The following is a 113,943-nucleotide window of genomic DNA, read 5'->3' as shown; positions in this document are numbered from 1 at the left end:
CCGGTAATGCTGTGGCACTGGAACCGATGAGCGCCTACGAGCGGAAGATCGTCCACGACGCTGTGGCTGATCTGGGGTTCGTTAGCGAATCTGAAGGCGAAGGTGCCGGGAGGCACATCGTTGTTTCCGCAGACTGAAGACGCCGGGACGCAGACCATGGTTGATATTACTGCCGCGGAGCTCAAGGCGGCCGAGGCGATCTTTGGTGACCGCCTGGAACTGGCCAAGCGCTACGTCGAACACCTGGCCACCTCCGGCACTGAGCGCGGCCTGATCGGACCCCGCGAGGTGCCGCGGCTTTGGAGCCGCCACGTTCTGAATTGCGCCGTCATCGAGCGCGAAATTGCCCAGGGAAGCCACGTCGCTGATGTTGGGAGCGGCGCCGGATTGCCCGGGCTGTGCTTGGCAATTGCGCGCCCCGACCTTGAACTGACGCTGATTGAGCCGCTGGAACGCCGCGTCATCTGGCTGCAGGAGGTCGTGGACGACCTCGGTCTGACCAACGTAACGGTGATGCGAACCCGGGCTGAACTGGCCGTGGGTATGGTGAATGCCGATGTGGTCACCGCCCGGGCTGTGTCCGCGCTGTCCAACCTGGCCGGGCTGACCATCCCCCTGCTCGCGGGCAAGGGTGAAGTCGTGGCCATCAAGGGACGCAGCGCCGGGGAAGAGATTGAGAAGGCTGCCAAAGCCATCCGCAAGCTCGGCGGCGTTCAGACATCCGTGGTGGTCGTCGGAGAGGACCTTCTCGAGGAACCCACCACTGTAGTCCGCATCATCGTTAATAAGACGCAAAAGATTGCCTAGCCGCTGGCCCGGTGCCGCGGGTCTTTTGGGGGAAGCGGTTAGGCTAGTGAACGGCAGAAAAAGCCGAATGAGAGTGAGTGTGTCACAGTGACCAGTAGCGAAGCCTCCACACAACGGATACCCCCGTTCGTGTCCCTGGGGTCCGCACGGGCTATGGTCGCGCCCTCGATTGCGCCGACTGACTCGTGGAATCATCTGAATTCGGTTGCAAGTCGTTCCAAGTCCACCGCAGTTTCACGTGAAACTGCAGGATCGGTCAGCGGTAACATCATGGACTCCATTGATGACTCGAGCCCTATCGCCCGTGAATTGGCCCACGAAAATAAACGGCGCGAGCGGTTGATCGGCCGGCAGCTCCCGAAGCCGGAGAAGACCCGCATCTTCACGGTATCGAACCAAAAGGGCGGGGTCGGTAAGACAACCACCACAGTCAACATTGCGGCCGCACTCGCTGCTGCCGGGCTGAACGTGCTGGTTATTGACATTGACCCCCAGGGCAACGCCTCTACCGCCCTTGGCATTGAACACCACGCGGACGTGGACAGCATCTACGATGTCCTGATCAACGACGTACCGCTCAAGGACGTCGTGGCCCAGTGCCCTGACATCGCGAACCTGATCTGTGCACCCGCTACCATTCACCTGGCCGGCGCGGAAATTGAACTCGTTTCGCTGGTCGCCAGGGAACAGCGCCTCCGCCGCGCGATTGACGTTTACGCCAAGGAACGCCAGAAGGCCGGCGAGGCCCGTCTCGACTACATCTTCATTGACTGCCCGCCAAGCCTGGGCCTCCTGACAGTCAACGCCTTCTGTGCCGCCGGCGAGGTCCTGATTCCCATCCAGTGCGAGTACTACGCCCTGGAAGGACTCAGCCAGCTGCTGAAGAACATCGAAATGATCCAGAAGCACCTCAACGCCGAGCTGGTTGTGTCCACCATCCTCCTCACCATGTACGACGGCCGTACGAACCTCGCCGCGCAGGTAGCTGCCGAGGTCCGTCAGCACTTCCCGGAACAGGTTCTCGGCGCTGTGGTGCCGCGGTCGGTCAGGATTTCCGAGGCGCCGAGTTACCAGCAGACTGTGATGACCTACGATCCGTCCTCCAGCGGTGCACTCTCCTATCTGGAAGCCGCAGCGGAAATCGCTGAACGTTAGAATTTTCAACAATTGCACTAGCCAGAGCCGGATCTGCCGGGCTCTTCCATTGGAGGGATTTATCCATGAGCGATAAGCGACGCGGCCTCGGTCGCGGTCTTGGCGCACTCATTCCAAGTTCCGCTCCGGCTAACGCATCCGGCAACGGCGCAGCACCGTCGCGTCCAGTGGACCTGTTTTTTCCGGAGGCCCGGAAGACGGCTACAACAGTCCCGGTCATTCCCGTCGAGGACGACGCAACCACATCGGGACCTCCGGCTCCCAGGAAGTCCGCCAGCGTGGCGCCCTCTCCTGAAGCGAAGGCGCCGGTTCGGAAAACCGCGGCCAAGTCAGCCCCCGCCAAGAAGACGGCTACCGAAAAGTCTGAGGGGAACCCTGACGCTTCGACAGCAGCTGCTACAGTCACCGACGCCGGACCGGAACTGGTGGAAGTCCCCGGAGTCAGGTTCGCGGAGATTCCGGTTGGCGATATCCATCCGAACCGCAAACAGCCGCGTTCCGTCTTCGATGAAGACGACATGGCGGAGCTCATCCACTCCGTCCGCGAAATAGGCGTTCTCCAGCCAGTTGTCGTCCGTACTTCAACCGAAAAGGGTGGCGAACCCTTTGAACTCGTCATGGGTGAGCGTCGCTGGCGTGCAGTGCAGGCCGCGGGGCTGGAAACTATCCCTGCAATTGTCAGGGATACCACTGACGATGACCTGCTTCGGGATGCTTTACTCGAAAACCTGCACCGCAGCCAGCTGAACCCCCTTGAAGAGGCGGCCGCATACCAGCAGCTGCTCGAGGACTTCGGTACGACGCATGAACAACTTGCCGACCGCATCGGCCGCTCTCGGCCCCAGGTGTCGAACACGCTGCGCCTGCTCAAGCTGCCGCCGTTGGTGCAGCGCCGGGTAGCTGCGAGCGTTTTGTCCGCGGGACACGCGCGTGCCCTGCTTGCCCTTCCGGATGCGGCGGCAATGGAGCGCCTGGCCCAGAAGATCGTCGCTGAGGGAATGTCGGTTCGGGCAACGGAGGAAGCGGTGACTCTTTACCAGAGCCCGGCAACGCCTGCTAAGAACAACGTCCCTCGGCCCGGTGCCCGCCATGAACGGCTGGACTATCTCGCATCGTCCCTGTCGGATCGTCTCGATACCAACGTGAAAATATCCCTTGGTGCCAGGAAGGGCCGTGTCAGTATTGAGTTTGCCAGCGTGGAGGACTTGAACCGGATTATGGAAGTTCTGACGCCGGGATCCGAAAACTAGATTTCCAGCAAAATGTGGGGCCTGTTTCACGTGAAACAGGCCCTTTCATTTGCGGCTGACCAGGAATGCCCGTTGGTGAAATCCTTCGAGGTGCGCTGCATCTATCCGGAACTGCCGTTTCCATGTTGCGGCGCTCCGTCGCCAGAAGGCGGCAGTCGGGCAAATCCAAGCAGCATAAGGCGAAGGACCGACCTCTGCCGCCCTGGCGGCGCGCTGCGCTCGGTGGTGTCCGGTTCCCAGCCCGCGGCCGAGGTGCTGCCGCCTCAGGCCGCCCAGGAGATCCCTGGAGGCGGCGCAGCGGGCACGAGCCTGACCTGGCACCGGTTGGGGGCCCTAGGCCTTATGGAGGCGTCCGCGGCTGATGTGGCGGCCCGCTGTCGCTGCCGCTCGGACTGCCAAATCGGGTATTCTGCCGCAACGTAGCCGTGGCCCGAAGACCGGTGGGAGGATCTGGCGGTGTATTGTTGCTGCCGCGCACGCGATACTGGGTTTCCCTACACGCAATCGGTGACGCTGTGACAATCGGGTCGATGTCCCGGAGTGGTTGTTGTAGCGGCTGCGCAGCTGTGCCCTGATGTTCCGCTCGTTCAGGTGTATAGGGCTTCAGTAAGCGAATGCATACGCGTGATGAGCCCGATTCCGTAGGCCAGGCATGCGGCGATGGTGCTCCGCAAGCCTACGACGTCTTAGTATCGCGACGTTTATGTGTGGCAGGTCGGCTGGGGGCAGGGAACCTTCTAGTCGAGCGCAATTTGCCGTACGTGGGGGCAGGTGATCTGCGGTGCTGGCGCCGATGTCCGTCGTGACTTCAGGTATGCGCCAGAGTTGCTGCACTCAGGTGTGGAGCGTCTGGTCCACGCCCAGCCACCGGTGCGGCCCAGTCCGTGGCGCGGTGACCCTGTTTCACATGAAACCTTGAGCTCAGAAGCAAGGCTTTGGGGATAGGACCGCGTGTTCTGCCGCGCTACTCGCCGGGAAAATTGTGGTCGAGGTGATGGCCCCTGCCCCGCTCGTTCAGTTTCTCGCCGGCGTTCGGCGGTTTCGGTGCACACCGTCTCTCTGTTTGTTGATGCCGCCGAACGTTCTTCGGCGGCGTCCCTGCCTTGACGGATACGCCTCGCCCGCTTCGTTCCATCCTCTCGTAGCCATCAGGAAGGTGGGGCAACATCTTCGGCCTCAACCGTGCAGTGTGTAGCCGGCCTGCTGACCGGTCCGCGGTGATCCGACTGTCACTGCACAGGCTAGCCTCTGTTGAGTCGACCGGCGGCAGCGCCGGGAACCAAGGATGTTTCACGTGAAACCGGACCGGTCAGTCTGGCACGATGTCGTCATATTTATTTGAGCTGACAGTTGCCGGTGCTCGGAGCCGGGTGCCCGATGGAAGTTGCTTAGTGCCGCCCAGAGTGGTGCCTGCCGGGCTGGGTGGTTCAGGTCTTGGTCCCCCGGCTGTCGCCTGATCTGCGAACCAGATTAGCTCACAATCTCCCGTCCATAACCGGTGCACGAGGGAGCGTCCTGGTTAGCGCACGCTCCCCCGGAACGAGTGAAGTAGCTGCGTGGCGAGTGAGGAAAGGAATGGCGGCGGGCGTTCTGCATGGAGGGAATCGGCGCGGAGTCCGGATCAGGATCCATTGCCGGAGAGAAGCCCCTTGAAGCTGGGCAAAGGATCTTCGGCTGACACAGGGCTTTCGTGGTGGTCGACCTGAGGTCGTGGTGGATCTTCGGAGCGACGGTGGGGCCTTCCGGTCACAGGGCTCAAGTTCTAGGACTCCCCCGGGCATCGTCCAAAGCTCATCTTGTCGTATGCCGGAGTTGCAGCAGCCATGGGATTCTTGGGGACCATCGGGCAAACCGGAGCATCCGTTGGGGTGGTCAGTGAACCGGTTAGATCGTGAACAATAGGATGCCAAGCTTGGTGATGGACGGAGGGGGCTGAGGTGGCAGCGGCCATTCGTTGCAGGGTCCTAGCAACTCACCGCTCAAGAGGATGCCGATCATGGGTACGCTCCGGCATCTGACCGATGGCGTAAGCACAGGAACGCGCTTCGCTGATTGATTCTTTCGACGATTGAGTGGCCATTTCTTCGTACCCCATGGTCAAGATTCCGCCGGCATCCGGGCTCTTCCCTTCGGATACTTTGAATGGGAATACGTGCTTCTGGCGGGACAGCTCGGTGTGGGGATGGAGCCGGGCTTTTGGTCCACCGACTGCCCACGGCCTCCCCCGGTCGTACGCAGTGGTTCCTCGCTTGTCCGAACTCGCATAATTCAACGTTGAGGTTTGGCAGTTTCCAGGGAGCGATGCCGCCGCAAGTACAATCTCGCACGCCTGCCGAGGGGCCAGGGTCCGCCAGCGTCGACTGCCTTTGTCGGACGTCAGGGCGGTGGATAAGAAGGTGCATAACATGGTACGCGCCTGTGGATAACTTTGGGGATAAGCCGAGACTGACAGTTGGACTTCAGGTACATCCTGGTGCGCGCATACCGGTTGGAATCGGGGTGGAAGCGGACTGCCACACACCTCGGCTGCATGGTTTCACGTGAAACATTGCTGGTCCCGCATGCGGACCTCTCCAGTGAGCCAAATTCTGAGGAATTCAGCCAAAAAGGGGTCAATTGTTGACCGTTTAAGAAGCGTCATAGTGGCGCCGCCCTGACACTTCCCACCTCGCACAGAACGTGACACATGCCACCACAGGATGGGCAAGGCCCTGCCCTACCCTATGTGCAAAGTCACGATTCGTGGACAAGGAAGACGCTTGTGGACAACACTGTGGATAACCTCTGTGGAGAAACAGCGGCGCGGTGGGGATAACTGATCTCCAAACTCGGTCAGGGAGACTAGAACACACCGGGTTCGTCACGGCGCTTCGCATCGAAACTACGGTGTCCCTGTGCCTCGCAGCCATCGGCACACATGTCCCAAACCGTGAAGCGAGAGCCACATGGATGGTTGGGCCGGGCACGGAAGCGAACCCCGCTGTACACGCGGCAGACGGGCGGCCGAGAGTTGGCGAGCCTGTCGCCGACCCGCACCGCTACTGGGTTCAGTCAGTGCGCTGCGCCATTACGTCGGACCAAAAAGGATGATGGTGTTGCCCATCCCTTCAACGTATGGCGAGTCATCCAAGCAGATCCGTCGGCGCCCAACAGCCGCCGTGCTGTGCCTTCCAAGGGGCATGGCTACTTATGCCGTACCAGGCCCGGTGGTTCCTCATGGAGTGTCCGACCGTTCGCAATCTCCCCGCCGTGGCATCCTCTGGATTCCCACTCAGATGAGTCACGGCTCGGGTACCAATCCCGTCAAAGATGGTCGGGCCCGCGCGAGGTGATGCGAATGTCCAATGTTCGAACTACCTGAGCCTGTGCCACCGCAAGTACACCTCCGGAGGCCGGGGCGGTATCCAGTCGTACCGTGGCAGCCTCGGGCTGTGGCACTGTGGTCTTACCCGGCCTGGCCGCATTGGCGCCGGTGCCCAAGGCACAAGGATGCCGGGACACCCAGGACAGATCCGGGCGCATCTACAGCGCATCACTGGACGTCCGGGCGTGGTTGTTCCGATCCAGGTTCCGCCTTGCAGGACTGCCGGGCAGGCTCAGGGGCGTGCAGTCGCTATGGAAGTAGTGGGTCCCGGGCCATCAACGGACTGGCTCGGACCGCCGGCGTTGCCGCCGTGCTGAAGGGGCACCTTACGTTGTCCGCATGCCCGCTTATGGTGGTTGTCGACGTGGAGGTTAGAGAGGAGCGACGTTGGTTGTGACATCGACATCGGCGGTCCGACGTCTACCCCGACTGGGGAATGCCCCGTCGGGAACCGCAGCCGAGACGCTGGGCTCGCAACAGGCGGCGGCAGCTGATGTGGAGACCGTACCAACTGTGTTGCGGCGGGCTTGCCGCGGAGTTTGGCTGCCGGCCGCTTCTTTGTACATCGGTCACGAAACGAACGATCCTCCGCCAGCGATATCGCCTACATCATGGGCATTGGAGGCCTCTTCCTTGGAGCAGTTAGACATATGTTCCTGGTCCCGCGGGCAGGTCGTCTCTTGGCGACAATGGGTATCCGCGTCGGAGGACGCAACAGGGGCAACTAAGGGTTGGCTACCAGGTAGCCAAGCGGGGCTTGGGTGGGCACGGAGAGGCCACTGCCTTGCAGCGTCCTTCCCTTGCCAGGCTGCTCGTTTTAGGGGTAGAACAGTTCCGTGGTGGAACCTCTCCGATCATTCGTTCCGGGTTGCCGTCTGGTCTACTGGTCTCGTGAATACGGTGAAGCCTGGACTGTTTCACGTGAAACATGACTGCCCCCTGGACATGGCGGAACGGGGCTCCTCGGGTCGTTGCGCCGGAGGGGCGGTTCGCTAAACCTTAGGTTGTGGCGAAACGGTTGCTTCAGCGCGTGTGGCGTCCATCCCCCTTCGGGCGTATGCCGTTGGTAACAGAGCAGGAAGCGGCGGAAGCGGAAGTCCACAGTGTTTGGGTGGAGTGATCAAGACGGTATTTCGGCGGGCGGATTGCGGGTAGCACGTTCCTGCCGTTGGATCAGCCTTGGCCAGGCTGCTCCAGCCACGCGATCGCATGCCGCCTCTCTTGGCGCTGGACACCTGTCCGCGAAGGTAGCGGCGCCATGCAAGCCTGAAGGCTCGAGGGGGGCCAAATGCATCCTTGGCGTATGTGTCATGCGTGTCGGGACGTCGCGGTCGCACCGTCTACTTTGGCCCCACCGGCAGCGGGTCGATGAGCGGTGCAGGGAACGACTATGTTTCACGTGAAACGCAGTTGACCTCTGGCGTGCTCGGCCAAAAGGAGGCCAGTAGTCGCCACAACGTTCGGAACTGTTGATCAGCCGCCGCAGGCTCTATCCGGGACCTAGCAGACGAAGGTTGCGTGGATTCAATGTTGGCGATTGGGACGGTGGGTGCCTTCTCCGGTCGAACAGCGATTTTCGGTCTAATCTGCCGCCCGCTCATCAAGTGTCTGGAATCTGCGCCCAGGGAGCGCGAATGTTCGGAAGAACCAAGTCGGAGGTCGGGCTGAAAAGCGGGCCGGATCGCTTTGGCCATGGGATAACCCTCGACTCGCCACTTCGGACGGCAGGCGCCATTGGGCTGACCTGCCGGATTTGAGGTCTGGCGGAGTAGTATTCGCGGTAGGTTCCAATGGCGGTCTTGCCTGTTTTGGCTGCGGTGTAACCCCTACCTGAATAGCACTCAGCCCTTACTGCATGGAACGGGCCGGTTTTAGCAGCTGTGGCGACGGGATCTCCCGAGACACGACGGTTCTTTCGGACCGCGAGGGCAGTCGACTGCGCAATGGACGGTGAGCCGCGGGCTCGGACCGGGCAGCCGGGGCCTCTCCTAAATGTTTCACGTGAAACAGTGACAGTCCGAGCCTGAGACTGCTTGGCGGTCCCACATTTGGTTCGATCCAAGAGATCGATGATCCGCCCACGGTCGGAGTGCTTACCCCCGGACCTCCAAGGCGTTCCTTAGGGGCATTGAATCCAGCGATGGCAGCCAATGGCATTCCACCGAATAGCGCCAGCTAGAAGAGGGGAATCTGACTTCCAATGTTTCACGTGAAACAGCACCACGTCCACTCCAATCACTGCGCTGAATCCCTGCTGGATGTCTACGCCCTGCAACCCTCCGGACAGTCCTTTATCCCCACCAGTACTAGTCCCCTCTCGCTGCTCCACCTATGAGCCCGCGGTCAGACTCAATATCCGAGACTCCCTGGATCCAGGCCGTCGTTGACCCGCCGATACCCCTCTCTCCAGTTGTCGCAGTCCTGGCTGGCCGGAGTGTGAGGCAAATCTGCCTAGCCCTACTCGGGCCTAAGCAGTGCTTAGGACGGAAACAGCTTGGGGAGAAAATGTTCCAATTAGGCATCCATTATGAGTTTTATATCGGCTTCACCGCCAAAGATTCGGCTGGCCCCCCTGGAAGAGAGGTGCCCGGTGACCGGTGCCTGGTCCTGGTGCCGCGTCTTGAACGCGAAAGCGGTGACCCGCACTCGTTATGAGTGCCGGCCACCGCTAATGGCTATCCGGAAACCCGGGCAGCGCGTGATCCGCCCAAAGCTGTCCGGCTACTAGGACAGGACGTCAGCGAATTCCTTCTCGAAGAACTGCTTCGGCTTGGCGCCGATGACGGTGTTCTTTACCTCGCCGCCCTGGAACAGGTAGACGGCGGGAATGGAGGTGATGCCGTATTCGGCAGCGATCGCCGGGTTGTCGTCAACGTTTACCTTGACTACATTGACCTTCTCGCTGTACTCGACGGAGATTTCGTCCAGGATGGGGCCCAGCTTGCGGCAGGGACCGCACCACTCAGCCCAGAAGTCCACAATGACCGGCTTGTCGGCCGAGAGTACATCCGTGCTGAAACTTGCGTCTGTTACGTCTTTTGCGTTGCTCATTACCTTGTTGTTTCCCTTCGGATCAATGGTGCGCTGTTTAGGCGTGGATGTCTGCGAGGTAGTGCTCGACGTCGATAGCTGCCACGCAGCCCGAGCCTGAGGCGGTGATGGCCTGGCGGTACGTGGGGTCAACAACGTCGCCGGCGGCGAATACACCCTTGACGCTTGTCCTGGAACTGCGGCCGTCAACGGCGATGGTGCCCTCCGGCGTGAGCTCCAGCGCGTCCTTGATGAGTTCGGTGCGGGGATCGTTTCCGATGGCGACGAAGACTCCGGTCACCGCCAGTTCGGACTCGGTGCCATCCACGAGGTTCTTCAACTTGAGGCCGGTGACCTTGTCCCCGCCGAGGACGTCCTCGACACCCGTGTTCCACACGAACTTGATCTTCTCGTGTGCCTGCGCACGGTCGCCCATGATCTTGGATGCCCTGAGCGAGTCCCGGCGGTGCACTACCGTGACGGACTTGGCGAACTTAGTGAGGAACAGTGCCTCTTCCATGGCGGAGTCTCCACCGCCGATAACGGCAATGTCCTGGTCCTTGAAAAAGAAACCATCGCAGGTTGCACACCAGCTAACGCCGTGGCCCGACAGTCGCTTCTCATTCGGAAGGCCGAGTTCGCGATAGGCCGATCCGGTGGACAGGATAATGGCGCGGGCCTGGAAGGTCTCCCCCGTGGCGATGGTGACTGTCTTGATGTCGCCGTCGAGATCCAGAGCAGTGACATCCTCGAACTGGATCTCCGTGCCGAAGCGCGCAGCCTGTTTTTCGAAATTCTCCATGAGGTCAGGACCCATGATGCCTTCAGGGAACCCAGGGTAGTTTTCCACGTCGGTGGTGTTCATCAGTTCCCCGCCGGCAGTGACGGAACCGGCAAGGAGCAGCGGCTTCAGGTTGGCTCGCGCCGTATAAACTGCAGCTGTGTAGCCTGCAGGGCCGGAGCCGACGATGATGACATCACGTACCTGGGACGCGGTGTTTTCTGCGGTGCTCACTGAACGGTGAACCTCTTCCTTTGTCGATGCGCCTGCTGTTGCTGGCCGGCCACATGGCACAACCCATTGTTGATCCTGAATATTCCGGGCATGGAGGCAGACCAACAAGACGCCACCACTCAGGGTACCGTCTTGCCAGGCCGGGAGACACCGTGTTACCGGGCATCCAAGGTGCTCCGGGCCCGTTCCTGCCAGGTTGCAGGGAAGCTACTGAACCTTGATTTCGGCGAGGCGGAGACCGTAGCCGAAGCGGGTCTTGGGTGCAGCCAGTTTGGGGAGGTTCTTGATGGACACGATCACGTACTGTGCCGTGACCGGCTCAGATAGCGGCATGGTCAGGTCCGGTGAGGTGAAGCTGTTGGTTCCCACCTGCTTGGCACCTTCCAGTGAAGGCCTGTCATTCGTCAGGACGCTGATGTTGCCGCCGCTGCCGCCCAGCTGGCTGAGAGTAATGGAAGAGACCTTCGAGGGGCTCTTCAGCTTCACGACCAGGGAAACATCAGGAGCAAGGCCGCCCCAGTTGTCCGTGGCGAACTCCATGTCAGACCAGTAGCTTGCCCCGTTACCGTCGAACGTCTTTGAAAGGTCGCCGTCGTAGGTGGCGGCAAAATCAAAGTTGCCCAGGCGGGAGACGCCCTCGACAGCCGGCGGACCTGCCACCGGTGCTGAGGACTCGCTGGCAGTCGGGGCCCCTGAGGTCTGCGGCTGGGAGGTGCTGCTGGGGGTTCCCGGCGCGGGGTTGCCTTGGGGTTCGCTCTTGAACAGGCTTCCCAGGTTGGAGACGGCAAAGATCAGGCCCACCACGAGGACAGCGGCCAGCAGGCCACCCACCAGCCACCGCATTGACCGGGGCTCGCGCTCAGGAGGCTCTTCGTCGTCGTAGTATTCGTCCGATTCGTCGCGGCCGCCGCCGCCGGCGAATGCCGGGAAGGTGGCTGCCATGCGCTCCCGGGCCGTCCTGGCCGGCCCGGTGGAGGGTGCCTCCTCCTCCGGGTAGTCGTAGTCGCTGTTTTCCCAGAGGGACACCTTGGGAGAATCCGCAGCCGGAGCCTGTGTATTGATGGCTTCGGTGTTACGGCCTCCGGTGGGAACAGCGCGCTGCGGCGCGGTGGCCTGGGGCGCCGTGGAAGGATCCTTGGACTCCTTGGCCGCAGCCGCCGCTCCGGCGGCAAGCGCCGCTGCACCCGCTGCACCGGCGACTCCGGCACCTGTTCCGCGCCCACCGCCGGTACGCCCACCGCCGGTACGCGCACCGCCGGCATCGGGGCCGGAGGAACCAACAGAGGGGGCCGATGCCGGCCGCACCGGCGCGGCACGTGGCGGAACTACCGGGGGGACCACCGGCGGGGATGACTGCTTGCGGTCCTGGGCGGCCGGTTGGTTGTTGCCGTAGTTGATGTAGCCGGCCTCGACCGCTTCTTCGTCGTACTGGCCGTCATACGTTTCCGGTTCGCGGGACCGTGCCTGGCCGAAGATTTCACTGCCGAGGGTGTCCGTAAAAAAGGGCTCAACGTAGGGCGGGTTGGACGCGACCACCAGGTCCAGGAGGTCGGCAGCAGACGTGTGGTTGGTGATCAGGTAGGTGGTGGAATCGCTGACGCCAAGGTCCAGGATCTGCACATTTCCGGGCCGCTCCCCGGTGGCAACCTCGCGGGCGCTCTGGGCGACCTGCTCCGCATTGTCCGGACCCGCAACGAGGATGCTTACCGGCCGGTTGAGGACCTGGTCAACGCCATCCAGCACCAGATCATGGTCGTGTGAGGTCAATACGGTGGCGGTGACCTTGTAGCGGCCGCCGAGCACTGATCCAACATCGATCGGGTGGGACACGGGTTCCTCCTAGACTGTCCGGGGAACCGCGCCTCAATCATGCGAAAGCGGATACGCCGGTTAGCCGGTTAATTTCTGGTCTGTAACTACTACCCTAGTTAGCTTCTGATCCTAGCCGATGGTGCGTTACGGCCGTGTGAGACAGGCTCGGTGGACCGCGGCGGTGTCACCTTTTCTTCTTTCGCCGACTTTCCGACCGCTTGCTGAAGTGCGGGTTGCGCCCGGCCGTTCCCTGGAAGGTGCGGCGGCCCGGCAGCGGGATTTCCTCCCGCAAGATGCCGCCCCTTGCGGTGTTGGGCACTTCTTCGGCCGGTAGGTATTCGCCCGCGGAATCGCTTTGCTGCACATCGCGGTGCGCCCCCGGTTCCTCAACCTGTGGTCCCGCACGGAACGACGCAGCGTCGAATTCCCCGGAAATTCGCGGGATCAGGCCGGTGTCCACCGAGACAGTGGCGCGTTCCGGCGTCGTCCGTTGCCGGGCGGAGGGGGCGCCGGCCGGGGTGCCCGGGGCAGGTTCCGACGGTGCGGCGGCGGGCCCCCGTCCCAGGCGGCCGAGCAGCGGCTGCAGCAGGTCACGCAGCTCCGTCACGCGGAATAGTTTCAGCAGGAAGAGGTATGCCACGAGCATCACCGGCCCGACGACGACGATGGTGACCAGGGCCTCGATCCTGCCGCTCCAGGCGAAGCCGTCGGCACTGTAGCTCCCCATCAGCCACAGCGCGCCGGCGCCGGCCAGTGCGGAACCCAGCGCTGCATATCCCATCCGGATGTACGAATTGGCGATCCGGGGGCCGTCCAGGTGCCCCAGGAGGCGGCGGAGGAAGAACGAGCTCACAACCACGGAGAGGATGTTGCCGCCCGTGTAGAGGATGGCGATGGCGAAGATGATCCGGTCATACGGCAGGAACTGGATGGCAAAGGCCGCCACCACATTGACGATTGCCAGAACCAGCTGGATGTAGAACGGCGTACGGGCGTCCTCATTGGCGTAGAAGACCCTGGACATCATGAAATTGGCGCTCATGAACGGTGTGCTCAGGGCCAGGATGGTCAGGGTCTGGGCGAGCATTACGCCGTCCTGAACCTTGCCGCCGGAGAAGAACATGCCCAGCGGACCGGCCAGCGCAAACAGCGCCAGCGCCCCGAAGACCGTGGCCACCGCCATGGTGCGAAGCCCGTGGGACAGCGCGTCCCGGAGCCCCGCCCGGTCTCCGTCCTGGGAAGCCCGGGTCATGCGGTTGAACAGCACGGTGGCAAGCGAGAGGGCGATGATGGAGTGCGGCAGCAGGTACAGCTGGCTGGCCACCTCCAGCACTGCGTTGCCGGGCAGGGTGGCCGCGGCAGTGAGGTCCCCCGCGCGCTCGAGGCGGAGCCGCTCGGTACCCGGAATCGTGGCAATGCGCATGACGTACAGGAAGGCGAGCTGCCCGACGGCGGCAGTGAGGAGCGTCCAGACGCTCAGCTTCGCGGCCTGCCCCAGGCCAACCCCCCGCCAGCCGAACCTGGGCCGGAGTCCCAGACGGAGCCGGAACACCGGGACCAGCAGGATGGCTGTCTGGGCCACCACGCCGATGGTGGAAAATCCGGCTATGAGAAAGGTCTGGGTGGGTCCCCAGTTGTCCAGCGTGTGGGGATTAGTCAAGTTGGGTCCGAGGATCCAGATGAACATGCCCAGGCCGGCAATGGCCACGATGTTGTTCAGAATGGGTGCCCACATTGCCGGGCCGAATGCCCCGTTGGCGTTCAGCACCTGAGTCAGGAGGGCGTACAGGCCGTAGAAGAAGATCTGCGGCAGGCACCAGAACGCGAAGGACACCGCGAGTGATTTCTGTTCGGCCGAGTACCCCTGGGTGGTCAGCTCAATGACCCAGGGAGCCAACAGGGTGACCAGCAGGGTCAGGCTCAGAAGGACCAGGACAGCCAGGGTGAGGAGCCGGCTGATGTAGTCCGCTCCCCTGTCCGGCGCCTTGCTGGCCTTGATGATCTGGGGTACCAGGACGGCGTTGAACACGCCGCCGGCCACCAGCAGGAAAATCAGGTTCGGCAGGTTGTTCGCGTTGATGAAGGTGTCATTGACCGTGGAGCCAAGGCCAAGGGCAAAACCCAGCATCCAGGTCTTGCCGAAGCCCAGGAAGCGCGAGACCAGGGTCCCGGCGGCCATGATGGCGCTGGAACGGGCCTCTCCGTGCTGGGCGGTCCGGGATTCGGCCTGCGAATCGGAGGAACCGGACTCGGGGGAAGCTGGATTGGCTGCTGACATGGCCTTCATCGTCTCAAGGGTGCGCAGTTAGGCACGTGGGCGGCGCTTCATGGAATCAGTCACGGGACCTCAGAGGTGTTCCGGCAGGACTTCCCTGGCGAGGTCGGCGATACGGCGCTCATTAGGGAAAGACAGCTTGCGGGCGAGTTCCTGGATGGGCACCCAGGCGACGTCCACAGCTTCCTGGTCGGGATCGTTTTCGATGGTCAGCTCGCCGCCCGTGGCCCGGAGCAGGTAGTGGTGGACGGTCTTGTGGACGCGGTGGCCGCTGACGGTGAACCAGTAGTCGATGCTCCCCAGCGGGGCCAGGATGTCGCCGCTGATGCCGGTTTCCTCGGCGATCTCGCGGACGGCCGCTTCCTCGTTCTTTTCCTTGCCCTCCGGGTGGCCCTTCGGCAGGCACCATTCGAGGCGTCCGCCGCGGTTAAGGCGGGCGATGATTGCGACTCTCAGTTCGCCGTCGGACGTGTCAACGACAACGCCGCCGGCGGAGATTTCCTCGACGGTGGGCAGCGAGGCCGGCCCGGGGTGCTGGGCGGGCGCGACATGGGCACCGATTGCCGACGGCAACGGTGGGTTTGTCCTCCTGCCAGGAGCACTCGGTACGGGATGGGCCATGAAGTCCACTCTAACGACTCTTGCCCGTTGGTGATGACCGGAACATGACAAGAAAGTGGACTGCGTATGACGCGGATTCCCGAACCCGCGGCGTAACGGCGCGGTCAGGCGGCTCCGATTGGTGCTTGTTGGCGTGGTTTTCTGACAAGCTTAAGTAACTATGGCGCACGCACATCAAAAGTCCGACCCGCACACCGTCGATTTCCAGGTGGACCCGGTGGTCCTGGAGCTCGGGCAGCGCTTCGTCGACGCCGGGCATGAACTGTCGCTGGTGGGCGGGCCTGTGCGTGACCTGTTCCTGGGCAGGCGTTCCCCTGATCTCGACTTCACGACGGACGCCACGCCGGACCAAACACTGGCGCTGATCCGGAAGTGGGCGGACAACTTCTGGGAGATCGGCAAGGCATTCGGCACCATCGGAATGCGGAAGTCCGGTTTCCAGATTGAAATCACCACGTACCGCGCCGAGGCGTACGATCCGGAGTCGCGGAAACCCATGGTGGCGTTTGGGTCCTCGCTGACCGATGACCTGCATCGCCGGGACTTCACCATCAATGCCATGGCGCTGCGGCTGCCCTCGATGGAGCTGATAGACCCCTTCGGCGGTGTCCGGGACCTCCACGCCTCCGTGCTGGCAACGCCCGGCGCGCCGGAGACGTCCTTTTCCGATGACCCCCTGCGCATGATGCGGGCGGCCCGCTTTGCCTCCCAGCTCGGTGTGGCGGTCCGCGGGGACGTCAAGCAGGCGATGTCGCAGATGGCGGAACGGATCAGCATCATTTCCGCGGAGCGTGTCCGTGAGGAACTGGTGAAACTTATCTGCGGAGCCCACCCGCGCGTGGGCATCGACCTCCTCGTGGACACCGGCCTGGCCGAATTCGTCCTCCCTGAAGTCTCCGCCCTGCGCCTGGAGGCGGACGAACACCACCGGCACAAGGACGTCTACCAGCACTCCCTCCAGGTGCTGGAGCAGGCCGCTTCCCTGGAGACGGATTCCGACGGCGCCGTACCCGGCCCCGATTTTGTGCTGCGGTTTGCGGCCCTCATGCACGACGTCGGCAAGCCGGCTACGCGCCGCTTTGAACCGGGCGGCGCGGTGAGCTTCCGCCACCACGACATGGTGGGGTCCAAACTGACCAAGAAACGGATGAAGGCCCTCCGCTTCGACAACGACACCATCAAGGCAGTGGCACGGCTCGTCGAGCTCCACATGCGCTTCTACGGTTACGGGGAGGCCGGCTGGAGCGACTCCGCCGTCCGCCGGTATGTTACGGACGCAGGGCCGCTCCTGGAGCGCCTGCACCGGCTGACCCGGTCGGATGTGACCACCCGCAACCAGCGCAAGGCGGACAGGCTGTCCTTTGCCTATGACGACCTTGAGGCGCGCATCGCGGCACTGCGTGAGCAGGAATCGCTGGAAGCGGTCCGCCCGGACCTGGACGGCGGCCGGATCATGGCCCTGCTGGGGCTGAAGCCGGGGCCCGTGGTGGGCAAGGCCTACAAGTTCCTGCTTGAACAGCGTATGGAGCACGGCCCGCTCGATCCTGCGGCGGCGGAGGCCAGGTTGCGCGAATGGTGGGCGGCTCAGCCCGAGGCCGCCGAACACCAGCCGGCCGCCGGCGTCGAACTTTCCACTACCGAGGAGTCATAAGTGGTTTCACTCAACAGCACTGCCCGCCCCCAACTCTGGATCCTGCGCCACGGCGAAACCGAATGGTCCAAGAGCGGCCAGTACACCGGGCTCACCGACCTGCCCTTGACAGTAGAGGGCGAGCAGCAGTCCGTGGAGGCACGCAAGGTGCTTGACGCCGTCGACTTCGACCTGGTGCTGACCTCGCCGCTGCGGCGGGCACGCCGCACGGCGGAATTGGCGGGATTCCCGGACGCCGAACAGGAACCCCTCGCGGTGGAATGGAACTACGGCGATTACGAAGGAATTAGCTCCGACCTGATCCGGAAGGACAACCCGGAGTACCTGATCTGGACCCACGGCGTGCCCAACGGTGAAGCCCTGGAGGAAGTGGCTGCCCGGGCGGACAAGATCGTGGCCCGTGTGCTGGAATCCGGGCTGGACAACGTGCTCATTGTGGCCCACGGACACTTCTCCAGGATCCTAACGGCGCGCTGGTTGGGATTGGATCCGCACGAAGGCCGGCATTTCATCCTGGGGACCGCGAAAGTCTGCACCCTCGGATGGGACAAGAAGACTCCCGCCATAGTCCGCTGGGGACTATAAAGACGATTTATAAATATCTTCGAGGAATCATCTCAATTCAGTAGTCAAAAACCCTGAGGATAGTGTAATTTTATTTCTGACTCCAGTGCGTTTTGCCAGGGTCACCGGCGCCCGCCGTCCAGTGAGTCAACTGGGCCGCGGCATAGCAGAAAAGGAGGTTGGGAAAATGATTACTTTGACTAGCGGATGGAAGATGACCATCACCGCCATCCCGGCCTTTGCTGCTGCCTCGCGCCCACTTCACGGACTGACTGCCTCCTGACCTGCGGATTCCGGCCCTCCGGCCGGAATCCCGGTAATCGGCTTCCCGACCAGGAAAGCTGCCCGGCAACCGGCCGTCCATGCGGGCCCATGCGCTTGCGCAACACCCCATAGTTCGGAACCCGGCTTCTTGCTGGGGACTGCGGCGCAGCTGCATCCAGGGGCCACCCTTTGGTTGGCGAAATCCATCAATTGCTTGGTCTTTATGTCCAGGCATATCCACCGGGCATTCTTATGCCCTAATTTCCGCCATTAATTCACTCAATTAATTGGCCCTAATTGTCATGCCCAATTCCGGGTGCAACCAACCATCAAAGGATCCAACGTGAGCATCACCGCCACTGCCACCCCGCAGGCCGATCACGGCCGGCGCCGCCGAGCAACATCACGGGAGGAGGTAACCATGCTGAAACTGCTCCGAAGCGTCCTGCGCTTTGGCTGGCGGCCAGCTCTGAAAGACAAGACGCTGTTCAACGGCCAGCTCCTGGACCAGAACCGCGAAGACGTCTATGTCGTACTGCACCAGATGGGGGGCGTCATCCGCTGAGGCCGGGGCCTTGTTTCTGAACCTCCCGCGCTGCAGCCGGGAACGGAAATATCCAGGAGGACCCGATGGCAACGACCCGTATCCATGCTCAAAAAGCCCACGCGGCGACGCGTGGGCTTTTTGTTTGCCGGAGCGGCTGTATGCGGGACTGTGGGAGCGCAGCTGCGACGGTAAGCTCGGGGGATGCAGGAGACAATGCCGCCGGCGCACCGAAAGAGAACGCGTCTGGTCATCCCGAGCCGTAGCGATCTCCTGCTCAGGAACTTCACCGAGCTGATCGGCGGACCGATGGGACAACGGGCCGCGCCGGGCATCGTCTCGCCGGGATTCTTCACCATCGAACGCGTCCTCATTATCCTCACCGTGTTGGCAGCCCTGGCAAGCATCATGGTCAAGAACTACTGCCGGGTAAACGGCTGGGAGTCGCCGGGCCAGTTCTATTCCACCTGCTACTCCGATTTCCCGGAGCTTTTCCGCAACCGGGGACTCGGTGAGGGTACCTTTCCCTTCTTCAGTGAAGGCAGTTTCTTTGAATATCCCGTCCTGATGGGCATTATCGCGGGACTGACAGCCATGCTGGTCCCCGGACAGGGTGCCACTGACGCCCGCATTCTTGGCTACTTCGACGTCAACGCCACCCTCATCGCCGCCGTGTGGATTGTCACGGTCCTTGCCACGGCACGCATGAGCGGGCGCCGGCCCTGGGACGCTGCGATGGTGGCGGTGGCCCCCGGAATCATCCTCGCCGGAGTGATCAACTGGGACATGTGGGCGGTGGGCCTGCTCGCCGTCGGCATGTACTTCTTTTCCCGCGAACGGCTGGTGCTGGCCGGCGTCTTCATCGGCCTGGGAACGGCCACCAAGCTGTATCCCCTGCTGGTCTTTGGTGCGATCCTCCTGCTTGCCCTGAGGACGGGAAAGATCCGGCCGCTGCTGGTTACCGCAGGGGCCGCCGCCGCTGCCTGGCTGGCCGTCAACGTCCCCATCGCTGCCATGAACCCCTCCGGCTGGAAGTATTTCTACCAGTTCACTGAAGACCGCCCTGCCGGTTACAGCTCACCCTGGTTTGCGTACAACCTCGTGGCCGGGCGCCTGCAGTGGCTGCCCCTGGGGCCCGAAGCCATCAACACGCTGGCCCTCAATCTGTTCCTCATCAGCTGCGTTCTCATCGCCGTCCTGGCCCTCACGGCCCCCCGCAGGCCCCGCCTCGCGCAACTGGCGTTCCTGATCGTTGCGGCGTTTATCCTGACCAACAAGGTGTACTCGCCCCAGTTCGTCATCTGGCTGATCCCGCTGCTGGCCCTGGCCCGTCCGCGCTGGCGCGACTTCCTCATCTGGCAGGGCATAGAAGGGCTGCACTGGGCGGCCGTGTGGATGTACCTGGGACAGGTGACCAGCGGAGGCCCGACGCAGCACAATATCGACATGCCTTATTACGTACTGGCGGTGGGTCTGCACATGATTGCCACGGCCTACCTGATGGTCCGTGTGGCCTGGGATATCCGGGAGCCCGGCTACGATGTGGTCCGCCGCCATTCGTTGGACGATCCGCAGGGAGGCCCGTTCGACGGCGCGCGCGACTGGCTGCGACTAAATCCGGCAGACCCCGCGGCATCGGTACTCCCCTGGCGGCGGGCCGGCAATGCCTGACGTCTCCGTCGTAGGTTCCGGCCCGAACGGACTTGCCGCTGCCGTGACCATGGCCAGGGCAGGCCTCAAGGTGCACGTATTCGAAGCCGCGGAAACCCCCGGGGGCGGTCTGCGGACCTCGGAACTCATGCAGCCCGGCCACCTGCACGACATTTGCTCGGCCGTCCAGCCGATGGCCCTTGCCTCACCGTTCTTCCAAGCCTTTGAACTGTCCCGCCGGATTGACCTCGTCACTCCGGAGCTTTCCTTCGGATCACCCCTGGACGGCGGCCGGGCTGCACTGGCCTACCGTTCCCTGGACCGCACTGCCGCCGGGCTCGGACCGGACGGGCCCGCTTACAAGCGGCTGATGGCACCCCTGGTGCGCCGGGCGGACGGCATTGCCGACTTCACGCTAAACCAGCTCCTGCGGATCCCGCGCGACCCCCTTGCCGCCGTGCTTTTCGGCCTCCGGACATTGGAGCAGGGCTCTGCGGCGTGGAACGCCAGGTTCAGCGACGAGTTGGTGCCCGCCCTGCTGACCGGCGTCGCAGCCCACTCGGTGGGGCGGCTGCCGTCGCTGGCACCCGCAGGGGCGGGCCTGATGCTCGGGACGCTGGCACATGCGCAGGGCTGGCCGATCCCCGTGGGCGGGTCCGCGTCCATTGCCCGCGCCATGGTGCGGGACATCGAAGCCCACGGCGGGACGGTGGAAACCGGCCGGCGGATCGAATCCCTGGCGGAGCTGCCGTCGGCCAGGGCGACACTCCTGGACATCGCCCCGCCCGCGCTGGTGAGGCTCGCCGGGGAAAAATTGCCGGCCGGATACCGCCGGTCGCTGGAGTCGTTCCGCTTCGGAAATGCCGCCTGCAAGGTGGATTTCATCCTGTCCGGACCTGTCCCGTGGGAGGCGGCCGGGCTGGCCGACGCCGGAACTGTCCATGTGGGCGGCACACGCGCAGAGATGGCCGAGGCTGAAAACCAGGTGGCTTCCGGGAAGCATCCGGAACGGCCTTACGTCCTGGTGTCCCAGCCGTCACGGTTTGACGATTCCCGAGCTCCGGACGGACGGCACATCCTGTGGACGTATTGCCATGTTCCGTCAGGGTCAACGGTGGATATGGCGGAGGCGGTGACGGCCCAGTTGGAACGTTTTGCGCCGGGCTTCCGTGACCTCGTGGTCCAGGTCCATGTGACGACGGCGGCCGGGCTGGCGGAATACAACCAGAACTACGTGGGCGGGGACTTTGCGGCCGGGCTCATGGATCTCCGCGGATTGATCCAGCGTCCGGTGATCAGTCCCGTGCCCTGGCGGACGCCCCTGGCAGGCGTGTACCTGTGCTCCTCGTCCACACCCCCCGGGCCCGGTGTTACGGGTATGCCAGGCTTTCATGCGGCAAGATATGCCCTTAAGGACATATTCGGACTGGGGGTCCCCCCGCTCCGTCTCTAGGGCTGTGGGCTCTAGGGCTGCGGGGTCCGGGAGGCAGGCAATCAGGACACGGGTTGAGCCGTGGCGACCGCGTCCATGTTTAATTCAGGGTTTGCCACCGTGAAACGGGCGCGTCGGTGGGACGGTGCCTCCAGTTCGTCCAGCATGGCCACGGCGAAGTCCTGGGTGGTGATGGACCGTCCCGCAGGCGAATTGTCCGCTGTCACGTACTTGCCGCTTCGCGTGCCCGGCTGCATGACGGGGGCGGGCGCCAGCATGGTCCAGTTGAGGGCCTCAGGAGCTGAGCGGATCTCATCGTACGCGGCAGCCATGCTGCGGGCTTCGGAGCGGTAGGGCTCTGGGAAGTCGGGGGAGTCGCACAGGCGCACACCGTTGATTTCGAGCGCCCCCGCTCCGCCCACCACCAGCAGCCGCGTCGTGCCGGCACTGCCGAAGGCCGCCTTCATCGCAGCCAGCCATTCGCCATGATCCCCGCCCGTGCGGCTGGGCACCGTGGCCAGCACAACGGCGTCGTGATCGCTGGCAACGCTGGCAAACGTGCGCACGTCTGCCAGTTCCGCCCGGCACGCCGTGGCGCCGGGTACCGCCGCGCCTGTCCGCGAAATTGCCGTGACGTTGTGGCCCCGCCGCAACGATTCTTTGACGATCTGGCCGCCCACCATCCCGGTAGCACCGTACACTGCGATTTTCATGCCGCTCCTCGTATTGGGTACCGTAGGAATTCACAGTATCTCTAGGATAGCTAGAGGCTCAGAAGAAACGAGGTGCCGAATGGATACCATCACGCCCGTGGCCACGCCCGGTGCGGACATCATGGATCCGCGGTGCCCGTCCCGGGTTGTGTTCCAGCGAATCGGCGACAAATGGGCGTCGCTGGTGGTTCAGGTGCTGGCCGACGGTCCCGTTCGCTTCTCCGAACTGCGCAAGCAAGTCCACGTGATCACGCCGAAGGTCCTGACCCAGACCCTGAGGACGCTGGAACGTGACGGGCTGATCACCCGAAAGGTCTACGCCCAGGTCCCTCCCCGGGTCGATTACCAGCTGACCGATTTGGGGTTGTCGCTGCTGGGCCCCCTCACCGTCCTCCGGGAATGGGCCGAGTCCAATGTTCCCAGCATCCTGAACGCCCGGGATGCCTACGACGAAGCCCGTGACGTGACACTGCCGGAGGGCTGAAGGGAACGGATCCGCCCGTCCCGCATGGTGGCCACCGTATCCGTCAGTGACACGAAGTCAGTGTCGTGCGTGACCATCACCGTGGCCACATTGAATTCGTCCGTGACCTCGCGCAGCAACCGGACAATGCCGGCGCTCCGCTCGTGGTCCAGCGCCGCCGTCGGTTCGTCCACCAGCAGCACCCTGGGCCGGCCCATCAGGGCCCGTGCGATGTTGACGCGTTGCCGCTGGCCGCCCGACAACTGGTGAGGGCGTTTGTCCCGGACTGTACCGAGTCCGACCACGTCCAGCAGCTCGGCCGCGCGCCTGCGGGCAGCCATCAGCGGTTTCCCGCGCAGGTGGTCCGCCAGTACGAGCTGCTCGGCCGAGGTCAGGGACGGCAGGAGGTTGGGTTGCTGGAAGATGATGCCGATCTTCTCCCGGCGCAGCGCCGTCAGATCAGCGTCCCTCAGGCCCGTGACCACCTCGCCGTCGATGGTCACAGCGCCGGACGTGGGCCGGATGAGCGCAGCGGAGACTGCCAGCAGGGATGATTTGCCGGACCCTGAAGGCCCCACGAGGGCGAGGAAGTCCCCTGCGCCAACAGCGAGACTGACCCGGTCCAGTGCCTTGAGGGTGTCCTCTCCGTCCGGGTACTCGAGGGTGACGTTGACGAGGTTGAGCGGGGTGTCCAATGAGTATTCCTTTCGGGGAATATAGCTGTGGCAGGAGAAATCAGTTGCCGCCGAGGGCAAGTAGCGGGTCAACCCGGGTTACGCCGCGGACCGCCACCACGGCTCCGCCGAGGCCCAGGAGAAGGATTCCGGCGATGGGCACGAGCGTGGTGGCCGGGGTGACCAGGAACGGGGCAGCCTGTGCCGCAAAAATCCCGCCGAGCAGTCCTGCTCCGCCGCCGGTGATCGTCCCGGCTGCCAGCACCATGCCGGCCTGGGCCATCGCATCGCGGAGCACATATCCCGGTGACCCGCCCATTGCCTTGACGACGGCGATGTCCCGGGTCCGCTGAACTGTCCATACCGTCAGGAACGCCACGATCACCAGGGCCGAGATGCCGTACAGGAACGCTTGCATCAGCACCAGCGAACCGTTTTCGCTCTTGAACGAACCCAGCGCCTGGAACGAACCTTCACGGGTGGCGCTGACTGTCCCGGCCGCCGCATTGGCGGCGTCCACGTCCACCCGGGCGCCGGCGTCGAACGTCACGGCCAGCACCGTGCCGAGGGACCCCTTGCCTGCGCGGGCCACTTGCCGCCAGTCATTCAGCGACGTCCGGATGACGCCGGTATGCGAATGCCACTCGTCCGGGACGATGTCCGCAACGGCAAGTTCCAGCCCGCCTACTGCCAGTAGGCTGCCGCGGCTGAGGTGCAGGTCCGCAGCGAGGGTCTCGCCCACTACAACAGTTCCGTCCTCCGGGTCCCCGGACAGTCCGTTGCCGGTTCCAAAGACGGCCACGTTCGCGGTGCCGCCCGGGGCTCCGGCGGGGCCAACGGCCTGAGCGCGGGCCTGGCTGATGCCGAGCGCAGCCACCCCCGAAACACCGTCCCGTCCGGACCAGGCGGCCAGCTGGTCCCGGCTGACTTCCGACTCGGTGAACGATGCCTTGGCCGGAGTGCCGGCGGGGGCTCCGAACACGATCTGGTCGGCCCGCAGCGCGGCGATTGCCGACGTGGACTGGTTTCCCAAACCGGCGGTCAGGCCCGAGAGCATCACGAGCAACAAGGTGATCAGGGCGATAACGGCTGCCATCAGGGCAAAGCGTCCTTTGGCAAAGCGAAGATCGCGAATGGCGAGAAACACGGGTTTCCTTTCGTGGCGGTGTGGCGTGCTGGTTCCACTCTTCCGCCGCATGCGGCACTGCACATCGGCAGGCCGGTTGGTCAGCCGGAGGCACCTGGTGGAGCCGCGGGTCAACCAAAAGGTTGATCTCGGGCCGAGGGGCCCGGTTTCGCCGGGAAACCCGGGCCTTGGGGGATACGCTGGATTGATGCGAGGCAAGTATTGACACCGGGTGAATCCAGCGGGTCCGCGATCATCCTGCGGCTGCTGAGGGTCAGCCTCCACGTGGGCTTCGCCGTCCTGCTCCTGGTGGCCATGGTGCGCGTCCTGATGTCCGGCCCGGGGTTGACCGGCTGGCTCAGCCTGACCCTCGCCCTGCTGCTCGCCACCGTCTACGTCATCGGCACCGTGTTGGAGAAACGCCACTCCACGGAGACGAACCGCTTCGATCCGCGCCCTTATGCGGTGTGGTGGCTTGGCGCGGTCTCGGTCCTGTGGCTGGTGCTGATCTGGTCCAGCGCGGACTTCGTCTGGCTGGCCTTTCCGCTCTTCTTCCTGCAGCTGCACGTGCTGCCGAGGCGCGTGGCCCTGCCGGTCATCGCGGCGTCTACCGTACTGGTTGTGGTGGCGCTCTGGTTTCACAACCGGGGCACCGCCGGGCCGGCGCTGGAGCTGCCGATGGTGCTGGGGCCGGTCTTCGGTGCAGCCTTCGCCGTGATCACCGGCCTCGCATACCGGGCGCTCTACCTTGAGGCGGAGAACCAGCGGCTGGCGGCCGAGGAATTGCGCCGGACACGCGGGGAACTGGCCCGCAGCCAGCACGACGCCGGCACGCTGACCGAGCGGGCACGGCTGGCCCGCGAAATACACGACACCCTGGCCCAAGGCTTCTCCAGCATCGTGCTGATGGGCCGCTCGGCTGAGAAGGCACTCGACGACGGCGACACGGCAACGGCGCGCGAACGGCTCCGGACGGTGCAGGAGACTGCGTCCGCCAACCTCGCAGAGGCGCGCAACTTTGTCCGCGGCCTGCAGTCCCCGGCACTCGATCAGATGACCCTGGCGGGCAGCCTCCGCCGGCTCTGTGAAAAGACCGAGGCCGAAGCGGCGGCACGCGGGGCCGGCTTTAGGTGCCGTTTCGACCTCGAAGGCACCCCCGTTGAGCTGTCCAACCCGTACTCCACCACGCTCCTGCGTGCCGCCCAGGCGAGCCTCGCCAACGTGTGGGTTCACGCGAAGGCCAGCACCGCCGTCGTGACCCTGTCTTTCATGGGAACCGAAGTGGCCATGGACATTTACGACGACGGCGTGGGCTTCCGGCCGGAGCCGGAGGGACCCGGCGACAGCCCGCAGCGGAAGGACGGTTCCGGGTACGGCCTCCGGTCCCTCCGGGAACGCGTGACTGCCCTGGCGGGAACGTTGGACATCGAATCCGCGCCGGGTGAGGGAACAGTGGTGGCCATCCGGCTCCCGCTGGTGGACACTGCGGCGGCCGCGGGGAAGCCGGCAAACGGGGAGTCGGCATGAGTGGAATCCGCATCCTCCTGGTGGACGACCATCCCGTGGTCCGAGCCGGTCTCCGCGCCATGCTGAGCGACTTCGAGGGCATCACCGTGGCGGCCGAAGCCGCCGACGGTGCCGCTGCGCTGGCCCAGCTCGCCAGGCTTCGCACGCTCGGCGAGCCCGTGGACGTGGTCCTGATGGACCTGCAAATGGGAGCAGGCATGGACGGCGTCACGGCCACACAGAAAATCAAGGCCGGCGAAGCGGGCATTCCCGCCCCGCCGGTGCTGATCCTCACCACCTATGATTCCGACGCCGACATCCTGGCCGCCGTCGAAGCCGGCGCCAGCGGCTACATGCTCAAGGATGCGCCGCCCGAGCACATCCGCCAGGCAGTCCTCTCCGCCGCGGCTGGCGGGACCGCGCTGGCTCCCGAGGTGGCCGCCCGGCTGATGGGCAGGATCCGCAATCCCGAACCGGCACTGTCCGCACGGGAAATCCAATTGCTGCAGCTCCTGGCCACCGGGCTGCCGAACCGCGCCATCGCCCGGCAACTCTTCATTTCCGAGGCCACCGTAAAAACCCACCTGGTGCACATCTACGGGAAACTCGGCGTGGACAACCGCACCGCGGCGATTTCCGTGGCGACACAGCGCCGGATCATCCGGCCCGTGTGAGCCGGCGTCCCGTCCCGCGCCGGCTGGCCGCCTGCTTGCCGCCTGCCGGGGGTCTCTCAGCCCGGTCCATGTGACAAGAACTTTGTCCGGGCTTGCGGGCATAATGGCGCGATGGGGAACTTTCAGAAACTTTCGCTTGCTCTCGTTGGACTTATCATGGGCGGATCGCTGGTGGCCTGCGACGACGGCCGTGCCGGTGCGCAGGACGCCGCGAAGCAGCTCGCTTCCGCGGTGGCGGCGCTGGACGTCGGTTCCGTCGCCTTTGAGGGTACCGACGCCGCAGCAGCCAACGAACAGCTGAAAGAAGTTTTCCAGGCGCTCGATCCGGCCAAACCGGCCGTTGAAGCCGGAGAATTGACGCTGGAGAAGGACACCGCCACGGTCCCGCTGAATTACAGCTGGAAGATCGGCTCCGGTGAATGGAAGTACACGGCCTCCGCCGAACTGAGGAAGTCCGGTGACAAATGGCTGACCGTGTGGAAGCCGGCCCTGCTGGTCCCTGAACTGGCGGACGGCGAAGTTGTCGGTGCCGCCACAGAATCTCCGCAGCGGGCAGATATCCTGGGCGCCGGCGACGCAAAACTCGTCACCTACCGGCCGGTGGTGAACGTCGGCATCGACAAGCCCAAACTGGGCCCCGCCGACCCCGCCGCATCCGCCACCAAGCTCGCCCAACTGGTGGGAGTGGATCCAGCCGCCTACACGCAGCAGGTCCAGGCGGCAGGCCCGGAGGCGTTCGTCACAGCCATCACCCTCCGGCAGGACGGCCGGACCATCACGGACGAGCAGATCGCCCGGATCCCCGGCGCCAGGTCCATCGCCGGCCTCCTGCCGCTGGCGCCAACCCGCACGTTTGCCCGCGCTCTCCTGGGCACCGCTGCCGAGGCGAATGCCGAACAAATCGAAAAATCCGGCGGTGCCCTCAAATCCGGGGACACCACCGGCACCGGCGGGCTTCAGCAGCAATATGACGCCCAACTCCGCGGCACCGACGGTATCCAAGTCTTCGCCGAAAAGGCAGGGCTCACCGCCGAGGAAAAGCAGGCCTTGCCCAACCAAGGCCGCCGGATCCTGTTCCAGGTTGAGATGAAACCGGGAACGCCGGTGAAAACCACGCTGGATCCGCGCCTGCAGCAGCTCGCCGAAGACGTCCTGGCAGATGTTGGCCCGGCGTCCGCCATCGTGGCCCTGCGCCCCTCCAGCGGCGCCGTCCTGGCCGCGGCGTCGGGACCGGGCAGCAACGGCTACAACACCGCCATGCTGGGACAGTACGCTCCGGGCTCAACGTTCAAAATGGTGGATTCGCTGGCCATGATCCGCAACGGCATGACGCCGGATTCCAAGGTTGAATGCACACCCACGCTCACTGTGGACGGCCGGACGTTCAAGAACGCCGAGGGCTATCCGGAGGACTCCTTGGGATCCGTCACGCTGCGGGATGCATTTGCGCATTCCTGCAACACCGCCTTCATCGCGGCCCGCGATTCCGTCAGCCAGGCCCAGCTCGAATCCGCGGCCACCTCCCTCGGTGTTGCCGTCGAGGCGCCCGGGCTGGGGGCGGATGCCTTCCTTGGCTCGGTCCCCGGTGAAGCTGAGGGAACCGAGCATGCCGCTTCCATGATCGGGCAGGGCAAGGTGCTGCTCTCGCCGTTGGCTGCCGCGGTGATGGCCGGGTCCGTCGCCAAGGGCTCCCCCGTGTCCCCCTCCCTCGTGCTGAACCCGGAAGCAGGGGCCGGCAGCGCAACCCCTGAGGCGTCCGGAAGCCCGACGGCGGCCGGAACATCGCCGTCGTTGTCCTCCACCGCGCCTGCTCCCGCGAAAGCTGCGGAGAAACCGGTCACTGCGGCAGAAGCTGCGGCCTTGGCCGACATGATGCGCGCTGTGGTCACCTCCGGACACGCCGGCTTCCTGGCCTCAGTGCCGGGGGAACCGGTGGGGGCCAAGACCGGCACCGCCGAATTCGGCAATGAAAACCCGCCCAAGACGCACGCCTGGATTGTGGCCGTGCACGGCGACCTCGCCGTAGCCGTCTTCGTCGAAGAGGGTGGCCTGGGAGCCACAACATCCGGTCCCCTGCTCAAAGACTTCCTGGTCGCCGCCGGTTAACCGGCACTAGCGCAGGTTCAGCGCAGGATTCCGTCAGTTTTTGGCGAGTGCGCCCGGAAAGCAAGCAAACGGACCCTATTCTGGGAGGGCTCGCCCCGCGGCGGCCTATCGCACTTGATTTTTGAACACGGAAAGAAGCACTGACGCCCGATGCAGCTCATTCACCGGACGGCCGCCGTCCTATCGGCCCTGCTCCTTTCGATGGCCTCGATCAACCTGGTGACCCTGCCGGCGCAGGCCGCCCCGTCGGACCCTGCCGTACCCCCGGTATCGTCCACTGCCGAGGGAACGCCGCATTCCGATCACACCTTCGAACCCGAGGCCCTCAGGGCCATCCGGGAGGCGGAAACTCCGCAGGGTGCTGCCAGCAGCCTGACCCGGGCCGGTGACATCCAGGTGACGCTGGTGACCGTCAAGCTCGCCGACAAAACGGCGGAACAGACGGCAGCCATCGACTTGAATGCCGCAAAAGCCGGGATCACTGCATCCAGCAACTTCTGGAAGACCATGTCGAACAACCGGCTTTCCATGTCCGTTGCTTCCACCCGGACCGGTGTTCCCTCCGCGGCAAAGTCCACCCAGACGTACTACGAGATCATGGACACCGTGACCCGCGAACTGGGCTGGGTCAATGCGTCATACAAAGCGCTCGTTGTGTTCGTGCCCGTGACCGAACTGTCGTGGGGTGCACTGGGAGCAGGCTGGAGCGCCGGGAACCAGGGCGGGCGGATTCTGATGCCTTTGCCGAGCAACTTCACCAACAACGTTGTGGCCCACGAGTTTGGACACGTCCTGGGCCTCATGCACGCCGACAGCCTGCAGTGCCTGAGCGGCACGTCGGACGTCGGATCGGACCTCAACGGCAACTACACGGACAGCTCCTGCAGCGTGCGCGAGTACGGCGACACGATGGACCTCATGGGGGCCTCACGGTGGTTTGAGCTGCCCACCATCAGCTCCAGCCACTGGGAAGCCGGCGGGTTCGGCCGAGGCGACGAAATCCGCAACACGGGCATTGCCGCCGGCAGCAAGAGCTACACCCTCAAGGCCTGGGCCGGCACCGAAGCCAATCGGGCCCTGAAATTCACCGACCCCAAAAGCGGGGAAGTTTATTTCGTTGAGCTTCGGCTGCCCGTGGGCTACGACGCCCGGCTGGCCGTGAACGGCAACAAGGGCGTCAAGATCGTCCAGCGCGGCGGAGCCACAGCCGTCTCCTCATTGCTGCTGATGCCGTCCACCATCCCCTTCGACGGCTATTACGCGACGAACCATGCCTGGCAGGCAGGCAGCACGTTCGTGACCCACACCGGCACCAGGGTCCGGATCGATTACGTGTCCGGGGACGCGGCGGGTGTCACCATCACGGCCCCGGATCCCTTCACCGACATCAGCGGATCAGGCTTCCGCCCGGACATCATCTGGATGTACGACACCGGGCTGAGCACCGGCTGGGGCGACGGCACGTACCGGCCCTACCAGGCGATCAGCCGCGAGGCCATGGCCGCCTTCATGTACCGGCTTGCTGGCAGCCCTGCCTACACTCCGCCGGCGAAGTCGCCGTTCGTTGACGTCCCCACCGGAAGCCTGTTCTACAAGCAGATCGCCTGGCTCGAGGCGGAAGGGCTGGCCAACGGCTGGGAGGACGGCACGTTCCGTCCGGGAGCCTCGATGAGCCGCGAGGCCATGGCCGCCTTCATCTTCAGGTACAGCGGTGAATACTGCAGGCTGCCGGCCACGCTGGGTTACACCGAGCCCCTCGCTTCGCCGTTCAAGGACGTACCCGTGTTGGCCCCCTTCTATGGTGAAATCGCGTGGACAAGCCAGGCAGGAATCTCCAGGGGCTGGAGCGACGGAACATACCGGCCGCTGGAACCGATCTCCCGCGAGGCCATGGCCGCCTTCATCCACCGCCTGGACACCTTCCAGGATGCGAACGGAGGCTGCCGCCCCGTATAGCGGTTCCACGCGGCGTGGGAAGATTGAAAGCGTGGCTCATATTGACGTTTCCAATATTGATTACTTCCTCTCCGACGGCACGCAGCTGCTGAACGGGGTAACCTTCAAGGTCCCGGACGGCACCAAGACGGCGCTGATCGGACCCAACGGAACGGGCAAAACCACGCTTTTCCGCATCATTTCCGGCGACCTTGTGCCGGATGAAGGAGTGATCGGCCGGTCCGGGAACATGGGCATCATGCGCCAGTTTGTGGGCCAGGTCCGGGATGAATCCACGGTCCGCGACCTCCTCGTCTCCGCGGCGCCGCCCGCCCTGGCGGCCGCTGCCCGCGCCGTGGACGACGCCGAGATGGCCATGATGGAGCACGACGACGAGCCCACCCAGATGCAGTACGCCCAGGCAATCGTGGACTGGGGGGACGCCGGCGGCTACGACGTCGAGACCGTCTGGGACGAGGTCTGCATGGCCGCGCTGGGACTGCCGTTCGACCGCGCGCAGCACCGCCCGGCGTCGAGCCTTTCCGGCGGCGAGCAAAAGCGGCTGGTGCTGGAGGCACTCTTCGCCGGCCCCGACGAGCTGCTGCTCCTCGATGAGCCGGATAACTACCTCGATGTCCCTGGCAAGCGCTGGCTCGAGGCCAAGCTCAACGAGTCCAAGAAGACCGTGTTCTTCATCAGCCACGACCGGGAGTTGCTGAACAACGCCGCCGGCCGCATCGTGACCCTCGAGCCGGGCATCAACGGGGCCGGAGCCTGGATCCACGGCGGCGGCTTCGGCTCCTACGTGGAGGCGCGCGCGGACCGCAACGCCCGCTTCGAAGAGCTGCGCAAACGCTGGGACGAGGAGCACGTGAAGCTCAAGGAACTCGTCAACATGTACAAGAACAAGGCGGCGTTCCGCTCCGACATGGCCAACCGGTACCACGCCGCGCAGACCCGGCTGGCAAAGTTCCTCGAAGCCGGCCCGCCCGAGGCGCTCCCGATCGAGCAGAACGTGCAGATGCGGCTCAAGGGCGGCCGCACGGCCAAGCGTGCGATCGTCGCGGAGAAGCTGGAACTCACGGGGCTGATGAAGCCGTTCTCCACGGAGGTCTGGTTCGGGGACCGCGTGGGCGTGCTTGGTTCCAACGGTTCCGGCAAGAGCCACTTCCTCCGCCTGCTCGCCACCGGGGGAACCGATCCCGAGCGGGAGCACCTGCCGGTGTCCGACGTCGACATCGCCGAAGTGCCGCACGAAGGCACCGTGAAACTCGGCGCCCGCATCCGTCCCGGCTTCTTCGCCCAGACCCACGTCCGCCCCGACCTGCTGGGCAAGACGCTCCTGGAGATCCTGCACCGCGGCGACGAGCACCGCTCCGGGCTGGGCCGCGAGGCAGCAGCCGGCGCCCTGGACGGGTACGGCCTGGCCTCCCAGTCGGAGCAGAAGTACGAGTCCCTGTCCGGCGGCCAGCAGGCGCGGTTCCAGATCCTGCTGCTGCAGCTGTCCGGCGCCACCCTGCTGCTCCTCGACGAGCCCACCGACAACCTGGACCTGCACTCGGCCGAGGCCCTGGAACGCGCCATCGACCACTTCGAGGGAACCGTCCTGGCCGTCACGCACGACCGCTGGTTCGCCCGCACCTTCGACCGCTTCCTGGTGTTCGGTTCCGACGGCAAAGTGTACGAATCCGCGGAGCCGGTCTGGGACGAGAAGCGCGTGGCGCGCGCCCGCTAACCAAGGCGTCGCGGGCCTGGCGGGTGTGCCGTTTACTCCGGCAGTAGTTCGGAGCGTACTCCGGCTTCCGGGCCGGCAGTTCCTCCCATGGCGGCCACCAGCCGTTCCCGGGCCCGCCCAAGGTGCTCGTCGAGCAGTTCGGCGGCGGCGTCCCCCTGGCCCGCCTCGATGAGTTCGAGGATCTTCTGGTGTTCGGCCTGGATCAGCGCGGTGTCCAGGAGGTGCAGGGACTGGATGCGGACCATGCACAGCCGCACCTCACCCACGAGCGAGCGGTACATCCTGCTGATCCGCTCATTGCCGACGGCGTCAATCAGGCTGGTGTGGAACCGCATGTCCGGTTCGACGACGTCGAGCGGAGCGCCCGTCTGCACCGCAGCGATGTCGCGGTTGGCCTGCAGGGCCCCTTCCGGCACGTCCCTGGTGCGGGCGAGCCTGCGGAGCACTTCGCTTTCCAAGTAGGCGCGCGCCAGGTAGATATCCCGCACCGAGTCCGGTCCGAGGTCCACCACCCGGGCGGTCTTGTGCGTCCCGCGGTCCAGTAGTCCCTCTGCGACGAGCTTCTCGATCGAGGCCTTCGCCGTTGGGCGTGCCACCTCATAGGACGAGGCGACTTCTGTCTCCGTGAGGGTCTGGCCGGAACCTAGATCACCGGAAAAAATCCGGCTCCGCAAGTCCGCGGCGATCGCATCAACGATCGAGACTGCTGCAATTCGGCCGGCCACCGGTGCTCCATTCCCGCCAAGAGTTTCTTGATTCACCATCAATCTTGCCAGACAAGTCAACAAGTCTCTCTTGACCATCATGTGTACTTGTTAGACAATCATAGGGCGCCACGGTGTTGTGACGCCTAACACAATCTGGAGACACATGTTTCAGCAGATCCTCGACCCCATCGCCGGGTCCCTAGTGATTTCAGCCCTCTGCGCGGCGCTTCCCCTCGTCCTGCTCTTCGTCCTCCTGGGCGTCTTCAAGGTCAAGGCACCGAAGGCGGCCCTGGCCAGCCTGGCGCTTTCCCTCGTCCTGGCCATCGTCGGCTGGCAGATGCCCGTCAACCAGGCCCTGAGTGCCACCGCAGCCGGCATCTTCTACGGCCTGTTCCCGATCCTGTGGATCCTGGTCAACGCGCTGTGGATCTACCGGCTCACGGTGGCCACCCCCTGGTTCGAAGTGCTGGGACGGACCATCCGCTCCATCTCAAACGACCTGCGGATCCTCTCCATCCTGATCGCGTTCTGCTTCGGGGCCCTGCTGGAATCCCTGGCCGGCTTCGGCGCACCCGTGGCAATCTCCGCGGCCATGCTGATGGCCGCCGGCATGAAGCCGTTGAAGTCGGCCGTGGTGTCGCTGCTGGCCAACACGGCTCCTGTCGCGTTTGGCGCCATGGCTGCCCCGATCATCGCCCTGAACGGCGTCACCGGCCTGCCGCTGCACGACCTCTCCTCGATGGCCGGACGCCAGACCCCGTTCATTGCGCTCATCGTGCCGCTGCTGCTCGTGTTCATCGTCGACGGCCGGCGCGGCGTGAAGCAGACCTGGCCAGTAGCCCTGGTGGCCGGCGTCGCTTTCGGCGCGGCCCAGTTCGTTACCTCCAACTTCTTCGCCGTGGAACTCACCGATGTTGTTGCCGCCGTGGTGACGGTGGCCGCCGTGCTGCTGATGCTGAAGGTCTGGCAGCCGAAGGAAACCGTCGGAATGGGCGGTGCCGTGGAAACCGCTCCGGAAACCGCTCAGGAAGCTGCCCGCGCCACCGCCGCCGTCGGTTCCGTTGCCGGTTCCCGTCGTAGTGGTCCGGCGGTCGGGCCGCCGGCCGGCTCCGGACACCCGGCAACGGCTGCAGCTTCAGGCACCACCGTGCCGGCCGACAACTCCCGGCCCGAACCCCGGCAGATCTGGATGGCGATCGCCCCGTACCTGATCATCATCGCGGTGTTCTCGGTGGCCCAGATCCCGTTCGTCAAGACCTGGCTCGGCCAGGTGGGCAGCGTGACGTTCGCGTGGCCCGGCCTGGACATCACCGATTCGGCCGGCAAGCCGGTCGCGGCCACCAAATTCAAGCTCGACCACCTCAAGGCCACCGGCACGCTCCTGATGTTCTCCGGACTGCTCACCATGGTGCTGTACAAGGTCACCGCATCACAGGGCCTGCGCATTTACCGGGACACCCTCGTGCAGCTGCGGTGGACGATCGTCACCGTCACCGCCGTCCTGGGGCTGTCCTTCGTGATGAACCTGTCCGGCCAGACCACCACCCTCGGCTTCGCGCTGGCCTCCGCAGGCGGCTTCTTCGCCATCCTCTCACCGCTGATCGGATGGATCGGCGTAGCCCTCACCGGCTCCGACACGTCCTCCAACTCCCTGTTCGGCCAGATGCAGGCCACCGCAGCGGCGCAGACCGGCCTGTCTCCGGTGCTGATGGCCGCCTCGAACTCCTCCGCCGGCGTGATGGGCAAGATGCTGTCGCTGCAGAACCTTGCCGTGGCCTCGGCGGCAGTGGGCCTGGACGGCGCCGAGGGGACCCTTTTCCGGAAGCTCCTCGGCTGGAGCATTGGGCTGCTGGCGCTCATCACTGTGCTGATCTTCCTGCAGTCCACCCCCGTACTGGGCTGGATGGTCCCCTGATGGCTCCCCTGGACATGGCCGGCCTCCGCGCGGCGGTGAAGGATCCGGCCCAGGTGAAGACCCGGGCTATCGACCTGCACGCGAACGCGCATGACGCCTCGCATTTCCTGCTGATCCCGCAGGCCGTGGTCACGGCGGGCAGTGCTGCCGATGTGGGCGGACTGCTGCGCGCCAGCGCCGCCCAGGGCGTGCCGCTGACCCTCCGCTCCGGTGGCACCAGCCTGAGCGGCCAGGCGGTCACCGACGGCGTGCTGGTGGATGTCCGCCGCAACTTCAAGGACATTGAAGTGCTCGACGACGGCGCGCGGGTCCGCGTCCAGCCCGGCGTCACTGTCCGGGCGCTCAACGCGAGGCTGGCGCGCTACGGACGGAAGTTCGGCCCGGATCCGGCCAGCGAGGCGGCGTGCACCATCGGCGGCGTGGTGGCCAACAATTCCTCGGGCATGAACTGCGGCACCGTGGACAACACGTACCGCACCCTGGAGTCGTTGACCGTGGTCCTGCCCTTCGGCACTGTGATCGACACCGGAGCGCCGGACGCGGACCGGAAACTCCGCACCTTGGAACCGAACCTCTATGAGGGACTGGCCAGACTGGCCGGGCGGGTCCGGACCAACGCGGACTCCGTGCAGAGGATCCGGCAGCAGTTCGCCATGAAAAACACCATGGGCTACGGGCTGAACTCCCTGCTGGACTTCCAAACCCCGGTGGACATCATGGCCCACCTGATCGTCGGCAGTGAAGGCACCCTGGGTTTCGTGGCAGAGGCGGTTTTCCGCACCATCCCGCGGCTCCAGCACGCCGCCGCGGGCCTGCTGGTGTTCCCGGACCTCGAGGCCGCCAACGCGGCGCTGCCCGCCCTCGTCGAAACGGGAGCCGCAACTATCGAACTGATGGATGCGCTGTCACTCAAGGTGGGCCAGACGCTCAAGGGGACTCCCGCCGTCGTGCAGGACCTGGCGGTCCGGGAGCATGCCGCCCTGCTCGTTGAGTATTCCGCCGGCAGCGCCGGGGACCTGGCGGAACTCCAGGGCAACGGCGAGGGTGTGCTGCAGGGCCTCGGGCTGGCCGCGCCCGCCCGGTTCACCGGCGACGGCCGGGAACGCGGACGGCTCTGGCAGTTGCGCAAGGGCCTCTATGCCTCGGTGGCCGGGGCCCGCCCCCAGGGCACTACCGCGCTGCTGGAAGACATTGTGGTTCCCGTCCCGGTGCTGGGCCGGACCTGCCGGGAACTTATCAGGCTCTTCGACAAATACAGCTACAGCAACAGCGTGATCTTCGGCCACGCCAAGGACGGCAACGTGCACTTCATGCTGACCGACGGCTTCGCCACAACGGCTGAACTGGACCGCTACAGCGCTTTCACCGAAGACATGGTGGACCTGGTCCTCGCCGAGGGCGGATCCCTGAAAGCCGAGCACGGGACCGGGCGCGTCATGGCCCCGTACGTCCGCCGGCAGTACGGCGATGAGCTCTACGACGTCATGCGCAGCATCAAGCAGCTCTTCGACCCCGCCGGGATGCTCAACCCCGGCGTGCTGATGGACGAGGACCCGCTGGCACACCTGCGGCACATCAAGACGGCGCCGCCCGTCGCCGAGGAAGTGGACCGCTGCGTCTCCTGCGGCTACTGCGAACCGGTCTGCCCCAGCAAGGACATCACCCTCACGCCGCGGCAGCGGATTGTCACGCTGCGCGCCATCGAATCCGCGCGGCTGGCCGGGGACACGGCGCTGGTCAGGGCACTGGAGAAGGACTACGAGTACGAGTCCGTGGACACTTGCGCCGTGGACGGGATGTGCCAGACCGCCTGCCCGGTGGACATCAACACGGGGTCGCTCGTGAAGAAACTGCGGAAGGACGACGCCGGTCCGCTCGCCAACGGGGCGTGGAACGCCGCCGCCAAGCACTGGGAAGGCGTCACCCGCGGCGCGGCCCTGGCACTGACTGTGGTGGACAAGCTTCCGGCCGCCGCCATCACCCCGCCCAACAAGGCCGCCCGGGCGGTGCTCGGCAAAGACACCGTACCGCTGTATTCCGCCGAACTGCCGGGCGGCGGCTCCGTGCGGAAACGTCCGACGCCGGCGGGCGAAGTTGACGCTGTCTACTTCCCGGCCTGCGTGGGGACCATGTTCGGGCCCGCCAGCGCGGGGCCCGACGCCGAAGGACGCGGCGTCCAGTACAGCTTCGAGCAGCTGTGCGGCCGGGCCGGGCTCACGCTCCTCGTACCCGAGGGTATTGACGGACTGTGCTGCGGCACACCCTGGTCCTCCAAGGGCATGGATGCCGGCCGGAGGACCATGCGCGAGAAGACCTTGGCTGCCCTCCGGGAGGCAACCCGGGACGGCGAGCTCCCGATCGTCTGCGATGCGTCCTCCTGCACCGAAGGCCTGCGCCAGGCGGTCGAGTCGGACATACCCGCAGCAGGGCAGCGGGCCCTGCGGATGGTGGACGCCGTCGACTTCGCCGCGGAACGGATCCTGCCCCGGCTGCCCGGCCACGGAAAGCTGGAGTCGCTGGCCCTGCACCCCACCTGTTCGTCCACCCGGATGGGCCTCAATGATGCCTTGGGTGCCGTTGCCGGAGCCGTGGCCGAACGGGTCGAGGTCCCGGAGAACTGGGGCTGCTGCGCGTTCGCCGGGGACCGGGGCATGCTGCACCCCGAACTGACGGCGTCGGCCACCGCGAAACAGGCCGCGGAAGTGGCCGACATGGGCGCTGCCGCCCACGCCTCATGCAACCGGACCTGCGAACTGGGCATGACGCGGGCCACGGGCGCCCAGTACCGGCACGTGCTGGAGTTGCTGGAGGAAGTCACCCGCTAAAGCCGGACGCTCTCTCACTTCCTGCACGTCTTCCGCCATCGCTCTCTCACCGGTGAGAGAGCGATGGCGTTTTTGTGGCAGGAAGTGAGAGAGCGTTGGGGCGCCGGCGGCAATAATACGCTCATCACTTCTGATTAAATGATCATTCTCAGTTAGCATTTGAACATGAGGACTGAAGAGCGGCACCGGTTGATCGGTGAGTTGCTGCGGAACCGCGAAGAGGTGACCGTCGACGAGTTGATGGCCGAGTGCGGAGCGTCCGGGGCGACGATCCGCCGCGACCTGGATACGCTGGCAGTCCATGGCGTCCTCCGCCGGGTGCACGGCGGAGCCAAGAGCCTGGTGCTCCGCGGCGAGAACCCCGGGTATGGGCAGCGGGAGCTGGAAGGGCAGGATGCCAAGGCCAGGATTGCCGCCGGCGTTGCCGGCCTGCTGCAGGACCGCGAACACGTCTGGCTGGACAGCGGAACCACCGCAACCGGAATAGCCCGCCGGCTGCGGCATCGCGAACTGACGCTCATGCCCATGTCGCTGCCCGCCCTCAACGCTTTGACGGCGGAAGGCCAGGCCGGGCATCACCCCGCCCTGCTGGTTCCGGGCGGAAGCCTGATTCCGGGAGAGCTGTGCTTCCGGGGCCCGCTGGCCGAGGCCAACATCCGCTCCCTCCGCTTCGACACGGCCGTGGTGACCCCCTGCGCGGTCAACCTCAAAGACGGGCTGCTGGCGCACGACCTCGACGACGCCGCCGTCAAGCGCGCCGGCCTGGAATCCGCCGCCCGCGTCATTGCCGCCTGCGCAGGCTCGAAATGGAACGCCGCCGCCGTGGCGCTCGTCGCCGCCCTGGACGCCGTGGACATCATCGTCACGGACAGGTCATTCAGCCCGCAGGAACTCACGCAACTTGGAAAACTCTCAGTGAAAGTAGTGAATGTATGACCACCGCCGTCTCCACACAGAAGCTGAACGCTGCGGCAGCCGCCACGTTCCTGATCTTCGGGATCAACGGACTCGTGTTTGCCAGCTGGGCCGCCCGCATCCCCGCCGTCACCGAAATCCTGAACGTCACCTCCGGACAAATGGGTACGCTGCTCCTTTGCACCGCCGTGGGTTCACTGATCGCCCTTCCAACCGCGGGATGGGTCGTGGGCCGGATCGGAACCGCCAACACGGTCCGTGCCAGCGGACTGCTGGCCGCCTTGGCAGGGGTGGGCATCGCCCTCTCACTGACGGCCGAATCGGTGCCTGGGACCGCGGTGTCGCTTTTCTTCTTTGGCATTGGCATCGGCTTGTGGGACGTTTCGCAGAACATCGAAGGGGCCGACGTCGAACACCGGCTTAAGCGGACGATCATGCCGCAGTTCCATGCGGCTTTCAGCGGTGGCGCCTTCGTGGGCGCCCTGATCGGCGCGGGCCTCTCCGGTCTTGGAGTGGGACTGCCTGCCCACCTGCTGGTCATTGCCGCCGTAGTGGCCGTGCTGACCATGGTGGCGCCCCGCTACTTCCTGCCGCACCTTGCCGCCGAGGTCCCTGCCAACGGTCAAGCAGCCGCACCGAAGGGGGCCTCCGCCTGGCGGGACGGCCGCACTCTGCTGATCGGCGTCGTGGTCCTCGGTGCCACCCTGACCGAAGGTGCCGGAAACGACTGGATCGCCAAAGCCTCCGTGGACGGCCTCGGGACCAGCGAATCCACCGGCGCACTGATGTTTGCGGTCTTCGTCCTGGCCATGACGGCCATGCGGTTCTGCGGCGGGTTCGTGATCGACAAGTACGGCCGTGTTGCCGTGCTGCGCGCCAGCATGGCCGCGGCCGCCGCGGGCCTTGGCCTCTTTGTGCTGGCGGGCAACGTGTGGCTGGCCACGGCCGGTGCCGCGCTGTGGGGAATCGGCGCGGCACTGGCCTTCCCGATGGGGATGTCCGCCGCAGCCGACGATCCGAAGAAGGCTGCCGCCCGGGTGTCGGTGGTTTCCACGCTGGGCTACATCTCCTTCCTGGCGGGACCGCCGCTCCTCGGCTACCTCGGTGACCTCACCGGCATCCACGTTGCCCTGCTCGCGATCATGGTGCCCATCCTGGTGGCGCTCCTCCTGGCCGGAGCGGCCAAGCCCCTCCCCGGTGCGCCGCTCCGCAACGAGTAGTACAGGCCACACCCGCCAGCCGCAGCCAACCGCGGCAACCCCCGCGTCGGCGGTAGGGTGGGGAAATGCGAAGGATGCTGAGGAAAGGCCCGGGCCTGGTGGCCGGACTGGACCGGACATTACTCAAAGCCGTGTCCAACCTGCCTGGCGGAAACCACGATGTCCTGTTCCGCCGGCTCTCGGCGGCCGCAAATCATGGAAAGCTCTGGTTTGGGGTGGCCGGAGGACTGGCCCTCATACCCGGCAAGCCCCGCCGTGCGGCCTTGCATGGGCTCATTGCCCAGGGTGTCGCATCGGCTGTTACCAACGTGGTGTTCAAAACGCTCCTTCCCCGGGCCCGGCCGCTGCCGGAGCATCTTCCCGTGTTCCGGTTCGTCAACCCGCAGCCCACCAGCTCCTCGATGCCTTCGGGCCATTCGGCGTCCGCGGCGGCTTTTGCCGTCGGGGTGGGGCTGGTGCAGCCGGCCCTTGGCGCAGCGCTGGCACCCCTGGCCGCCGGCGTTGCCTACTCGCGGGTCCATACCGGCGCCCACTGGCCCTCGGATGTGCTGTTCGGCTCGGCACTGGGAGCCGGAGCAGCCATGATCACCCGCAAGTGGTGGCCCGTCCGGCCGCCCTTCCCGGAGACCGCCCGCACCCCCGCCAACGCCGCCAAGCTGCCCGGCGGGGAAGGCCTCAGCATTGCGGTCAACACGCTGGGCGGCTCATATGCACCGCAAACCATAAAGGCACTGCAGGATGTATTCCCACTAGCGCATGTACGTGAGATTGACGAGGACGGAGACATCGCCGCTGAGATCAGGGCGGTGGCGGCCCGGCCGGGAGTGAAAGCACTCGGCGTATGGGGCGGCGACGGAACGGTGGGCACCGCCGCTGCGGTCGCCGTCGAACTTTCCCTGCCCTTGCTGGTGCTTCCCGGCGGTACCCTCAACCACTTTGCCCGCGACGCCGGAACCTCCACCCTCGAGGACGCCGTGGAGGCTGCTTCCGCCGGTGCGGCTGCCCGGGCGGATGTGGGGCACGTCCGGGTGGAACGGGGCCTCGCCGGAAGCCCCGAAAAGCTGGAACGGACCATGCTCAACACGGCGAGCATCGGCCTCTACCCCAACCTGGTGCGTCGGCGGGAACAGCTCCGGCCGGCCCTCGGCAAACCGCTGGCCGGGGTGGTGGCAATGTTCCGGACGTTCGCGGCCGGCACGCCGACCACCATGATTGTGAACGGCGTCCGCCACAAGCTATGGATCCTTTACGTAGGCCGGGGCCGTTACTACCCCCGCGACCATGCACCGCTGGTACGTCCGGTGATGGACGACGGTGTCTTGGACCTGCGGATGATCACTGCCGATGAGTCCTTCGCCCGGATCCGGCTGCTGTGGTCCGTCCTGACGGGCACCGTGGCCACCTCCAGGATCACGCACTTGAGTGAATCCACGAAGGTGACGGTGGAAGCAGCGGGGTCGCCCATGGCACTGGCCGTGGACGGGGAAGCCATGCCGGGCGTGCGCCGCGTCGAGTTTACGGTGCTCCCCGGAGCGCTGACCTACTACTCCCCGGCCCCGGCGTAGGCAGCCTGCTGGTCATCCCTTGGGACTACCCTGATTCCACCCTGAATCATCCCTGAGACCGGCGAAAAGGGAACACCGCGTCTGTAGCGTGGGTGGTACGAACGGAGCTGCGACGAGCAGAGCCGTCACCGCATCCACAGCTACGCAAAGGAACGCTTCCATGATTGAAGCAAGAGGCCTGTCCAAGGTCTACGGCGAGAAAACCGCCGTGGGCGGAGTGGATTTCACGGTCCAGGCAGGCCGGGTGACCGGCTTCCTGGGCCCCAACGGAGCCGGCAAATCCACAACGATGAGAATGATCATGGGACTGGACACGCCGACGTCGGGCTCGGTCACCGTCAACGGGGTCCCGTTCACCAAGCACGCGGCTCCCCTCCGTGAAGTGGGCGCCCTGCTGGACGCCAAGGCCGTTCACACCGGCCGTTCGGCCTACAATCACCTCCTCGCCATGGCCGCGACGCACAGCATTCCCAAAAAGCGCGTCAACGAGGTCATCGAAATGACCGGCCTGGCCGACGTCGCCAAGAAGAAGGTCAAGGGATTTTCGCTCGGCATGGGGCAGCGGCTGGGCATTGCCGCGGCACTGCTGGGGGATCCGCAGACCATCATCCTGGATGAGCCGGTCAACGGGCTGGACCCCGAAGGCGTGGTGTGGGTCCGCAACCTGGTGAAATACCTGGCCTCGGAAGGGCGGACCGTCTTCCTGTCCAGCCACCTCATGAGCGAAATGGCTGTGACGGCGGACCACCTGATCGTGATCGGCCGCGGAAAAATCATCGCGGACGCCCCCATCAAGGACATCATCACGGGGAAGGGCGCGAGCCGCACCCGGGTCCGCACCGATGAGCCGGACCAGCTGATGCACCTCCTTGCCGGAACCGGCGTTTCGGTGGAGGCCCAGGACCACGAACTGCTGGAGGTCAAGGGCCTGGATCCGCGCCAGATCGCCCGTGCAGCCCTGGACAACCACGTCATGATCTACGAACTCACCCCGCTCCAGGCAAGCCTTGAAGAGGCCTACATGGAGCTGACCAAGGATGAGGTCGAATACCACTCGCTTATCACTACGGGTGCCGCGGCTCCCGTGCAGACCGGAGGGAAGTAAGCCATGAGCTCTACGACTTTGGAACCCAACCCCTCCGGCCGCAGGGCGGAGGGCGGCGCAGGACCCCAGGCCGGCGGTCCCGCCGGGCAGGCCGCACGCCCGGCCGGCAATTCGGCATCCCCGGGCCCCGGCCCCAGTTTCCTGCGGGTGCTGAACTCGGAATTCATCAAGTTCCGCACCCTGTTGTCCACACTGATCCTGCTTGGTTCCACCATGCTGGTGATGGTGGGCTTCGGTGCCCTGGCGGCGTGGTCCACCGGCCAGTTCCGCGAGCAGATGGCGTCGGACCCGGAAGCCGCGGCCCAGATGGCGGCCCAGGGCGGGGACATCGCCGTGAGTGCACCGACGTCCGGCATCGCTTTTGCCCAGCTGATCCTCGGATCCCTCGGCGTCCTGCTGATGAGTTCCGAGTTCACCACCGGAATGGCGCGTTCCACGTTCGCGGCCGTGCCGAAGAGGACGCCGGCCTTCGTGGCGAAATTCCTTGTGGTGGTAGTGGTGTCCTTCGTCCTGACGGGGGTTTCGACGCTGCTGGCGGGCCTGGTGTCCGTGCCGATCCTGGACAACTACGGCCTGAGCCTGGACCTTGCCAGCTCCCAGTCGGTCAAGCTCCTGCTCGTCAACAGCCTTTATGTGGCCGCGGTGGCCTCCATCGGCATGTCGCTGGGCAGCATCATCCGTAATTCCGCGGGCGGCATCATGAGCCTGGTGGGCCTGTTCTTCGTGGCTCCCATCGCCTTCCAGCTCATTCCCGGCGACTTCTTCGAGGAAGCCCGCAGGTACCTTCCCGGAAACACAGTGACGCCCCTGACTGCCGTGGAACATGTGGACGGAACCCTCGAGGTCTGGCAGGCGGCCCTGGTGCTGGGCGCGTGGGTGGTCATCCCGGCAGTGCTGGCCATGGTCCTGCTCAAGAAGCGGGACGTTTGATCGGAAAGGGCGGCCGTACGGCCGCCTAGGCTCATCACATGAACGAAGAACCACCGGCAAGGGACGCAACAACCTCCATCCAGGTTGATGCGTCCTTTGCCGCACTCGCCGACCGCCGCCGCGGCCGGCTCCGCCGTTACCTGTACCGGCGGCCCAGGGTCATGGATGCGGTGGTGGTGCTCTGCTACCTGTTGCTGGTCACGCCCACCGCCGTGGACGCCGGGCTCGACGGCGGCTGGGCAGCCACCGCGCTGCTCGCCGCAGTCGCCGCGGCCCTCTTTTTCCGGCGGTCCCATCCGGTGGCCGTTGTTGCCGCCGTAGCCGTGCTGGAAGTGGGCATCACCGTCCTGCACCCCTGGGGCTCCAATGTTTCCGCGGGGCTGTGGTTTGCGCTGTATGCGTTGGCCGTCCAGCGGTCCCGCCGGTTCTCCATCACGGCGCTGGCGCTGGCAAATGCCCCGCTGTCCCTGATGTATTTCCTGACCCTCGTGGGACCGCTGGAACGCGCCCTTCCCAACGGTGGTCCCGCAGCGCCGGAGAATTCGCAGCTGGTCTTTGGCATCGTTGCCGGCATCACCATCACGCTGTCCAACATCATCGCCACCGGTATCGGCATTTCCATCCGGCAGAGGCGGGAACACGAAGAGGAAATCGCTGCCTGGGCGGCCCGGACCGCGGCACTGGGTTCAGTCACCGAACGCAACCGGATCGCCCGGGAGATGCACGACGTCGTGGCCCACTCCCTGACGGTGATGCTCACCTTGTCCGACGGCGCCGCGGTGGTGGTCAGGAAGAGCCCGGAGCGCGCCGCTGAGGTCCTGACGGAGATTTCCCGGACCGGACGCACCGCCTTGGGGGACATGCGCCGGGTGCTGGGCGTCCTGCGCGACGAGTCGCCGGCGGGCCAGGCGCCCAGGCAACCCCTGAGCGCCGGCAACAGCCTGGCCAAACTCCTCGAAGGTTTCCGCACGGCGGGGTTGCCGCTGCACTATTCGCACACCGGGCCGGCCCTTCCCGAGGATGCGGCCTTCCAGCTGACCGTTTACCGGATCGTGCAGGAATCGCTCACCAACGTCCTCCGCTACGGCCGGGCGCTCAGCCGGGTGGAGGTGAGTATGGTCCGGGCAGGCGGGACGGTCACCATTGAAGTGCTCGACGACGGCAGGGGTACCGTGGGCCACGGGGCGGCGGCCCCGGGAGGATCCGTGGCAGCGGCGGGTGGCCCCGGACCGCTGGGTTCCGGCCAGGGCCTGACCGGCATGCGTGAGCGGGCGGGCATTTACGGCGGTACGGTGGAAGCCGGACGCCCTGCCGGCGGCGGATGGCGCGTCCGGGCAGTTCTGAATTGGAATGGGGACCAAGGAAAAACATGAATGGCAATGCACCGATCACAGTCCTGCTGGTGGACGACCAGCCGCTGCTAAGGATGGGCTTCCGCCTGATCCTTGAGGGCGAGGACGATCTTCGGATCGTGGGCGAAGCATCCGACGGCGCGGAAGCGATCCGGCAGGTCAGGGAAGTGGACCCCGACGTGGTGCTGATGGATGTCCGGATGCCGGTCCTGGACGGAATAGAGGCAACCCGGGCGGTGACCTCGTCCGGCTCCCACGCGAAGGTGATCATCCTCACCACCTTCGATCTCGACGAATACGCCTTTGCCGGCCTGCAGGCGGGCGCTTCGGCATTTCTGCTCAAGGATGTGGCACCGGCCGAACTGGTGAGTGCCGTGCGTGTGGTGGCGAGCGGCGACGCCGTGGTGGCGCCCCGTGTCACGCGCCGGCTGCTGGAAGCCTATGTCCGGGAGGGGAACCCGTCGGCAATCCCAGGACAACCAGCAGGCACCCCCGCTCCGGCAGCCGGCCGGGGCCGGCACCCGCACGGCGAAGAGCAGCAGAGGGACCCCCTGCTGGAGGCACTGACGCCCCGGGAAACGGAGATGCTGGAGGCCATGGCAGAGGGACTGTCCAACGCCGAGATCGCCCACAGGTTCTTCCTTTCCGAGGCTACGGTGAAGACGCATGTGCGCCGGATCCTCGCCAAACTGCATCTCAGGGACAGGGTGCAGGCGGTGGTCTACGCCTATGAAACCGGGCTGGTGGTGCCCAGCAATCCGGACTATTAGCTACTCTGAGGTAGATTTCGGGCACATTTCAAAGTTGCCCTAAAGGTCACCCCTGTTGCGTATTGGTGCCCTTCATTGTGTGAAGCTCCCTTTACGGTAACGTCAAAATGTTCGACTGCACATGATCCGGGCAGCGGCATCGGGTCTAGGGTGAAAAAGAAATGTGGCCTGCACCACGGTGATCCGTGTCGCCCGGGGCCCACACCCTCAACGAAGGACGGCGCTTCCATGCACGCTGACCAACAGCTTTCCAAGTCCCTGAAACCAAGGCACCTTTCCATGATCGCCATCGCCGGCGTGATTGGCGCAGGACTCTTTGTGGGTTCCGGTGCTGCCATCCAGCAGGCCGGTCCCGGCATCCTGCTCGCCTACATGGCCGCAGGAATTGTGGTGATCCTCGTGATGCGGATGCTCGGTGAAATGGCTGCTGCCAATCCTGAAACCGGATCATTCTCCACCTACGCGGACAAGGCGCTGGGCCGGTGGGCCGGATTCAGCATCGGCTGGCTCTATGCGTGGTTCTGGATCATCGTCCTCGGGATTGAGGCCACCGCCGGTGCGGCCATCATGCACCGCTGGGTTCCGGGCATCGACCAGTGGGTGTGGGCCCTGGTCCTCATGGTCCTGCTGACGCTCACCAACCTGGGCTCGGTGAAATCGTACGGAGAATTCGAGTTCTGGTTCGCCTCCATCAAAGTGGCCGCCATTGTGTTGTTCCTGCTCTTCGGAGTGGCCGCCATCCTGGGCCTGATTCCCGGAGTTCCGGCACCCGGACTGGACAACCTGGTCAACAACGGCGGATTCCTGCCCAACGGCCCCGGAGCGGTCCTCGCCGGCATCCTGGTGGTTGTCTTCTCCTTCTTCGGCGCCGAAATCGCCACCATTGCCGCCGGTGAATCCGAGAACCCGGTGGACGCCGTCAAGAAGGCCGTGAAGTCCACTGTCTGGCGCATCCTGGTGTTCTACATCGGCTCCATCGCCATCGTGGTCACCCTGCTGCCGTGGAACTCGGCCTCCGTTGCCAAGAGCCCGTACGTTGCCGTGATCGAACTTTTCGGCATCCCCGGCGCCGGAACCATCATGGACATTGTGGTGCTGACTTCGGTGCTGTCCTGCCTGAACTCCGGCCTCTACACCGCCAGCCGCATGCTGTTCTCCCTCGCCCGCCGCGGGGACGCACCCCGCGCCTGGACGAGGATCTCCGGCCGCGGCGTTCCAGCGTCGGCCGTGCTGGCCTCAACCGTGGTTGGGTTCATCACTGTGGGACTGAACTACATCGCCCCGGATACCGTGTTCCTGTTCCTCGTAAACACCTCGGGTGCGATCGCGCTGTTCGTCTGGCTGGTAATCGCCTCCTCGCAGCTCGTCCTCCGCCAGCGCATGGGTGCCGCCGCCAAGGACCTTGCCCTGAAGATGTGGCTGTTCCCGTACCTGACCTGGGTGGCCATCGCCAGCATCGTCGCGCTGCTTATCGGCATGGTGATCCTGGAATCCACGCGGGAGTCGCTGCTGCTCTCACTGGGCCTGGCCGCTGTGGTGGTGGGCGTGGGTGTCTGGCGTTACCGCAAGGGCCTCGGCGCCACTGGCACTGTTACGGAAGAGACCGCACCGGAAGAAGCCGGCGTGAGTGCCGGCCCGGCGTCGTAATTCAAAGGCGCTAGCCCGGGAAGCGGCTTAGCGCAGCAGGAGCGGGCCCGGCCCGCCCGGAAACGGAGTCCGGCCACCTTCAGTCAAGGTGACCGGACTCTGTTCCGTTTGGAGCCGGCTGCACCGCGTCGAAGAAACGATGATCCCCGGTTGAGGCGGATGATCCGTGAATGCGGGAGCGGATGAAGCTGACGTCTGCCGCGGTGAGCTGTATGGCACCGTGCTGATCGCGGACCACGGGCTGGTCCGCAACCCGGGCGACGATGGTCGAAATCGTCCTGGGCAGCACAACGCACCCGGGATTGTCCATGAGCCACTGGCGGGTCGCGGGATCAAGCCGGTGCCACTGTGATTTCAGTTCCATGAGGGGACCCGTTCCATGTGTTGGTTTGCCTCTTTCCCGGTCGGGCTGCTGTTTGATGGCGGAGCTGGGCTAATCGCGGCTGATGGGAAGCCGCTTCTCGGCGGCATCGGTTCCAGGTGCCGCGGGAAGAGGGGTCCTGACTTCCAGGACGCCGTTCCGGAAGGACACTTTGATGTCCTTGTCCGTCACACCCTCCGGCAGCGGCAGGTTGCGGGTGAATCGGCGATACCTCAGTCCGGAAGGAAAGCGGTCCCCGTCGGAGTGGTCGCCGGCCTCGGCGCGCCCTGCCCGGATGTGCAGCACTCCGCCGGCCACTGAAACCTCAATGTCCCTGTCGGGATCCGCGCCGGGCATCTGGGCCCGGACCACGAGGGTCTCCTCGTCGACGTACTCGTCGACACTGACTTCCGCGACGCTCGCGGCCATTGGCGCGTCCGCGTGTTCGAAGGGGCGCGCCATCGCGCCAGCGAACGGTGACGGCTTCCTGGCCGCCCCGTCCTGGGCAGACGGCCACCGGGCCGATTCGAACGGGGACCATTTCAACGCACCGGACATAGCTCTCTCCTGATTGTTCTCCTGGCAAGCCGACACCCATTGGCGGCCCGGACCCAAACCCCAGTAGATACCCATCCCCGGACCGGACAACAGGGCCCAAAGTCCCCGGTGGTGCAGGAGTGAACCCGCCCACAGGCAGAGCCCGCATCCGCGTGCGGGAATTTATCCAAACAGAGGACTTTCGTCCCTTACCGGTCGAAGGCATGCGGGGCATCATGGATGGGAATCCCCACGACCACCTTCGGAAGGAAACCATGGCGGGTCAATTTGAACTTTTCGCGGACGATGCAGCCGGGGTGCGTTTCAGGATGATCGCCCCCGACGGCACGGTGCTGGCCGTGTCCCGGCCGTTTCCGGATACCAGGGCGGCCGCCGCCGGCATCGAGGCAATGCGGGAATGCGCCGGCACAGGACTGATCAGGAACCTTTGTCCAAACGTCCACGAGCCGGTAAAGACCCGAACCATGCAGACCCCCGCACCCTCGGCAGTCGCACAGCGGGCTCACAGGAAAGGCCTATGCGCGGCATAGCCCGTCAGCGTTTGATGTGTCCATGACAACGTCACCGCAACCTTCCCGCGAACCCCATCCCGACCACGACCGCGGCCTTGAATTCGACCTCTCCACCCTGATGAGCCGGCGTTCCCTGGGTCTCTTTTTCGGTGCCGGCACAGCGGCAGCCGCCTTGGCAGCCTGCACTCCCGGCGGCGGGTCCGCTTCCGGAACGGCGAGCACGACGGCGGCCGCCAGCAGTTCCGCAACCACCACGCCGACTCCCTCAGCGTCTGCGTCCGCTACACCCTCCGCGTCGCCCACGCTGACCCGTGCCATCGCTGAATGCGGCGTGGAAATTCCGCAGGAGACAGCGGGGCCCTATCCCGGAGACGGTTCCAATGGCCCCAACGTCCTGGAGGCGTCCGGTGTGGTCCGGCAGGACATCACCGCCAGCTTCGGGACCTCCACCACCAAGGCCGAAGGCATCCCGCTGACGGTCACCTTGACTCTCCTGGACAACGCCAGCGGCTGCAAACCCCTTGCCGGGGCCGCCGTCTACGCCTGGCACTGCGACCGGGACGGCAAATACTCGATGTACGACGCCGGACTTGAAAATGAGAACTTCCTTCGCGGTGTCCAGGAAGCGGATGCCAACGGGCAGGTCTCTTTCACCACCATCTACCCCGGTGCCTACAACGGCCGCTGGCCGCACATCCACTTCGAAGTCTTCGAGTCCATGAGCAATGCCACGGCGGCCGGCCAGGTGCTGGCGGTCTCCCAGATCGCCATGACGGAGGCAGCATGCAACGAGGTCTACGCAACGGCAGGATATGAGTCCAGTGCCCGGAATTTTCCGAACACCACGCTCACCTCGGACAACGTGTTTGGCGACGATGGCGGCATCCACCAGTTGGCCACCATGTCCGGTTCAGCGGCCGCCGGCTACTCGGCAGGACTCAACGTCACGGTCTAGGACAAGGCCTCAGGCGCGGGCCGCCGGGTCCCGGCTAGACTCGGAGCCATGCCTTCCCACGCCACTGCCGCACACCACATCCAGGACCTCGGCGCGTACGTCAGCGCCTCGCCGTCGAGCTTTCACGCAGTACAGGAAGCCGCGAGCCGGCTGGACCGGGCGGGCTTCACCGGCCTGGACGAACTGGCGGCATGGCCGACCGGCGGTGGGGCGAATGGCGGTGGGGCGAATGGCGGTGGGGCGGGACGGTTCTATGTGGTCCGCGACGGCGCCCTGATCGCATGGGTGACTCCGAAGAATGCCGGACCGACCACCGGCTTCAACATCCTCGGGGCGCACACCGATTCGCCGTCGTTCAAACTCAAGCCCAAGCCCACCACGGGAAGATTCGGCTGGCTGCAGGCCGGAGTGGAGGTCTACGGCGGCCCCCTGCTCAATTCCTGGCTGGACCGGGAACTGCAGCTGGCCGGCCGGCTGGTGATGCTGGACGGTACACAGCGCCTGACCGCCACCGGTCCGCTGCTGAGGTTCCCGCAGCTCGCCATCCACCTGGACCGCGCGGTCAATGAGGGCCTGGCGCTGGACAAGCAACAGCACATGAACCCCGTCTTTGGGCTCGGCGACCCGGGAGCCGAGGACCTCCTCGCGCTGCTGGCCGAACGGGCCACCGCAGCGGCTCCCGGCTCCGCGCCGGTGGATCCGGCACAGATCGGCGGGTACGACGTCGTTGTGGCAGACACGCAACCGGCCGCGGTTTTCGGGGCCAAGGGTGAGTTCTTTGCCTCCGGACGGCTGGACAACCTGTCCGCCACCCATGCCGGCCTGGCCGCGCTCATCGCACATGCCGAGGCCGGAGACCAGGAGGACGGGGGCCCCGTCGCGGTACTGGCGGCGTTCGACCACGAGGAGATCGGTTCCAATTCGCGGTCGGGGGCCTGCGGACCGCTCCTCGAAGACGTATTGGTGCGCATCTCGGACGGCCTCGGGGCGTCGGCCAGCCAGCGCCGGCAGGCCCTGGCGGCGTCGTTCTGCGTGTCGGCCGACGCCGGCCACGCGGTGCACCCGAACTACGCAGAGCGCCATGACCCGGTCAACCGGCCGGTGCTCAACGGCGGCCCGTTGCTCAAGATCAACGCCAACCAGCGCTACGCGACAGACGGCCCGGGTGCCGCCTTCTGGGCGCGGCTGTGCGCCGATGCGGGGGTCCCGTACCAGGAGTTCGTCTCGAACAACGTGATGCCGTGCGGGTCCACGATCGGGCCGCTGACGGCGACGCGGCTGGGTATCAGGACCGTGGACGTAGGTGTGCCGCTGCTGTCCATGCACTCCGCCCGTGAACTCTGCGGCGTCGAAGACCCCTTCCGGCTGGCCCTGGTGACCGAGCTGTTCTTCCGAACGGCTGCCTAGGCGGGGGTACCGGGCTCACGAGCGGACTGCGGTGCGGTCCCTGGCTGTGGGGGCAGAGTCGCGGAGGTGGGCCCGCCGGCCTGCGGCACGCAGCGTCAGCCGGTCCACAAAACCGGCCGCGGCCAGGGACAGCCCCACGGCGAGTACAGCCAGCGCACTGGCGGCGTAAACGGGCTTGGCCGCCTGGTAGCTGATTTCCGGAGTGCCGGGCGAAAGGCTCGTGGTGATGAAGGACCGCGGAATCACGCCCATGGCTTCCTGCCGTTCCGCTGCCGTTGCTTCAATCCTGTCCACGATCCCCGTGAGGACCCTGCTCACGTCGTCCTTCGTCTCTGCCACCACTTCCACGGTGATGGCCGAGCGGTCGAACGAGTTCTGCCACTGGCCGCCGGAACTGGGAACGTAGACGGAGTAGCCGTTCCGTAGGCCGGTGCCGTACAGATCGGCACTGGTAGTTCCGGGTTCGGCGTCGCCGCGCTCTCCGTTCACCAGCCGCTCCACCATCGCGGCGTAGTGGATGGTGGCCTGCGAATCGGCCCGCAGGGGATTTCCCGCTGCCGCGCCGCTCGGAGGGTAGAACACCACATCGACCTTGCTCCAGTACACGCCGGTGGCCCCGGCGGCCTGCAAAACGGCCGGAACCATCAGAGCCATCACGGCCAGGACTACATACCAGCGCCGAAGGACGGCGTGCATGCGCAGCCGGTGCTGGGGTCCGGGGCTAGGCATAACGCTCCGTTCCCTGCGAGTCCTTCATCCGCCAGTAGGCCCCGCACAGTCCGGCCACAAAGAACAACATCCCCGCGGCCTGGGGAAAGGACAATGCATCGAAGAACCCGGTGAGCACGGCACCGGCCGCCAGGGAAGCTGCCAGCGCCGGGCCGAGGTTGGCCAGAAGCGGCTCTGCATAGTGGCGGCGCGCCCTGATGACGACGACAAACCCTACTGCGGGAACGGCGCACAGGGCGATCAGCCCGAGGATGCCCATGTCGATGAGTGTGACCAGGTACTGGTTGTCGAGAATGCGGTAGTCCGGCAGGAACGTCCCAAAACCGCGCCCCAGGAGCGGATTCATTTCAACGAAGCTGGAGACGACGTCGTAGCTGTCCGTCCGTGATTTCAGGCTCGGGTCCTGGCCGCCAAAAAGACCCTTGATGGTGCCCACCATGCCGGGCACCATCATCCAGACAACGCCAACCAGCGCCACCGCTGTCAGGCCCGCCCGCCGCCGCACAGCGGGACTCCACGAAGGCAGGAGAACGATAACGGCCACCAGAACGCCGATGATCGCTGACCTGGATACGGACAAAAGCGCAGCCACAGTGATGGTTCCGACGGGGAACCAGCGGAACAGAAGACGGGATTCGGTGTCGTACAGGGCCAACGTCAAAGCGAGGGGAAGGATCATGGCCAGTACGAAGGCGTACTCCAGCGGGTTGCGGGCCGTGGCGATCGACCTGTTGAAGCCCCCGCGGTCCTGGAGGGCGCCGAAGTCGGAAACGGACAGGCCCGGGATGCTGAGTTTCTCGACGAATGACTGACCGGTGAAAAACTGAAGCAGGCCCAGGGCCGCAAACATTCCCCCCAGAAAGCAGAGCCAGCGCAGCAGTTTAATCAGCCGTTCCCGGTTGGGGATTCCGTCCGTTGCCAGCAGCAGTATTCCGGCGAAGGCTGCAACCCGGAGCAGTCCGAGATTCAGTGCGTTGACCTCAGCCGGTGGGAGTGCCCGTGCCGCGCCGGCAGAGTAACTGGCAAGGGCTGCCACCACAAAGACCAGCAAGGCGATCCGGATTGGCTGGGAGTCCCGGGCGAGCGACGGCGTCGGGCGTTGAACGTGATACCAGCACCACCACAGCAACGCGACGAGCGCGAAGAGGGCTGCCGGTGCGCCCGCACCGCCGAGTGCCGCCACGCTCCTGTTGGACGGGATAGCCAAAAGGAGGAACAGGTAGACCGCCAGGACGGTGGCCGCATCCGGTCCGGGCGGTTTTCGCCCCAGGCCTGGAAGAACTACCTGCTGCCGGGGGCCGCTGTTGGTGAACATGCATTACCGTCGCAGATCGGCAACGGGCACGTACGGCTCGGGTAAAGGCTCGGCCGACGGACTGGCACCGGAATATGATCCGGAAGGCATAGGCATGCGGTCCGCACGGTTCCGTCGCGACAGTCCCGTCTCCTCAACGGGAAAGTCATCCGGGGGCAGGGCGGCCGCCCCAACATGCTTCTTTCCGCGCCGCTTGATCAGTTTCTTGTCTGCCAGCCCCGTCAGCAGCAGCGTGCCCGCCAAACCGATCGCAGCAACCACCAGCAGGGACCGGGTCCGGGCCTCACCCACGAGTGTCGTGTCCTTGTCCACACCGAGGGTCAGCAAGGAGATGCGGGATGCCTGCGGCAGGGACAGCTCGTCCTGGAGGGAGGTCATGGTCACAGGCATGGCATCCAGCACGCGGTTCAGGACCTCCAAGGTTGTTGCGGAGGAGTCTCCCGCGACCTTCACCCGCACGATAGGGCCGCTGGTTGTGGCGTCACGCTCGGCGGAATATTCCGCGCCCGGGTAGGCGTCCTCAATCGGACCGCGTACGGAGTCCGAATTCAGCTTGACCGTGAGCACCCCCATGGCCTGGTCAAGGCCACCCATGTACAAGAACGGGTTGTCTCCCGATATAACGGCTGTTGGCGGGGGTATGAGGGCCACATTTGCGGTCGCCTCGTAGGTCACCGGCGCCACACGGAACACCCAGAAGGACATTCCCGCCGTAATCAGCAGTCCGGCGAGCACAAAGTACCAACGACGCCTTGCGCTGGCATATAAATCACGTAAGAACACAGAATATCCCCCGCCTCAGTAGTCCTTGGAGCGCTTCGCAGCCTCTCATCGCAGCTCCCCTTATCTTCGATGCACCGGGCGGAGCGCCCAGCCCGACTTGAGTTGGTCCAGGCCCTCTTTGCCCAGGATGTTCAAGGCGATCTTCTTCACCAACAAACGGCCGGTTTCCTTGACGAACCGCCGGGGCCTTCCCACCGCCAGATCCTTCAACTCCTCGATGGCGCTGAGATCCGACACACCGTCCAGCAACCCTCCGAAGGCATCGCGGTACGGTTCTGGAGAAACCCGCCTGCCGCGAATTCTGTTGCTGACGTTCGAATCGTGGACTAATTGGAGCCAGGCCGGATCGCCGGCCAGTTCCTTGACGCTCATGGAGCGTCCGAGGAGATTGTGCCAGTCGGACCAGCAGGTGCGGGCCCCCGCCCAGTCTTCCCTGACTGAGCAGAAGGCGTTCGCCCGGTCTGTTCTCAGGTAAAGTCCGCTGCCGCAGCGGATGAGGCCATTGACGAGGTAGATCGCGGTGCGGGTACCACTATCGCCGGCCGCCTGGAGGTGCTCCACGAAGTCGCTGGCGAGTCCGTCATCGTTGTCCAGGTTTGTGGTGAGGAGGTCGTTGTGCCTGGCCCCGGTGACGGCATGCAGGTCTTGCAGCAGCTCCGCGCTGCTGACTTCGGCGCGAAAAATCGGCGTGAAGAGCGCGTCCTGGTTGAGCTCTGCAATGCGTTCCCTGAGCCATGCGGGGCTTTGCGGGTCGAAATAGATGATCCAATGGAAGTTCTGGTTCGACTGGCCCCGGACTGAAGGCAGGCAGTAGCTTTCGAAGAGCCCCAGGCGGGTCTTCAGCCATCCGTCCTTGGCCCTTATCCTGCTCTCGGCGCCCCTCGACGGGAGGTTGAACCTTGTGAGCAGAACGTGGTCGGCTGGCGCGCTCACAGCTTCACCTTGTAAATGTGGTAGGTGTATTCCGATTCGAATGTGTCAGCAAAAGACCCCGCAGCGTCAACCGGGACGGTGCGGTTTTCGAATAGGACTTCGGCCTGGTTCGTCTTGATGCCGTCGGGAAGCTTGAAATTCCTCTTGCCCGGCGTGGAACTTCCGTCCACCATGGAGAAAATATACGCGTAACCGTCGCGGATTTTCAGCATGGTATCCAATTGATTTCCCAGTGAAAAGTCATAGGACTGCGTATTTATCACCGGCGCGAGTTCCCGGATTCGGGAATTCACGGTTTTGACGGCCTCCATCTGTTCGGCCCCGCAGAAGCCGGTCATTACCTGGGAGAGCCGGAGCACGCTTCCGCCGCCGCAGGGACCGCTCAGGCTTTGATTGAAGTACACGATCCCGCGGGCCTCATTAATGACTGAATTCATGACGGCTCCCTGCAGTTGGCCCGCCGAAATGTTTGCCACAAACGGGCCTTCCCCCGGACCGCCGTTGAGGTTTTCCACGAACTGCCACAATGGCTGGAGCTTTCCATCCGCGGCATCCTGGATCCGGAGGGCGTTCATTGTTTTCCCGTAGCTGGAAGCAGTGCGGCAGTTTTCTTCGGACACCGGCACAATATGGGCGTTTGTGTATGGGCGCAGGCCGCAGTACGGAATCGTGTACCAGTACATGTCGAGCGAGACGGCGTCGGTGTAATTGTTCACGAATTGCTGGGCGTCCGGTGCGGCCATGTAATGGCTGATTACCATTTGGGTGAAATTCGCGTACTTGAAGAACCCTTGGGGTGAACCGTCAGCCAGCGCCTTCAGGTGCTGCCGCCCGGCTTCCGGAGTGAACCGCCCGTCCACCTCATCGTCCAGGAAAGAGCCAACCCAGTTGCGGCTCTGCTCCGTGAACGTAGCATTCAGTTTTCCGCCGATCCAATAGACGCCGTTGGCCTCGAATAGTGAGTAGGGAGTGGTGTCTGACATCCCCATGTAGGTGTTGATGCCATGGTCTTTGTCGTACTGGACTTCGGCGTCGCTGCTGATCCCGTTGTACCAGATGGCTATCGGAAAGAAGCTCGGATCATCCCAGCCGGCGCCGTCGGCCTTGGTGAAGTTCTTCCAGTAGTCAGGGCCGCCTTCCCACGGGACCTTGGGCAGGTCTTGAACGGCCACCACAGGTGCTGCCTCGATCCGGGAGCGATCCTCGGGCGCCGTGCATGCCGTGACGAGGAGCCCCACAGCTGATAGCAGGGCTGTTGAAGTCAGCAAGGCCTTCACGGCCCGGCCGCTGCCATTCGCCCTCCGCTGGAAGCCCTTCCATTTTCCTGTTGTTCTGATTCCGCGCATGCCTTGTTCCCTCCGCTCCCGGGACTTTGTTGCCCGAGTTGCTCTGGTTCCGTTCATCGCTTGTCACTCCGATCAACCGTCATTGCCGCAGTACGCCGCTTTGCCTCCTGCCTGGACGTGCGGGTCCCACCAATTCAAGGAGCTGGTTGGCCCTTGCCTCCCAGGTGTGGAGTCCCGCAAAGTGACGGCGCCGTTCTTCCGCCAGGGGATCGTGCGGGCCGGCCAATGCCTGCTGTACGCGCTTTGCGAACTCGTCACGGCCGCTGCCAATGGTCACCAGTTCCGTGTTCAACCACCGGACGGCCGGCAGGTCGGTGGCGACAACCGGGACGCCGGCGGCAAGGTAGTCCAAAGTCTTGAGGGGGAAGCTCGCCCGGTTAAAGGCGGTGTCCGCGTAGGGAGTCAGGCCCACCCCCGCTGCCGCCAGGTGCTGCCCCAGCTCCGCGGCCGGCAGCTCACCTAGCCAAGTGACGTTCCCGGAAGCCAGGAAGAGGTCCAGGCGCCGGCCGGTTTCCGGGTCGCGTTCGGTTCGGGGACCGATGACCAGCAACGGGACCCCCGCATCATTAACCGCTTCCAACAGATCCATATCCAGCCTTTCGTTCAGCTGGCCCACCAGGGCGGCGTTGTCGGAGCGATCGACGCGACGCGGGGTTTCCTTCCCGGGATCACAGCCGTTTGGCAGGACGACGACGGAGGCCGGGCGGGCAGGGAAGCTCACCTCCAGGCTTTCGGCCAGATGCGGGGACACGGCCGCGGCGATGTTCGCCTCGCGGAGGTTCCGGCGCAGCGTACGGCGCACCAGTGGACCCGACAGGCCCATCAATGGCGCTCCGGCCACCCAGTCGTCGGTAACAAAAAGGATCTTCCGGCCCGCCACCCGGGTGGGGAAGCCGGACGTGGGCGATGAGACCATCACGGCGACGGGGCTGGCCTTCATGGCCCGAAGAGCAGACCTGATGGCATGCCCCAGTACGCCCTTGGCAATGGCGGCAAGGCCCGGCCGGGTGAAGCCGGGGATGGAAAATGAACGTAGACGGGTGATGCCGGGTGCGACGTTGCTCAGTTCGTTGCGGACGCGCAGTGCATTCATCCCGTGCCGGAACGCCAGGTGAACCGGGAGCGGCGGATCGACCCACAGCACCGCTACCTGACGCGCCAGGGCTGCCGCCAGCCGGTGGTCGGTTCCCTGAACGTTCTCCCAGCGGCTTCCGGGGATGTACACGAAAACCTGCTGCCCTTGCTTGCAGTCAAGTCTGCCGGTTTGAAGCATGCGGTTGCCTTCCTCTGTCAGAAAGAGACCGTGCCTTCTGTGTTCCCAATCCATTGCCGCAGGCATTTTGCCGTTGGCCATGGCCCAGCTGCAGTCCTCTCACCGGCGATGCCCCACGCACCGCGATCCTGCGCCCAGCGGGCTTACGCCGGAGGATGCATGGACCGGTGGTGATGAACTGAGGTAAATATAACGACCGGTTCTACCCGGCACTAGAGAATCCACCACTTGGGTGAAGGGCTCCACCACTCGCACCACGTCTCCGCAGGGCGCCCGTGCAACAGGCCGGTTCTTACGCGAGCCCGATCACCAGGTTGATGGTGGTGGCCAGGATGACGGTGCCGAAGAGATAGGACAGCAGGCTGTGTTTAAGCGCTTCGGCCCTGATGAGGTGGTTCTGCAGATTGGTGTCGGACACCTGGTATGTCATGCCCAGGCTCGTGGCCAGGTAGGCGAAGTCCGTGTACTGCGGAGGCCGGTCCTGGTTGAAATCTATGCCGCCCGCGTCCGATCCGCCGCGCTTCCCGGGACTGTAGTACAGCTCGGCGTAGCGCAGGGTGAAAAGGGTCTGCACCAGGATCCACGACAACGCGACGCACGCCAGGGCCAGGAGGCCGCCGCTCAGTCGCGATCCGCCGTCGGACCTGTGCGAGTCCACCACCACCGCGGCAACTGCGGCCAGGCTGGCGACGTTGGCCACCAGGATGAGCAGGTCGGTGGTACTGCGGGACGGGTCCTCAGACGTCGCGTGGGCGCGGGTCCCTGCGGGGTCGAGGCGTCCCACTACAAGCCAGACCCAGGCCACGTAGACCAGTGCGGCGCTGCCCCAGCCGACGGCCGGCGCCTCCACCCAATATCCGGACAGTCCGGTGGCCGCAGCGGTCGCCAGCCCGGTCATAACCATGGCAAGAAACCGCAGCCGGCTTCGTTTCACCCTGGCGGGCAGCGGGCTGGTGTCCATGTGTCGATACTCTAGCCAAACAAACAGGCTGCGCCCGGTTCCGGTTCGTTTTTCCACATAGGGGCCCGGAGCGATTCCGCCCGGCACGGACCCGGGACTAGCCTGAAGCGGTCACGAATCGCCGAAACCGGCCTAAATGCACTAAGATATTGAAGTCTGTGCTGCGTCCTGCCTCCGTTTTGGGGAACGGATGCGCACGGCACCGCAAATGAACCTCCTGTTACGGAAATGCCGTAACCGCTTAGCCCAAAGGAGGTGGGTTCACATATGCGTCCTTACGAATTGATGGTAATCATCGACCCCGAGGTCGAAGAGCGTACCGTTGAGCCGTCGCTTCAGAAGTTCCTGAACGTCATCACCAACGATGGTGGAACCATCGAAAAGGTTGACATCTGGGGCCGTCGTCGACTGGCTTACGAAATCAAGAAGAAGTCTGAAGGTATCTACGCCGTGGTGAACTTCACCGCCAAGCCGGACACCGCCAAGGAACTTGACCGCCAGCTGAGTCTCAACGAGACCATCATGCGCACCAAGATCACCCGCCCCGAAGAGCAGAAGGTCGTTGCTGAGTAATTTCAGCATCGTGCATTCAATCTTTACCCCGCAGGAACGAACAAGGAGGCAGTAGATGGCAGGCGAAACCACTATTACGGTCATCGGTAATCTCACCAATGACCCCGAACTGAGGTTCACACCGTCAGGTTCGGCAGTAGCGAATTTCACCATCGCTTCTACGCCCCGCACCTTCGATCGCCAGTCAAACGAGTGGAAGGACGGGGAAACCCTGTTCCTCCGCGCGTCCGTCTGGCGTGAAGCAGCCGAAAACGTCGCAGAATCCCTCACGAAGGGTATGCGGGTTATCGTTTCCGGACGTTTGAAGAGCCGTTCCTACGAAACCAAAGAAGGCGAAAAGCGCACCGTTATCGAGCTCGAAGTCGATGAAATCGGCCCGAGCCTGCGCTACGCCAACGCCAAGGTCAACCGCACCCAGCGCTCCGGCGGTCAGGGTGGCCAGGGTGGCTTCGGCGGCGGCAACAGCGGCGGTGGGTTCGGTGGCGGCCAGGGTGCAAGCCAGGGTGGCAATACCGGAGGAAACTGGGGCGGCAACCAGCCCGCAGCAGCGCAGGAAGACCCTTGGGCAACGCCCGGTGTCAGCAATGCAGGCGGCGGCTGGGGCAACGGCCCGGATTCCGAACCTCCCTTCTAACCAATAATTCAGGTCCGGCGCCGGAACCCGCCGGGATGCCTTACGGCTCCCGGGTGAGTGCCGCCGTCGAACCACCACCATCCCGTGGATCAATATCCACGGGCTCCATAGAATAGGAGCTCCACGATGGCTAAGGCTGAACTCCGTAAGCCCAAACCAAAGTCCAACCCCTTGAAGGCCGCTGACATCACCGTCATCGACTACAAGGACGTAGCATTGCTGCGCAAGTTCATCTCCGACCGCGGAAAGATCCGCGCCCGTCGCGTCACTGGCGTCACGGTGCAGGAACAGCGCAAAATCGCCCAGGCAATCAAGAACGCCCGCGAAGTTGCTCTGCTGCCTTACTCCGGCGCTGGCCGCGGCTAAGGAAGGGATTAACTAAAATGGCAAAGCTCATTCTGACCCACGAAGTAACCGGTCTCGGTGCTGCTGGCGATGTTGTCGAGGTCAAGGACGGTTACGCACGTAACTTCCTGCTGCCCCGCGGTTTCGCACTGACCTGGTCCAAGGGTGGCGAGAAGCAGGTTGAGTCCATCAAGGCTGCCCGCGCTGCCCGCGAGCACGCTTCCCTGGAAGACGCTCAGAAGCAGGCCGCTGCACTGCAGGCCAAGCCGGTCAAGCTCGTTGTCAAGGCTGGCGAGACCGGACGCCTGTTCGGCACCGTCAAGCAGGGCGACGTGGCCGACGCTGTTGAGGCCGCCGGCCTCGGCCGCATCGACAAGCGCAAGGTTGAACTGCCGGCTCACATCAAGTCGACCGGTTCCTACCAGGCCAACGTCCGTCTGCACGACGACGTTGCCGCTGTGATCGAACTCGACGTAGTCGCAGGCAAGTAGTCCCTCCGGCCAACCGCCAGAGCGCTACGCAGTCCTGAACTGCTGAAGGCCCCCGCCTCGGATTCCCTTTTTTGGAACCGAAGGAGGGGGCCTTTGTTCTTTAATTCCCGGCTGTTCAAAGGGCCTGCTGCGGCCGGGGGCTACTCCTGGTGCATCACGGTGGTGGAGTGCCGGTGCCCCGCCCGGATGAGTTCGGCCAGCACGCCTTCATCTACGTCCTCGAGTTTGTTGATGTAGAGGCACCCTGCGCCGACCTTGTGCTTGCCAAGGCGCGGCAGAAGCTCCGCGGCTTCGGGCGCGTAGGTCAGGCCATAGAGGGAGAGGCTCCCCTTCCGCGGGGAGAAGCCGACGGCCACCGTGTCCCCCTCGCGGCCGCTCTCATACCGGTAGTGGTAGCTGCCAAACCCCACGATGCCGGGGCCCCACATCACGGGTGTTTCGCCGGTGTGTTCCTTCATGAGGGCCAGGAGCCGCAGGCCGTCCCGCTGCCGGGCGGGATTCTCCACGCCGTCAAGGAAGTCCTCCACGGAAGCGTCGGTTGCCTGCGTCTTGTTTTCAACCATGACGGCAGTCTGGCAGACTCCGCTGCGCTTGTCAGCAGGGTTCGCCGGCAGTGTTCCGTTGCCGTGGAATAAACACGGGAGCGGACAGGTTGACTCGATAGATGCAAACGCATGTAATCTTGATTTACCGTTGACCTCAGGAGTAAACCGTGGAAACCCGCCGCATAACCGTCCTCAGCGCCGGACTGGGCGTACCGTCGTCGAGCAGGCTGCTGGCCGATCAACTCGCAGCCGCGGCCCAACGCAGGCTCAGGGCCGCCGGCTACGAGGTGTCCATCGATGTGGTGGAACTCCGTGATCTGGCCGTGGACATTGCCAACAACTTCGTCACCGGCTACGCGCCACCGCGGCTGGCCGAAGTGATTGCCGGCGTGGAGGACTCCGACGGCATCATCGCCGTCACGCCGGTGTTCAGCGCCTCCTACAGCGGCCTGTTCAAGTCGTTCTTCGATGTCCTGGACCCCAAGGCGCTGGAGGGCAAGGCCGTCCTCCTTGGGGCAACCGGCGGCACCGACCGCCACCAGATGGTTCTGGACTATGCCATGCGGCCCTTGTTCAGCTACCTGCGGACCCGCACGGCTGCCACCGGCGTCTACGCCGGGCCCCAGGACTGGGGAAACGCGGACGACGGCGGCTCGCCCCTTTCGGTGCGGATCGACAGGGCAGCGGAAGAGTTTACGGAGCTTGTCACAGCCTCGCGGCCGCGGCGGAGGCCGGATGCCGCCGGTTCCCTGCCGTTTGAACAGCTCCTGGCCGGCATCTCGAACGGCCGCTAGGCACCAGCCGCCGGGCGCCCGGCCCGGGCCTGCTCCGAACTTTTCCGGGGGTCCGCTCGTTGTGCGGGACATGAAATGCCCTGTGGATTCAGTAGACCTGGTAATGAGTGAGCGCAGCGGAGTGGAGATCGATTACTGTCCGCAGTGCCGGGGCGTGTGGCTTGACCGCGGCGAGCTCGACAAGATCATCGACCGCGCCGCCGAGCTGATGGGTCCGGGGACGCCGGCCGCACCCGTGCCGCCGGCCGCCCCTCCCGTTCCCGGACTTGTTCCGCCGCCGCTTTACAACACCCTTGACCCCCGCCGGGATGACCGGCGGCCGGATGATCGTCGCTATGACGACCGCCGGGACCGGCCCCGATACGATCAGCCCCGCCATGACGACCGCCGCTACGACGACCGACGGCGGCCCAAGAAGAAGGAAGGCTGGCTCGGCGAGCTCTTCGATTTCTGAGTGGTCAGGCTGGATGCTCAGTCGTCGAGCAGCGCAATGAACTCCCTGGCCTGTTTCATGGAAATGTCCGAGTGCCGGGTCAGCGCCGTTGCCGCTGCCTCGGTGTCACCGCTCCTGGCCAGCGTGCGGATGCGGCCGTAGATCTCGTCATTCAGCATGTTGCTGCTGACCTCCCGCGTGACATCGCCCTTACTGGCGATCGCGCGGTAGCGGTACGGGAAACGCTCGGGGGCATCGTCGTCGTCATGCTCCGGCACCTTAGGGGCCGCTGAGCGGAACGGCTGCGGGTGGGCGGCCAGGGCGCCGACGGCGTCGCGGGAGGCCCGTAGGCCCTCACCTGAGGCTTCGTAGTAGAGCTTGATGGCCGCCATGGCCTGGCCTTGGGCGATCAGGGCGTACAGGCGCCGGTGCTGGTCTTCGGTGAGTTTGGCTGCTGCGGCCTTGGCCGTTTCCACGGGATCACCGGACGGCGTGCCGCGGCTTGTCTTGGCGGCGGCACCCGTTGCGCCGGCGGTGCGGCGTCCTACGGCACGGGCCACCAGCAGGACGGCGGCCCCCACGATGAGCAGGATCAGGACGGGGATCACTAGCGATTCCATTGCTAAAGCCGATCTACATAATTTTTTGCGGTCAGGAGATCTGAGTGCGTTGCCTGCCGCAGCATCTTGATGGCTTGCAGTTTCTGGCCGTTGCGGGCCAGGGACTGCAGCTGGAGGGCGAACTGCGGGTTCAATTGGCCGCCGGGGAGGACCGGTCCCTGGTAGCCGTGCATTCCAACACCGGGGCTGGACCCGGCCTGGGCGCGCAAGGCCGCCCGTGCGTGGTCTGCCTGCTGCGACTGCTGTTGCTCGTTCTGGCTTGGCCGGGTGGCGGCATCAACCCGTGCCCGTGCGGCTGTGGCTGCCTGCACCTGGGCGGCATAGTGGGCCTGCGACCGTATGGCCAGTTCCAGCTGATAGCGCTCCGCGTCCGAGATGCCCGTGTCCCGGGGTTTCAGTGCCGTGGAAACCGCCCAGATCACTGCCACAAGGATGAGGGCAGGCAGCATAACTATCAATACATCGCCCATGAATAGAGCTTATGCCAGTTCGCTGTTATCCACAGCATATTCTCGGTTGCGCATACAGCCCTTCGAGGAAAGCGTCAATTCGATCCCCCCGGAGCGGCCTAAATCACAGGACGGGTATATTCTCCGTCACTTGTCCCTGAGTTACCGGCCGGTATCCCCAATGGGAACCTGCAAGCTGTGGATGAACGTTCCTTAAAAGAATCTTTCGTCCACAGGCCATTTTCAACGTTTTCGCAGGTCAGAGCCATATTGGGGCCCAAAGTTTCTTGGTTTCCACAGGTTGCCACACAGGCTGTGCACAAGCAGCGGCCGGTAGTCCACAACTTATCCACAGGTGTGCATGTATGTGGGCTTGGTGCCCGGGAGAAGGGGTACTAACGTAGCGGGATACCTGTTTTTGGGGCACTAGTACTTGGTTTCGGGAGTCCGCAAGAGCATATTGCAGGCGATCCTGACGCCCACTCGGACCCCCAATTGTGGATAACCTCCGCAAATTGGGGATAACCGGGTTGCGGCCGGAACAGCGGGCGCGGGCCCAGTCCCGCGCAGGAGGACTGTCAGTGCCGGGTGGTAGTACTTGTCCTGCCGCGCAGCGGGCTTCCTCTGCGCCACGACAGCCCAATGGCAGATCGCAACACAGCACCGACGGCAATGAGAGATGCGCCGCGGTACACAACGGAGGACGGCAGCTTTGTCAGTTACGCACCTGGACTCAATCGAGGGCACCCGGAGTTCCGAAGGCAACCGCAAACCGCCCCAGGACATCCCCGCCGAGCAATCAGTTCTCGGCGGGATGATGCTGTCCAAGGACGCAATCGCCGACGTCGTTGAGATCCTGCGGGGCCAGGACTTCTACCGCCCCGCCCACGAGACAATCTACGAGGCCGTCATTGACCTCTACGGCCGCGGCGAGCCTGCCGACGCCGTGACGGTGTCTGATGAGCTGACCAAGCGCGGAGAGATCAACCGGATCGGCGGACCCGCCTACCTGCACGAACTCATCCAGACCGTACCCACAGCCGCCAACGCCGGATACTATGCGGAGATCGTTGCCGAACGTGCCGTCCTGCGGCGGCTGGTCAATGCCGGCACCAAGATCGTCCAGCTGGGTTACGGCTCGGACGGTGAAGTGGAAGACCTCGTCAACCAGGCCCAGGCCGAGATTTACGCCGTGGCCGAACGACGGACGGCTGAGGACTACGTTGTCCTCAAGGACGTCATGGAATCCACGGTGGACGAGATCGAAGCTTCGGGCCACCGCGACGAAGGCATGACGGGCGTGCCCACGGGCTTCTACGAACTGGACGAGCTCACACACGGCCTGCACCCGGGGCAGATGATCGTCATCGCCGCCCGCCCGGCCGTCGGTAAGTCCACGTTCGCCCTGGACTTTGCCCGGTCCGCGGCCATCAAGAACAACCTCGCCACCGTGATGTTCTCCTTGGAAATGGGCCGGAACGAAATCGCCATGCGCCTCCTTTCCGCGGAGGCCACCATAGGCCTCCAGGACCTCCGCAAGGGCACCATCAAGGACGAACAATGGTCCAAGATCGCCACCACCATGGGCCGGATGAATGATGCGCCGCTGTTCATCGATGACAGCCCCAACATGTCGCTCATGGAAATCCGGGCCAAATGCCGCCGGCTCAAGCAGCAGCACGATCTGAAGCTGGTCATCCTGGACTACCTGCAGCTCATGAGCTCCGGCAAGAAAGTGGAATCGCGCCAGCAGGAAGTTTCGGAGTTCTCCCGTGCGCTGAAGCTGCTGGCCAAGGAGCTCCAGGTGCCCGTGATTGCCCTGTCACAGTTGAACCGTGGCTCCGAACAGCGCCAGGACAAACGGCCCATGGTCTCGGACCTCCGCGAATCAGGTTCCATCGAGCAGGACGCCGACATGGTCATCCTGCTCCACCGCGAGGACGTCTACGACAAGGAATCGCCGCGTGCCGGCGAAGCGGACATCCTCATTGCCAAGCACCGTAACGGCCCTACGAAGGACATTGTGGTGGCCTTCCAGGGGCATTACTCGCGGTTCGCCAACATGGCGGCGGACGCAGGCGGCGGCGGCTTCTAGCCAGCGCGACTATTCGCCTTCCTGCACCCCGCCAGCGGAGAGCAGGTGGTTGGGCAGCCGGTTCCCCGGCGCCCGGCCACGGATTTCCAGCAGTTCCCGGGCGTGGGCGTGCAGGCGCTTGTCCTCCTCCGAGACCGGCACCCAAGGCGGAATCGGCACCGAATTCCCGGCCGCGTCCCTGGCCACCATGACGGTCAGGCAGTACGTGGTCAGGTTCATCTCCCGGCCTTTGGGATCTCCGGACCGGACGTGCACGGCAATGTGCATTCCCTTGGTGCCGGTGTACACAAGGCGCGCCTCCACTTCCACGACGTGGCCAATCAGCAGCGGCCGGTAGAAACGCACCCCGCCGGAAAATACCGCCACGGTGTCTTTGCCGCAATACCGGGACGCGCAAACATAGGCGGCCTCGTCGATCCACTTCATGACGATGCCGCCGTGCACCTTGCCGCCCCAGTTCACATCCGTCGGGGCGGCCATGAATCGAAGGACCACCCGTTCCGCCGTGCCGGCGTCCGTGTACTCCTGCGCATTCATGGCCTGGACGATGTCCTCGCGGACCTTGATCCGCGCCAGGGCGTGGTCGCGCTGCTCGGTCTCCTCCGGAGTGGAAGGTTCGAACTGCGGGACGGGGACCGGTTTACCGTCCGGGCCCACGGCCACAAATATCACCATGCACTGGCTGCGCATTGTGGCCGCCCCGCCTTTGGGATCGCCAGAGGACACCACCGTGCGGATATGCATGGAGGACCGCCCGGTATAGACGATCGTGGCGGTGACTTCCACCATGTCCCCGCTGTTGACCGGGTCGGCAAAGTGGATGTTGCCCACGTAGGCCGTTACGCAGTACGACTTGGCCCAGCCAACTGCCGCGGCATAGGCCGCCTTGTCCACCCATTCCAGTACCGTCCCGGCGTCCACCGAGCCGCTGTGGCCGACGTCCATGGGGGCCGCCAGAAAGCGGAGGGTCACTGAATTGGCGGCAGTCTCGCTCATGCTGAGAGTTTACTGATGACCCCGGCATACCGGCGGGTCCGAATGACACAAACGCCGCAGAACCCGCCACATGCGGCGGGGGCGGCGCGCCACGCGGGACTGGTGGGTGGACCCGGAAGCGACTGTCGGATTTGCCAGTCTAATGAGAATGACTATCATTTAGTTTATGAAGAGCCCACATAGCGTCATTCGCCGCCACTCCAAACCCTCGCTTCCCTCGCTTCGCCCGGCGCGGCGGTCCGGTCCGCGGGTTTCCCCGATCGGCTTGCCGGGAGCAGCCGGACTTGCTGTTGCCACGCTCGTCCTGAGCGCTTGCGCCGCGGATCCGGGGCGGAGCGGTGACGGCGCGCAGGCGGGAGGCGGCGCGTCATCCGCCGGGGAGTCCGTCGGGTCGTCCAGTGCAAGCCGGGAGGTCCAGGGCCCCGCGCCAAGGCTGGTACTGACCCATTCCGGCGGCATCACGGTGCTCGACGCCACCTCACTGGAGGTCGTGGGGGAGGCGGAGCTTGCGGGCTTCAACCGGTTGAACCCCGCGGGCGACGGCCGGCACGTCCTGGTGTCCACGGGAAATGCGTTCAGGGTGTTCGATGCGGGCGTGTGGACTGAGAAGCATGGTGATCATGGGCATTCCTACGCCGTTGAGCCATCACTCACGGCTGCCTCGTTCGAAGCCAGCAAGTCCGGCCACGCCGTCTTCCACTCCGGCAGGACCGCCCTCTTCAGTGACGGTTCCGGAAAGGTGGAGCTCTTCGACCCGGCGGGACTGGCGGAGGGTGCGGGTGTCCTTCCGGACAGCGATGTCTACGCGACCCCGGAAGCCCATCATGGCGTAGCGGTGCCGCTTGAGGCGGGCAAACTCCTCGTCACGCTCGGTGACGAGGAGTCGAGGCGGGGGGTTGCCGTGCTGGCAGCGGGAGCGGGCCAGGACCGGGCCGAACTGGTACGCAACGAGGACTGCCCCGGCGTGCACGGCGAAGCGGTTGCCGGGCCGGACGCCGTCGTGGTGGGCTGCGAAGACGGAATGCTGATCTACCGGGACGGAAGGATTTCCAAAGTGGCCAGCCCCGACGCCTACGGGCGGATGGGAAACCAGGCGGGTTCCCCCAAGTCGCCGGTAGTCCTGGGTGACTACAAGGTGGATAAGGATGCCGCGCTGGAACGGCCTACGCGCGTCTCGCTCGTCAATACGGAGACGGGCGCCCTCCGGCTGGTGGAACTCGGCACGAGTTATTCGTTCCGCTCGCTGGGCAGGGGTCCCGCGGGCGAGGCCCTGGTCCTGGGAACCGACGGTGCCCTGCGCGTCATTGACCCGTTGACCGGAAGCATCACGTCCACCATCCCCGTAGTTGATGCCTGGGAGGAATCGGAAACCTGGCAGGACCCGCGCCCCACGCTGTTTGTGCAGGGCTCCACCGCCTACATCACGGAGCCTGCAAGCAGCGCGATCCATGCCGTGGACCTTTCCTCGGGGAAGGTAGCCAAATCGGCGGAACTCGCGCACGTGCCCAACGAGCTGACAGGCGTATCCGGTTAGTATTCCCCCCGCGGGGGACTGCCTCTTACGGTTCGCAGACAGCGACGCCGGGCCTGCCGCTTGCGTGGCTGGCCCGGCGTCGTGCGGGGATGGTTTTTGGGCTGCTTCCCGCCTTACGCGAGGACGCGGAGCTTCGAGTTGCTGCGGCCGAACAGTGCCCGGTCGACGGCCAGCTTGCCGGCGCCGGTCAGTGCAATAGCCAAGGCTCCGGCTGCAAGCAGCAGTACGAGTTCATAACCGCCCGTTGCGGCAAAGACGCCGGCGGAGGCGTGCACCAGGAACAGGGCGCCAAGCATGTCCACGGCGAGAAGGGCTGCGAAGACGCGCGTCAGTACGCCCAGGATCAGGGCGATTCCACCCGCAAGCTCGAGCGTGGCCACGGCAGGGGCTGCCAGCTCAGCGGCGGGCACGCCCATCTTGGCGAACGAAGCCTGGGTGCCGGCGATGGTCCATTCGTTGAACTTCTGCCAGCCGTGGGCTGCGAACAGGAAGCCCGCTATGACGCGCAGGATAGTAAGTGCTGTGGTTGTCAGTGTGGACTGGTTCATGGGAATTTCACCATTTCGAGGTCGGGGGCATTGCCGGGCGCCCGTCTGGACGCGGTTGAAGCTTCAATTCTTAACCCTGCCAGCTGATTGGTTGAAGAGTCAACTAATGTGGTCGACATGTGACAGGTCTCTCCAGCTAGGCTGGCTCCGTGCCAGACTCACGTGCCACCGCCCGGACTGTTCCTGTCAGCCGAAACGGCCGGGAAATCCTCCGCCTCGCCGTGCCGGCATTCGGCGCCCTCATCGCGGAACCGCTCTTCCTGTTGGCGGACTCGGCCATAGTGGGCCACCTCGGCGTGTCACAGCTCGCGGGGGTGGGGCTGGCTTCGGCAGTGCTGCACACGGCCGTGGGCCTCATGGTGTTCCTGGCATACTCCACCACTCCTGCAGTTGCCCGGGCCATCGGCGAGGGCAAGCTTCCCAAGGCCCTCGCGGCAGGACGGGACGGCGTCTGGCTGGCGCTTGTCCTGGGCCTGGTGCTGGCGGCGGCAGGGTTCGCCGGTGCCGAGATGCTCGTCGACCTGATGGGCGCGACGGGCGACGTCCGCCGGTTCGCCGTGGACTATCTCCGCTGGTCCATGCCCGGACTCGTGGCCATGCTGCTGATTTTCGCAGGGACCGGCGTGCTGCGTGGCCTCCAGGACACCCGGACCCCCTTGGCTGTGGCCTCTGCCGGTTTCACCCTGAACGTCCTCCTCAACCTGGCGTTGGTTTACGGCCTGGGCTGGTCCGTGACAGGTTCCGCCGTGGGCACCAGCATTGCCCAGTGGGCCATGGCCCTGGTGTACCTGGCGATCGTCCGGCGGAATGCGTGTGATCACGGGGTTTCACTCCGTCCGGACTGGCGGGGCGTGCGTGCCATGACCAAAGTGGGGTCCTGGCTCATGCTTCGGACGCTCAGCCTGAGGATCGCGATCCTCGCGACCGTGCTGGTGGTCACGGCGCAGGGCCCGGTAAACCTGGCTGCGCACCAGTTGGCCATGACCATCTTCACCTTCCTGGCCTTCGCCCTGGATGCCCTGGCCATTGCCGCCCAGGCCCTGATCGGCAAGGAATTGGGGGCGGCGAACCCGGCCACGGTGCGGGACCTGACCCGGACCATGATCCGCTGGGGTGCGTGGTTCGGGGTGATCACGGGAGTGCTGCTGGCCGTTGCGGCCCCGTGGGCCGGGGCGTTGTTCACGTCCGACGCCGGCGTCCAGTCCGCACTGATGCTCGCCCTGTGGGTGCTCGCCGCCGGACAGCCGGTTGCGGGCTATGTTTTTGTGCTGGACGGTGTCCTCATCGGCGCCGGCGATGCGAAGTACCTGGCGATTGCCGGCGTCGTGAACCTCGCGGTGTACCTGCCGCTGCTGGCAGCCGTCAGGCTCGCCCATGTCGACGGCGCCGCCGGGCTAGCCTGGCTGTGGGTGGCCTTTTCACTGGGTTACATGTCTGCGCGGGCGGTAACGCTGGGCCTGCGGGCAAGGACTGACAAGTGGATGGTTCTTGGGTCGAATCCGCTGCGCACTAAACTGGACCCGTGACCCTCCCCTCAACTCCTTCCGATCCCGCTGCCCTGACCGCTCCCGCCGCGGACCTGTGGAAGCCGGTGCTCACCAGGGCCCTGCTTGCCCTTGCCTTCGGTGCACTGACCGTCTTCTGGGCATCGCCGTCGGCCTCCGAAATGGGCTGGGCCGGCGGGCTTTACCTTCTGGCGACCGGTGTAATACTGATCCGCGGAATCGGGAAGTTTGGCCTGGCGGCCAAGCAGCCGGCCGGCAAGATCATGGCAGCTGCCGGGGCAGCACTCACCGGTGCCGGTGTGGCCGTGGCGTTCCTGGGCAGCGAACTGGTGTTCGGTGTCCTGGCGGCGCTGGGCCTGGGCCTCCTGGGAGCTGCGGAACTCTGCCTTGGTTTCCTCTACCGCGGACGCAGTGTCCTGGCGCGCGACTGGCTTGCCTCCGGCGTGATCGGGCTGGGGACAGCCGCGGCCCTGCCGTTCTTCATCAGCCTTGGAGCGCATGCCCTGCTGGGAGTGGCGGGTGGCGGAGCGATCATTTCGGGCGTTCTCTGGATCCTGGCGGCCCTGACCCTGCGGCACGATGCGCGGTCTGTTTCCAGCGAGGCCGTAAACTAGTAGGGAACGGTTCTACTTCGCGTAGAACAATCGCTTGACTTAAGCGGCAGGGCGCAGGCCGTGCTGCACGGGAGGAAACACCTTGGCACAGCAGAAACCAGGAGAACCGCGCAATCTGCGGACCTCGGTCAAGGGACCCCTCATGTTCTCCGCATTCTGGGCTGTCCTGGCCTTCTTTGCCGTGCTGATCTTCGCCTCCGGCGGCAGCGCCCGGTCCCCTCGTTTCGATCTCGCCTTCACGGGTGCAGGGATCGCATTCATCGTGACCCTGGTCATCGCGGCGATGCTTTCCATGAGCTACAAGGACAATGCCGACCACCTGGGTAAGGGGTCCGGCGTCAACCTGAGTTCCAGGAAGTCCTCCGGCCATGGCGGCTATTCCGCTCGCCCGGACGCGCAGGCTCCCGGTGCGCCGGATGCCGCCCCCGGCGCCGACCCCCGCTAGATTCTCCCGGGGCTTCCCCGGCACCGGTTCCCTCCAGCGGCGGTCCTTCCGCCACGCGTCCCTAGGGCGCGGCTTTCCGTGCGCGGTAGGCGGCCACGTGCGCCCGGTTGGCGCAATTTCCGGTATCGCAATAGCGCTTGGACCTGTTCCGGCTGAGGTCCAGCACTACGGCGTCGCAATCCTCAGCGGCGCACACCAGCATCCGGTCCATCTCCTTGCTGCGGATTACGTCCGCTAGCGCCATGGCGGCCTCGGTGCCCATCCGGTCCGCCAGCGGTGCCTCGCGGGTAGTGGCGTGCAGGTGCCAGTCCCATTCATCGTGCTTGATCAGCTGCGGAAGGGCATTGGCTTCGCGGAGTATGCGGTTCACCGTCGCGACGGCCGCGTCCTCATCCATGGTCCACAGCTCGGTGAGTTGGCTCCGCAACTTATGGACGCTGGCCAGTTCAGCCGCGTCACGTGACCTCGCGCCGGAGAAGCCTTCGGCCAGGAGGAAGCGGTCCAGGTCCGCGATCGTGGCGAGATGTTCTTCGCCGTTTGCCGCGCTGTTGATCAGTCCCACAACGGTGCGAAGCGCAACTTCAGTGTCAGGGGCAAAAACCATCTTGACTCCTTACAGGGACCGGGCGTAATGTCATGACCATTACCCCACTTTACTCCTGACAGGAGGCAGCCGTGCCTGCCGTAAGCAAACGCGACGAAGCGTCCGTCAAGGCCGCCGCTTCCCGGCCGGACGCCGCCCGCCGGCCGGCTTCCGGCTTCCTGGCGTCCGGGCTCGGCGTTGCGCTGTTTTCTTCAGCCGTCTTCGGCCTTTCAGGATCTTTTGCCAAGGCCCTGCTTGAAACCGGATGGACTCCGGGTGCTGCCGTGACCGCACGCCTGACCGGAGCAGCCCTCATCCTCGCGATCCCGGCCGTGCCCGCTTTGCGCGGCCGCTGGAGCCAGCTGAGGGACAACTGGTTGACCATCCTGCTGTTCGGGCTCATCGGGGTCGCGGCCTGCCAGCTGTTCTACTTCAACGCCGTCGAGCGCCTTTCCGTGGGCGTTGCCCTGCTGCTGGAGTACCTGGCTCCGGTGATCATCGTCCTCTGGCTGTGGGCCGCGAGCCGGCGGCGCCCGCGCCCGCTCACCATTGCGGGAACGCTGCTTTCGCTGGGCGGACTGATCCTGGTGCTGGACCTTACCGGTGCGGTGAAGATCGACGTCGTCGGTGTCCTGTGGGGAATCGCCGCAGCCGTCTGCCTGGCGATCTACTTCTTCATCACTGCCAGGGAGAACGACACCCTCCCGCCGATCGTCCTGGCATCCGGCGGCCTGATGGTGGGCGCCGTGGTGATGTGGCTGGCAGCTGCCACCGGACTTCTACCCATGGCGTTCAGCACGGCGGACACCAAACTGGGGCCGTGGGTTACCCCGTGGTGGGTGTCGCTGGGCGGCTTGATCATCCTTGCCACGGTCCTCGCCTACGTTTCGGGGATTGTGGCTGCGCGGGCGCTCGGTTCAAAGGTGGCATCGTTCGTGTCGCTCACCGAGGTGCTCTTCGCCGTCATCTGGGCGTGGCTCCTGCTCGGTGAACTGCCCGGCCCCATCCAGCTCCTCGGCGGTGTGCTGATTGTTGGCGGCGTCGTCCTGGTCCGCGTGGACGAGCTCCGTGGCCCGCGGGCAGGGACTTCCTCCGCAGGCGGATCCGGTGCAGCGCCGGTGCCGGCGCCGCTGGACCACGCTAACGATGTCGAACCCGTCCCGTAACCGCACCACGCAGCGGCGGCCTTGGCGTTAAGAGGCGGATGCCCCGGGCGCTTTATGCGTCCGGGGCATCCGTTTCGGCGTTGCCGGCGGCAGGCGTTCCCTAGCGGGAAGCCTCTTCCTGCTGGGCAGCGTTCTTGCTGGCCTGCTTGCCGGCCTCTTCCAGTGCCCGGGCCACCCGGGCCAGGTCCGTTACGTGGCGGCCGGACCATTCGCTGCGGAACTTCTCCGCATCCGGGCCCTTCCAGTCGGTGCTGTCAAGAGCCTTCGTCAGCTGCGACTTGGCCTTCTCGATCTCGGACGAACCAGCCTGAAGCTTGGTCCCGAGCGCCTTGAGCTGAGCAATGTCTGCACCCCAAATAGCCATTAGTTTTCTCCTTCAGTCAACGGACCCGATCCGATCGGCATCCCCAGCGGCCCCCGGCTCATCCGGAAGATCCATTACCTAGAAACTATCCCGCGACCCCGGCACTGTCGATGGGCACCGCTCCCCATGCAGTCCAACCCGTGAGGGCAGCTGCGGGGCCAGCGGTATCCGGACAGGCTTCGGGCCTCGATCCCAGGCGGTCCAGAGCCTAGCATGGGACTATGTGCCGCAATATCCGGACCCTGCATAACTTTGAGCCCCACGCCACGTCGGCCGAGGTGGAAGCCGCTGCGTTGCAGTACGTGCGCAAGATCAGTGGCAGCACCAAGCCGTCGAAAGCCAACGAGGAGGCGTTCAACCGCGCCGTGCACGAGATCGCGCACGCCACCCAGCACCTGCTCGATTCGCTGGTGACACATGCCCCGGCCAAGGACCGGGACGAGGAAGCCGCCAAGGCACGGGCCAAGGCGGCTGTCCGCTTCGGCGCCGCCTAAGCGCCCAGGCGGCCGCCGGTCTTGCCGAAGCTGCGAAGCCGGAGAGAGTTGGCCACCACCAGCACCGAACTGGCGGCCATGGCCGCGCCGGCGATCATGGGGTTGAGCAACCCCAGTGCCGCCACGGGTATTCCGACGGCGTTGTAGAAAAACGCCCAGAACAGGTTGGCCTTGATAGTCGCCAGCGTTCGGCGGGACAGTTCGATGGCCTGAGCCACCTGCCCCAGGTCATTGCCCATCACGGTCAGGTCCGCGGCCTCGATGGCTACGTCCGTGCCGGACCCCATGGCAATCCCCAGATCCGCCTGGGCCAGGGCCGCTGCGTCATTCACGCCGTCCCCCGCCATGGCTACGGTTGCACCGCCGTCCTGCAGTTTCCGCACGGCATCGACCTTGCCCTCCGGCAGCACCCCGGCGAATACATCTTCGGCAGCGATGCCGACGGCGGCGGCCACCTGCGCAGCCACTGCGCCATTGTCCCCGGTCAGCAGGATCGGCCGGAGGCCCAGCTGCTTTAGCCGGGAAATCGCTGCGGCCGATCCGGGCTTGATGGTGTCGCGAAGGGAGACTATGCCCGCAGGTTCCCCGTCCACGGCAACCCAGATGGCGGTGGCACCGGATTCTTCGGCGGCCCGGAGCGCCTCCTGCTGTTCCGTCGTGACCTTTATGCCGTTGTCCTGAAGCCAGCCCGTGCGTCCGGCGATGACCAGCCGGCCCTGCACGCTTCCGGACACCCCGCCTCCCGGCGCGGAACGGAAGTGCTCGACGGCGGGAAGCCGCCCGCCGCCGTCGTTCCTGCGCTCCGCGGAGAGCGCTGCGGCCGCAATGGCCTGGGCCACAGGGTGCTCGGAGGCGGCCTCAACGGCGCCCGCCAGGCGCAGCACTTCGGCGCTGCTGTGCGTGCCGAAGGCCCGCGTGCCGTACACGGCCAGGTGGCCGGTAGTGACGGTGCCGGTCTTGTCCAGCAGGATCGTGTCAACGGTGCGGGTATCTTCAAGCACCTGCGGGCCTTTGATCAGGATCCCCAGCTGGGCGCCGCGGCCCGTGCCGGTGAGGAGGCCAACCGGAGTGGCCAGGCCCAGGGCGCAGGGGCAGGCGATGACCAGGACCGCCACGGCCGCCGTGAACGCCGCGCGGATTTCGGCAGGCTCAATCACCGGTCCGCTGAAGACGATCCAGAGCACGAACGTGAGGACGGCGATGACCAGCACAATCGGAACGAACACCGCACTGATGCGGTCCGCCAGGCGGGCGATGGGAGCCTTTCCGGTCTGCGCCTGGGCAACCAGACGGGCCATCTGGGCCAGTGTGGTTTCGGAACCGACCCGGGTGGCACGGACCAGCAGGCGGCCGGAGGTGTTGATCGTGGCCCCGGTGACGGGACTGCCCGGAGCCACCTCGACGGGTACGGACTCGCCCGTTACCAGGGAGGCGTCCACGGCAGAGGCACCGTCAAGCACCACACCGTCCGTCGCGATCTTCTCACCGGGGCGGACCACCACGACGTCGCCCACCGTGAGTTGGTCGGCGGGAATCCTGAGCTCGGCGCCGTCAACGAGGACCGTGGCATCCTTGGCGCCCAGGTTCAGCAGCGCCTTCAGGGCGTCGCCCGCTTTCTGCTTCGCGTTGGCTTCCAGGAAGCGGCCCAGCAACAGGAAAGTGGTGACCACGGAGGCCACCTCGAAGTACAGTCCGCCCGTACCCATCTCCATGCCGGGGTGTTCGGTCATGCGGGGATCGGCCAGCAACTGCCAGGCGGAGAACAGGTACGCGGCCGTGACGCCGAGGGAGACCAGGGTGTCCATGGTGGATGCGAAGTGCCGGGCGTTGACGGCCGCGGCGCGGTGGAACGGCCAGGCCGCCCACGTGACCACCGGCAATGCCAGGATCCCCGCCACCCAGCCCCAGTCGGCGAACTGGAACGCCGGGATCATCGAAATCGCGAACACCGGGACGGTGAGGACGGCAGCAACGATGAGCCGCGGTTTAAGTTGGGCAGCGGCGCCACCGTGGGCCATATGGTCACCAGCCGCGGCGCCGCCGGAGGCATGCTCTGCATGCTCGCTCATGCCTCGCGTAGACGCATGCTGCCGCATGCCCCCGGCGTCGCCGCTCGAGGGTGTCCCACCGGTTGTGGTTGAGCCGGTCGCAATCTCAGCCTCGCCACCCCGGCTCGGGTAGCGCGGGGGCCGCACCCGGGCTTTGTAGCCTGCGGCTTCTACGGTGGCCGTGATCTGTTCGTCGGTGATGCCGGCCGGGACCGTGACCTGCGCCGACTCAAGGGGGAGGTTGACCGAGGCTTCGACGCCGTCGAGCTTTCCGAGCTTGCGTTCCACCCGGCCGACGCATGAAGCGCAGGTCATGCCCTCGATGTCGAGTTCGATGACCCGGGTTCCCGGCTGGTGCAGCAGTTGCTCGTTACTCACGGCGTGTCCTCACTATGGATGGGATGGGTTGGATTGGTTCGTGCGGTTCAGGCCTCGTTGGCCACCACCAGGTAACCGGCCTCGGCTACGGCTTCGCCGATCTCGGAACGGGAAAGGGCCTTTTCGGACGTGATGGTGACGGTGGAAATGCCGCCGGCGTTGAGGTCGACGTCCACCGCTTCCACGCCTTCCAGTGCTTCCAGTTCTTCGCTCACGGAGGATACGCAGTGTCCGCAGGTCATGCCGGAAACGTTCACGGTGGTGGATACGGGGCTCATGGTTTGCTCCTCTTTCTCGGTGGTGCCGGTGGTGCCGGCGGCACCGGAGTGACCCGGTCGGATCATCCGGATGGTGTGGTGGGTGGGATTGCCGCTACCGCAGCAGGCGCCCGATGGCATCGGTGGCCTCCTTGACCTTGAAGTCGATGGCTTCCGCGCGGAGTTCCGGGTCGGGTTCGGAGGCGGCGCCCACGACGCAGTGACCGATATGCTCCTCAACGAGGCCAAGGCTCACTGCGTGCAGGGCTTTGTTCACTGCCGCAACCTGGGTGAGGATGTCGATGCAGTACTTGTCCTCATCCACCATCCGTGCGATTCCGCGGACCTGGCCTTCAATGCGTTTGAGCCGGCGCAGATATGCCTCTTTGTTCGAGGTGTAGCCATGCTGGGGGACGGTTTCCGCGTCCGCAGTCAGGGGTCCGGCGTCTTCTGCTGAGTCCATATCCTCAACATATACCCCCGAGGGGTATATGGCAAGTACCCCCCGGGGGTATGAAATGCGGCTGTCGGGCCGGATATCACCGTTCGGCGGCCGGTTCCTGGGCCGGCGCCCCGCGGCCGATGCTGCCGATGCCGAGCAGGGATGCGGCGGCGACGGCCGCGGCGAGGACTCCGAGGCCCAGGGGCAGTGCTGAAGCTGTAGCCACGGCACCAACCAGGAGGGGACCACCGGCGTCGCCCAGCTCCCGTCCCAGCTCGGCTGATCCCATGGTCCGTCCCAAACGCTCGGGCGGCGTGGTGGAGGCCAGGTGCGCGAAGCCCAGCGGCGTGGCAACACCGATGCCCGTGCCGATGGCAGCCGCTGCGCAAAAGATGGTGACCGGCCCCGGAAACAGCGCCACCGCGGCGATTCCGGCCGCCGTCAGCAGCAGCCCGGCTGTCATGCCGGGACCGTCATGGAGCCGGCCCTGATCGCGCAGGCGGCCGATCCAAGGTTGAGTGGCAGCGGAGGCGAGTGCCAGCACGCTGACGGCGGCCACGGCCGCCACGGGATCCAGGCCGTGCCGCGTTGCCAGCGCGGGAAGGAAGCCAATGGCTGTTCCAAGGGCTCCGGTGGCTGACGCAAGAACGAGCGTCGGCACGAGGAAGCTCCGATGCGTTATCTGGCGGGCAAGATCCACCAGCGTGTACCGCGGCCGGGGTAGAGGAGCGAGTTGCGGCAGCGTCACCATCGCCCACACTGCTGTGGCCGCCGCGAGGACGGCCAGGGCGGCAAAAAGGAGGGTGAAGCCGCCTAGGAAGATCAGGCCGGCGCCGATCAGCGGGCCCGCGACGTAGCCCAGGCTCTTCCAGGAGCCGTAGCGGCCGAAATACGTCCCTGCGTTGCGGCCGGCAAGCCTCGCCACCATTGCCGAGGAGGCCGGCGAAAACGCCGAAGCGGCGGCGCCCTGGCCGATCCGGGCGAGCCCGAGCATCAGGGGGTTTGAGCCCCACAACCCGATCAGCGACATCAGCGCAAAAGCGAAAAGCCCGGCCACAACCACCGGCTTCGTGCCGATGCGGTCGCTCAAAGCTCCGAAAACCGGTTTCAGCACGACCTCGGCAAGGTCGTAAACAGCCAGGAGGATGCCCAGGTTGACCAGGCTCAGCCCGATATCACCGCTGTGGGCCCCCATCCCGGCTGCGATGCTGTGCGCCCCGAAGGCGGTGACGAAGCCGGCGGCGTAAAGCGGAGCCGTGACGGCGGCGGTCGGCGTGTGGATCGGCGTTGTAGTCACGGATAGCTCCCCTGGCAGGCGGCCGGCGCCGCTTTTTGGCTTGATTATCCCCGGAATCCGGCGTGACATTAAAAAGCTCCGGAGTGCGTTATTGGGGGATACGCACTCCGGAGCAGCTTATGGGGCAGGTCCAACATCTTCCTGCGAACTCCAGCTTACTTGGCGGTAGCGGTGAGCGCCACCACCTGGAATAACTACTTTCGCTTTACTTTTACAGGGTCTTTCGTCCTGTCTTCCTGCAGCGTGTCCGTTCAGGCTGCCCGCCGGTCCAGGCTGAGCTGGGTGGCATGGAAGTCAAAATGTTCGATGGGATAGGCGTAGACGTCCGCCAGCGACATCCGCGGTGTGAAGAACGGGTCCCAGCGGTCGGGGAAGGACATCCCCCGTGCCATTGCCGCGGCGGTCTCGCGCCGCATCCGCCGCTCGAGGGAGTGCGTCACCCGCCGGAGCTTCGCGGCCATCCGCCTGCGGTTGAACACGCGGGCCGCGGCCTTGGAGCCGAGGTAATTGACGACGTCGAACGGTGCAGTTCCGGCGTTGAGCATGCGCGCAAACCCCCGGCTGAAAGGCGCCGGCAGCACCCCGAAAATCCGAACCAGGGGTAGCAGGGCCTGCACCACCATGTAGCCGAAAACCATGTGGAACAGAAGCTCCTCGTTGGTCCAGCGGGTGCCCGCGCTCCTGCGTCGGAGATCGGCGTCAGAAGCGGTGGCCAGCCATCGCTCGAGTTCCCTGCAGTTGCGCTCGTAGCCGTGCTGGACCGTGCCGGGAGCTGTGGTCACTCGGGCATGTCCCGGTGTGCGCCCATGTGGGCCGGGACTACCAGGACGGGACGGTCCTGGTGGTGGGTCAGCCACGCGGCCACGGAACCGTTGAGGGCTGCCGAGAGGCGGTGCCCCAGTCCGCGTTCGGGGGTTCCCACAATAATCATGGAGGCGTTGGCCTCCGCCGCCACACGCCCCAGGGCGCGCGCCGGGTCTCCGGACAGGATCCGCAGGGTCCACTCCACCGATTTCGTGGCGCAGGCAGCCCCTACGATGCTGCGGAGCTCCTCGCTCACGGCCCTGACATCGGAATCGTCCTTGTCCGGGTGCAGGGACAGCCGGTGCGCCGATCGCGCCGGGTCCCACTCGACGAGGTAGCTCGCCTCGTCGACGTAGGCGCACAGCAAGGGAACGCCCAGCTTATCCGCGAGGCCGGAGGCCAACTGCAGTACCTCTGAGTGCTGGCCAGGCAGCACCCCGACGACCAGGGGAGGCGGTCCGCTAAAGCGTTCAGGAGACATACTCCATTGTGGCCCTGCGTGCATTCCTTGAACAGCGCCGCCACGGCCCTTGGACCCTTGTACACCTCCTCGCCGCGGAATAGCGTTGAGGCAGAAGGAGAGGTGGTCCGCGGTGGAAATCTACATGTGGTGGCTTGACCTGGATCTGGCCAGCAAGGAATGGCTGCGGGAGAACCTGCGCGCCGACGAACTACCGTTGTTTGTGCTGCAGGGGATTGCAGAGGCCGGCGGCCCGCACCCCGACACCGCCACGGGCGTCCTGACCTACGCGGACTGGGACTTCATCGAGACGCAGTCTGAGTTCGTGGACTGATCCGCAGGGCGCATAACGTCGCGCCAAAACCATTGCGGCCTCCGTGCCCTGGGTGGTTGCATGGGGTGCATGGCCATCGAACAGAGTTATGTCCTAGCAATCGGGACCAAAAAAGGGTTGTGGCTGGCGACCAGCCAGGACCGCCGGACATGGTCCATGTCCGGCCCTCATTTCCTGATGAGCGAAGTGCCCAGCATCGGCATCGACACCCGCGACGGGCGTACCCGCATCATGGTGGGTGTCCGCTCCGAGCACTGGGGGCCCACTGTCGCGCACTCGGATGACCTCGGGGCGACGTGGACCGAGCCCGAACAGGGCGCCATTAAGTTCCCGGACGGCACTGACGCCGCGGTGGAGCGCATCTGGCAGATTTACCCGGACGCCGAGTCCCGCCCCGGGGTTGTCTGGGCCGGCGCGGAACCCATTTCCGTGTGGAAATCCACTGACGGCGGTGAACACTTCGAACTCAACCGCGGGCTCTGGGACCATCCGCACCGCGGCGAATGGGGCGCAGGGTACGGCGGAGCAGCCGCTCACTCGATCGTTGTCAATCCCTCCGGGGAAAACGTGCACATCGCCATGAGCACCGGCGGCGTTTACCGGTCGATGGACGGCGGATCCTCCTGGGAGCCTAGGAACAAGGGGATCTCGGCGTACTTTATGCCCGACCCCAACCCCGAGTTCGGCCAGTGCGTGCACAAGATCGCGGCGGATGCCGCTGTCGAGGGCCGGCTCTACGCCCAGAACCATCATGGCGTGTACCGCACGGATGACAACGGCGAGAACTGGGAGTCGATCGCGGAAGGACTCCCGGCCGATTTTGGTTTTGTGATGCTGACGCACCCCCGGCGGGCCGGCACTGCGTGGGTAATCCCGTTGAAGGCCGACGGCGAACGCATCCCGCCGGACGGGAAGCTGGCCGTGCACCGGACGGGCGATGCCGGGAAGACCTGGAAGCGCCTTGATTCCGGGCTGCCGCAGGGCGAATACAACGCGGTGCTCCGTGACGCTGCCTCGGTGGATTCCGCAGAACCTGCCGGGGTGTACTTCGGAACGCGCGGTGGCTCGGTCTACGCCAGCCCGGACGAGGGCGAGCACTTCACCGAAGTTGCGTCACATCTGCCGGACGTCCTGTGTGTCCGTGCCGCCGTGGTGTCCGCGGCCCTGGTGCCCGGCGCTCCGGTACCCGCCTAGGGTCCGTTGTGGCTGACATCAGCGTGGTGCTGCCCAGTGTCCTCCAGCCGCTCGCCGGCGGGCAGTCCATCCTGACTACGCCCGCCGACGCGGCGGTGACTGTGGGGTTTTTGCTGGACTCGCTGGCCGGGGATTATCCGGTGCTTGCGAGGCGTTTGAGGGATGAGACCGGTACCCTCCGCCGCTACGTGAATATTTACGTGAACGGGGACGAGGTCCGGCGCTTGCAGGGACTTGAAACTGAAGTGGCTGCCGGCCAGGAAGTGGTGATCATCCAGTCCGTGGCCGGCGGCTGAGGGGCTCAGGCTACTCGCCAAATGCTGCACTCGTCCGAATTGATCGCCTTGCGCATCCCGGTCTGACGGTCCATGATCCACACGACGCCGATTCCCGGCGCAGTTTCCTGCACGCGGCCCCGTCGTATCACCACATCGTCATAGCTGGGACCCACCGAAAGGCGGGCTTCGATCTCGTCGCCGCGGTGCAGCTGGTCCAGGGCGCGAACGCGGGTTACATGGGCTTTGGCTTCCTTCAACATGGCGGGCCTCCTGAGCTGGAGCTTGTGCTGTTGCCTGCAATTGCCGGCACGTCCAGTGTCCTGCGCCATTGTTGCCGCCGCGTTTCCTGCCGGTAATGGGCGCGTTAGTTTTCCGAGCCCGCGCTGTTTCCGCACCCGCCGCGCCTAGACCCGCCGGCGCTATATCCGCCTGTGTCAGATCCGGCGGCGCTATATCCGCCTGTGTCAGATCCGGCGGTCGCCGGGGTGCTGGATCCTGAACCAGCGGTAGCCGTAGCGTTCCAGCTCCAGTTCGAAGCCGCCGTCGTCCGCCAGCGGAACATTGTCGCCGTCGAGCAGATCCAGCAGGACGGCACCGCCGAATGTCTCCTCCGGATCTTCCGGCGAGGAAACCCTGGCCGCGACGGAGGCCGGCTGCGCGGCCATGTTGTGCGCCAGGACCAGCGTTGAACCGGCGCGGGTGCAGCTGTGCAGGAGAACGCCGGAATCGGACTGTTTGATGAGCTCGAAGTCGCCCCAGGCAAGCTCCGGGCTTTCCCGGTAGCGCCGAATGAGGGTCGCGATGAAATTCCACAGTGAGTCAGGGTCCCGGACAGCCTGTGCGGCATTGATGTTCTTGGGCCCGAAGTAGCCGTCAACAACCTGAGCCACCAGCTTGTCCGCCGGGGCGGTGGAGAACCCGCCGTTTGCCGTGTCAGTCCACTGCATGGGGGACCGTACGGCGGAGCGGCCCTTCGCCCGCAGGTCCTCACCCATCCCGAGCTCCTCGCCGTAGAAGAGGACCGGGGTTCCGGGGAGGGAGAACATCAGCGAATACACCATGCGGATCCGGGCGGGATCGCCGTCGAGCATCGGCGGCAGGCGGCGCCGGAGTCCCCGCCCGTACATCTGCATGTCCGGGTCCGGCCCGAAAGCGGCGAAAACCTCCGCGCGCTCCTCGTCGCTCAGCTTGTCCAGCGTCAGTTCATCATGGTTGCGGACAAACATGGCCCACTGGTTGTCCGGATGGATGGCCGGCCTGGCCGCGAGGGTTCTGGCCAGCGGCCGGGCATCCTCCCTGGCCAGGGACAGATAGAGGTTCTGCATGCTCAGGAAGTCGAACTGCATGTTCAGTTCGTTGCCGTCCGGCCCGCCGAAGTATTTCAGCTGCTCCTTGTAGGGGAGGTTGACCTCACCCAGGAGCACAGCACTGCCGTTGCGCCGGTTCAGGAAGCTGCGCAGTGCGGCCAGGTAGTCGTGCGGATCGATCTTGGCAGCATCCTCCTTGGACACGCCCTGCAGCTCCAGGAAGAACGGCACGGCATCCAGCCGGAATCCGTCCAGCCCCATCTGGAGCCAGAAACCCATGGACTTGGCGATCTCGTCCCGGACCTTCGGGTTGGCGACGTTCAGGTCCGGCTGGTGCTTGGCGAACATGTGCAGGTACCACTCGCCCGTGGCCTTGTCCCGGGTCCAGATGGACGTTTCCTCGCCGGGGAACACCACCTGCTCCGACGTGTCCGGGGGAGTGTCCTTCCGCCACACGTAATAGTCGCGGTAAGGGTTGTCCACGGACTTCCGGGATTCCCTGAACCAGGGGTGCTTGTCCGAGGTGTGGTTGATGACGAAGTCCGCGATCACCCGCATTCCCCGGTCCTTGGCCGTCCGGATGAACTCCACCACGTCGCCCAGGGTGCCGAGCCGCGGGTCTACGCCGTACATGTCGGTGATGTCGTAGCCGTCGTCCCGGTCCGGCGAGGGGTAGAACGGCATGAGCCAGATGCACGTGACCCCCAGGGCCGCAAGGTAGTCCACACGCTGGGTCAGGCCGCCGAAATCCCCGGTCCCGTCTCCGTCGTCGTCAAAAAAGGTTTCAGGGTCCAGGCAGTAGACCACGGCATTCTTCCACCACAGATCCGAAGTCTCGGCGATCCTCATGCCGTCACCGCCTGCGTCCCGCTGCCGGCCCGCAGCTGAGGCAGGACGTGTTCGGCGAACGCCTCGATGAAGGGCTTCTGCTGCTGGCCCACGAAGTGCAGGTAGAGCTCGTCGAAACCCAGGTCCGCGTACTCCTGCAGCCACGTGGCGTGCTGGTCCAGGCTGGAGGAGATGTTGACGGCCTTGCGGACCTGGCCCTCGCCGACGTCGGTGCTGACGCCGTCAAAGTGGGCCGCTGTGGGCAGGTCCCAAGGGATGGGCGGCGCAAAGACATTGGACCGCCACTGGTCCAGGGCGGTGGAAACCGCGTCCTCTTCCCGCGACGCCCAGGACAGGTGGATCTGGAGCACTGCTTTGCCCTTGCCGCCGTTGTCCCGGTAGGCGGCCAGCATCTCCTGCAGTTTCGCGTGCGGCTGGTTGACGGTGACCAGTCCGTCCGCCCAGGCCGCCGCACGCCGGGCTGTCTGCACGCTGATGGCGGGGGCGATCAGCGGCGGCTTGGTTTCCGGAACGTCCCAGAGGCGTGCCTGTTCCACGGTGACCAGTCCGTGATGGGTGACTTCTTCGCCGTTGTGCAGGCGCCGGATGACGTCAACGCATTCCTCGAGCCGCTGCTGGCGGGTTTCCTTGGCCGGCCACGCGTCACCGGTGATGTGTTCATTCATGTTCTCCCCGCTCCCCGGAGCCATCCAGAACCGCCCGGGGAACATGTCCGCCAGGGTAGCCGAGGCGTGCGCGATGATCGCGGGGTGGTAGCGCTGGCCGGGAGCTGTGACCACGCCGAAGCGCAGCGAGGTGGTGGCCAGCGCAGCCCCCAGCCAGGACCAGGCGAAGCCGGAGTGGCCCTGCCGGGCGGACCAGGGTTCAATGTGGTCCGAACACATGGCGGCGTCGAACCCCGCCTGCTCCGCCAGTTGGACGTCCTGGAGCAGCTGTCCCGGGCTGATCTGTTCATGCGATGCGTGGAAACCGATAGTAGCCATCGTTAATGTCTACCGGCGGGGAAGAGGCGTGTCGAGGAATTACGCGTCTTTCTGCATAGACTCTAGCCAGTACCGACCCGGGGAAGCGATGACTCGGGACAGCGATGACGCTGGAAAGGGAGTGGCTGGTGAAGCTAGGCATTGCGCGGGAACACCGTGAGGGCGAGCGGCGGGTTGCCGGAACACCGGAGACGGTGCAGCAACTGATTGGCCTGGGCCTTGAGGTCCTGGTCGAATCCCGGGCGGGAGCCGCGGCAGGCTACAGCGACGAGGCGTACATCCGCGCGGGCGCCCGGATCGTCCCCGGCCTCGATCCCGGATCACTCGACATCCTCGCCCACGTACGGCCGCTGGAACCGGCGACGGCGGCGGCTCTGCGCCGCGGGGCCGTCACCGCCGGACTCGCATCGCCGTCGTCCGAACTGCCCACGGTCCGGGCGCTGGCTGCCGCAGGGGTGACCTCCTTCGCGATGGAACTGGTGCCGCGGATATCCCGGGCGCAGTCGATGGACGCACTGTCTTCCCAGGCCCTCGTGGCCGGCTACCGCTGCGTACTGGAAGCGGCCATCCGGCTGCCGAGGTTCTTCCCGCTCTTTATGACCGCGGCGGGTACCGTTCCGCCGGCACGCGTGCTGGTGCTCGGCGTCGGTGTGGCCGGCCTGCAGGCCATCGGCACGGCAAAACGGCTGGGGGCGCGGGTCTCCGCGAACGACATCCGGCCCGCCTCGGCAGACGAGGTCGCCTCGATGGGCGGCACGTTCATCAAGCTCGACCTGGAGACGGCCGAGGCCGCGGGCGGCTATGCCCGCGAGCTCAGTGCGGACCGCGGCGCCCTGCAACGGCAGCTCCTGGCACCGCATGTGGCCCAGGCAGATGTGCTGATTACGACGGCGGCCGTCCCCGGCCGGAGGGCCCCGCTCCTGGTGAGCCAGGAAATGGTGCAGGGAATGCGGCCCGGCTCCGTCGTGGTGGACCTCGCCGCGGAGTCCGGCGGCAACGTGGAGGGATCGGTTCCCGGCCGGGACATCCAGGTGGACACCGCCGACGGCCAGGGCACGGTGACCCTGGTAGGCCTGAAGGACGCCGCATCCGCCATGCCCGCCGATGCCTCCCGGCTCTATGCGAAGAACGTGGCCAACCTGCTCGCCCTGGTGGTCCGGGGCGGAACCCTGTCCCTGGACTTCGGTGATGAGGTGGTGGCAGGCACGTGCCTGACGCACGACGGCGAGGTGCGGCACGCGCCCACGGCGGAGGCGCTGGCCGCGGTTCCGGGCGAACCAGTTCCGGGCCAACCGGTTCCCGCTGATCCCGCTCCCGCTGATCCCGGCAACCGCCGGTCCGACAACGAGGGGGTGGCCTGATGGACGGCATCAGCCTGCTCACGATCACCGTGCTGGCGGTCTTCGTGGGCTTCGAAGTGGTCTCCAAAGTGTCCAGCACGCTGCACACACCGCTGATGTCCGGGGCCAACGCCATCCACGGGATCATCCTGGTGGGGGCCATCATCGTGGCCGGCCAGGCTGCGGACCCGTGGGTCCTTGGCGTCGCGCTGCTCGCCGTCGTGCTGGCCACAGCCAACCTGGTGGGCGGCTTCGTGGTGACGGACCGCATGCTGGAGATGTTCCGCGGCCGCAAAGACGGGACGGGCCCGCGATGAGCATCCTGGACCCGACCTGGACGGGGCTCCTTTACCTGGTGGCAGCCGTATTGTTCATCCTCGCCCTGATGGGCCTGAACTCGCCCCGCACCGCCCGCCGCGGCAACCTCGTAGGCGCCGCCGGAGCCCTACTGGGCGTCGCCACAGTGTTCCTTTCGGCCCGGCTGGACAACATCCCGTGGATCCTCGGCGCGATTGCCGTGGGTTCCGTTGTGGCCGCCCCCGTGGCACGGCGCGTGAAAATGACCCAGATGCCGCAGCTCGTTGCCGCGTTCAACGGAGTGGGCGGCGGCGCGGCCGCCCTCGTGGCGCTGCTTGAACTGGCGCACACTGAGGACGCCTGGGTCCGCCTGGCCATCGCGTTCACCCTGCTGGTGGGTGCTGTGTCCTTTGCAGGCTCGGCCGTCACGTTCGCCAAGCTGCAGGAACTCATGACCACCCGGCCGGTGGTCTTCCCCGGACTGCCGGTGATCATGGGCGCGGTGCTGCTCGCCGCCGTGGGTGCCGGCACCGCCGTCGTCCTGACCGGTTCGCTGCCTCTGGCCCTGGTGCTGCTGGTGCTGGGACTCGCCGCGGGCATTTTCCTGGTGCTGCCTGTGGGCGGCGCGGACGTGCCGATCGTGATTTCACTGCTGAACGCCTTCACCGGCCTGGCCGTCGCGGCCTCGGGCCTGGTGCTGGGCAACGTGCTGCTGCTTGTTGCCGGCACGCTGGTGGGAGCGTCCGGCACCATCCTGACCCGGGCCATGGCCGCCGCCATGGGCCGCAGTGTGGCGGGCATCCTGTTCGGGGCGTTCAGGGGAGGTTCGACGGCGGGGTCCACCGCCGTCAGTGAGCGCCCGGTGCGCTCCTCCAGCGCGGAGGACGTCGCCGTGCTGCTGGGCTACGCGCAGCGGGTAATCATCGTTCCCGGGTACGGCCTGGCCGTGGCGCAGGGGCAACACACCGCAGCGGAACTGGCCAAGGCCCTGCAGCTGCGCGGAATCCAGGTGGACTTCGCGATCCATCCCGTGGCCGGCCGGATGCCCGGGCACATGAACGTGCTCCTGGCCGAAGCGAACGTGCCGTACGAGGAACTCAAGGAAATGACCGAGATCAACTCGGAATTCAAGACCGCCGACGTTGCCCTGGTGGTGGGTGCCAACGACGTGGTGAATCCCGCGGCCAAGACATCCTCCGGTTCGCCGATCTACGGGATGCCCATCCTGGAAGTGGGGGACGCCCGGCAGGTGGTGTTCCTCAAGCGTTCCATGCGTCCGGGCTTCGCCGGCATCGAGAACGAACTGCTCTACGAACCGCAGACCACGCTCCTGTTCGGCGACGCGAAGGATTCGCTGACGAAGGTGCTGGGGGCGGTCAAGGCCCTGTAGCAGCGGGGTCCGGTCCCTCCGGAGTGCTGCTGCGGGGGTTCCGGCCCTCCGGGGGTGGTGCGGAGCGGACGGCCGGGCAAGAATGGGCGTTATGCAACTGCCGGTGATGCCCCCGATCGCGCCCATGCTCGCCAAAGCCGTCAGCTCCCTGCCCGACGTCCCGGATTCAGGTCCGAAATGGAGCTTTGAACCCAAGTGGGACGGCTTCCGGTCCATCATCTTCCGCGACGGGGACGACGTGGAGATCGGCAGCCGCAACGGCAAGCCCATGACCCGCTATTTCCCCGAGCTCGTGGAGGCACTGAAGGCGAACCTGCCGCCCCGCTGCGTGCTCGACGGCGAAATCATCCTGGTGGGCGGGTCCGGTGACCGCCTGGACTTCGAGGCCCTCCAGCAGCGGATCCACCCCGCCGCCAGCCGGGTCAAGCTCCTCGCAGCCCGGACGCCCGCCAGCTTTGTCGCATTCGACCTGCTGGCGCTCGACGACGAGGACCTCACCGGCCGCCCGTTCTCGGAGCGGCGCAGCATGCTGGAAAAGGCCCTCGCGGGCAGTTCCGCACCGGTCCACCTGACCTCCACCACCCAGGACAACGGCACGGCGCAGCAGTGGTTCCACCAGTTCGAGGGAGCCGGCCTCGACGGGATTGTGGCCAAAGCGCTGGACGGCAGCTACCAGCCGGACAAACGCGTGATGCTCAAGATCAAGCACGAACGCACGGCGGACTGCGTCCTGGCGGGGTACCGCGTGCACACCAGCGGTCCGGACCGGATCGGTTCCCTGCTGCTGGGGCTCTACAACGGCGAGGGCCAGCTGGCCAGTGTGGGCGTGGTGGGAGCCTTCCCGATGCAGCGCCGCAAGGACCTCTTTGAGGAACTCCAGCCCCTGGTGACTGACTTCGACGACCACCCCTGGGCCTGGGCCAAGCAGGAGGAGGGCAGCCGGACGCCGCGGAACGCCGAAGGCAGCCGGTGGAGCGCGGGCAAGGACCTGTCCTTCGTGCCGCTCCGGCCCGAGCGTGTGCTGGAAGTGAAGTATGACCACATGGAAGGCGAACGGTTCCGCCATACCGCCCAGTTCGTCCGCTGGCGGCCCGACCGGGAGCCTGCATCCTGCACTTATGACCAGCTGGAAGAACCCGTCAAGTACGACCTTGCCGAGGTGCTGGCCACCTGACCGCCTCAAAACTGCTGGTAAAACTGCGGCGGCCCGCCCCCGTGAGGGGCGGACCGCCGTCGTGACCTTCTTTTGCGCGAGACTGGCCGGAAGTTCAGGGAATCGCCGTGTCCCGTCCCGTCCCGTTTCGAAAAAGGGTCACGACGGCGGCTTCCGCAGGAACGCGCCTACTTCAGGCCGAGCTCCCGGGTGGGGGTCTTGAAGGATTCCTTGGCCGTGAGGGCCGAGATGGCAGCGATACCGCAGATGACTGCCGTGAAGATGCTGATCTGGACCCAGCCGCCGGGCTTGATGCCGCCCATGGCAGCCACGATCGCCGGGGCGAAGCCGGCCATCAGGAAGCCGAGCTGCGTGCCGATGGCCAGGCCGGAGAAGCGGACCTTGGTGCTGAACATCTCGGCGTAGAAGGACGGCCAGACGGCGTTGGAGGCTGCGTAGCCGAAGGAGAAGAAGCCGATGGCGGCCAGAAACATCAGCGGAACGCTGCCGGATTCGAGGCTCAGCAGGAAGACCGGGGTCAGGATCGCGCTGGCCACGGCGCCGTAGATGAAGACGGGCTTGCGGCCGATCTTGTCCGCCAGCATGCCGAACAGGGGCTGGGTGCCGAGGGCCACGAAGTTTGCGCCAACTACGAGCCAGAGGGTGGTGGTGCCGTCCACGCCGGCCACTGTCTTGGCGTAGCTGATGGCCAGCGTGCCGAACACGGTGGACACTGCGGCGATGAAGGCGCAGGCCACAACCCGGAGGACATCGCGCCAGTGGTGCTTCAGCAGGTCGGCCACCGGCAGCTTGGAGATGGCAGCGGACTTCTGGGCTTCGGCGAATGCCGGCGGTTCGTGCAGGGTGCGGCGGATGAAGAAGGCCACCAGGACCACCACGGCGCTGAGCCAGAACGGGATGCGCCAGCCGATGCCGTACTTGACCTCGTCAGGCAGGGCGAGCACGGGGATGAAGACGAGGGCTGCGAGGATCTGGCCGCCCTGGGTGCCCGTGAGGGTCCAGGATGTGAAGAAGGAACGGCGGTTGTCCGGGGCATGCTCCAAAGTCATGGAGGACGCGCCGGCCTGTTCGCCGGCTGCAGAGAGGCCCTGGCAGAGACGGGCAAGCACCAGCAGGGCGGGAGCCCACCAGCCCACCGTGTTGAAGTCGGGGAGGCAGCCGATGAGGAAGGTGGAGGCTCCCATCAGCACCAGTGTGAACATCAGGACCTTCTGCCGTCCCACACGGTCGCCGAAGTGGCCCAGGATGACGGCGCCAACCGGGCGTGCCACGTAGGCGAAGCCGAAGGTGGCGAAGGACATGATGGCGGCGTTGGCATCAGCACTGGGGAAAAACACGTGCGGGAAGATCAGCGCGGCGGCGGAACCGAAGATGAAGAAGTCGTAGTACTCGACGGCGCTTCCCAGGAAGCTGGCGAGGGCTGCCTTCTTCGGGGTCCCGGCCGGTGCAGCGGTGCCCGGCGTCGTGGACGGGAGTGTCTGGCTCATGGTGTTCCTTTGTGTGACGACATTGTCGCGGATGGATCAGGATTCTCGCGGCTGCCGCGCTTCCTTGCTGGAGACCCAGCCGGAGACCGTGATGGAGGCTCTGCTGGCGGCGGCCGGTGGTCCGTGTGAAGACCCGGACGAGTAGCCACATGGTGGGAGCTACTTGTGCGATATAGCAATGATGGCTGTGAGCGCTGTCACTTGTCAAGAAAAATGATCACCATCTAGAAATAGCTCTCACAATGTGGCAACATCGAGTTATGAGTGTGAATCAAAGCACAGAGCCGGACGTTGTGACCGGCCCGCCCGCTGTGGCCTTGTCGGACACGCCGGCGAAAGCGCCGGCTAAAGCGGCAAGGGCGCCCAAGGCTGCCAAGGATGACTCCCGTACTGACATGGTGGGCAAGGCCCTGGGCCTCCTGGTCCTGCTGGGGGACGAGCCGCGGGGCGCCAGTGCGGCGGAGCTGTCCCGGCGGGCCGAGCTGCCCTTCAGCACCACGTACCGGCTGCTGGGCTCGCTCACACGCGACGGTTTTGTGGACTACGAGCCGGACGGCCGCCGCTACCATCTGGGCCTGCGCGTCTTCCAGCTGGGTCAGCGCGTGTCCAACCACCATGGATTTGCCGGGACGGCGCTGCCCATCCTTCGCCGGGTCACCGAGAAGACCGGGGAGGCCACCATCCTCTCTGTCCGCGACGGAAACCATCACCTCACCGTCAACAAGGTGGACGGACCGCAGACCTTCCGCGTCACGAGTGATCCCGGGCACCTTGGTGCCCTCCACACCACGTCGGTGGGTAAGGCGCTGGTGGCTTTTGCCGAGGACGCCGAGCGGAAGCGCCTGGTGGAGGAGCTGGAACTTGAGCCGCTGACGGAATTTTCCATCACGGACCGTGAGGCCTTCCGGTCAGAGATCGAGCAGGTCCGCCGCCGCGGCTACGCCGTCATGGATGAGGAGAACGAACTCGGCATGCGCGCCGTGGCCGTTCCAGTCTTCAATGCCCAGGGCTACGCCTTCGCGTCGCTGGCCACGGCGGTACCCGTGTTCCGGCTCAGCCCGGAGGGGCTGGTGGCCCTTGTCCCCGTGCTCCAGGAGGCCGCGGCGGAACTGGCCGCACGGCTGCCGCAGCGATGAGCCGCACCGCCCCCGACGGCAGTCGCCGGCGGCACCACTTGTTCGCCATAAGAACATCAGTGCAAGATGTGAACATTTCCTGTACTGTAATCCCTATCACCCGGCCCGCCGCCGGCGCCCAGCGCGTCCCGGCAAGCCGAGTGCCGTTGTCAAAGGAGCTATACGGATGAGCAATCGGGCAGAGTCCTATCTGGTGGGCCTCGTAGGTGATGGCGTCATGCCGTCGCTCACGCCCCCCATGCACGAGCGCGAAGGCGACGTGCAGGGCCTGCGGTATCTCTACCGCACCATCGACCTGCTGGAGCTGGGCCTCCCGGGTGAATCGGTGGGCGAACTCCTGCAGAGTGCCCACCGCATGGGCTTCAACGGCCTGAACATCACGCACCCGTGCAAGCAGCTGGTCCTGGACCACCTCGACGAGATTGCACCGGACGCCCGCCGCCTGGGTGCCGTCAACACCGTGACCATCCGGGACGGCCGCTTCATCGGCCATAACACCGACTTCTCCGGCTTCGCGGCCGCCCTCGCCTCCGGACTCCCCGATGCAAAGCTTGACCGCGTGGTCCAGCTGGGTGCCGGCGGCGCCGGGTCCGCCGTCGCGTACGCCCTGCTCACCGCCGGCGTCCGCCACCTTGACCTCGTGGACACTGACGCCGCCCGCTGCGCCGAACGCGCCGCGGAACTGGCCGGGTTCTTCCCGGACAGCACGGTTACGTCCCGTACGACGGCGGAGCTGCCGCAGCTGATGCCGCTCGCCGACGGCCTGGTGCACTGCACGCCCGTGGGCATGGCCGCCCACCCGGGCGCGCCGCTGGACCTGTCGCTGCTGGATTCCCGGCACTGGGTGGCGGACATTGTCTACCGCCCGATCGACACCGAACTGGTCCGCGAAGCCCGTGCCAAAGGCTGCGAGGTACTGGACGGCGGACGCATGGCCGTGGGCCAGGCAGCCGACGCCTTCCGGATCTTCACCGGCCTCGAGGCCGACGCGGACCGCATGCGTGCCCATTTCCTGGAACTCGTTGCCGCCGAAGAGGTGACCGCCTGATGCGCACCGGAATCGCCACCGTGTGCCTGTCCGGCACGCTGAAGGAAAAAATGCAGGCATGCGCCATCGCAGGCTTCGACGGAATCGAAATCTTCGAGCAGGACCTGGTGACGTCCTCCCTGAGCCCCGAGGACATCCGGAAGACGGCCGCGGACCTGGGCCTGACCCTGGACCTCTACCAGCCGTTCCGCGACTTCGACAGCGTTCCCGAGGACCTCCTCGCCGCCAACCTCCGCCGGGCCGAGGCCAAGTTCAAGCTGATGTCCCGCCTGGGCATGGACACCATCCTGGTCTGCTCCAACGTGGGTACGGCCACCATCGACGACGACTCCCTGCGCGCCGAACAGCTGGCCCGGCTCGCCGGACTCGCCGGGGACCACGGCGTGAAAGTGGCCTACGAGGCACTCGCCTGGGGCAAGTACGTCAACGACTACGAGCACGCCCACCGCCTGGTGGAAACCGTGGACCACCCGAACCTGGGCACCTGCCTGGACTCCTTCCACATCCTTTCCCGGGACTGGGACACGGCGCCCATCGAAGCGTTCAGTGCGGACAAGATCTTCTTCGTCCAGGTGGCCGACGCCCCGAAGCTGTCCATGGATGTCCTGTCCTGGAGCCGCCACTACCGGGTCTTCCCGGGCGAGGGTCAGTTCGAGCTCGCCAAGTTCATGGGCCACGTGGTCCGCGCCGGATACACCGGACCGGTCTCGCTGGAGGTCTTCAACGACGTCTTCCGCCAGTCCGACGTCGAACGCACGGCAGTGGACGCCATGCGGTCGCTGATCTGGCTGGAGGAGCAGAGCGCCAAATGGCTGGACGTCAACGCCCCGGCGGGTCCGGGTGCCGTAGGCACCCAGGCAACCGGCCGCCGTCGTTATCCCATGGAACTGGCAACCCTCCCGCAGGTGGCAGAACCGGCCGGCTTCAACTTCGCCGAGGTCAAAGCGGCCGCCACCGTCGGCCTGGAAAAGGTGCTGGGACAGCTGGGATTCGAATTCAACGGCAGACACCGCACCAAGGACGTGCAATTGTGGAGCATGGGCCACGCACGCGTGATCATCAATGAGGCTTCGGTCGATGCCGGGGACTCCTCACCGGCGATTGCCGCCCTCGGCTTCGACGTCGACTCTCCCGTGATCGCCGCGGCGCGTGCCCAGCAGCTCAAGGCGCCCGCCGTGCCCCGCAAGAGCCAGGCCGACGAAGAAGTGTTCCAGGGCTTCGCTGCGCCGGACTCCACCGAGATCTTCCTTTGCCAGGGCAGCCCGGACGGCACCGCAGCCTGGACCCGCGAGTTCGGCGAAGGGCTGGAGTTTCCGGCCGCCGGCGGACGCAACGCGGTGATCGACCACGTGAACCTCGCCCAGCCGTGGCAGCACTTTGACGAAGCCGTGCTGTTCTACACCAGCGCCCTGGCCCTGGAACCGCAGCCTTTCGCGGAGGTGCCCAGCCCCAGCGGACTGGTGCGCTCCCAGGTGATGCTGACGGCCGACCGTGCCGTGCGCCTGGTGCTGAACCTTGCCCCGGTGATCCAGCAGGACGGCGCGGATGCGGGCACCGCGCACCGGAAGACGTACCAGGAGCACATCGCCTTCGCCGTGGACAACCTCGTGGAGACGGCCCGTGCAGCCCGGGACCGGGGCCTGGATTTCCTGCAGATCCCGGCGAACTACTACGAGGACCTGGACGCCCGGTTCGACCTCGACCCCGCCTTCCTGGCCACGCTCCGGGACCTCAACCTGCTGTACGACCGCGACGCCGACGGCGAGTTCCTGCACTTCTACACCGCCACCGTGGGCAGCGTGTTCTTCGAAATGGTGGAGCGCCGCGGCGGCTACGACGGCTACGGTGCGCCCAACGCGCCGGTGCGGCACGCCGTCCAGTACGACCACCTGCACCAGTTGGGCCGCACCGCCTGAAAAGCCAACCATCTCCAACCATCAATATCAACCACTGAAAGGAGGCTGCTGTGCCTGAAGACATCAACCTTGAAATTTTCAACGCCGACCCGATCACCGAAGACGTGTCGGACGCGGCGCCCCAGGCCGAAACCGGAGCCGCGCCGAAGACCTCCGCGCCGCTTGATGCCGCTGCGGAATCGCAGGCGGACCTCAGCGCCGAGATGAAGTCGATCGGCGAAGCATATGCGGAGGCACTCAGGAACGGGGCCAAAGCGGAAATCCAGCCCCGGCTGGACTACGCGCCGTACCGCAGCAGCGTCCTGCGCCACCCGACCAAGGACCTGCACCACGCGGATCCGGAAACCATTGAACTGTTCTCACCGGCCTTCGGACACATGGACGTGCACGCGCTGGAATCGGACCTGACCATCCAGCACAACGGTGAGCCCCTGGGCGAACGCATCCTCGTCTCAGGCCGCGTGCTCGACGGCGACGGCCGTCCCGTGGCCGGACAGCTCGTGGAGATCTGGCAGGCCAACTCGGCCGGCCGCTACATCCACAAGCGGGACCAGCACCCCGCCCCGCTCGACCCCAACTTCACCGGCGTGGGCCGCTGCATCACCGGCGCCGATGGCTCCTACAGCTTCACCACCATCAAGCCCGGCGCGTACCCGTGGAAGAACCACCTCAACGCCTGGCGTCCGGCACACATCCACTTCTCGCTGTTCGGGCAGGAATTCACCCAGCGCATCGTGACCCAGATGTACTTCCCCGGTGACCAGCTCTTCCCGCTGGACCCGATCTACCAGTCCATCGTGGACCAGGACGCCCGGGACCGCCTGGTGGCCACCTATGACCACGACCTCACCAAGCCTGAGTGGGCGATCGGCTACAAGTGGGACATTGTCCTGACGGGCTCCAAGCGGACCTGGACCGAAAACGAAGCATTTGGCACAGATGGCGACGAGGAGTAGTCGGATGAGCAACCCCACCAAGCTGACCCCCACCCCCGGCCAGACCGTAGGCCCCTTCTACGGCTACGCACTGCCGTACGAAAAGGACCGTGAACTGCTGGCTCCGGGTTCGCCGGGCTCCATCCGCCTGCAGGGCACCGTGTACGACGGCGCCGGCCACCCCATCCCGGACGCGATCCTGGAAATCTGGCAGCCGGATTCAGAGGGCAAGGTTGTACACCGGACCGGTTCGCTGGTCCGCGACGGCTACACGTTCACCGGATTCGGCCGGAGCGCGGTGGGCAACACCGGCGTGTACACCTTCACCACGGTCAATCCCGGCCCCACCGAGCCCGGCGCGGCCGCCTTCATCTCCGTGGCCGTGTTTGCCCGCGGCCTGATGAACCGGCTCTTCACGCGGTTGTACCTGCCGGAGAACGAGGAAGCCCTTGCGGCCGACCCGCTGCTGTCCTCCCTGGACCCGGAGCGCCGCAGCACGCTGATTGCGCGCCGCGACGCCGATGGCGGACTCACCTGGGACATCCGGCTGCAGGGCGAGGGCGAAACCGTGTTCCTCGACTTCGAGAGTGCCTCCAAGTGAATGATCCTGACGTGTTCGGCGGCGACGTCGGGCTCCTCAGTCCCGTGTCGGCGTCGCCTTTGGTGGCGGCGCTGACGGGGGACGGGGCGGTCCTGGCGGCGATTCTCGCCGTTGAGGCCGGCTGGGCTTCGGTGCTGGAGAAGGCCGGCCTCGCGCCGGCCGGCTCTGCCGCCGTGGTGGCTTCCGCAGCGGACGCGGACCGCTATGACGTGGCCGGCCTCGCCGTCCGCGCACAGGGCGGCGCCAACCCGGTCATCCCGCTGCTGGCTGACCTCCGTGCCCAGGTCAAGGCCCTGGACACGGACAATCTGGGCGCTGTGGGGGCCGTGCACACCTCGCTGACCAGCCAGGACGTGCTGGACTCGGCGCTGATGCTGCTGGCCAGGAACGCCGTTAACATGCTCCTCGCCGACCTTCGCGGGATCACGACGGCGCTGGCGGCACTTGCGGAGCAGCATGCGGACACGTTGTGCGTCGGCAGGAGCCTGACGCAGCACTCGCTGCCGTTTACTTTCGGGCTCAAGGCGGCGCAGTGGTTCCACGGACTGGCCGCTGCGGCCCGGCGCCTCGAGGCCGTGGAGCGGCCGCTGCAGACGGGCGGCGCCGCCGGAACGCTGGCCGCCGGGACAGTGCTGACCAAGGGTTCGGTGGACACACCCTTCGACCTCTCGGGCAACCTGGCCGCACACCTTGGGCTGGCGTCAGCCCCGGGACCGTGGCACACCAACCGGCTGGCCGTCACCTCCCTGGGCGATGCCCTGGCCGCGGTGACGGACGCGCTGGGCAAGATCGCCGGCGATGTGCTGTTCCTCAGCCGGCCGGAAGTGGGAGAGCTCGCCGAACCCCGGGCCGCCGGGCGCGGAGTATCCTCGGCCATGCCGCAAAAGCAGAACCCCGTGCTGTCCGTGCTGGTCCGCAGCGCCGCACTGCAGGCACCCAACCAGGCCGCGCAGCTGCACCTTGCAGCGGCCAACTTCAACGATGAACGTCCCGACGGCGCCTGGCACAGCGAATGGCCCGCCTTCCGCCAGCTCCTTCGGCTGGCCCTCGGCGCCGCCGGGCACCTGCGGGAACTCGCGGAGGGCCTGCAGGTCTTCCCGGATGCCATGCGCCGCAACCTGGAACTGTCCGGGCCGCTGCTGCTCAGCGAAGGAGTGTCCGCCGCCGTGGAGCCACTGCTCGATGAGCGGAACGGCCGAAACGGCAAGCAGCAGCTCCAGGACGTGGTGGACCGGACGCTCCAGGCCCCGCCCGCCGAGCAGTCCGAAACATACCGCCGACTGCTGCGGGAGGCCGTTCCCGCCAGCGCCCTGTCCGACGAACGGCTGGAAGAACTCCTGGATCCTGCCAACTACCTGGGGCAGGCCGCTGAAATATCCCGCCGCATCCTGGCCGCTTTCCCCGACTTTGCCGGCAGCGGCGAACCACCGGCCGCCGCCGGCCACGCCATTCCCGCCGGAACAACCACCGAAACAGACCTGAACGGAGACCCCCGTGGCTAGACCAACAGTCAAGGCAGTACTGCTCTCCCCCCAGCGCCCGCTGGGGGACAAGCCCCTGCTGGTGGTGGGCCCGTCACTGGGGACGTCCTCGCTGCTGTGGACCCAGGCCGGCGCCCTGCTCGGGACCGACTACGACGTCGTCGCCTGGGACCTGCCCGGGCACGGCGTGTCACCGGCCGCGACGGAAACGTTCGACGTCGCCGAACTGGCTGACGCCGTCGTCGACCTCGTTGACTCGATTGCCCCGGGCCAGAGGTTCCATTACGCCGGCGTGTCGCTCGGCGGGGCCATCGGGCTGCAGCTGGGAATCAAGCACGGCGAACGCCTCAAGAGCCTGTCGGTGCAGTGCACCGGCGCCAAGATCGGCACGCCCGAAGGCTGGCTGGAGCGCGCGGAGACCGTCCGCACCCAGGGCACGCCCGTGATGATCCAGGGCTCAGCCGAGCGCTGGTTCGCGCCCGGCTTTATGGATCGCGAACCGGAGCTCAGCGGCCGGCTCCTTCACTCCCTGCGCGATGCCGACCGTTTCAGCTACGCCTTCTGCTGCGAAGCACTTGCCGGCTTCGACGTCCGCGCCGAGCTGGGCAGCATCCGTGTTCCCACCCAGGCGGTGGCCGGCGCGGAGGACTCCGTTGTGCCGCCGTCGTTTGCCAAGGAGATCGTCGAAGGAATCACCGCCGGCGGCGGAACCGCAAACGCCGTGACACTGGAGGGAGTGGCACACCTGGCTCCGTTCGAGGCCCCCGCCCACGTTGCCGAACTGCTGCGGAGCCTCATCACCTGGAGTGAAACCAGCGGAGCGGCCAAGTGACCGGCCCGGGGACCCCCGGCGGGGGATCCGCCGGCCCGGAACGGCACGGGGTCGTCCAGCCGGGTGCCACCAGCCAGGAAATCTACGACGGCGGCATGGTGGTCCGCCGCGAGGTGCTGGGTGCCGCGCACGTTGACCGCGCCAACGCCAACAAGGACTCCTTCACCGAAGACTTCCAGGACATGATCACCCGCATCGCCTGGGGTGGCATCTGGACCCGGCCGGGCCTGACCCGGCAGATGCGCTCCGCCGTCACGATCACCGCCATGGTGGCGCACGGGCACTGGGAAGAACTGGCCATGCACATCCGCGCAGCCATCACCAACGGCCTGAGCAGGGACGAGATCAAGGAAATCCTGCTGCAGACCGCCATTTACTGCGGAGTTCCCTCCGCCAACACCGCTTTCAAGACAGCGCAACAGGTCTTTAAGGAAATGGACGCCGCAGCGCCCAACTAGCTCGCAGTTAATGTCGTGAAAGACGAGTTTCACGACATTAATTGCTACCCAGTTGGGGCCCGCCAGAATCTAAAGGAATAGTTATGAATGAAGCTTTTGTGTACGACGCCGTGCGCACGCCGTTCGGGAAGTTCGGCTCCGGCCTCGCTGGCGTCCGCCCGGATGACCTGGCCGCGCACGTGATCGGGGAGATCGTCCGGCGCGCTCCGAAGCTCGACGTGGAGCGGATAGACGAGGTGGTGTTCGGCAACGCCAACGGCGCGGGCGAGGAGAACCGTAACGTCGCCCGGATGGGCACCCTGCTGGCCGGGCTTCCCGTTTCGATCCCGGGCACCACGGTGAACCGGCTCTGCGGATCCTCGCTGGACGCGGCGATTATCGCTTCGCGCCAGGTGAACGCCGGGGACGCGGAGCTGATGCTGATCGGCGGGGCGGAGTCGATGTCCCGTGCACCCTGGGTGCTGCCTAAGACCGAGAAACCGTACCCCGCCGGGGACCTGAACCTGGCCTCCACCACGCTGGGCTGGCGGCTGGTGAACAAGGCCATGCCCAAGGACTGGACCATCTCGCTGGGTGAGGCCACCGAACGCCTGCGCGAGAGGTACGGCGTCACCCGCGAGCAGCAGGACGAGTTCTCTGCGAACTCCCACAACCTCGCCGCCGCAGCCTGGGATGAGGGGTTCTATGACAACCTGGTGGCGCCGGTGCCGGGCACCGACCTGGTCCGCGACGAGGGGATCCGGGCCGGGTCCTCGGCGGAGAAGCTCGCCGGTTTGAAGACCGTGTTCCGCACCGAGAACGGCACCGTCACGGCCGGGAACGCGTCCCCGCTCTCTGACGGGGCGTCCGCGGCCTGGATCGGGTCGGAGAACGCCGCCGGGATCCTGGGCATGGAGCCGTTGGCCCGGATCGCGGGCCGCGGGGCGCACGCAAACGATCCGCAGTACTTCGGCTACGCGCCGGTGGAGGCCGCGAACAAGGCCCTCGCGAAAGCGGGCATCGGCTGGGACCAGGTGGGCGCCGTCGAACTGAACGAAGCGTTTGCCGCGCAGTCCCTGGCCTGCATCAACGCCTGGGGCATCGACCACGCAATTGTGAACCGGCACGGCGGCGCGATCGCCATGGGCCACCCCCTCGGTGCCTCCGGCGGCCGCATCCTCGGCACCCTGGCCCGGTCCCTGCAGGCCTCCGGGGAACGCTGGGGCGTCGCCGCGATCTGCATCGGCGTCGGCCAGGGCCTCGCCGTCGTGCTCGAAAACGTCACCTCGGGAGCTAAGGGCTAAGAACATGCTGAATTTCATTGACACTGTCGGCGAGGCCGTCGCCGGCATCAAGGACGGTTCCACGGTGATGATCGGCGGCTTCGGCAACGCCGGGCAGCCGTTTGAACTGATCGACGCGCTGCTGGACTGCGGCGCCCGCGAGCTCACCGTGGTGAACAACAACGCCGGCCAGGGCGACCAGGGCCTGGCGCTGCTCATCAAGGAAGGCCGGGTGAAGAAGATGATCTGCTCCTTCCCGCGGCAGTCCGACTCCTGGCACTTCGACGCCAAATACAAGGCCGGCGAGATCGAACTGGAACTCGTTCCGCAGGGCAACCTGGCCGAGCGCATCCGTGCCGCGGGAGCCGGCATCGGCGGATTCTTCACGCCCACCGGGTACGGAACCATGCTGGCCGAGGGCAAGGAAACCCGCATCCTGGACGGCCGCGGCCAGGTGTTCGAGACGCCCATCCACGCCGACGTGGCCCTGATCAAGGCGCTCAAGGCGGACGGCGTCGGGAACCTGGTGTACCGCAAGACCGCGCGGAACTTCGGCCCGATCATGGCCGCCGCCGCGAAGCACACCATTGTCCAGGTCTCCGAGATTGTGCCCACCGGCGGACTCGACCCGGAGAACGTCGTGACCCCCGGCATCTACGTGAACAGCATTGTTCGCGTCAACTCAGTGAAGGCGGCCTGATATGAGCGCACAGACAAGCCGCGAGACCGGCTCGATCCAGAGCAGCGAGCAGCCCCTGGGCCGCGACGACCTCGCCCGGCTGGTGGCGAAGGACATCAAGCCCGGCTCTTTCGTGAACCTTGGCATCGGCCAGCCCACTTTGGTCTCCAACTACCTCGAACCGGAGCAGAACATCACGCTCCACACCGAGAACGGGATGCTGGGCATGGGCCCGGAAGCCAAGGGCGATGAGATTGATGAAGACCTCATCAACGCCGGCAAGATCCCCGTGACCGAACTGCCGGGGGCGTCCTACTTCCACCACGCCGACTCCTTCGCGATCATGCGCGGCGGGCACCTGGATATCTGCGTCCTCGGCGCGTTCCAGGTCTCGGCCACCGGTGACCTCGCCAACTGGCACACCGGCGCGCCGGACGCCATCCCCGCGGTGGGCGGCGCCATGGACCTTGCCACCGGGGCGAAGGACGTGTTTGTGATGATGACGCTCCTGACCCGCGACGGCGCGTCCAAGATTGTGGAGGCCTGCACCTACCCGCTCACCGGCGTCGGCTGCGTGACCCGCGTGTACACAGACAAGGCCGTGTTCCTGACCGGCCCGGACGGCGTCCAGGTCCGCGAAACGTTCGGCTGCACCCTCGAGGAGCTCCAGGCCCTGGTGCCGGTCCCCCTCACGGCAGCCCCCGCCGTCGAGCGCTAATCCACCAGCGCGAACTGGCAGCCAATGACCCCAAAGCCCCGATCTGAGGTCATTCGCTGCCGCTTCGCGCCCGGGGGAGCGGGTGCGGGCTAATAGGATTGGTAACCATGACCGACGCAGCAGCCGAGACCGCGCCCAGGCCTTCCTCTGCACCCCAGGCCAGTGACCAGTACGTCCAGTCCCTCGCCCGCGGGCTGGCAGTGATCCGCGCCTTCGATACCGACCACCCGGTGATGACGCTCACCGAAGTGGCTGCACGGACGGACCTGACCCGCGCCACCGCGCGCCGCTTCCTGCACACCCTCGTGGAGCTGGGCTACGTGCGCACGGACGGGAAGACCTTCGCGCTCACCGCGCAGGTGCTGCAGCTCGGCTACGCCTACCTGTCCGGGCTGTCGCTGCCCCAGCTCGCCCAGCCGCACCTTGAGGAGCTTTCGCTGCGGCTGGGGGAGTCGACGTCGGCCGCCGTCCTGGACGGGAAGGACATCGCCTACATCGCGCGGGTCACCACCCGTCGGATCATGAACGTGGGCATCACGGTGGGGACCCGCTTCCCGGCCTACGCCACCTCCATGGGCCGCGTGCTGCTCGCGGCGCTGCCGCCGGCCGCACTGAAGCAGTACCTCGCGGAGGCTGAGATCAAGCCGCTCACTCCCCGGGCCATCGGTACCACGAACGACCTTGTGGCCGCGCTGGACACGGTCCGCGCGCAGGGCTGGTGCCTTCTGGACCAGGAGCTCGAACTTGGCCTGATGTCCGTTGCGGCGCCGGTGTACCACGGCCCGACGAAGGTGGTGGCGGCGATCAACGTGTCCCTGCAGGCGCAGTCGGTGGCCGCGAAACCGGATCCCAAGGCCTACCTGGAGATGGTCAGGAAGGAAACTGTTGAGACGGCCCGGCTGATTTCCGCGGACCTTTCAGCCAAGCATTAGCCCGTTGAGGTCATTCCGTCGTTCCCCGGTGTGATCGGCTCCACGGGCGGCCACCATTTGGTGGGCGGGCCGATGACAAAGCGGCGCCCGGTCAGTTCGCTGGGCGTGATCCGGACCAGGACGTCCTTGGCACCCTCCTGCCACGGCGACGGCGTTTCGGCAGGAGCGTCCTCGCCCGGCTGCACGGCCTCTGCGACCCCCTTGACCACCACGCTCCACGCGATGGTTCCGTAGACGTTCAGCCCGTCGGCTTCAAGGACCACCGGCTCCCCGGCGAGAACAGCGTCCAGCTTGGTCCCGGGGCCGGTCCGGAAAATCACCGTGCCTTCATCCGGCAGGTAGTTCACCGGAAAGATTTCCGGCGCGGCATTGCTGATGACAGCCAGCCGTCCCACGGAGGCGGAGCGAAGGTGCCGCCAGCATTCACGGACGGTGAGTTCTGTTATTTCCGGCCCCGGCCCAGAGGTATTCATGGTGCTGAGCCTAGGCGTCCGGTCCGCGTTGCGGCAAGGCAGTAAGACCCTGTTTTCAGTTACGCTTCACATGAGGAGAACCCCCGACCATTTGCCCGTGAAGGATGCCATGACCCAGCACAACAATGAGCCGGAGAATACGAACGCTCCGGAAGGCAACGCCGCGCCCCAGGCCGGTCCCGGCCCCAAGCGCGCCGCCGTCATCATCAACCCGGCCAAGCCCGTCGACTTCGATGTTCGCGGCCTGATGGCCAAGCACTGCGCAGATGCGGGCTGGGATGAGCCCATGTGGATCGAAACCACGAAGGACGACCCGGGGGTCGGACAGGCGAAGGAAGCGCTGAGCCGCGGGGCCGACGTCGTGATTGCCGCCGGCGGCGACGGCACCGTACGGTGCGTGGCTGAGGTCCTTTCCGGCACCTCCACGCCCATGGGTCTGCTGCCGCTGGGCACGGGAAACCTGCTGGCCCGCAACCTCGGCATGGATGTCACCGATATTGAAGGCGCCATGGCGGGCGCCCTGACGGGCGAGGACCGCAAGATCGACGTGGTCCGTGCAGTCCGGAGCGATCCGGACAAGGAGCAGCACTTCCTGGTGATGGCCGGTGTGGGCTACGACGCCACCATCATGGCGGACACGAATGAGGACCTGAAAGACAAGGTGGGCTGGCTGGCCTACGTCGATGCGGGCATCAGGAACCTTCCGGGCAAACCGGTGAAGGCGAGCATTGTCATCGACGGTAAATCAGTGGTCCACCGCCGCGTCCGCAGCGTCATGGTGGGGAACTGCGGCAAGGTCCAGGGCGGCCTGGAAATCTTCCCGGATGCGAAGGTGGATGACGGCCTGCTGGATGTTGTGGTCCTGGCGCCCCGGGGCAAGCTCGGCTGGTTCTCCGTTGTGGCCGGGATGCTCGGCAAGGGCAAAGGCAAGGACACGTCCGTGGAGTACTTCCAGGGCAAGGACGTGGAGATCACCCTTGAGCACGCCGACGACTACCAGCTCGACGGCGACCATGAGGGCGACGGCAAGCACGTCCGCATGACCATGCTCCCCGGAGCGCTAACGGTCAGGATGAACGCGCCGGCTGCCGCCTAGAAGGCAGCGCGCAACAGAGTCAAAAAGGTTCGACGGCGGCCCGCTCCCAGTGGACGGACCGCCGTCGGTTCTTGCCCGGGCTGGATCAGTCCGTGAGCAGCCTGCCCCACCTCGGTGCGAGCAAGGGGGACCCGGCAAGTTTGAGGCAGTGCCACAAAGTGACGGCCACGGAGTCCAGCACCGGTACGCCGGTTTCTGATTCCACTTCCGCTGCGATGTTGGCGCCGTACAGGTTGGTGCAGAGGTAGACCAGGGCGTCCGGCCGTGCCGCCGCGAGCTCCAGCGACCCCGGCCGCATTTCGTCCTCCGTGACCCGGGCGAAGGACTCGTTGTCGCTCAGCCCCAGGGCCCGGTGGCCGATGGTTTTGATGCCGTCCCGCTCGTAGGAGGCCATGATGGCGTGGTTGACGTCCGCCGTGTACGGCGTGAAGAGCCCGATCCGTTCCATGCTGAAGGACTCGAAAGCCGCCAGATAGGCGAGCGTGGACGTGGTGGCCGGGATGCCCGTCGCGTCGACGATCTCGCCGACCAGTTCGCGGTCGTGGCCGGCGCCGAGCCACGAACCTGACGTCCCGTTCCAGGCGATGACGTCCACGTCCGCCGTCGCCAGAAGTTCGGCGGCAGTCCTCATCACGGCGGGATCAAACTGCTTGTCCGAGGAATCGTCCAGGGCGATCCGGGTGACCGGGATCCGGGTGAAATGGATGGTGACGTCGTCCCGGTCGCCCAGGATGCGGTAGCTCTGCGGCTCCAGGCAGGTGTTGGAGGACGGCACGATCATGCCGATGCGGGTCTTGCGTACTTCAGAAGGCATGGGTGCTCCTACTTTGCTGCGGACAGGGCGGCTGCGGCGGGAGCCGTCGCGGCGGACAGATGCGCGCGGAAACCGTTCCGGGCCACGAAACGCCCCACGGCGCCGGGATCGTGGAAGCCGCCGCCGTCGAGCACCACCCGTCCTGCGGAGACCACAACGGCGGGCCAGCCGGTGAGTGCCCGGCCGTCGAACGGCGAGAAGTCAGTGCCCATGTGCAGTGCCCCGCCGTCCACTACCCGTTCCTCGGCGGGATCGAAGATCACCAGGTCGGCGTCGAAGCCCTCGGCGATGGTTCCCTTGCCGGGAACGGCGTTGATGCGGGCCGGGCCGGCGGCGAAGACCTCCACAAAGTCCTCCACCGAACTGCCGGCGGACGCCATGGCCGTGAACGTGACCGGCATCCGGGTTTCCACACCGGGCAGGCCGTGCGGCATGGCGCGGATGTCGTCCGTGCGCTCGCGCTTCTGCGACAGGTCGTAGCAGGAGTGGTCCGAGGAAACAGTGTGGATGGCACCGTCGGCCAGCCGTTCCTTGAGCGCGGCGACGGTTTCGGGGCTGCGCATGGGAGGGCAGCAGGCGTACCACTCGGGGAAAGCGGAGCCGTACACCGTGTCATCGAGGGTGAGGTAATGCGGGCAGGTCTCGGAGTAGGCTTCCTGGCCGCGGGCCCGGGCCCCGGTGACCAGGTCCACGGCGCCCGGCGTGGACTGGTGCACGAAGTACACCGGTGCCTTGGTGTATTCGGCCATGGCCAGGGTTTCCTTGACCGAGATTTCCTCGGCCAGCTCCGGACGGGTCCGGTGCAGGTGTTCGATGCCGATCCTGCCGTCGTCGGCGTGCTGCTGCGTGCAGTCGCTGATGATGGGGTCGTGTTCGGCGTGGATGTAGGTGAGGCCGTCCAGCCGGACCATCTCGCGCATCACTTTCAGGATGGTATCGCCGTCCGCCATGGTGGTTCCGCGGTTGGTGGTGTACATCTTCACCGAGCGCACACCCTCGGCGGCGAGCTGCTCCAGCTGCCAGGGCACGGTCTCGTCCCAGCTGACCACGGAGCCGTGCAGGGCGACGTCGCAGCGGGATTCCAGCGCCAGCTCCTTCTTGTGCAGCACGGCAGCCAGCGGGGTTTCCTGCGCGTCGCGGGGAATGCCGAAGTCGATGATGGTGGTGGTGCCGCCCCACAGTGCCGCGGTGGAGGTGGTGCGGTAGTCGTCCAGGGTGCGGAAGCGGCCGGTTACCTGGGCCACATGGCAATGGCCGTCCACGCCGCCCGGAATCACCAGTTGTCCGGTGGCGTCGATGGTGCGGACTGCCGCGGGGACGGGTTCCGCGGCGTCGATGAGCTGCTCCACGCGGCCGTCGCGGACCACCACGTGGGCGGACCGGCGGCCGAAGCTGTTGACCACGGTGCCGTGGGCGATGACGAGGTCGGGAATGCGGGACATCTTTGTCCTCCTAGTTCTTTGAAGCGGTGCGTTCTGTCTGTGCTGACTGTGCGGCGGCCAGGGCGGCGTCGAGGTTTTCGGAGAGTCCCTTGCGGGCCTTGACGGGTGGCGGCGCGAAGGCACCAGCCCGGTGCGGGCCGGATTGAAGTCCGACGACGGCCTCCGCCATGCGGATGCCGGCGGAGATGCCGTCCACCACCGGAACCGGGATCTGGCCGCTAAGTTCGCGGGCCAGGCCGGCGAGGGGCGCGCCGGCGAGGATCACGACGTCGGCCCCGTCCTCCGCGACGGCCTGCCGGCTGAGTGCCAGCAGCGTTTCCTTGAAGTCCTGCTGCACGGAGCCGATGCCGTTCAGCGCCTCATTGATGGAGCGGATGGAGGCCAGCCGGCCGCCGAGGCCGAAGCGCTCCACACAGTCGAGGTACCAGGGCCGGATCCGGTCGGAGATGGCGATGATGGAGAAACGGTGGCCCTGCAGGGCGGCGGCGCACAGCGCGGCCTCCGTGATGCCGATGACGGGGACGTCCGTGAGCTCCTTCAGGGCGGGCATTCCCGGATCGCCGAAGGCTGCGACGACGACTCCGTCGATGGGTGCCGCGTCGATGCGGTCCGCGCGGTCGGCGCCGACAGACGGGCCGTCGTCGGCGGTTCCCGCGGCGTATTCGGCGATCACCTCGGCCACCGCGCCGGCGGCGATCAGGGACTCGAAGCGGGTTTCGATGTATTCGACACCGTACGCGGCGGTGCGGACCACCAGTTCGGTGTCCGGCGAGGCGGAGCGCAGGGCCTCCGATTCGATCAGCGCCGTGACGTCGTCGCTGATATTGGGGTTGATGACGAGGAGTTTCATTTTTTCTTCCGGTGCAGGGCGGGTTCAGTTTTCTGGAAGTCGTCGGGGAACTGTTCGCGGTATTTGCCGATGTGCGACGCCGACTGGGCCGCGGCGCGGTCCGGGTCGCCGCTGGCGATGGCGGCGTAGAGTTCCCGGTGCTCCCGGATCAGTTCGGGCAGGTCGCTCACGTGCCGGAACAGCCAGTGCATGCGGCCCTGCAGCGGCTCCAGGGCAGACCTGAGGAAGCCGTTGTCCGCGATCCGGGTGATGGCATCGTGGAATTCGCTGTTGGCGCGGTGGGCCTCCATGACGGCGCCCTTGGCGAGGCAGCGTTCGGCCTCGTCCAGCAGCCCGGCAAGGTACTCACGGTCCTCGCCGGTGGCGCGGACGGCAGCCAGCCGGCAGGCCAGTACCTCCAACGACTGGCGGACGTCGAAGAGGTCCTCCACATCCTTGGGGCTGAGCGAGCTGACCTCGGCACCGCGGGCGCCCCGGTCGCTGAGGAGGCCTTCCTGGCGCAGCATCCGCAGCGCTTCCCGGACAGGCAGCCGCGAGACGTTGAACTCGGCTGCCAGGTCCCGTTCCACCAGCCGGGTGCCGGGAGCGTAGTGCCCTTCGAAGATCCTGGTGCGGAGCGTGTCCCGGACGGTCTCGCGGAGGGGGCGTTCCTTGTCCTGGGTTTCTTCTGCGGTAAGCATGGTGCTCCATTCGGGTTTCTTGACGGGTAGTGCGCTCCCGGCGCCGGGAGGGGGTGCTGCGGTGCCTAGCTTAGGGCTGCCAGCTTAGACAGGGAGGCGCTTGTTGTAGTCGAGCACCAGGACGGACACGCCCATGATGATCGCGGACCCGACGAAGTACAGCAGCGCCCAGGTGTAGGAGCCGGTGGCGCCCACGATCAGGCCGACGGCGATCGGGGTGACGAAGCCGGAGATGTTGCCGCTGAAGTTCATCGCCCCGCCGAGGACGCCGGCGTTGGTCCGGCCGCCCAGGATGGAGGGAATGCTCCAGAACAGGCCAACCCAGCGGAGGAAGAACATCACCACGGAGAGGAGTACGACGGCGGTGGTCGGGTCTGCCACGACGGTCACCCCGACGAGGCCGCCCACCACCACAACACTGGAGATGCCCAGCAGCGTGCGCATGACGCGGTTGGCGGAGGCGCCGGCTGCCCGCCATTTGTCGGCAAGGGTGCCGCCCAGGATCTCCCCGACGAAGCCCGCACCGAAGATCACGAACGTGGACCAGCCGATGGTCTTCAGGTCGAAGCCCTTGGCCTGGGCGAGGTACAGCGGGCCCCAGGTGAGCAGGCCGTAGAACACTCCGTTGAAGCCCAGCCAGCCGAAGCACATGGCCCAGAAGGAACGGAATTTCAGGTAGGGGAGCAGGGCCCGCTTGCCTTTGCTGCCGTCCAGCTCGGCCTCGGCGTCCTCGGCCGCGTGGGAGGCCTCGATGTATTCGGCCTCGGCGGCGTTGACTCCGCGGTGCTGGCGCGGGTTGTCCCGGACGTACCACCAGACGGCCAGGCCCATCAGGACCGTGGCGGCGCCGGCGATGACGAATGAACTGCGCCAGCTGCCGGTGGCGGCGATGAGGCCGGCGATCAGGATGCCGCCGAGCCCGGCGCCGAGCGGAGCGCCGGCGTCCAGGATGGTGGCGCCCCGGCCGCGTTCCGACTTGTGCATCCAGATCGCGTTGAGCTTGCCGCCGGCCGGCATGACACCGGCTTCGGTGACGCCGATGCCGAGCCGGGCGATGAACATGCTGAGGAAGCCGCCGGCCATGCCGGAGGCCGCCGTTGCGGCGCCCCAGCCCACGCAGGAAGCGGTCATGACCTTGCGCGGGCCGAACTTGTCGATCAGCAGGCCGACCGGGATCTGCATCAGGGCATAGGTCCAGAAGAAGGCGGAGAGCAGCAGGCCCACGAGTTCGGGGGCGAGGTTGAATTCCTTTTGGATGATGGGGAGCGCCACCGAGATGGAGCCGCGGTCGATGTAATTGACGGCCACCAGGACGAGGAGCAGCAGGAAGAGCTTCCAGCGGACGTTGGTGCGCCGTTGCACGCCGTCCTTGCCGGCCTGGTCCTCAGGGGATTGAACTGCGGTGGGATCGGTGCTGGAAGTTTCGGTACTTGGAAGAGACACAGCTTCTCCTTCACGGGGAAGATTGCGGGCAGGGGAAAGACTCTGGTGTTATGGCTGGCCACGGCCGGATCCGGCGGGGCCTTACTCTCCAGGCCTGGCTCTGGGTACGCCGCTCGGGGCGCCAGGTTCCGGGATGGTGGTCACTTTTGGGATCCCGTTTTGGGATCCCAAAATTAAAGATAGAAGTGAGCCCCGCCACTGTCAAGGGTTTTCCGCGCGCTGCCCGCCGGGGCAGCCTATTTACCGATTGTGACTACCGGCTGTCGCTATGCGCCAGAATCTCCGCGAGCTCCGCCAGCCGGTGGGCCCGCGCCGATTCCGCCGGAGTGAACGGTTCGCCGGGACGGTGGAAGGTGACGGGTCCGTGCCACGCCGTCGGGATCTTCAGCACCGTCCCGGCGTCGGCTGTGGCCAGGAGTTCCCGGCGCCCTTCAGCAGCGGAGTGGACAATCCTGGCGGAAAGCAGCTCGGCGACGGCCAGCGGAAGCTCATCCGGGTTGCCCGCAATCCGGGCGGCGAGGCTTAGTGCCCTGGTCTGGCCGTCCGCCATGGCCAGGGCCGTGGTGGGCCAGACGTGCGGATGCCTGCCGCCGCCGTCGCGCAGGGCCTCCAGGAGCTCACGTTCACCGAGATTCCCGGGCGCGGAGAGGACGAACTCGTCGAGTACGCCGCCCGCCACCGGATGGAGGTGGATGCTGAGGATGTTGGTGTCAAGCCGGGCCAGCGCCTGGGTGATTTTCTGAAGCGACCCGGGCTGGTCGCGCAGCACGGTGCGTGCCCGCCAGAGGGCAGGTGCGGTATTCAGCCGCCTGCGGTGCCGCAGGGCGGGAGCGTGCAGCCAGCTCCTCAGCATCCGGGCGGCGGAAGGCTCGGCCACCCAGATCACCAGCACTGTTGCGGTCAGGGTAAGGACCAGGACCTTGGCCACGTACGGGAGGTGGGTCTCCACTACAGCCGCGTGCACCAGGAGCTCGATGGGCAGCATAACGGCGATATTCGCCAGGGTCAGCCGTGCTTTTGTGGGTTCCGGCATCTGGCCGCAAACTTCGCAGCTCAGGTCGGCCGGTTCGGGGGACGGTGCCTTGCGCTTCATACTCACATCATGGCGGGGCCCTGTTTCAATGGCGTTGCGACCGCGTCACGATCGCCAACATCCGTGAAATGGCGCGGATTTTTGGAGTACTTGCCCCGGCCGGAGGCTGTGGCCGGGAGGGGCCGGCCACAGCCCGGTTCAGATGCTCAAGCAGGTAGTCCCGGGTGTCAGGGCCTTAAGACCCGCACGTAGTTTCCGCCCGCCCACCTAACGGTCCGTAAGACGACCGAGTAGTACCCGCATAAACCACCGGACGCCTGCATAGAAAGCCGGGTAGGTGGCCCTCGTGACGGAGGCAGGGGCCCACGGCTTGTATTGGGGAAGGCACCAACCGGTGCCGCCTACCAACGGTCGGGGGGATAGGCAAATGGCGACCTCGTCTGCAGGCATATCGCGTTCGTCCACCCTAAATGTGTGGGGGCCGCGATGAGCCAACTGGGGAAAACAAGCCCGTTCGTGCTGAAGTTCCTGGGTCCCGGAGTGAGTTCCGGGACGGTCGCCAGCCCGCCGCGTGCCGCCGTCGGGCATTCCCTTGGCGGGCCGGAAGGCCAGCCGCCCGAGCGCAGGCTATCCGGCCGTGAATGGGCGCGCTTCGTGTCCCGCTTCCTCCGCCTGACCGACACCCTGATAGTGGTTTTCTCGGTGCTGATCGGATACGTGATCCGTTTCGACGGCGGGCACTCCTTTGCCGAAAGCCGCGACAACGCACTGGGCGCCGTCCTGGCCGCGGGCCTCGTGGTGTTATGGACCGGCGCCCTCCACTTTTACCGGACGAGGGACCCCAAGGTGCTCGGAGTCGGTTCCAGCGAATACAAACGCGTCGCCGTTGCCACCACCCGGGTCTTTGGCCTGCTGGCCGTCTTCCTGGTGGTGTTCCGGCTGGAACCGGCCTGGGCCTTTTACGTCGGGTCGTTCCCGCTGGGGCTCCTGGCGCTGGTGGGGAACCGCTGGCTCGCGCGCCGCTGGTACAACCGGAAACAGGCCGACGGCCAGTTCCTGGTGAAGGCGATAGTCATTGGCCAGCCCGAAGATGTTCGCTACGTCCTCGGCCGGATCGCCAAGAAGACCGGTGCAGCCTACGAAATCCTAGGGGTGTCGCTTCCTGGTGCCCGCCGGGGAATGATGCTCGACGTCGACGGCCGCCGCGTTCCGGTGTTGTCCTCCACCGACGACGTTGTCCGGACCGTGGGAAGGTACGGTGCCGAGGCCGTCATCGTGGCGGGCCCTGTGCCGGGAGGCAACCAGTACATCCGGGAGCTGGGATGGCGGCTGGAGGAGCATTCCGCCGAACTGGTCCTCGCTTCAACGCTCACGAATGTCGCCGGGCCGCGGATCCACTGGCGGCCGGTTGAGGGACTGCCGCTGATGCATGTGGACGTTCCGCAGTACAGCGGCGGCAAGCATGTGCTCAAACGGCTGCTGGACATTGTTGTCGCCTCCGTGGCCCTCGTCCTGCTGTCGCCGCTGTTCCTTGTCCTGGCCGTGATCGTCAAGCGGAACGGCCCCGGACCCGTGTTCTTCAAGCAGGAGCGCGTCGGCAAAGCCGGCCGTCCGTTCAGGATGATCAAGTTCCGTTCCATGGTCACCGATGCCGAAGCGTCACTCGCGGCACTGATGGCCCGCAACGAGGGTGCGGGCGTGCTGTTCAAGATGCAGAACGATCCGCGGGTGACCAGCTGCGGGCGCTGGATGCGCCGCTACTCACTCGATGAACTTCCGCAGTTCTGGAACGTGCTCACCGGCGAAATGAGCCTGGTGGGCCCCCGGCCACAGCTGCAGCGCGAAGTGGAGGCCTACGAACGGCACACCCACCGACGGCTGCTCATCAAGCCCGGAATCACCGGGCTCTGGCAGGTCAACGGCCGTTCGGACCTGCCCTGGGATGAGGCCGTGCGCCTCGATCTCTACTACGTCGAAAACTGGTCGATCATGGGGGACGTCATCATCATGTGGCGGACCTTCAAAGCAATGTGCATGCCTGCGGGCGCGTATTAAGTGGAGGGGACAGATATGGAATCGTCACAGGAGTCCTACCGCCGGGACCTTGACCTTATGGCATCCGCGGCACCGCTGCGGGCCGCCGTGATCGGTGCCGGCTACTGGGGGCCAAACCTCGCCCGGAATTTCAAGGCCAGCCCGGACTGGCAACTGGCCGCGATTGTGGACACGGACCGCGACCGCGCCGCCAAGCTCGCGGCCGTCCACGGCGGCGTTCCGGTCTGCGAATCCGTTGACGAACTGCTGGACACGGTGGACGTCGATGCGGTGGCCATTGCCACTCCGGCGCACACCCACCACGGGATCGCCCTGACAGCGTTGCGTGCGGGAAAGCACGTGCTTGTGGAAAAGCCCCTGGCCGACAGCAGGGCCAAAGGCGTGGAGATGGTCGAAGAGGCAGAGAGCCGCGGGCTGGTCCTGATGGCCGACCATACATACTGTTACACCCCCGCCGTCCTGAAGATCCGCGAACTGATCGCGGAGGGTTCGTTGGGCGAGATCCTGTTCATCGACTCGGTGCGCATCAACCTGGGGCTTGTCCAGCCGGATGTCGACGTGTTCTGGGACCTGGCTCCGCACGATCTGGCCATCATCGATTTCATCCTGCCCGGCGGCCTCCGTCCCGCTGAAGTGGCGGCCCACGGAGCTGATCCGCTGGGCACCGGACGGGACTGCGTGGGGCACCTGACGTTTGCGCTGCCGAACGATGCCATGGCGCACGTGCACGTGAATTGGCTCAGCCCCACCAAGATCCGCCAGATGGTGGTGGGCGGTTCCCAGCGGACCCTCGTCTGGGACGACCTGAATCCGCAGCAACGGCTGAGTGTGTACGACCGCGGGGTCAGCCTGGACCGGAAATACCGTTCGCCTGCGGAGAAGAAGGCATTCGCCATTTCGTACCGGCTGGGTGACACCTGGGCGCCCGCATTGCCGGAACACGAGGCCCTCGGACAGATGGTGGCGGAATTCGCCAGCAGCATCTGGCATCACCGGCCTGCGCGGACCAGCGGCACCTCCGGGCTGCGGGTGCTCTCCGTTCTGGAAGCGGTCAGCCGCAGCCTCAACGGTGACGGGGCGTCTGTCGCCGTCACGGGCAACGAAACCCAGTTGGAGGGACGGCGATGAGCATGCTCCAAGGGGCGCGGGTCCTGGTCACCGGAGGAGCCGGCACCATCGGATCCACCATTGTCGACCACCTGGTCACCGCCGGCGTTGAGCGGATAACCGTCCTGGACAACCTGGTCCGGGGCCGCCGGGCCAACCTGGATGACGCGCTGGCCACCGGCAGGGTGGAACTCGTCGAAGGGGACCTGCGCGACCGCGACCTGGTCCACGACCTCACCCGCGGCAAGGACATCGTCTTCCATCAGGCGGCCATCAGGATCACGCAGTGTGCGGAGGAGCCGCGGCTCGCCCTTGAAGTGCTGGTGGACGGCACGTTCAATGTGTTCGAGGCGGCAGCCGAGCACGGCGTGGGCAAGCTGGTGGCGGCATCCAGCGCCTCGGTTTACGGGATGGCGGAGGAATTCCCCACCACCGAACGCCACCACCACCACAACAATGACACGTTCTACGGCGCGGCAAAGTCCTTCAACGAGGGAATGGCCCGCAGCTTCCGCGCGATGACCGGCCTGGACTACGTCCTCCTGCGCTACTTCAACGTCTACGGGCCCCGGATGGATGTGCACGGCCTCTACACCGAGGTCCTGGTGCGCTGGATGGAACGCATCGCGGACGGACAACCCCCGCTGATCTTTGGTGACGGACGGCAGACCATGGATTTCATCCACACCCGCGACGTTGCCCGGGCCAACATTCTGGCCGCCGGAAGCGGTGCCCGTGAGGGCGTCTACAACGTGGCCAGCGGGGAAGAAACAAGCCTCCTGGAACTCGCCGAGGCGCTGTTGCGGGCCATGGATTCCGAACTGCACGTGGAGCACGGCCCGGACCGCGCCATCAACGGCGTTGTCCGCCGCCTCGCGGATACTTCCGCCGCCCGCCTTGACCTTGGCTTCGCGGCCGAAACCGGACTTGAGGAAGGGCTCCGCGAACTCGTGGA

106 protein-coding genes (2 of these 106 only partly in view) are annotated in these 113,943 nt (G+C 65.7%); 64 read left to right on the top strand and 42 right to left on the bottom strand.

Features of this window, described 5'->3' with window-relative positions; all coding sequences use genetic code 11:
- From ACSQ12_RS21740 to ACSQ12_RS21725, 4 genes are all read left to right on the top strand, one after another.
- Window positions 1-137: the 3' end of a protein jag gene (locus ACSQ12_RS21740; RefSeq protein ID WP_043479784.1), read on the top strand. It extends 430 nt beyond the left edge of the window; only the last 137 of its 567 coding nucleotides appear in the window; its start codon lies off the left edge, out of view; the stop codon is at window positions 135-137.
- A gap of 19 nt (window positions 138-156) precedes the next feature.
- Window positions 157-807, top strand: a complete 651-nt coding sequence (gene rsmG, locus ACSQ12_RS21735) for a 16S rRNA (guanine(527)-N(7))-methyltransferase RsmG (RefSeq protein ID WP_209741815.1) — start codon at window positions 157-159, stop codon at window positions 805-807.
- An 87-nt stretch (window positions 808-894) separates the two neighbouring features.
- Window positions 895-1,962: a ParA family protein gene (locus tag ACSQ12_RS21730; RefSeq protein WP_436066890.1), complete on the top strand. Its 1,068-nt coding sequence runs from the start codon at window positions 895-897 to the stop codon at window positions 1,960-1,962.
- Between the two features lie 65 nt (window positions 1,963-2,027).
- On the top strand, window positions 2,028-3,212 hold the full coding sequence (locus ACSQ12_RS21725) for a ParB/RepB/Spo0J family partition protein (protein WP_436066889.1): 1,185 nt from the start codon (window positions 2,028-2,030) through the stop codon (window positions 3,210-3,212).
- Between the two features lie 6,088 nt (window positions 3,213-9,300).
- On the opposite strand, the gene trxA is transcribed toward ACSQ12_RS21725, so the two are convergent.
- The 5 genes from trxA to ACSQ12_RS21700 all read right to left on the bottom strand — a co-directional run bounded on the left by trxA (window position 9,301) and on the right by ACSQ12_RS21700 (window position 15,281).
- Entirely contained in the window at window positions 9,301-9,627 is a 327-nt protein-coding gene (gene trxA / locus ACSQ12_RS21720) for a thioredoxin (protein WP_011693983.1), read from the bottom strand.
- A gap of 37 nt (window positions 9,628-9,664) precedes the next feature.
- Entirely contained in the window at window positions 9,665-10,621 is a 957-nt protein-coding gene (trxB, locus tag ACSQ12_RS21715) for a thioredoxin-disulfide reductase (protein ID WP_436066888.1), read from the bottom strand.
- Window positions 10,622-10,828: 207 nt separating this feature from the next.
- Window positions 10,829-12,451 carry an ABC transporter substrate-binding protein gene (locus tag ACSQ12_RS21710; protein WP_436066887.1) on the bottom strand — a complete coding sequence of 541 codons (1,623 nt, stop codon included), beginning with the start codon at window positions 12,449-12,451 and terminating at the stop codon, window positions 10,829-10,831.
- A 166-nt stretch (window positions 12,452-12,617) separates the two neighbouring features.
- On the bottom strand, window positions 12,618-14,711 hold the full coding sequence (gene murJ, locus ACSQ12_RS21705) for a murein biosynthesis integral membrane protein MurJ (RefSeq protein WP_436066886.1): 2,094 nt from the start codon (window positions 14,709-14,711) through the stop codon (window positions 12,618-12,620).
- A 69-nt stretch (window positions 14,712-14,780) separates the two neighbouring features.
- Window positions 14,781-15,281, bottom strand: a complete 501-nt coding sequence (locus ACSQ12_RS21700) for an NUDIX hydrolase (protein ID WP_043430153.1) — start codon at window positions 15,279-15,281, stop codon at window positions 14,781-14,783.
- 208 nt (window positions 15,282-15,489) lie between these two features.
- On the opposite strand from ACSQ12_RS21700, the gene ACSQ12_RS21695 reads away from it, so the two are divergent.
- The 5 genes from ACSQ12_RS21695 (at window position 15,490) to ACSQ12_RS21675 (ending at window position 21,455) form a co-directional block, all read left to right on the top strand.
- A complete protein-coding gene (locus tag ACSQ12_RS21695; protein ID WP_209741820.1) occupies window positions 15,490-16,980 on the top strand; it encodes a CCA tRNA nucleotidyltransferase in 1,491 nt (496 codons plus the stop codon).
- Window positions 16,981-17,565 (top strand): histidine phosphatase family protein, encoded by a 585-nt coding sequence (locus ACSQ12_RS21690; protein WP_011693977.1) that lies wholly within the window; start codon window positions 16,981-16,983, stop codon window positions 17,563-17,565.
- Window positions 17,566-18,151: 586 nt separating this feature from the next.
- A complete protein-coding gene (locus ACSQ12_RS21685) occupies window positions 18,152-18,373 on the top strand; it encodes a hypothetical protein (protein ID WP_436066885.1) in 222 nt (73 codons plus the stop codon).
- Window positions 18,374-18,556: 183 nt separating this feature from the next.
- Window positions 18,557-20,023, top strand: coding sequence for a glycosyltransferase family 87 protein (locus ACSQ12_RS21680; protein ID WP_436066884.1), 1,467 nt, complete (start codon window positions 18,557-18,559; stop codon window positions 20,021-20,023).
- On the top strand, window positions 20,016-21,455 hold the full coding sequence (locus ACSQ12_RS21675; protein ID WP_436066883.1) for a phytoene desaturase family protein: 1,440 nt from the start codon (window positions 20,016-20,018) through the stop codon (window positions 21,453-21,455). Before ACSQ12_RS21680 ends, ACSQ12_RS21675 begins: the two co-directional genes overlap by 8 nt.
- A gap of 41 nt (window positions 21,456-21,496) precedes the next feature.
- On the opposite strand, the gene ACSQ12_RS21670 is transcribed toward ACSQ12_RS21675, so the two are convergent.
- Window positions 21,497-22,147, bottom strand: a complete 651-nt coding sequence (locus tag ACSQ12_RS21670; RefSeq protein WP_436066882.1) for an NAD(P)-dependent oxidoreductase — start codon at window positions 22,145-22,147, stop codon at window positions 21,497-21,499.
- A gap of 79 nt (window positions 22,148-22,226) precedes the next feature.
- Between ACSQ12_RS21670 and ACSQ12_RS21665 the strand changes: the two genes are divergently transcribed.
- Window positions 22,227-22,631 (top strand): winged helix-turn-helix transcriptional regulator, encoded by a 405-nt coding sequence (locus tag ACSQ12_RS21665; RefSeq protein ID WP_436066881.1) that lies wholly within the window; start codon window positions 22,227-22,229, stop codon window positions 22,629-22,631.
- On the opposite strand, the gene ACSQ12_RS21660 is transcribed toward ACSQ12_RS21665, so the two are convergent.
- Both ACSQ12_RS21660 and ACSQ12_RS21655 read right to left on the bottom strand, forming a co-directional pair.
- Window positions 22,592-23,305 carry an ABC transporter ATP-binding protein gene (locus tag ACSQ12_RS21660; RefSeq protein WP_436066880.1) on the bottom strand — a complete coding sequence of 238 codons (714 nt, stop codon included), beginning with the start codon at window positions 23,303-23,305 and terminating at the stop codon, window positions 22,592-22,594. The genes ACSQ12_RS21665 and ACSQ12_RS21660 overlap by 40 nt on opposite strands.
- Before the next feature lie 40 nt (window positions 23,306-23,345).
- Window positions 23,346-24,431 (bottom strand): FtsX-like permease family protein, encoded by a 1,086-nt coding sequence (locus ACSQ12_RS21655; protein ID WP_436066879.1) that lies wholly within the window; start codon window positions 24,429-24,431, stop codon window positions 23,346-23,348.
- A gap of 201 nt (window positions 24,432-24,632) precedes the next feature.
- Between ACSQ12_RS21655 and ACSQ12_RS21650 the strand changes: the two genes are divergently transcribed.
- From ACSQ12_RS21650 to ACSQ12_RS21630, 5 genes are all read left to right on the top strand, one after another.
- Complete coding sequence (locus tag ACSQ12_RS21650) at window positions 24,633-25,937, top strand: sensor histidine kinase (RefSeq protein ID WP_436066878.1); 1,305 nt, start codon at window positions 24,633-24,635, stop codon at window positions 25,935-25,937.
- On the top strand, window positions 25,934-26,590 hold the full coding sequence (locus ACSQ12_RS21645; protein ID WP_436066877.1) for a response regulator: 657 nt from the start codon (window positions 25,934-25,936) through the stop codon (window positions 26,588-26,590). The genes ACSQ12_RS21650 and ACSQ12_RS21645 overlap by 4 nt, the downstream gene beginning before the upstream one ends.
- A 111-nt stretch (window positions 26,591-26,701) precedes the next feature.
- A complete protein-coding gene (locus ACSQ12_RS21640; protein ID WP_436066876.1) occupies window positions 26,702-28,696 on the top strand; it encodes a penicillin-binding transpeptidase domain-containing protein in 1,995 nt (664 codons plus the stop codon).
- Between the two features lie 150 nt (window positions 28,697-28,846).
- Window positions 28,847-30,652 carry an S-layer homology domain-containing protein gene (locus tag ACSQ12_RS21635; RefSeq protein ID WP_436066875.1) on the top strand — a complete coding sequence of 602 codons (1,806 nt, stop codon included), beginning with the start codon at window positions 28,847-28,849 and terminating at the stop codon, window positions 30,650-30,652.
- Window positions 30,653-30,683: 31 nt separating this feature from the next.
- On the top strand, window positions 30,684-32,366 hold the full coding sequence (locus ACSQ12_RS21630) for an ABC-F family ATP-binding cassette domain-containing protein (protein WP_209741831.1): 1,683 nt from the start codon (window positions 30,684-30,686) through the stop codon (window positions 32,364-32,366).
- A gap of 32 nt (window positions 32,367-32,398) precedes the next feature.
- Here ACSQ12_RS21630 and ACSQ12_RS21625 read toward each other — a convergent pair whose 3' ends face one another.
- Entirely contained in the window at window positions 32,399-33,091 is a 693-nt protein-coding gene (locus ACSQ12_RS21625; RefSeq protein ID WP_209741832.1) for a GntR family transcriptional regulator, read from the bottom strand.
- 145 nt (window positions 33,092-33,236) lie between these two features.
- Here ACSQ12_RS21625 and ACSQ12_RS21620 point away from each other — a divergent pair, with 145 nt between their 5' ends.
- The 10 genes from ACSQ12_RS21620 (at window position 33,237) to ACSQ12_RS21575 (ending at window position 47,317) form a co-directional block, all read left to right on the top strand.
- On the top strand, window positions 33,237-34,988 hold the full coding sequence (locus ACSQ12_RS21620; RefSeq protein WP_436066874.1) for an L-lactate permease: 1,752 nt from the start codon (window positions 33,237-33,239) through the stop codon (window positions 34,986-34,988).
- Window positions 34,988-37,813, top strand: coding sequence for an FAD-binding and (Fe-S)-binding domain-containing protein (locus ACSQ12_RS21615; protein ID WP_436066873.1), 2,826 nt, complete (start codon window positions 34,988-34,990; stop codon window positions 37,811-37,813). Before ACSQ12_RS21620 ends, ACSQ12_RS21615 begins: the two co-directional genes overlap by 1 nt.
- 165 nt (window positions 37,814-37,978) lie before the next feature.
- Window positions 37,979-38,749, top strand: coding sequence for a DeoR/GlpR family DNA-binding transcription regulator (locus ACSQ12_RS21610; RefSeq protein WP_436066872.1), 771 nt, complete (start codon window positions 37,979-37,981; stop codon window positions 38,747-38,749).
- Complete coding sequence (locus ACSQ12_RS21605; RefSeq protein WP_436066871.1) at window positions 38,746-39,948, top strand: MFS transporter; 1,203 nt, start codon at window positions 38,746-38,748, stop codon at window positions 39,946-39,948. The genes ACSQ12_RS21610 and ACSQ12_RS21605 overlap by 4 nt, the downstream gene beginning before the upstream one ends.
- 65 nt (window positions 39,949-40,013) lie before the next feature.
- Window positions 40,014-41,513, top strand: a complete 1,500-nt coding sequence (locus ACSQ12_RS21600) for a bifunctional phosphatase PAP2/diacylglycerol kinase family protein (RefSeq protein WP_436066870.1) — start codon at window positions 40,014-40,016, stop codon at window positions 41,511-41,513.
- 160 nt (window positions 41,514-41,673) lie between these two features.
- Complete coding sequence (locus ACSQ12_RS21595; protein ID WP_436066869.1) at window positions 41,674-42,618, top strand: ABC transporter ATP-binding protein; 945 nt, start codon at window positions 41,674-41,676, stop codon at window positions 42,616-42,618.
- Between the two features lie 3 nt (window positions 42,619-42,621).
- Complete coding sequence (locus tag ACSQ12_RS21590) at window positions 42,622-43,548, top strand: ABC transporter permease (protein WP_436066868.1); 927 nt, start codon at window positions 42,622-42,624, stop codon at window positions 43,546-43,548.
- Between the two features lie 38 nt (window positions 43,549-43,586).
- On the top strand, window positions 43,587-44,921 hold the full coding sequence (locus tag ACSQ12_RS21585; protein ID WP_436066867.1) for a sensor histidine kinase: 1,335 nt from the start codon (window positions 43,587-43,589) through the stop codon (window positions 44,919-44,921).
- The gene (locus ACSQ12_RS21580; protein WP_436066866.1) at window positions 44,918-45,670 is read left to right on the top strand and encodes a response regulator; all 753 of its coding nucleotides are present in this window, start codon (window positions 44,918-44,920) and stop codon (window positions 45,668-45,670) included. The genes ACSQ12_RS21585 and ACSQ12_RS21580 overlap by 4 nt, the downstream gene beginning before the upstream one ends.
- 228 nt (window positions 45,671-45,898) lie before the next feature.
- The gene (locus ACSQ12_RS21575; RefSeq protein WP_209741842.1) at window positions 45,899-47,317 is read left to right on the top strand and encodes an amino acid permease; all 1,419 of its coding nucleotides are present in this window, start codon (window positions 45,899-45,901) and stop codon (window positions 47,315-47,317) included.
- Window positions 47,318-47,396: 79 nt separating this feature from the next.
- Here the strand turns inward: ACSQ12_RS21575 and ACSQ12_RS21570 are convergent, their stop codons facing one another.
- Together ACSQ12_RS21570 and ACSQ12_RS21565 are read right to left on the bottom strand one after the other, a co-directional pair.
- Complete coding sequence (locus ACSQ12_RS21570; protein ID WP_436066865.1) at window positions 47,397-47,681, bottom strand: hypothetical protein; 285 nt, start codon at window positions 47,679-47,681, stop codon at window positions 47,397-47,399.
- A gap of 69 nt (window positions 47,682-47,750) precedes the next feature.
- Window positions 47,751-48,236 (bottom strand): Hsp20/alpha crystallin family protein, encoded by a 486-nt coding sequence (locus ACSQ12_RS21565; RefSeq protein ID WP_436066864.1) that lies wholly within the window; start codon window positions 48,234-48,236, stop codon window positions 47,751-47,753.
- Window positions 48,237-48,490: 254 nt separating this feature from the next.
- Here ACSQ12_RS21565 and ACSQ12_RS21560 point away from each other — a divergent pair, with 254 nt between their 5' ends.
- From ACSQ12_RS21560 to ACSQ12_RS21550, 3 genes are read left to right on the top strand one after another with little or no spacing between them, the layout of a single operon-like run.
- Window positions 48,491-48,766: a YegP family protein gene (locus ACSQ12_RS21560; protein ID WP_436066863.1), complete on the top strand. Its 276-nt coding sequence runs from the start codon at window positions 48,491-48,493 to the stop codon at window positions 48,764-48,766.
- A gap of 22 nt (window positions 48,767-48,788) precedes the next feature.
- Complete coding sequence (locus tag ACSQ12_RS21555; protein ID WP_436066862.1) at window positions 48,789-49,703, top strand: intradiol ring-cleavage dioxygenase; 915 nt, start codon at window positions 48,789-48,791, stop codon at window positions 49,701-49,703.
- 48 nt (window positions 49,704-49,751) lie between these two features.
- Window positions 49,752-51,110: a M18 family aminopeptidase gene (locus tag ACSQ12_RS21550; protein WP_436066861.1), complete on the top strand. Its 1,359-nt coding sequence runs from the start codon at window positions 49,752-49,754 to the stop codon at window positions 51,108-51,110.
- Window positions 51,111-51,125: 15 nt separating this feature from the next.
- Here ACSQ12_RS21550 and ACSQ12_RS21545 read toward each other — a convergent pair whose 3' ends face one another.
- The 7 genes from ACSQ12_RS21545 to ACSQ12_RS21515 form a co-directional block, all read right to left on the bottom strand.
- On the bottom strand, window positions 51,126-51,839 hold the full coding sequence (locus ACSQ12_RS21545; protein WP_436066860.1) for a hypothetical protein: 714 nt from the start codon (window positions 51,837-51,839) through the stop codon (window positions 51,126-51,128).
- Window positions 51,832-53,154, bottom strand: a complete 1,323-nt coding sequence (locus ACSQ12_RS21540) for an O-antigen ligase family protein (RefSeq protein WP_436066859.1) — start codon at window positions 53,152-53,154, stop codon at window positions 51,832-51,834. The genes ACSQ12_RS21545 and ACSQ12_RS21540 overlap by 8 nt, the downstream gene beginning before the upstream one ends.
- Window positions 53,155-53,157: 3 nt before the next feature.
- Window positions 53,158-53,889, bottom strand: coding sequence for a hypothetical protein (locus ACSQ12_RS21535; RefSeq protein WP_436066858.1), 732 nt, complete (start codon window positions 53,887-53,889; stop codon window positions 53,158-53,160).
- 108 nt (window positions 53,890-53,997) lie between these two features.
- Window positions 53,998-54,870 (bottom strand): glycosyltransferase, encoded by an 873-nt coding sequence (locus ACSQ12_RS21530; RefSeq protein WP_436066857.1) that lies wholly within the window; start codon window positions 54,868-54,870, stop codon window positions 53,998-54,000.
- Complete coding sequence (locus ACSQ12_RS21525) at window positions 54,867-56,216, bottom strand: hypothetical protein (protein WP_436066856.1); 1,350 nt, start codon at window positions 56,214-56,216, stop codon at window positions 54,867-54,869. The genes ACSQ12_RS21530 and ACSQ12_RS21525 overlap by 4 nt, the downstream gene beginning before the upstream one ends.
- Window positions 56,217-56,295: 79 nt before the next feature.
- Window positions 56,296-57,441 carry a glycosyltransferase gene (locus ACSQ12_RS21520; protein ID WP_436066855.1) on the bottom strand — a complete coding sequence of 382 codons (1,146 nt, stop codon included), beginning with the start codon at window positions 57,439-57,441 and terminating at the stop codon, window positions 56,296-56,298.
- 340 nt (window positions 57,442-57,781) lie between these two features.
- A complete protein-coding gene (locus tag ACSQ12_RS21515) occupies window positions 57,782-58,450 on the bottom strand; it encodes a DUF1345 domain-containing protein (RefSeq protein ID WP_436066854.1) in 669 nt (222 codons plus the stop codon).
- A 267-nt stretch (window positions 58,451-58,717) separates the two neighbouring features.
- On the opposite strand from ACSQ12_RS21515, the gene rpsF reads away from it, so the two are divergent.
- The 4 genes from rpsF to rplI all read left to right on the top strand — a co-directional run bounded on the left by rpsF (window position 58,718) and on the right by rplI (window position 60,493).
- Window positions 58,718-59,023 carry a 30S ribosomal protein S6 gene (gene rpsF / locus ACSQ12_RS21510; RefSeq protein WP_011693941.1) on the top strand — a complete coding sequence of 102 codons (306 nt, stop codon included), beginning with the start codon at window positions 58,718-58,720 and terminating at the stop codon, window positions 59,021-59,023.
- 55 nt (window positions 59,024-59,078) lie between these two features.
- On the top strand, window positions 59,079-59,657 hold the full coding sequence (locus ACSQ12_RS21505; protein ID WP_011693940.1) for a single-stranded DNA-binding protein: 579 nt from the start codon (window positions 59,079-59,081) through the stop codon (window positions 59,655-59,657).
- Window positions 59,658-59,783: 126 nt separating this feature from the next.
- Complete coding sequence (gene rpsR, locus ACSQ12_RS21500) at window positions 59,784-60,023, top strand: 30S ribosomal protein S18 (RefSeq protein ID WP_003800144.1); 240 nt, start codon at window positions 59,784-59,786, stop codon at window positions 60,021-60,023.
- A 17-nt stretch (window positions 60,024-60,040) separates the two neighbouring features.
- Window positions 60,041-60,493: a 50S ribosomal protein L9 gene (rplI, locus tag ACSQ12_RS21495; RefSeq protein WP_043479709.1), complete on the top strand. Its 453-nt coding sequence runs from the start codon at window positions 60,041-60,043 to the stop codon at window positions 60,491-60,493.
- Between the two features lie 140 nt (window positions 60,494-60,633).
- On the opposite strand, the gene ACSQ12_RS21490 is transcribed toward rplI, so the two are convergent.
- On the bottom strand, window positions 60,634-61,056 hold the full coding sequence (locus ACSQ12_RS21490) for a DUF1801 domain-containing protein (RefSeq protein ID WP_209741849.1): 423 nt from the start codon (window positions 61,054-61,056) through the stop codon (window positions 60,634-60,636).
- Between the two features lie 149 nt (window positions 61,057-61,205).
- On the opposite strand from ACSQ12_RS21490, the gene ACSQ12_RS21485 reads away from it, so the two are divergent.
- Together ACSQ12_RS21485 and ACSQ12_RS21480 are read left to right on the top strand one after the other, a co-directional pair.
- Window positions 61,206-61,832 carry an FMN reductase gene (locus tag ACSQ12_RS21485; RefSeq protein ID WP_436066853.1) on the top strand — a complete coding sequence of 209 codons (627 nt, stop codon included), beginning with the start codon at window positions 61,206-61,208 and terminating at the stop codon, window positions 61,830-61,832.
- Window positions 61,833-61,902: 70 nt separating this feature from the next.
- Window positions 61,903-62,286: a zf-TFIIB domain-containing protein gene (locus ACSQ12_RS21480; protein WP_209741851.1), complete on the top strand. Its 384-nt coding sequence runs from the start codon at window positions 61,903-61,905 to the stop codon at window positions 62,284-62,286.
- Between the two features lie 17 nt (window positions 62,287-62,303).
- Here the strand turns inward: ACSQ12_RS21480 and ACSQ12_RS21475 are convergent, their stop codons facing one another.
- Complete coding sequence (locus ACSQ12_RS21475; RefSeq protein WP_436066852.1) at window positions 62,304-62,885, bottom strand: hypothetical protein; 582 nt, start codon at window positions 62,883-62,885, stop codon at window positions 62,304-62,306.
- 2 nt (window positions 62,886-62,887) lie between these two features.
- Entirely contained in the window at window positions 62,888-63,355 is a 468-nt protein-coding gene (locus tag ACSQ12_RS21470; RefSeq protein WP_209741853.1) for a hypothetical protein, read from the bottom strand.
- A gap of 691 nt (window positions 63,356-64,046) precedes the next feature.
- Here ACSQ12_RS21470 and dnaB point away from each other — a divergent pair.
- Window positions 64,047-65,429 (top strand): replicative DNA helicase, encoded by a 1,383-nt coding sequence (gene dnaB / locus ACSQ12_RS21465; RefSeq protein ID WP_209741854.1) that lies wholly within the window; start codon window positions 64,047-64,049, stop codon window positions 65,427-65,429.
- A gap of 9 nt (window positions 65,430-65,438) precedes the next feature.
- On the opposite strand, the gene ACSQ12_RS21460 is transcribed toward dnaB, so the two are convergent.
- Window positions 65,439-66,425, bottom strand: a complete 987-nt coding sequence (locus tag ACSQ12_RS21460) for an acyl-CoA thioesterase (protein ID WP_436066851.1) — start codon at window positions 66,423-66,425, stop codon at window positions 65,439-65,441.
- A 166-nt stretch (window positions 66,426-66,591) separates the two neighbouring features.
- On the opposite strand from ACSQ12_RS21460, the gene aztD reads away from it, so the two are divergent.
- A complete protein-coding gene (aztD, locus tag ACSQ12_RS21455; RefSeq protein WP_436066850.1) occupies window positions 66,592-67,959 on the top strand; it encodes a zinc metallochaperone AztD in 1,368 nt (455 codons plus the stop codon).
- A 113-nt stretch (window positions 67,960-68,072) separates the two neighbouring features.
- Here aztD and ACSQ12_RS21450 read toward each other — a convergent pair whose 3' ends face one another.
- The gene (locus ACSQ12_RS21450) at window positions 68,073-68,507 is read right to left on the bottom strand and encodes a DoxX family protein (RefSeq protein ID WP_436066849.1); all 435 of its coding nucleotides are present in this window, start codon (window positions 68,505-68,507) and stop codon (window positions 68,073-68,075) included.
- Window positions 68,508-68,656: 149 nt separating this feature from the next.
- On the opposite strand from ACSQ12_RS21450, the gene ACSQ12_RS21445 reads away from it, so the two are divergent.
- The 3 genes from ACSQ12_RS21445 to ACSQ12_RS21435 all read left to right on the top strand — a co-directional run bounded on the left by ACSQ12_RS21445 (window position 68,657) and on the right by ACSQ12_RS21435 (window position 71,071).
- Window positions 68,657-70,033, top strand: coding sequence for an MATE family efflux transporter (locus ACSQ12_RS21445; RefSeq protein WP_436066848.1), 1,377 nt, complete (start codon window positions 68,657-68,659; stop codon window positions 70,031-70,033).
- Window positions 70,030-70,626: a hypothetical protein gene (locus ACSQ12_RS21440; RefSeq protein WP_436066847.1), complete on the top strand. Its 597-nt coding sequence runs from the start codon at window positions 70,030-70,032 to the stop codon at window positions 70,624-70,626. The genes ACSQ12_RS21445 and ACSQ12_RS21440 overlap by 4 nt, the downstream gene beginning before the upstream one ends.
- Window positions 70,627-70,708: 82 nt before the next feature.
- The gene (locus tag ACSQ12_RS21435; RefSeq protein ID WP_436066846.1) at window positions 70,709-71,071 is read left to right on the top strand and encodes a hypothetical protein; all 363 of its coding nucleotides are present in this window, start codon (window positions 70,709-70,711) and stop codon (window positions 71,069-71,071) included.
- Window positions 71,072-71,132: 61 nt separating this feature from the next.
- On the opposite strand, the gene ACSQ12_RS21430 is transcribed toward ACSQ12_RS21435, so the two are convergent.
- Window positions 71,133-71,675 carry a CGNR zinc finger domain-containing protein gene (locus ACSQ12_RS21430; RefSeq protein ID WP_436066845.1) on the bottom strand — a complete coding sequence of 181 codons (543 nt, stop codon included), beginning with the start codon at window positions 71,673-71,675 and terminating at the stop codon, window positions 71,133-71,135.
- 158 nt (window positions 71,676-71,833) lie between these two features.
- Between ACSQ12_RS21430 and ACSQ12_RS21425 the strand changes: the two genes are divergently transcribed.
- Window positions 71,834-72,820 (top strand): EamA family transporter, encoded by a 987-nt coding sequence (locus ACSQ12_RS21425; RefSeq protein ID WP_436067043.1) that lies wholly within the window; start codon window positions 71,834-71,836, stop codon window positions 72,818-72,820.
- Between the two features lie 100 nt (window positions 72,821-72,920).
- Here ACSQ12_RS21425 and ACSQ12_RS21420 read toward each other — a convergent pair whose 3' ends face one another.
- A complete protein-coding gene (locus ACSQ12_RS21420; RefSeq protein WP_011691158.1) occupies window positions 72,921-73,184 on the bottom strand; it encodes a hypothetical protein in 264 nt (87 codons plus the stop codon).
- 221 nt (window positions 73,185-73,405) lie between these two features.
- Here ACSQ12_RS21420 and ACSQ12_RS21415 point away from each other — a divergent pair, with 221 nt between their 5' ends.
- Window positions 73,406-73,678, top strand: a complete 273-nt coding sequence (locus ACSQ12_RS21415; protein WP_043485658.1) for a DUF2277 domain-containing protein — start codon at window positions 73,406-73,408, stop codon at window positions 73,676-73,678.
- Here the strand turns inward: ACSQ12_RS21415 and ACSQ12_RS21410 are convergent.
- The 6 genes from ACSQ12_RS21410 to ACSQ12_RS21385 all read right to left on the bottom strand — a co-directional run bounded on the left by ACSQ12_RS21410 (window position 73,675) and on the right by ACSQ12_RS21385 (window position 79,385).
- The gene (locus ACSQ12_RS21410; protein WP_436066844.1) at window positions 73,675-76,104 is read right to left on the bottom strand and encodes a heavy metal translocating P-type ATPase; all 2,430 of its coding nucleotides are present in this window, start codon (window positions 76,102-76,104) and stop codon (window positions 73,675-73,677) included. The two genes, ACSQ12_RS21415 and ACSQ12_RS21410, sit on opposite strands and share 4 nt — an antisense overlap.
- 47 nt (window positions 76,105-76,151) lie before the next feature.
- Complete coding sequence (locus tag ACSQ12_RS21405; protein ID WP_144406497.1) at window positions 76,152-76,382, bottom strand: heavy-metal-associated domain-containing protein; 231 nt, start codon at window positions 76,380-76,382, stop codon at window positions 76,152-76,154.
- A gap of 94 nt (window positions 76,383-76,476) precedes the next feature.
- A complete protein-coding gene (locus ACSQ12_RS21400) occupies window positions 76,477-76,824 on the bottom strand; it encodes a metal-sensitive transcriptional regulator (RefSeq protein WP_209741863.1) in 348 nt (115 codons plus the stop codon).
- Window positions 76,825-76,900: 76 nt separating this feature from the next.
- Window positions 76,901-78,100, bottom strand: coding sequence for an MFS transporter (locus tag ACSQ12_RS21395; RefSeq protein ID WP_436066843.1), 1,200 nt, complete (start codon window positions 78,098-78,100; stop codon window positions 76,901-76,903).
- Between the two features lie 251 nt (window positions 78,101-78,351).
- Window positions 78,352-78,882, bottom strand: coding sequence for a DinB family protein (locus ACSQ12_RS21390; RefSeq protein WP_436066842.1), 531 nt, complete (start codon window positions 78,880-78,882; stop codon window positions 78,352-78,354).
- Complete coding sequence (locus tag ACSQ12_RS21385) at window positions 78,879-79,385, bottom strand: universal stress protein (RefSeq protein WP_436066841.1); 507 nt, start codon at window positions 79,383-79,385, stop codon at window positions 78,879-78,881. Before ACSQ12_RS21385 ends, ACSQ12_RS21390 begins: the two co-directional genes overlap by 4 nt.
- Window positions 79,386-79,497: 112 nt before the next feature.
- On the opposite strand from ACSQ12_RS21385, the gene ACSQ12_RS21380 reads away from it, so the two are divergent.
- From ACSQ12_RS21380 to ACSQ12_RS21370, 3 genes are read left to right on the top strand one after another with little or no spacing between them, the layout of a single operon-like run.
- Window positions 79,498-79,698 carry a hypothetical protein gene (locus tag ACSQ12_RS21380; protein ID WP_436066840.1) on the top strand — a complete coding sequence of 67 codons (201 nt, stop codon included), beginning with the start codon at window positions 79,498-79,500 and terminating at the stop codon, window positions 79,696-79,698.
- A 60-nt stretch (window positions 79,699-79,758) separates the two neighbouring features.
- Window positions 79,759-80,892, top strand: coding sequence for a WD40/YVTN/BNR-like repeat-containing protein (locus ACSQ12_RS21375; RefSeq protein WP_436066839.1), 1,134 nt, complete (start codon window positions 79,759-79,761; stop codon window positions 80,890-80,892).
- 8 nt (window positions 80,893-80,900) lie between these two features.
- The gene (locus ACSQ12_RS21370) at window positions 80,901-81,188 is read left to right on the top strand and encodes a MoaD/ThiS family protein (protein WP_436066838.1); all 288 of its coding nucleotides are present in this window, start codon (window positions 80,901-80,903) and stop codon (window positions 81,186-81,188) included.
- Between the two features lie 5 nt (window positions 81,189-81,193).
- On the opposite strand, the gene ACSQ12_RS21365 is transcribed toward ACSQ12_RS21370, so the two are convergent.
- From ACSQ12_RS21365 to ACSQ12_RS21355, 3 genes are all read right to left on the bottom strand, one after another.
- Window positions 81,194-81,430, bottom strand: a complete 237-nt coding sequence (locus tag ACSQ12_RS21365; RefSeq protein WP_209741870.1) for a hypothetical protein — start codon at window positions 81,428-81,430, stop codon at window positions 81,194-81,196.
- A gap of 204 nt (window positions 81,431-81,634) precedes the next feature.
- Window positions 81,635-83,326 carry an alpha-amylase family protein gene (locus ACSQ12_RS21360; RefSeq protein WP_436066837.1) on the bottom strand — a complete coding sequence of 564 codons (1,692 nt, stop codon included), beginning with the start codon at window positions 83,324-83,326 and terminating at the stop codon, window positions 81,635-81,637.
- A complete protein-coding gene (locus ACSQ12_RS21355) occupies window positions 83,323-84,309 on the bottom strand; it encodes a TIGR03885 family FMN-dependent LLM class oxidoreductase (RefSeq protein WP_436066836.1) in 987 nt (328 codons plus the stop codon). The genes ACSQ12_RS21360 and ACSQ12_RS21355 overlap by 4 nt, the downstream gene beginning before the upstream one ends.
- 128 nt (window positions 84,310-84,437) lie before the next feature.
- Here ACSQ12_RS21355 and ACSQ12_RS21350 point away from each other — a divergent pair, with 128 nt between their 5' ends.
- The 4 genes from ACSQ12_RS21350 to ACSQ12_RS21335 all read left to right on the top strand — a co-directional run bounded on the left by ACSQ12_RS21350 (window position 84,438) and on the right by ACSQ12_RS21335 (window position 88,510).
- Window positions 84,438-85,670: a Re/Si-specific NAD(P)(+) transhydrogenase subunit alpha gene (locus tag ACSQ12_RS21350; RefSeq protein ID WP_436066835.1), complete on the top strand. Its 1,233-nt coding sequence runs from the start codon at window positions 84,438-84,440 to the stop codon at window positions 85,668-85,670.
- Window positions 85,670-85,966, top strand: a complete 297-nt coding sequence (locus tag ACSQ12_RS21345) for an NAD(P) transhydrogenase subunit alpha (RefSeq protein ID WP_011693908.1) — start codon at window positions 85,670-85,672, stop codon at window positions 85,964-85,966. Before ACSQ12_RS21350 ends, ACSQ12_RS21345 begins: the two co-directional genes overlap by 1 nt.
- Entirely contained in the window at window positions 85,963-87,336 is a 1,374-nt protein-coding gene (locus ACSQ12_RS21340; RefSeq protein WP_436066834.1) for an NAD(P)(+) transhydrogenase (Re/Si-specific) subunit beta, read from the top strand. The genes ACSQ12_RS21345 and ACSQ12_RS21340 overlap by 4 nt, the downstream gene beginning before the upstream one ends.
- Before the next feature lie 91 nt (window positions 87,337-87,427).
- On the top strand, window positions 87,428-88,510 hold the full coding sequence (locus tag ACSQ12_RS21335) for an ATP-dependent DNA ligase (RefSeq protein ID WP_436066833.1): 1,083 nt from the start codon (window positions 87,428-87,430) through the stop codon (window positions 88,508-88,510).
- A gap of 167 nt (window positions 88,511-88,677) precedes the next feature.
- Here ACSQ12_RS21335 and ACSQ12_RS21330 read toward each other — a convergent pair whose 3' ends face one another.
- Window positions 88,678-89,997, bottom strand: a complete 1,320-nt coding sequence (locus ACSQ12_RS21330) for an MFS transporter (RefSeq protein ID WP_436066832.1) — start codon at window positions 89,995-89,997, stop codon at window positions 88,678-88,680.
- A 260-nt stretch (window positions 89,998-90,257) separates the two neighbouring features.
- Here ACSQ12_RS21330 and ACSQ12_RS21325 point away from each other — a divergent pair, with 260 nt between their 5' ends.
- The 12 genes from ACSQ12_RS21325 (at window position 90,258) to ACSQ12_RS21270 (ending at window position 101,995) form a co-directional block, all read left to right on the top strand.
- On the top strand, window positions 90,258-91,133 hold the full coding sequence (locus ACSQ12_RS21325; protein ID WP_436066831.1) for an IclR family transcriptional regulator: 876 nt from the start codon (window positions 90,258-90,260) through the stop codon (window positions 91,131-91,133).
- A 166-nt stretch (window positions 91,134-91,299) separates the two neighbouring features.
- Complete coding sequence (locus ACSQ12_RS21320; RefSeq protein ID WP_436066830.1) at window positions 91,300-92,181, top strand: shikimate dehydrogenase; 882 nt, start codon at window positions 91,300-91,302, stop codon at window positions 92,179-92,181.
- The gene (locus tag ACSQ12_RS21315) at window positions 92,181-94,097 is read left to right on the top strand and encodes a bifunctional sugar phosphate isomerase/epimerase/4-hydroxyphenylpyruvate dioxygenase family protein (protein WP_436066829.1); all 1,917 of its coding nucleotides are present in this window, start codon (window positions 92,181-92,183) and stop codon (window positions 94,095-94,097) included. The genes ACSQ12_RS21320 and ACSQ12_RS21315 overlap by 1 nt, the downstream gene beginning before the upstream one ends.
- A gap of 50 nt (window positions 94,098-94,147) precedes the next feature.
- A complete protein-coding gene (gene pcaH / locus ACSQ12_RS21310) occupies window positions 94,148-95,053 on the top strand; it encodes a protocatechuate 3,4-dioxygenase subunit beta (RefSeq protein ID WP_436066828.1) in 906 nt (301 codons plus the stop codon).
- A gap of 4 nt (window positions 95,054-95,057) precedes the next feature.
- Window positions 95,058-95,633 (top strand): protocatechuate 3,4-dioxygenase subunit alpha, encoded by a 576-nt coding sequence (pcaG, locus tag ACSQ12_RS21305; RefSeq protein ID WP_436066827.1) that lies wholly within the window; start codon window positions 95,058-95,060, stop codon window positions 95,631-95,633.
- Window positions 95,634-95,644: 11 nt separating this feature from the next.
- Window positions 95,645-97,135, top strand: coding sequence for a lyase family protein (locus ACSQ12_RS21300; protein ID WP_436067042.1), 1,491 nt, complete (start codon window positions 95,645-95,647; stop codon window positions 97,133-97,135).
- The gene (locus ACSQ12_RS21295) at window positions 97,128-97,946 is read left to right on the top strand and encodes an alpha/beta fold hydrolase (RefSeq protein WP_436066826.1); all 819 of its coding nucleotides are present in this window, start codon (window positions 97,128-97,130) and stop codon (window positions 97,944-97,946) included. The genes ACSQ12_RS21300 and ACSQ12_RS21295 overlap by 8 nt, the downstream gene beginning before the upstream one ends.
- A complete protein-coding gene (gene pcaC, locus ACSQ12_RS21290; protein ID WP_436066825.1) occupies window positions 97,943-98,404 on the top strand; it encodes a 4-carboxymuconolactone decarboxylase in 462 nt (153 codons plus the stop codon). The genes ACSQ12_RS21295 and pcaC overlap by 4 nt, the downstream gene beginning before the upstream one ends.
- A gap of 83 nt (window positions 98,405-98,487) precedes the next feature.
- Window positions 98,488-99,687 (top strand): thiolase family protein, encoded by a 1,200-nt coding sequence (locus ACSQ12_RS21285; protein WP_436066824.1) that lies wholly within the window; start codon window positions 98,488-98,490, stop codon window positions 99,685-99,687.
- A gap of 4 nt (window positions 99,688-99,691) precedes the next feature.
- Window positions 99,692-100,366: a 3-oxoacid CoA-transferase subunit A gene (locus tag ACSQ12_RS21280; protein WP_436066823.1), complete on the top strand. Its 675-nt coding sequence runs from the start codon at window positions 99,692-99,694 to the stop codon at window positions 100,364-100,366.
- Window position 100,367: 1 nt separating this feature from the next.
- A complete protein-coding gene (locus ACSQ12_RS21275; protein ID WP_209741886.1) occupies window positions 100,368-101,063 on the top strand; it encodes a 3-oxoacid CoA-transferase subunit B in 696 nt (231 codons plus the stop codon).
- Window positions 101,064-101,170: 107 nt separating this feature from the next.
- A complete protein-coding gene (locus ACSQ12_RS21270) occupies window positions 101,171-101,995 on the top strand; it encodes an IclR family transcriptional regulator domain-containing protein (RefSeq protein WP_209741887.1) in 825 nt (274 codons plus the stop codon).
- Here the strand turns inward: ACSQ12_RS21270 and ACSQ12_RS21265 are convergent.
- Window positions 101,992-102,468, bottom strand: coding sequence for a pyridoxamine 5'-phosphate oxidase family protein (locus ACSQ12_RS21265; RefSeq protein WP_209741888.1), 477 nt, complete (start codon window positions 102,466-102,468; stop codon window positions 101,992-101,994). The genes ACSQ12_RS21270 and ACSQ12_RS21265 overlap by 4 nt on opposite strands.
- A 109-nt stretch (window positions 102,469-102,577) precedes the next feature.
- Here ACSQ12_RS21265 and ACSQ12_RS21260 point away from each other — a divergent pair, with 109 nt between their 5' ends.
- Window positions 102,578-103,564, top strand: a complete 987-nt coding sequence (locus ACSQ12_RS21260; protein WP_436066822.1) for a diacylglycerol/lipid kinase family protein — start codon at window positions 102,578-102,580, stop codon at window positions 103,562-103,564.
- An 85-nt stretch (window positions 103,565-103,649) separates the two neighbouring features.
- Here ACSQ12_RS21260 and ACSQ12_RS21255 read toward each other — a convergent pair whose 3' ends face one another.
- The 6 genes from ACSQ12_RS21255 to ACSQ12_RS21230 all read right to left on the bottom strand — a co-directional run bounded on the left by ACSQ12_RS21255 (window position 103,650) and on the right by ACSQ12_RS21230 (window position 109,886).
- Window positions 103,650-104,378: a maleate cis-trans isomerase family protein gene (locus tag ACSQ12_RS21255; protein ID WP_436066821.1), complete on the bottom strand. Its 729-nt coding sequence runs from the start codon at window positions 104,376-104,378 to the stop codon at window positions 103,650-103,652.
- An 8-nt stretch (window positions 104,379-104,386) separates the two neighbouring features.
- Window positions 104,387-105,820, bottom strand: coding sequence for an amidohydrolase family protein (locus tag ACSQ12_RS21250; RefSeq protein WP_436066820.1), 1,434 nt, complete (start codon window positions 105,818-105,820; stop codon window positions 104,387-104,389).
- A 10-nt stretch (window positions 105,821-105,830) separates the two neighbouring features.
- The gene (locus ACSQ12_RS21245) at window positions 105,831-106,670 is read right to left on the bottom strand and encodes an aspartate/glutamate racemase family protein (protein ID WP_436066819.1); all 840 of its coding nucleotides are present in this window, start codon (window positions 106,668-106,670) and stop codon (window positions 105,831-105,833) included.
- Window positions 106,667-107,350, bottom strand: a complete 684-nt coding sequence (locus tag ACSQ12_RS21240) for a GntR family transcriptional regulator (RefSeq protein WP_436066818.1) — start codon at window positions 107,348-107,350, stop codon at window positions 106,667-106,669. The genes ACSQ12_RS21245 and ACSQ12_RS21240 overlap by 4 nt, the downstream gene beginning before the upstream one ends.
- Window positions 107,351-107,434: 84 nt before the next feature.
- Entirely contained in the window at window positions 107,435-108,793 is a 1,359-nt protein-coding gene (locus ACSQ12_RS21235) for an MFS transporter (protein WP_436066817.1), read from the bottom strand.
- 253 nt (window positions 108,794-109,046) lie between these two features.
- Window positions 109,047-109,886, bottom strand: coding sequence for an amino acid-binding protein (locus ACSQ12_RS21230; protein WP_436066816.1), 840 nt, complete (start codon window positions 109,884-109,886; stop codon window positions 109,047-109,049).
- A 426-nt stretch (window positions 109,887-110,312) separates the two neighbouring features.
- On the opposite strand from ACSQ12_RS21230, the gene ACSQ12_RS21225 reads away from it, so the two are divergent.
- The 3 genes in view from ACSQ12_RS21225 to ACSQ12_RS21215 are tightly spaced (at most 15 nt apart) and all read left to right on the top strand, a layout consistent with a single transcriptional unit that may run on beyond the window.
- Window positions 110,313-111,881 carry a sugar transferase gene (locus ACSQ12_RS21225; RefSeq protein WP_436066815.1) on the top strand — a complete coding sequence of 523 codons (1,569 nt, stop codon included), beginning with the start codon at window positions 110,313-110,315 and terminating at the stop codon, window positions 111,879-111,881.
- 15 nt (window positions 111,882-111,896) lie between these two features.
- Entirely contained in the window at window positions 111,897-113,009 is a 1,113-nt protein-coding gene (locus ACSQ12_RS21220) for a Gfo/Idh/MocA family protein (protein ID WP_436066814.1), read from the top strand.
- Window positions 113,006-113,943: the 5' portion of an NAD-dependent epimerase/dehydratase family protein gene (locus ACSQ12_RS21215; protein ID WP_436066813.1), read on the top strand. Its footprint extends 58 nt past the window's final position; 938 of the gene's 996 nt are visible here — the first part of the coding sequence; it begins with the start codon at window positions 113,006-113,008; its stop codon lies off the right edge, out of view. The genes ACSQ12_RS21220 and ACSQ12_RS21215 overlap by 4 nt, the downstream gene beginning before the upstream one ends.

Origin of the sequence: Arthrobacter sp. LjRoot14 (assembly GCF_964253905.1) — a bacterium.
Taxonomy (GTDB): Bacteria; Actinomycetota; Actinomycetes; order Actinomycetales; family Micrococcaceae; genus Arthrobacter.
The sequence above is the reverse complement of the archived record's forward strand: the minus strand, read 5'-3'. Positions and strand labels throughout refer to the sequence as shown.

Coding starts and splice junctions, on each gene's coding strand:
- ACSQ12_RS21555 (WP_436066862.1), top strand. CDS start 48,789: ATGACAACGTCACCGCAACCTTCCCGCGAACCCCATCCCGACCACGAC.
- ACSQ12_RS21265 (WP_209741888.1), bottom strand. CDS start 102,468: ATGAATACCTCTGGGCCGGGGCCGGAAATAACAGAACTCACCGTCCGT.
- ACSQ12_RS21400 (WP_209741863.1), bottom strand. CDS start 76,824: ATGGACTCAGCAGAAGACGCCGGACCCCTGACTGCGGACGCGGAAACC.
- ACSQ12_RS21315 (WP_436066829.1), top strand. CDS start 92,181: ATGCGCACCGGAATCGCCACCGTGTGCCTGTCCGGCACGCTGAAGGAA.
- ACSQ12_RS21340 (WP_436066834.1), top strand. CDS start 85,963: ATGAGCATCCTGGACCCGACCTGGACGGGGCTCCTTTACCTGGTGGCA.
- ACSQ12_RS21230 (WP_436066816.1), bottom strand. CDS start 109,886: ATGAAGCGCAAGGCACCGTCCCCCGAACCGGCCGACCTGAGCTGCGAA.
- ACSQ12_RS21635 (WP_436066875.1), top strand. CDS start 28,847: ATGCAGCTCATTCACCGGACGGCCGCCGTCCTATCGGCCCTGCTCCTT.
- ACSQ12_RS21470 (WP_209741853.1), bottom strand. CDS start 63,355: ATGGGCGATGTATTGATAGTTATGCTGCCTGCCCTCATCCTTGTGGCA.
- ACSQ12_RS21540 (WP_436066859.1), bottom strand. CDS start 53,154: ATGTTCACCAACAGCGGCCCCCGGCAGCAGGTAGTTCTTCCAGGCCTG.
- trxA (WP_011693983.1), bottom strand. CDS start 9,627: ATGAGCAACGCAAAAGACGTAACAGACGCAAGTTTCAGCACGGATGTA.
- ACSQ12_RS21255 (WP_436066821.1), bottom strand. CDS start 104,378: ATGCCTTCTGAAGTACGCAAGACCCGCATCGGCATGATCGTGCCGTCC.
- ACSQ12_RS21405 (WP_144406497.1), bottom strand. CDS start 76,382: ATGAGCCCCGTATCCACCACCGTGAACGTTTCCGGCATGACCTGCGGA.
- rpsR (WP_003800144.1), top strand. CDS start 59,784: ATGGCTAAGGCTGAACTCCGTAAGCCCAAACCAAAGTCCAACCCCTTG.
- ACSQ12_RS21270 (WP_209741887.1), top strand. CDS start 101,171: ATGACCGACGCAGCAGCCGAGACCGCGCCCAGGCCTTCCTCTGCACCC.
- ACSQ12_RS21415 (WP_043485658.1), top strand. CDS start 73,406: ATGTGCCGCAATATCCGGACCCTGCATAACTTTGAGCCCCACGCCACG.
- ACSQ12_RS21355 (WP_436066836.1), bottom strand. CDS start 84,309: ATGGCTACTATCGGTTTCCACGCATCGCATGAACAGATCAGCCCGGGA.
- aztD (WP_436066850.1), top strand. CDS start 66,592: ATGAAGAGCCCACATAGCGTCATTCGCCGCCACTCCAAACCCTCGCTT.
- ACSQ12_RS21640 (WP_436066876.1), top strand. CDS start 26,702: ATGGGGAACTTTCAGAAACTTTCGCTTGCTCTCGTTGGACTTATCATG.
- ACSQ12_RS21275 (WP_209741886.1), top strand. CDS start 100,368: ATGAGCGCACAGACAAGCCGCGAGACCGGCTCGATCCAGAGCAGCGAG.
- ACSQ12_RS21670 (WP_436066882.1), bottom strand. CDS start 22,147: ATGAAAATCGCAGTGTACGGTGCTACCGGGATGGTGGGCGGCCAGATC.
- ACSQ12_RS21335 (WP_436066833.1), top strand. CDS start 87,428: ATGCAACTGCCGGTGATGCCCCCGATCGCGCCCATGCTCGCCAAAGCC.
- ACSQ12_RS21240 (WP_436066818.1), bottom strand. CDS start 107,350: ATGCTTACCGCAGAAGAAACCCAGGACAAGGAACGCCCCCTCCGCGAG.
- ACSQ12_RS21575 (WP_209741842.1), top strand. CDS start 45,899: ATGCACGCTGACCAACAGCTTTCCAAGTCCCTGAAACCAAGGCACCTT.
- ACSQ12_RS21585 (WP_436066867.1), top strand. CDS start 43,587: ATGAACGAAGAACCACCGGCAAGGGACGCAACAACCTCCATCCAGGTT.
- ACSQ12_RS21475 (WP_436066852.1), bottom strand. CDS start 62,885: ATGGAATCGCTAGTGATCCCCGTCCTGATCCTGCTCATCGTGGGGGCC.
- ACSQ12_RS21570 (WP_436066865.1), bottom strand. CDS start 47,681: ATGGAACTGAAATCACAGTGGCACCGGCTTGATCCCGCGACCCGCCAG.
- ACSQ12_RS21545 (WP_436066860.1), bottom strand. CDS start 51,839: ATGCCTAGCCCCGGACCCCAGCACCGGCTGCGCATGCACGCCGTCCTT.
- ACSQ12_RS21600 (WP_436066870.1), top strand. CDS start 40,014: ATGCGAAGGATGCTGAGGAAAGGCCCGGGCCTGGTGGCCGGACTGGAC.
- ACSQ12_RS21345 (WP_011693908.1), top strand. CDS start 85,670: ATGGACGGCATCAGCCTGCTCACGATCACCGTGCTGGCGGTCTTCGTG.
- ACSQ12_RS21365 (WP_209741870.1), bottom strand. CDS start 81,430: ATGTTGAAGGAAGCCAAAGCCCATGTAACCCGCGTTCGCGCCCTGGAC.
- ACSQ12_RS21385 (WP_436066841.1), bottom strand. CDS start 79,385: ATGTCTCCTGAACGCTTTAGCGGACCGCCTCCCCTGGTCGTCGGGGTG.
- ACSQ12_RS21580 (WP_436066866.1), top strand. CDS start 44,918: ATGAATGGCAATGCACCGATCACAGTCCTGCTGGTGGACGACCAGCCG.
- ACSQ12_RS21560 (WP_436066863.1), top strand. CDS start 48,491: ATGGCGGGTCAATTTGAACTTTTCGCGGACGATGCAGCCGGGGTGCGT.
- ACSQ12_RS21615 (WP_436066873.1), top strand. CDS start 34,988: ATGGCTCCCCTGGACATGGCCGGCCTCCGCGCGGCGGTGAAGGATCCG.
- ACSQ12_RS21225 (WP_436066815.1), top strand. CDS start 110,313: ATGAGCCAACTGGGGAAAACAAGCCCGTTCGTGCTGAAGTTCCTGGGT.
- ACSQ12_RS21320 (WP_436066830.1), top strand. CDS start 91,300: ATGAGCAATCGGGCAGAGTCCTATCTGGTGGGCCTCGTAGGTGATGGC.
- ACSQ12_RS21220 (WP_436066814.1), top strand. CDS start 111,897: ATGGAATCGTCACAGGAGTCCTACCGCCGGGACCTTGACCTTATGGCA.
- ACSQ12_RS21595 (WP_436066869.1), top strand. CDS start 41,674: ATGATTGAAGCAAGAGGCCTGTCCAAGGTCTACGGCGAGAAAACCGCC.
- ACSQ12_RS21450 (WP_436066849.1), bottom strand. CDS start 68,507: ATGAACCAGTCCACACTGACAACCACAGCACTTACTATCCTGCGCGTC.
- ACSQ12_RS21680 (WP_436066884.1), top strand. CDS start 18,557: ATGCAGGAGACAATGCCGCCGGCGCACCGAAAGAGAACGCGTCTGGTC.
- ACSQ12_RS21280 (WP_436066823.1), top strand. CDS start 99,692: ATGCTGAATTTCATTGACACTGTCGGCGAGGCCGTCGCCGGCATCAAG.
- rpsF (WP_011693941.1), top strand. CDS start 58,718: ATGCGTCCTTACGAATTGATGGTAATCATCGACCCCGAGGTCGAAGAG.
- ACSQ12_RS21250 (WP_436066820.1), bottom strand. CDS start 105,820: ATGTCCCGCATTCCCGACCTCGTCATCGCCCACGGCACCGTGGTCAAC.
- ACSQ12_RS21590 (WP_436066868.1), top strand. CDS start 42,622: ATGAGCTCTACGACTTTGGAACCCAACCCCTCCGGCCGCAGGGCGGAG.
- murJ (WP_436066886.1), bottom strand. CDS start 14,711: ATGTCAGCAGCCAATCCAGCTTCCCCCGAGTCCGGTTCCTCCGATTCG.
- ACSQ12_RS21460 (WP_436066851.1), bottom strand. CDS start 66,425: ATGAGCGAGACTGCCGCCAATTCAGTGACCCTCCGCTTTCTGGCGGCC.
- ACSQ12_RS21330 (WP_436066832.1), bottom strand. CDS start 89,997: ATGAGCCAGACACTCCCGTCCACGACGCCGGGCACCGCTGCACCGGCC.
- ACSQ12_RS21430 (WP_436066845.1), bottom strand. CDS start 71,675: ATGGTTTTTGCCCCTGACACTGAAGTTGCGCTTCGCACCGTTGTGGGA.
- ACSQ12_RS21665 (WP_436066881.1), top strand. CDS start 22,227: ATGGATACCATCACGCCCGTGGCCACGCCCGGTGCGGACATCATGGAT.
- ACSQ12_RS21725 (WP_436066889.1), top strand. CDS start 2,028: ATGAGCGATAAGCGACGCGGCCTCGGTCGCGGTCTTGGCGCACTCATT.
- ACSQ12_RS21285 (WP_436066824.1), top strand. CDS start 98,488: ATGAATGAAGCTTTTGTGTACGACGCCGTGCGCACGCCGTTCGGGAAG.
- ACSQ12_RS21375 (WP_436066839.1), top strand. CDS start 79,759: ATGGGGTGCATGGCCATCGAACAGAGTTATGTCCTAGCAATCGGGACC.
- ACSQ12_RS21610 (WP_436066872.1), top strand. CDS start 37,979: ATGAGGACTGAAGAGCGGCACCGGTTGATCGGTGAGTTGCTGCGGAAC.
- rsmG (WP_209741815.1), top strand. CDS start 157: ATGGTTGATATTACTGCCGCGGAGCTCAAGGCGGCCGAGGCGATCTTT.
- rplI (WP_043479709.1), top strand. CDS start 60,041: ATGGCAAAGCTCATTCTGACCCACGAAGTAACCGGTCTCGGTGCTGCT.
- ACSQ12_RS21550 (WP_436066861.1), top strand. CDS start 49,752: ATGCCTTCCCACGCCACTGCCGCACACCACATCCAGGACCTCGGCGCG.
- ACSQ12_RS21480 (WP_209741851.1), top strand. CDS start 61,903: ATGAAATGCCCTGTGGATTCAGTAGACCTGGTAATGAGTGAGCGCAGC.
- ACSQ12_RS21525 (WP_436066856.1), bottom strand. CDS start 56,216: ATGCGCGGAATCAGAACAACAGGAAAATGGAAGGGCTTCCAGCGGAGG.
- ACSQ12_RS21675 (WP_436066883.1), top strand. CDS start 20,016: ATGCCTGACGTCTCCGTCGTAGGTTCCGGCCCGAACGGACTTGCCGCT.
- ACSQ12_RS21695 (WP_209741820.1), top strand. CDS start 15,490: ATGGCGCACGCACATCAAAAGTCCGACCCGCACACCGTCGATTTCCAG.
- ACSQ12_RS21515 (WP_436066854.1), bottom strand. CDS start 58,450: ATGGACACCAGCCCGCTGCCCGCCAGGGTGAAACGAAGCCGGCTGCGG.
- ACSQ12_RS21360 (WP_436066837.1), bottom strand. CDS start 83,326: ATGAGGATCGCCGAGACTTCGGATCTGTGGTGGAAGAATGCCGTGGTC.
- ACSQ12_RS21245 (WP_436066819.1), bottom strand. CDS start 106,670: ATGAAACTCCTCGTCATCAACCCCAATATCAGCGACGACGTCACGGCG.
- ACSQ12_RS21420 (WP_011691158.1), bottom strand. CDS start 73,184: ATGGCTATTTGGGGTGCAGACATTGCTCAGCTCAAGGCGCTCGGGACC.
- ACSQ12_RS21490 (WP_209741849.1), bottom strand. CDS start 61,056: ATGGTTGAAAACAAGACGCAGGCAACCGACGCTTCCGTGGAGGACTTC.
- ACSQ12_RS21565 (WP_436066864.1), bottom strand. CDS start 48,236: ATGTCCGGTGCGTTGAAATGGTCCCCGTTCGAATCGGCCCGGTGGCCG.
- ACSQ12_RS21505 (WP_011693940.1), top strand. CDS start 59,079: ATGGCAGGCGAAACCACTATTACGGTCATCGGTAATCTCACCAATGAC.
- ACSQ12_RS21325 (WP_436066831.1), top strand. CDS start 90,258: ATGAGTGTGAATCAAAGCACAGAGCCGGACGTTGTGACCGGCCCGCCC.
- ACSQ12_RS21260 (WP_436066822.1), top strand. CDS start 102,578: ATGACCCAGCACAACAATGAGCCGGAGAATACGAACGCTCCGGAAGGC.
- pcaG (WP_436066827.1), top strand. CDS start 95,058: ATGAGCAACCCCACCAAGCTGACCCCCACCCCCGGCCAGACCGTAGGC.
- ACSQ12_RS21605 (WP_436066871.1), top strand. CDS start 38,746: ATGACCACCGCCGTCTCCACACAGAAGCTGAACGCTGCGGCAGCCGCC.
- ACSQ12_RS21620 (WP_436066874.1), top strand. CDS start 33,237: ATGTTTCAGCAGATCCTCGACCCCATCGCCGGGTCCCTAGTGATTTCA.
- ACSQ12_RS21645 (WP_436066877.1), top strand. CDS start 25,934: ATGAGTGGAATCCGCATCCTCCTGGTGGACGACCATCCCGTGGTCCGA.